At 63.5% G+C, this 114,706-nt stretch carries 90 protein-coding genes, 1 pseudogene and 1 riboswitch (2 of these 92 running past the window's edge); of the genes and pseudogenes, 51 read left to right on the top strand and 40 right to left on the bottom strand.

Translation table 11 applies throughout. The features are described from left to right. The 11 genes from frr to fabZ form a co-directional block, all read left to right on the top strand. Positions 1-426: the 3' portion of a ribosome recycling factor gene (gene frr / locus S6FBBBH3_RS04325; RefSeq protein WP_120176583.1), read on the top strand. Its footprint begins 132 nt before the window's first position; the window shows 426 of its 558 coding nt (coding positions 133-558); its start codon lies beyond the left edge, outside the window; the stop codon is at positions 424-426. 313 nt (positions 427-739) lie between these two features. Continuing rightward, a complete protein-coding gene (gene uppS, locus S6FBBBH3_RS04330; RefSeq protein ID WP_120176584.1) occupies positions 740-1,492 on the top strand; it encodes a polyprenyl diphosphate synthase in 753 nt (250 codons plus the stop codon). A 170-nt stretch (positions 1,493-1,662) separates the two neighbouring features. Then, complete coding sequence (locus tag S6FBBBH3_RS04335; protein WP_120176585.1) at positions 1,663-2,508, top strand: phosphatidate cytidylyltransferase; 846 nt, start codon at positions 1,663-1,665, stop codon at positions 2,506-2,508. Between the two features lie 145 nt (positions 2,509-2,653). Then, on the top strand, positions 2,654-3,283 hold the full coding sequence (locus S6FBBBH3_RS04340) for a YigZ family protein (RefSeq protein ID WP_120176586.1): 630 nt from the start codon (positions 2,654-2,656) through the stop codon (positions 3,281-3,283). A 211-nt stretch (positions 3,284-3,494) separates the two neighbouring features. Continuing rightward, positions 3,495-4,649 carry a metallophosphoesterase gene (locus S6FBBBH3_RS04345; RefSeq protein ID WP_120176587.1) on the top strand — a complete coding sequence of 385 codons (1,155 nt, stop codon included), beginning with the start codon at positions 3,495-3,497 and terminating at the stop codon, positions 4,647-4,649. A 92-nt stretch (positions 4,650-4,741) separates the two neighbouring features. Next, a complete protein-coding gene (gene dxr, locus S6FBBBH3_RS04350) occupies positions 4,742-5,926 on the top strand; it encodes a 1-deoxy-D-xylulose-5-phosphate reductoisomerase (RefSeq protein ID WP_120176588.1) in 1,185 nt (394 codons plus the stop codon). Further along, positions 5,927-7,270, top strand: coding sequence for an RIP metalloprotease RseP (gene rseP, locus S6FBBBH3_RS04355; protein ID WP_120176589.1), 1,344 nt, complete (start codon positions 5,927-5,929; stop codon positions 7,268-7,270). Between the two features lie 276 nt (positions 7,271-7,546). After that, positions 7,547-9,883: an outer membrane protein assembly factor BamA gene (bamA, locus tag S6FBBBH3_RS04360; protein ID WP_120176590.1), complete on the top strand. Its 2,337-nt coding sequence runs from the start codon at positions 7,547-7,549 to the stop codon at positions 9,881-9,883. A gap of 123 nt (positions 9,884-10,006) precedes the next feature. After that, a complete protein-coding gene (locus S6FBBBH3_RS04365; protein WP_232008833.1) occupies positions 10,007-10,591 on the top strand; it encodes an OmpH family outer membrane protein in 585 nt (194 codons plus the stop codon). A gap of 159 nt (positions 10,592-10,750) precedes the next feature. Further along, a complete protein-coding gene (lpxD, locus tag S6FBBBH3_RS04370) occupies positions 10,751-11,854 on the top strand; it encodes a UDP-3-O-(3-hydroxymyristoyl)glucosamine N-acyltransferase (RefSeq protein ID WP_120176591.1) in 1,104 nt (367 codons plus the stop codon). Between the two features lie 82 nt (positions 11,855-11,936). After that, positions 11,937-12,401 (top strand): 3-hydroxyacyl-ACP dehydratase FabZ, encoded by a 465-nt coding sequence (fabZ, locus tag S6FBBBH3_RS04375; protein WP_120176592.1) that lies wholly within the window; start codon positions 11,937-11,939, stop codon positions 12,399-12,401. Positions 12,402-12,994: 593 nt separating this feature from the next. Here fabZ and S6FBBBH3_RS04380 read toward each other — a convergent pair. Continuing rightward, a complete protein-coding gene (locus S6FBBBH3_RS04380) occupies positions 12,995-13,708 on the bottom strand; it encodes a hypothetical protein (RefSeq protein ID WP_120176593.1) in 714 nt (237 codons plus the stop codon). Positions 13,709-14,084: 376 nt separating this feature from the next. Here S6FBBBH3_RS04380 and S6FBBBH3_RS04385 point away from each other — a divergent pair, with 376 nt between their 5' ends. The 10 genes from S6FBBBH3_RS04385 to S6FBBBH3_RS04430 all read left to right on the top strand — a co-directional run bounded on the left by S6FBBBH3_RS04385 (position 14,085) and on the right by S6FBBBH3_RS04430 (position 24,705). Continuing rightward, entirely contained in the window at positions 14,085-14,510 is a 426-nt protein-coding gene (locus tag S6FBBBH3_RS04385; protein WP_120176594.1) for a hypothetical protein, read from the top strand. A gap of 197 nt (positions 14,511-14,707) precedes the next feature. Then, complete coding sequence (gene lpxA, locus S6FBBBH3_RS04390; protein ID WP_120177819.1) at positions 14,708-15,496, top strand: acyl-ACP--UDP-N-acetylglucosamine O-acyltransferase; 789 nt, start codon at positions 14,708-14,710, stop codon at positions 15,494-15,496. Between the two features lie 110 nt (positions 15,497-15,606). Continuing rightward, the gene (gene lpxB / locus S6FBBBH3_RS04395) at positions 15,607-16,791 is read left to right on the top strand and encodes a lipid-A-disaccharide synthase (protein WP_120176595.1); all 1,185 of its coding nucleotides are present in this window, start codon (positions 15,607-15,609) and stop codon (positions 16,789-16,791) included. 106 nt (positions 16,792-16,897) lie between these two features. After that, entirely contained in the window at positions 16,898-17,668 is a 771-nt protein-coding gene (gene rnhB / locus S6FBBBH3_RS04400; protein ID WP_120176596.1) for a ribonuclease HII, read from the top strand. Between the two features lie 61 nt (positions 17,669-17,729). Continuing rightward, positions 17,730-18,572 carry a TrmH family RNA methyltransferase gene (locus S6FBBBH3_RS04405; RefSeq protein WP_232008834.1) on the top strand — a complete coding sequence of 281 codons (843 nt, stop codon included), beginning with the start codon at positions 17,730-17,732 and terminating at the stop codon, positions 18,570-18,572. Positions 18,573-18,762: 190 nt separating this feature from the next. Beyond that, positions 18,763-19,938 (top strand): iron-containing alcohol dehydrogenase, encoded by a 1,176-nt coding sequence (locus S6FBBBH3_RS04410; protein WP_120176597.1) that lies wholly within the window; start codon positions 18,763-18,765, stop codon positions 19,936-19,938. A gap of 10 nt (positions 19,939-19,948) precedes the next feature. Next, complete coding sequence (locus S6FBBBH3_RS04415) at positions 19,949-20,323, top strand: helix-turn-helix transcriptional regulator (protein WP_120176598.1); 375 nt, start codon at positions 19,949-19,951, stop codon at positions 20,321-20,323. Between the two features lie 229 nt (positions 20,324-20,552). Further along, entirely contained in the window at positions 20,553-22,394 is a 1,842-nt protein-coding gene (locus S6FBBBH3_RS04420) for a sensor histidine kinase (protein ID WP_170143812.1), read from the top strand. Continuing rightward, positions 22,384-23,007: a response regulator transcription factor gene (locus S6FBBBH3_RS04425; RefSeq protein ID WP_120176600.1), complete on the top strand. Its 624-nt coding sequence runs from the start codon at positions 22,384-22,386 to the stop codon at positions 23,005-23,007. The genes S6FBBBH3_RS04420 and S6FBBBH3_RS04425 overlap by 11 nt, the downstream gene beginning before the upstream one ends. 174 nt (positions 23,008-23,181) lie before the next feature. After that, positions 23,182-24,705, top strand: coding sequence for an FAD-dependent oxidoreductase (locus tag S6FBBBH3_RS04430; RefSeq protein ID WP_232008835.1), 1,524 nt, complete (start codon positions 23,182-23,184; stop codon positions 24,703-24,705). Between the two features lie 114 nt (positions 24,706-24,819). Here S6FBBBH3_RS04430 and S6FBBBH3_RS04435 read toward each other — a convergent pair whose 3' ends face one another. Next, complete coding sequence (locus S6FBBBH3_RS04435; protein ID WP_120176601.1) at positions 24,820-25,245, bottom strand: cupin domain-containing protein; 426 nt, start codon at positions 25,243-25,245, stop codon at positions 24,820-24,822. Between the two features lie 321 nt (positions 25,246-25,566). Between S6FBBBH3_RS04435 and S6FBBBH3_RS04440 the strand changes: the two genes are divergently transcribed. The 4 genes from S6FBBBH3_RS04440 to S6FBBBH3_RS04455 all read left to right on the top strand — a co-directional run bounded on the left by S6FBBBH3_RS04440 (position 25,567) and on the right by S6FBBBH3_RS04455 (position 31,379). Continuing rightward, entirely contained in the window at positions 25,567-27,507 is a 1,941-nt protein-coding gene (locus tag S6FBBBH3_RS04440) for a sensor histidine kinase (RefSeq protein ID WP_170143813.1), read from the top strand. Further along, positions 27,492-28,190 (top strand): response regulator transcription factor, encoded by a 699-nt coding sequence (locus tag S6FBBBH3_RS04445; protein ID WP_120176603.1) that lies wholly within the window; start codon positions 27,492-27,494, stop codon positions 28,188-28,190. The genes S6FBBBH3_RS04440 and S6FBBBH3_RS04445 overlap by 16 nt, the downstream gene beginning before the upstream one ends. Before the next feature lie 187 nt (positions 28,191-28,377). After that, positions 28,378-30,789, top strand: a complete 2,412-nt coding sequence (locus S6FBBBH3_RS04450; RefSeq protein ID WP_120176604.1) for a DMSO/selenate family reductase complex A subunit — start codon at positions 28,378-28,380, stop codon at positions 30,787-30,789. An 11-nt stretch (positions 30,790-30,800) separates the two neighbouring features. Then, positions 30,801-31,379, top strand: a complete 579-nt coding sequence (locus S6FBBBH3_RS04455; RefSeq protein ID WP_120176605.1) for a DMSO/selenate family reductase complex B subunit — start codon at positions 30,801-30,803, stop codon at positions 31,377-31,379. Between the two features lie 145 nt (positions 31,380-31,524). Here the strand turns inward: S6FBBBH3_RS04455 and S6FBBBH3_RS04460 are convergent, their stop codons facing one another. From S6FBBBH3_RS04460 to S6FBBBH3_RS04470, 3 genes are all read right to left on the bottom strand, one after another. After that, positions 31,525-32,928 (bottom strand): alanine/glycine:cation symporter family protein, encoded by a 1,404-nt coding sequence (locus S6FBBBH3_RS04460; protein WP_120176606.1) that lies wholly within the window; start codon positions 32,926-32,928, stop codon positions 31,525-31,527. 69 nt (positions 32,929-32,997) lie between these two features. Then, positions 32,998-33,987, bottom strand: coding sequence for a LysR family transcriptional regulator (locus tag S6FBBBH3_RS04465; protein WP_170143814.1), 990 nt, complete (start codon positions 33,985-33,987; stop codon positions 32,998-33,000). 152 nt (positions 33,988-34,139) lie between these two features. After that, on the bottom strand, positions 34,140-35,981 hold the full coding sequence (locus tag S6FBBBH3_RS04470; protein WP_120176608.1) for an aryl-sulfate sulfotransferase: 1,842 nt from the start codon (positions 35,979-35,981) through the stop codon (positions 34,140-34,142). A 584-nt stretch (positions 35,982-36,565) separates the two neighbouring features. Between S6FBBBH3_RS04470 and S6FBBBH3_RS04475 the strand changes: the two genes are divergently transcribed. Both S6FBBBH3_RS04475 and dsbI read left to right on the top strand, forming a co-directional pair. Then, positions 36,566-37,228, top strand: a complete 663-nt coding sequence (locus S6FBBBH3_RS04475; RefSeq protein WP_120176609.1) for a DsbA family protein — start codon at positions 36,566-36,568, stop codon at positions 37,226-37,228. A 27-nt stretch (positions 37,229-37,255) separates the two neighbouring features. Further along, a complete protein-coding gene (gene dsbI / locus S6FBBBH3_RS04480) occupies positions 37,256-37,915 on the top strand; it encodes a protein-disulfide oxidoreductase DsbI (RefSeq protein ID WP_120176610.1) in 660 nt (219 codons plus the stop codon). 339 nt (positions 37,916-38,254) lie between these two features. On the opposite strand, the gene S6FBBBH3_RS04485 is transcribed toward dsbI, so the two are convergent. The 7 genes from S6FBBBH3_RS04485 to S6FBBBH3_RS04520 all read right to left on the bottom strand — a co-directional run bounded on the left by S6FBBBH3_RS04485 (position 38,255) and on the right by S6FBBBH3_RS04520 (position 49,093). Beyond that, positions 38,255-39,400 carry a M20 family metallopeptidase gene (locus S6FBBBH3_RS04485; RefSeq protein ID WP_120176611.1) on the bottom strand — a complete coding sequence of 382 codons (1,146 nt, stop codon included), beginning with the start codon at positions 39,398-39,400 and terminating at the stop codon, positions 38,255-38,257. Between the two features lie 49 nt (positions 39,401-39,449). Then, positions 39,450-40,832: a Na+/H+ antiporter NhaC family protein gene (locus S6FBBBH3_RS04490; protein ID WP_120177822.1), complete on the bottom strand. Its 1,383-nt coding sequence runs from the start codon at positions 40,830-40,832 to the stop codon at positions 39,450-39,452. Between the two features lie 312 nt (positions 40,833-41,144). Next, positions 41,145-41,323, bottom strand: a riboswitch (Lysine riboswitch). Positions 41,324-41,692: 369 nt separating this feature from the next. Next, positions 41,693-42,139, bottom strand: a complete 447-nt coding sequence (locus S6FBBBH3_RS04500) for a hypothetical protein (RefSeq protein WP_120176613.1) — start codon at positions 42,137-42,139, stop codon at positions 41,693-41,695. Positions 42,140-42,287: 148 nt separating this feature from the next. Next, positions 42,288-44,228 (bottom strand): dipeptide ABC transporter ATP-binding protein, encoded by a 1,941-nt coding sequence (locus tag S6FBBBH3_RS04505; protein WP_120176614.1) that lies wholly within the window; start codon positions 44,226-44,228, stop codon positions 42,288-42,290. Beyond that, entirely contained in the window at positions 44,225-45,670 is a 1,446-nt protein-coding gene (locus tag S6FBBBH3_RS04510; protein ID WP_120176615.1) for an ABC transporter permease, read from the bottom strand. Before S6FBBBH3_RS04510 ends, S6FBBBH3_RS04505 begins: the two co-directional genes overlap by 4 nt. 13 nt (positions 45,671-45,683) lie before the next feature. After that, entirely contained in the window at positions 45,684-46,667 is a 984-nt protein-coding gene (locus S6FBBBH3_RS04515) for an ABC transporter permease (RefSeq protein WP_120176616.1), read from the bottom strand. Further along, the gene (locus tag S6FBBBH3_RS04520; protein WP_232008836.1) at positions 46,664-49,093 is read right to left on the bottom strand and encodes an ABC transporter substrate-binding protein; all 2,430 of its coding nucleotides are present in this window, start codon (positions 49,091-49,093) and stop codon (positions 46,664-46,666) included. Before S6FBBBH3_RS04520 ends, S6FBBBH3_RS04515 begins: the two co-directional genes overlap by 4 nt. A gap of 245 nt (positions 49,094-49,338) precedes the next feature. Here S6FBBBH3_RS04520 and S6FBBBH3_RS04525 point away from each other — a divergent pair, with 245 nt between their 5' ends. The 5 genes from S6FBBBH3_RS04525 to S6FBBBH3_RS04545 all read left to right on the top strand — a co-directional run bounded on the left by S6FBBBH3_RS04525 (position 49,339) and on the right by S6FBBBH3_RS04545 (position 54,558). Then, the gene (locus tag S6FBBBH3_RS04525; protein WP_120176617.1) at positions 49,339-49,887 is read left to right on the top strand and encodes a MarR family winged helix-turn-helix transcriptional regulator; all 549 of its coding nucleotides are present in this window, start codon (positions 49,339-49,341) and stop codon (positions 49,885-49,887) included. Positions 49,888-49,984: 97 nt separating this feature from the next. Then, entirely contained in the window at positions 49,985-50,929 is a 945-nt protein-coding gene (locus S6FBBBH3_RS04530) for a DUF1177 domain-containing protein (protein WP_120177824.1), read from the top strand. Further along, positions 50,926-52,209 carry a C4-dicarboxylate transporter DcuC gene (gene dcuC, locus S6FBBBH3_RS04535; RefSeq protein ID WP_120176618.1) on the top strand — a complete coding sequence of 428 codons (1,284 nt, stop codon included), beginning with the start codon at positions 50,926-50,928 and terminating at the stop codon, positions 52,207-52,209. Before S6FBBBH3_RS04530 ends, dcuC begins: the two co-directional genes overlap by 4 nt. Before the next feature lie 16 nt (positions 52,210-52,225). Next, positions 52,226-53,503, top strand: coding sequence for an amidohydrolase (locus S6FBBBH3_RS04540; RefSeq protein WP_120176619.1), 1,278 nt, complete (start codon positions 52,226-52,228; stop codon positions 53,501-53,503). Positions 53,504-53,718: 215 nt separating this feature from the next. After that, positions 53,719-54,558, top strand: coding sequence for a MerR family transcriptional regulator (locus tag S6FBBBH3_RS04545; protein ID WP_170143815.1), 840 nt, complete (start codon positions 53,719-53,721; stop codon positions 54,556-54,558). A gap of 74 nt (positions 54,559-54,632) precedes the next feature. Here S6FBBBH3_RS04545 and S6FBBBH3_RS04550 read toward each other — a convergent pair whose 3' ends face one another. Next, positions 54,633-55,754 carry a porin gene (locus S6FBBBH3_RS04550; protein WP_120176621.1) on the bottom strand — a complete coding sequence of 374 codons (1,122 nt, stop codon included), beginning with the start codon at positions 55,752-55,754 and terminating at the stop codon, positions 54,633-54,635. Positions 55,755-55,865: 111 nt separating this feature from the next. Beyond that, positions 55,866-57,827, bottom strand: a complete 1,962-nt coding sequence (locus S6FBBBH3_RS04555; protein ID WP_120176622.1) for an FAD-binding protein — start codon at positions 57,825-57,827, stop codon at positions 55,866-55,868. Between the two features lie 526 nt (positions 57,828-58,353). Here S6FBBBH3_RS04555 and S6FBBBH3_RS04560 point away from each other — a divergent pair. Both S6FBBBH3_RS04560 and S6FBBBH3_RS04565 read left to right on the top strand, forming a co-directional pair. After that, on the top strand, positions 58,354-58,680 hold the full coding sequence (locus S6FBBBH3_RS04560; RefSeq protein ID WP_120176623.1) for a DMT family transporter: 327 nt from the start codon (positions 58,354-58,356) through the stop codon (positions 58,678-58,680). A gap of 179 nt (positions 58,681-58,859) precedes the next feature. Beyond that, positions 58,860-59,807 carry a LysR family transcriptional regulator gene (locus S6FBBBH3_RS04565; protein ID WP_120176624.1) on the top strand — a complete coding sequence of 316 codons (948 nt, stop codon included), beginning with the start codon at positions 58,860-58,862 and terminating at the stop codon, positions 59,805-59,807. Positions 59,808-59,953: 146 nt separating this feature from the next. On the opposite strand, the gene S6FBBBH3_RS04570 is transcribed toward S6FBBBH3_RS04565, so the two are convergent. The 3 genes from S6FBBBH3_RS04570 to S6FBBBH3_RS04580 all read right to left on the bottom strand — a co-directional run bounded on the left by S6FBBBH3_RS04570 (position 59,954) and on the right by S6FBBBH3_RS04580 (position 65,270). Beyond that, on the bottom strand, positions 59,954-61,777 hold the full coding sequence (locus tag S6FBBBH3_RS04570; protein ID WP_120176625.1) for an aryl-sulfate sulfotransferase: 1,824 nt from the start codon (positions 61,775-61,777) through the stop codon (positions 59,954-59,956). Positions 61,778-61,873: 96 nt separating this feature from the next. Beyond that, complete coding sequence (locus S6FBBBH3_RS04575) at positions 61,874-63,088, bottom strand: porin (protein WP_120176626.1); 1,215 nt, start codon at positions 63,086-63,088, stop codon at positions 61,874-61,876. A 346-nt stretch (positions 63,089-63,434) separates the two neighbouring features. Continuing rightward, positions 63,435-65,270, bottom strand: coding sequence for an aryl-sulfate sulfotransferase (locus tag S6FBBBH3_RS04580; RefSeq protein WP_120176627.1), 1,836 nt, complete (start codon positions 65,268-65,270; stop codon positions 63,435-63,437). 176 nt (positions 65,271-65,446) lie between these two features. On the opposite strand from S6FBBBH3_RS04580, the gene S6FBBBH3_RS04585 reads away from it, so the two are divergent. Beyond that, positions 65,447-66,457: a LysR substrate-binding domain-containing protein gene (locus S6FBBBH3_RS04585; protein WP_120176628.1), complete on the top strand. Its 1,011-nt coding sequence runs from the start codon at positions 65,447-65,449 to the stop codon at positions 66,455-66,457. Positions 66,458-66,582: 125 nt separating this feature from the next. On the opposite strand, the gene S6FBBBH3_RS04590 is transcribed toward S6FBBBH3_RS04585, so the two are convergent. The 6 genes from S6FBBBH3_RS04590 to aroD form a co-directional block, all read right to left on the bottom strand. After that, complete coding sequence (locus tag S6FBBBH3_RS04590; protein WP_120176629.1) at positions 66,583-67,767, bottom strand: porin; 1,185 nt, start codon at positions 67,765-67,767, stop codon at positions 66,583-66,585. A gap of 164 nt (positions 67,768-67,931) precedes the next feature. After that, positions 67,932-68,528: a TorD/DmsD family molecular chaperone gene (locus S6FBBBH3_RS04595; RefSeq protein WP_120176630.1), complete on the bottom strand. Its 597-nt coding sequence runs from the start codon at positions 68,526-68,528 to the stop codon at positions 67,932-67,934. Between the two features lie 121 nt (positions 68,529-68,649). Next, positions 68,650-69,285, bottom strand: coding sequence for a 4Fe-4S dicluster domain-containing protein (locus S6FBBBH3_RS04600; RefSeq protein WP_120176631.1), 636 nt, complete (start codon positions 69,283-69,285; stop codon positions 68,650-68,652). 18 nt (positions 69,286-69,303) lie between these two features. Further along, positions 69,304-71,505: a molybdopterin-containing oxidoreductase family protein gene (locus tag S6FBBBH3_RS04605; RefSeq protein ID WP_120176632.1), complete on the bottom strand. Its 2,202-nt coding sequence runs from the start codon at positions 71,503-71,505 to the stop codon at positions 69,304-69,306. 259 nt (positions 71,506-71,764) lie between these two features. Beyond that, complete coding sequence (locus tag S6FBBBH3_RS04610) at positions 71,765-73,579, bottom strand: FAD-dependent oxidoreductase (RefSeq protein WP_232008837.1); 1,815 nt, start codon at positions 73,577-73,579, stop codon at positions 71,765-71,767. Between the two features lie 89 nt (positions 73,580-73,668). Next, a complete protein-coding gene (gene aroD, locus S6FBBBH3_RS04615) occupies positions 73,669-74,586 on the bottom strand; it encodes a type I 3-dehydroquinate dehydratase (protein WP_120176633.1) in 918 nt (305 codons plus the stop codon). An 80-nt stretch (positions 74,587-74,666) separates the two neighbouring features. Between aroD and S6FBBBH3_RS04620 the strand changes: the two genes are divergently transcribed. The 4 genes from S6FBBBH3_RS04620 to S6FBBBH3_RS04635 all read left to right on the top strand — a co-directional run bounded on the left by S6FBBBH3_RS04620 (position 74,667) and on the right by S6FBBBH3_RS04635 (position 80,726). Next, positions 74,667-76,805 (top strand): PhnD/SsuA/transferrin family substrate-binding protein, encoded by a 2,139-nt coding sequence (locus S6FBBBH3_RS04620; RefSeq protein WP_120176634.1) that lies wholly within the window; start codon positions 74,667-74,669, stop codon positions 76,803-76,805. 10 nt (positions 76,806-76,815) lie between these two features. After that, complete coding sequence (locus tag S6FBBBH3_RS04625) at positions 76,816-77,463, top strand: response regulator transcription factor (protein ID WP_120176635.1); 648 nt, start codon at positions 76,816-76,818, stop codon at positions 77,461-77,463. Next, positions 77,460-78,944, top strand: a complete 1,485-nt coding sequence (locus S6FBBBH3_RS04630) for an FAD-dependent oxidoreductase (protein WP_120176636.1) — start codon at positions 77,460-77,462, stop codon at positions 78,942-78,944. Before S6FBBBH3_RS04625 ends, S6FBBBH3_RS04630 begins: the two co-directional genes overlap by 4 nt. A gap of 276 nt (positions 78,945-79,220) precedes the next feature. Further along, positions 79,221-80,726, top strand: coding sequence for an FAD-dependent oxidoreductase (locus S6FBBBH3_RS04635; RefSeq protein ID WP_120176637.1), 1,506 nt, complete (start codon positions 79,221-79,223; stop codon positions 80,724-80,726). A 187-nt stretch (positions 80,727-80,913) separates the two neighbouring features. Here the strand turns inward: S6FBBBH3_RS04635 and S6FBBBH3_RS04640 are convergent, their stop codons facing one another. From S6FBBBH3_RS04640 to S6FBBBH3_RS04670, 7 genes are all read right to left on the bottom strand, one after another. After that, positions 80,914-81,672 carry a Crp/Fnr family transcriptional regulator gene (locus S6FBBBH3_RS04640; RefSeq protein WP_120177826.1) on the bottom strand — a complete coding sequence of 253 codons (759 nt, stop codon included), beginning with the start codon at positions 81,670-81,672 and terminating at the stop codon, positions 80,914-80,916. Between the two features lie 622 nt (positions 81,673-82,294). Further along, positions 82,295-83,368 carry an asparaginase gene (locus tag S6FBBBH3_RS04645; RefSeq protein ID WP_120176638.1) on the bottom strand — a complete coding sequence of 358 codons (1,074 nt, stop codon included), beginning with the start codon at positions 83,366-83,368 and terminating at the stop codon, positions 82,295-82,297. A gap of 37 nt (positions 83,369-83,405) precedes the next feature. After that, positions 83,406-84,206 (bottom strand): DUF3261 domain-containing protein, encoded by an 801-nt coding sequence (locus S6FBBBH3_RS04650; RefSeq protein WP_120176639.1) that lies wholly within the window; start codon positions 84,204-84,206, stop codon positions 83,406-83,408. Between the two features lie 164 nt (positions 84,207-84,370). After that, positions 84,371-86,875 (bottom strand): MMPL family transporter, encoded by a 2,505-nt coding sequence (locus S6FBBBH3_RS04655; protein WP_120176640.1) that lies wholly within the window; start codon positions 86,873-86,875, stop codon positions 84,371-84,373. A 2-nt stretch (positions 86,876-86,877) separates the two neighbouring features. Further along, positions 86,878-87,537 carry a LolA family protein gene (locus tag S6FBBBH3_RS04660; protein WP_120176641.1) on the bottom strand — a complete coding sequence of 220 codons (660 nt, stop codon included), beginning with the start codon at positions 87,535-87,537 and terminating at the stop codon, positions 86,878-86,880. A 122-nt stretch (positions 87,538-87,659) separates the two neighbouring features. Beyond that, on the bottom strand, positions 87,660-88,694 hold the full coding sequence (locus tag S6FBBBH3_RS04665; protein ID WP_120176642.1) for an LpxL/LpxP family acyltransferase: 1,035 nt from the start codon (positions 88,692-88,694) through the stop codon (positions 87,660-87,662). A gap of 14 nt (positions 88,695-88,708) precedes the next feature. Further along, the gene (locus tag S6FBBBH3_RS04670) at positions 88,709-89,821 is read right to left on the bottom strand and encodes a glycosyltransferase family 2 protein (RefSeq protein ID WP_179950567.1); all 1,113 of its coding nucleotides are present in this window, start codon (positions 89,819-89,821) and stop codon (positions 88,709-88,711) included. A gap of 349 nt (positions 89,822-90,170) precedes the next feature. Here S6FBBBH3_RS04670 and S6FBBBH3_RS04675 point away from each other — a divergent pair, with 349 nt between their 5' ends. Further along, positions 90,171-92,192, top strand: a complete 2,022-nt coding sequence (locus S6FBBBH3_RS04675) for a cation:proton antiporter domain-containing protein (RefSeq protein WP_120176643.1) — start codon at positions 90,171-90,173, stop codon at positions 92,190-92,192. Between the two features lie 184 nt (positions 92,193-92,376). Here S6FBBBH3_RS04675 and S6FBBBH3_RS04680 read toward each other — a convergent pair whose 3' ends face one another. The 3 genes from S6FBBBH3_RS04680 to S6FBBBH3_RS04690 all read right to left on the bottom strand — a co-directional run bounded on the left by S6FBBBH3_RS04680 (position 92,377) and on the right by S6FBBBH3_RS04690 (position 95,961). Next, positions 92,377-93,804 carry a C69 family dipeptidase gene (locus tag S6FBBBH3_RS04680; RefSeq protein ID WP_120176644.1) on the bottom strand — a complete coding sequence of 476 codons (1,428 nt, stop codon included), beginning with the start codon at positions 93,802-93,804 and terminating at the stop codon, positions 92,377-92,379. A gap of 233 nt (positions 93,805-94,037) precedes the next feature. Beyond that, complete coding sequence (locus tag S6FBBBH3_RS04685; protein ID WP_120176645.1) at positions 94,038-94,376, bottom strand: cytochrome c3 family protein; 339 nt, start codon at positions 94,374-94,376, stop codon at positions 94,038-94,040. 16 nt (positions 94,377-94,392) lie between these two features. Further along, positions 94,393-95,961: a flavocytochrome c gene (locus S6FBBBH3_RS04690; protein WP_120176646.1), complete on the bottom strand. Its 1,569-nt coding sequence runs from the start codon at positions 95,959-95,961 to the stop codon at positions 94,393-94,395. Between the two features lie 186 nt (positions 95,962-96,147). Here S6FBBBH3_RS04690 and S6FBBBH3_RS04695 point away from each other — a divergent pair, with 186 nt between their 5' ends. Beyond that, on the top strand, positions 96,148-96,918 hold the full coding sequence (locus S6FBBBH3_RS04695; RefSeq protein ID WP_170143817.1) for a TetR/AcrR family transcriptional regulator: 771 nt from the start codon (positions 96,148-96,150) through the stop codon (positions 96,916-96,918). A 136-nt stretch (positions 96,919-97,054) separates the two neighbouring features. Here the strand turns inward: S6FBBBH3_RS04695 and S6FBBBH3_RS04700 are convergent, their stop codons facing one another. Next, positions 97,055-99,163 carry a C69 family dipeptidase gene (locus S6FBBBH3_RS04700; RefSeq protein ID WP_120176648.1) on the bottom strand — a complete coding sequence of 703 codons (2,109 nt, stop codon included), beginning with the start codon at positions 99,161-99,163 and terminating at the stop codon, positions 97,055-97,057. Between the two features lie 238 nt (positions 99,164-99,401). Here S6FBBBH3_RS04700 and S6FBBBH3_RS04705 point away from each other — a divergent pair, with 238 nt between their 5' ends. The 4 genes from S6FBBBH3_RS04705 (at position 99,402) to S6FBBBH3_RS04720 (ending at position 102,797) form a co-directional block, all read left to right on the top strand. Beyond that, a complete protein-coding gene (locus S6FBBBH3_RS04705; RefSeq protein WP_120176649.1) occupies positions 99,402-99,950 on the top strand; it encodes a hypothetical protein in 549 nt (182 codons plus the stop codon). Then, on the top strand, positions 99,950-100,726 hold the full coding sequence (locus tag S6FBBBH3_RS04710; protein WP_120176650.1) for an energy-coupling factor transporter transmembrane component T family protein: 777 nt from the start codon (positions 99,950-99,952) through the stop codon (positions 100,724-100,726). Before S6FBBBH3_RS04705 ends, S6FBBBH3_RS04710 begins: the two co-directional genes overlap by 1 nt. An 84-nt stretch (positions 100,727-100,810) precedes the next feature. Then, positions 100,811-102,310 carry an ABC transporter ATP-binding protein gene (locus S6FBBBH3_RS04715; RefSeq protein ID WP_120176651.1) on the top strand — a complete coding sequence of 500 codons (1,500 nt, stop codon included), beginning with the start codon at positions 100,811-100,813 and terminating at the stop codon, positions 102,308-102,310. Positions 102,311-102,545: 235 nt separating this feature from the next. Next, positions 102,546-102,797 (top strand): hypothetical protein, encoded by a 252-nt coding sequence (locus tag S6FBBBH3_RS04720; protein WP_123957637.1) that lies wholly within the window; start codon positions 102,546-102,548, stop codon positions 102,795-102,797. Between the two features lie 466 nt (positions 102,798-103,263). Here the strand turns inward: S6FBBBH3_RS04720 and S6FBBBH3_RS04725 are convergent, their stop codons facing one another. Together S6FBBBH3_RS04725 and tnpA are read right to left on the bottom strand one after the other, a co-directional pair. Then, positions 103,264-104,766 (bottom strand): hypothetical protein, encoded by a 1,503-nt coding sequence (locus tag S6FBBBH3_RS04725; RefSeq protein WP_120176653.1) that lies wholly within the window; start codon positions 104,764-104,766, stop codon positions 103,264-103,266. Position 104,767: 1 nt separating this feature from the next. After that, entirely contained in the window at positions 104,768-105,166 is a 399-nt protein-coding gene (gene tnpA / locus S6FBBBH3_RS04730; protein WP_120176654.1) for an IS200/IS605 family transposase, read from the bottom strand. 236 nt (positions 105,167-105,402) lie between these two features. On the opposite strand from tnpA, the gene S6FBBBH3_RS04735 reads away from it, so the two are divergent. The 4 genes and pseudogenes from S6FBBBH3_RS04735 (at position 105,403) to S6FBBBH3_RS11320 (ending at position 110,785) form a co-directional block, all read left to right on the top strand. Beyond that, positions 105,403-106,908 (top strand): ABC transporter ATP-binding protein, encoded by a 1,506-nt coding sequence (locus S6FBBBH3_RS04735; RefSeq protein ID WP_120176655.1) that lies wholly within the window; start codon positions 105,403-105,405, stop codon positions 106,906-106,908. Positions 106,909-107,556: 648 nt separating this feature from the next. Continuing rightward, positions 107,557-108,150, top strand: coding sequence for a hypothetical protein (locus tag S6FBBBH3_RS04740; RefSeq protein ID WP_120176656.1), 594 nt, complete (start codon positions 107,557-107,559; stop codon positions 108,148-108,150). A gap of 288 nt (positions 108,151-108,438) precedes the next feature. Further along, a pseudogene (locus tag S6FBBBH3_RS11315) lies at positions 108,439-109,128 on the top strand (molybdopterin-dependent oxidoreductase); the annotation flags it as partial. A gap of 250 nt (positions 109,129-109,378) precedes the next feature. Then, positions 109,379-110,785 carry a molybdopterin-dependent oxidoreductase gene (locus S6FBBBH3_RS11320; protein ID WP_269460465.1) on the top strand — a complete coding sequence of 469 codons (1,407 nt, stop codon included), beginning with the start codon at positions 109,379-109,381 and terminating at the stop codon, positions 110,783-110,785. A 260-nt stretch (positions 110,786-111,045) separates the two neighbouring features. On the opposite strand, the gene S6FBBBH3_RS04755 is transcribed toward S6FBBBH3_RS11320, so the two are convergent. From S6FBBBH3_RS04755 to S6FBBBH3_RS04765, 3 genes are all read right to left on the bottom strand, one after another. Beyond that, positions 111,046-112,218, bottom strand: coding sequence for an iron-containing alcohol dehydrogenase (locus S6FBBBH3_RS04755; RefSeq protein WP_120176659.1), 1,173 nt, complete (start codon positions 112,216-112,218; stop codon positions 111,046-111,048). A gap of 236 nt (positions 112,219-112,454) precedes the next feature. Continuing rightward, positions 112,455-113,135, bottom strand: coding sequence for a YczE/YyaS/YitT family protein (locus S6FBBBH3_RS04760; RefSeq protein WP_123957638.1), 681 nt, complete (start codon positions 113,133-113,135; stop codon positions 112,455-112,457). A 125-nt stretch (positions 113,136-113,260) separates the two neighbouring features. Continuing rightward, positions 113,261-113,461 (bottom strand): hypothetical protein, encoded by a 201-nt coding sequence (locus S6FBBBH3_RS04765; protein ID WP_120176661.1) that lies wholly within the window; start codon positions 113,459-113,461, stop codon positions 113,261-113,263. Between the two features lie 157 nt (positions 113,462-113,618). Between S6FBBBH3_RS04765 and S6FBBBH3_RS04770 the strand changes: the two genes are divergently transcribed. Both S6FBBBH3_RS04770 and S6FBBBH3_RS04775 read left to right on the top strand, forming a co-directional pair. Next, positions 113,619-114,107, top strand: a complete 489-nt coding sequence (locus S6FBBBH3_RS04770; protein ID WP_120176662.1) for a hypothetical protein — start codon at positions 113,619-113,621, stop codon at positions 114,105-114,107. Then, positions 114,094-114,354: a hypothetical protein gene (locus tag S6FBBBH3_RS04775; protein WP_123957639.1), complete on the top strand. Its 261-nt coding sequence runs from the start codon at positions 114,094-114,096 to the stop codon at positions 114,352-114,354. Before S6FBBBH3_RS04770 ends, S6FBBBH3_RS04775 begins: the two co-directional genes overlap by 14 nt. A gap of 36 nt (positions 114,355-114,390) precedes the next feature. Here S6FBBBH3_RS04775 and S6FBBBH3_RS04780 read toward each other — a convergent pair whose 3' ends face one another. Continuing rightward, a protein-coding gene (locus S6FBBBH3_RS04780) for a patatin-like phospholipase family protein (RefSeq protein WP_170143819.1) crosses the window boundary here: on the bottom strand, positions 114,391-114,706 show its 3' portion. Its footprint extends 641 nt past the window's final position; 316 of the gene's 957 nt are visible here — the last part of the coding sequence; the start codon falls outside the window, past its right edge — the gene reads right to left on this strand; the stop codon is at positions 114,391-114,393.

Raw genomic sequence — 114,706 nt, forward strand, 5'->3', positions numbered from 1 at the left:
TACGGCTGCGAAACCCCGATCAACCAGGTGGCTCAGATCGGCGTGGGCGACGCGCACACCCTCACGGTTCAGCCGTGGGAAAAGTCGATGATCAAGGTCGTTGAAAAGGCGATTCGCGAATCCGACCTCGGTCTCAACCCCGCCACGTCGGGCGACTTGATCCGCGTGCCGCTGCCCCCGCTCACGGAAGAACGCCGTCGCGAACTCACGAAGGTCGTGAAGGGCTTCGGCGAAGACGCCAAGGTGGCCGTTCGCAATCTGCGTCGCGAAGCCAATTCCCACATCGATCGTCTCACGAAGGACAAGGAAATCTCCGAAGACGATCAGCGCCGTGCCGAAGCCGACATCCAGAAGCTCACGGACCGCTACATCGGCGAGATCGACAAGGTCGTGGCCGACAAGGAAAAGGAAATCATGACGGTCTAACGGCCGCCCGGGGTTCAAGAGGGCTCGACGCGTTTGAATCCGCTTGAAGCCGCTTGACCCCACTCTCTTTTCCGAAGGACCCCGCTCGCGCGGGGCCCTTCGAACGAGATCGAACGGGATTCCGATTCGGAGTCCCGTTTTCGTTTTGTCGCGGGCAGCCTTCCCGAACGGCGCGAAACGTTTCGACCTGTTTCGAAAACGACGCGACTGCGGGTCCTTTCGATAAACTCTCCCGACAATGCCCGATGACGCCCGCAGGCGTGCTTTGCCGCCCGCTTCGGGCCCGACTCACCCCTTTACGCTTCCCACATCCATGTTTGCCGCTCGTCAGGACTCCGCCGACTCCCTTCTTCGCGCTCCCCGCAACGTCGCCGTCATCATGGACGGGAACGGCCGCTGGGCGAAAGCGCGCCTGCGTCCGCGCGCCGAAGGGCACCGCCAGGGCGTCAAAGCCCTGCACCGTCTCGTCGAGCGTTCGGCGGAGCTCGGGGTCGAGGTCCTCACGGTCTTTGCCTTTTCGAGCGAAAACTGGAAGCGTCCCGCGACCGAAGTGCGTCTCCTGATGGAGCTCTTTGCTCAAGGGTTGGCCCGTTGGGAAGCTCCTCTTCGCGAAGCGGGCGTGCGCCTTACGGTGGTCGGGGACCGGAGCGCCTTTTCCGACTCGGTCGTGCGCGCGATCGAAGCGTGCGAGCGGGGAACGGCCGGCGGCGACCGGATGCTCCTTCAGATCGCCGCCAACTACGGCGGTCGCTGGGACGTGTGCCAGGCGGCGCGCCGCTGCGCCGAAGCGGACGAAGCCGTCACCCCCGAGAATCTGGAAAAGTACCTCGCGACGGCCGGAACGGGCGAAGTGGACCTACTTATTCGCACCGGGGGCGAGCAGCGCGTTTCGAACTTCCTCTTGTGGCAGATGGCTTACGCCGAAATCTATTTCACGGAAACCCTCTGGCCCGACTTCAACGAAGCGTCCTTCGACGAGGCGGTTCGCTGGTACCAGGGGCGCGAACGGCGTTTCGGGATGACGAGCGAACAGGTGCGGGCGGCTTCGGGCTTGACCGGCCTCTGAGGAAGCCCCTCAAACCTTTGCCGAAAGGCACCCCTATACCGAAGGTCTTAAGCCTCGCGGCGGACCTTTTCGGTACAATCGAAGCCGACGATGCGCGCCGACGGGGCGACGCCCTGCGGTGACGCGCTCGTACTCGATTTTGAAAACCAAAACCTGAGGTCGGAACTTCGATGCTGATGCTTCGCGTCATTACGGCGACCGTACTGCTCGCCGTTCTTTGTATTGCCATCGCGATGGGGCCGCTCGCGTTTGCGGGCGTCATGGCCGTCGCGTTCGGCGCCGCGCTCTACGAATGGCTTCGCATGGGCGGCCTCGGTCCCGTGCCCGCCGTGCTCGTTGCGGCCGTGGAAATGATCACGCAGTTCTCGCTCTACTGGGCGGGGGCGCTGCCGCGCATGGAGTGGTTCCTCTTCATCATCGACGGCGCGGTGATGCTCGCGTGGTTCGCGATTTTCTTCACCGAGCTCGCCCACCGCAAGAACGGCTTCAAGGTGAGCGTGCGTACGTGTCTGGTGTCTGCCGTCACCTTCGTGCCGGCCGCGTACCTGTCGCTCCTTTACCTCTATGAAATCGGCGACTGGGTGATGGTGCTCTCCGTTCTCCTCATCGTTTGGGGTGCCGACATCTCGGCCTACTTCAGCGGTCGAGCCTGGGGCAAGCACCCGATGGCGCCCGCGATTTCGCCGAAGAAGACCTGGGAAGGGGCGCTCGGCGCCTACGTGATCGTGATCGTCTTCTTCCTCCTTACCTACTGGTTCTGCATCCAGAAGAACGTCTTCACGAACTTCCTCTTCGACGAACTGGGCTTCGTTTGGGGCGTCGTGGTGTTGGCGGGCTTGGTGGCCCTTTCGATTGCGGGCGACCTCTGGGAGTCGATGTTGAAGCGCCTCGTCGGGATCAAGGATTCCTCGAACCTGCTCCCCGGCCACGGGGGCTTTTTCGACCGCATGGATGCGACGCTTCCCGTGATTCCCGCCGCGACCTGGATCATCCTCTCGGTGGTGCTCGCGCGCTGAGGCTGAAAGCCCGAATCCCGCGTAAGTTTTGCTGCGGAGCTCCGACCCCCGATCGGTCGCGGGCTCCGCCGTCGTTTCGGGGGTACGATTTTCTTTTTCCCACGACCGACGGCTCTTCTTTTCGAACCCTTCTTCTCCGCTTCCCATGACCGACGTCTACAACGTACCGAACCTCGCCCCGGGGGAATTCCACCGCACCGAAGACACGATCCGGCGTTCGCGCTTCATCGTGACGATGGCGCGCGTGAGTTCGCCCGAAGAGGCGAAGGCCTTCATCGACGGCATCCGCGAAGAACACCGTCACGCGACGCACAACTGCTGGGCGTACGTGGCGGGCGCCCCGGGGGAAACGGCCTTCGTGGGCGCGAGCGACGACGGGGAGCCGAAGGGGACGGCCGGGCGCCCCATGTTGACGGCCCTCCTTCACAGCGGCGTCGGCGAAGTGGCCGCCGTCGTGACGCGCTACTTCGGCGGGATTTTGCTCGGCACGGGCGGACTCGTGCGGGCCTATCAGGGGACCGTGAAGCTGGGGCTCGAAAGCCTTCCCGTCACGGCGCGCGAAGAGACGGTGCGCTTTGTGGTTTCGATCGACCACTCGGCCGTGACGGACTTTCTCCACCGCTTGAAGAGCGTCCGAGGACGCATTTTGTCGAGCGACTTCCGGTACGACGCTTCCTACGAAGTGCTCGTTCCCGAACGCGAGGCGGAGGCTTTCGAGGCGGGCCTCCTGGAGCGCCTTGCGGGCGAGGGGCTTGTCGAGCGGATGGAGGACTGACATTCGCTCACGTTCGGGACGACAGCCCGCCCTCGGCGTTTTCCGTCGAAAACGCTCGCGTTGTTGCCCGAAACGCGAATTTGTGTTCGGACGTTGCATGGGGGCGCCGCTCAGCCGTCCCGAGAAAGAGCGCCTCGTAGAATAGAAGGCCTTTTCATGTGACCGAGTGCTCCGACCTGCAACCCTTTCGCCACCCATCGGTTTTGTCCCCATGCGTTTTGCGATCTTCAATCTCATCCTCGCCCTCTGGGTGACCTGGCGTTTCATCGCTCCCGCGGAAATCCGCCGCGGGATCAAAGCGGCGTTGCTCGTTGCGCTCGTGCCGGCGGTGGTCTATCCGGCCGCGGCCGATTTGTGGTTGGGCGGGCTCCTTTCTCCCGAACTCCCGCGCTGGGTGATCGTCGGGGCGACGGGGACGCAGGCCGTGCTCTTTTTCTTGGCCGGGATCACGTTGCTGCGCGAAGCGATCATCCTTTGCTGCGTCTTGGCGGGTCGCTCGGGCGTGAAGCCTCACCGCCTCGTGCAGCGCGACCGACGCACGGTGTTGGGGCTCTTGGGCGCCTCGGTCGGGCTCGGCGCCTTCGGGATGTACGAAGGGATCCGCGTCCCGGATGTGGTCGACCACACGATCCCCGTGAAGGATCTGCCGCCCGAATTGGAAGGGTTCTCGTTCGTGCAGCTCTCCGACATCCACTGCTCGGCCCTCTTGACGGAGCCGCACGTGCGTGCGCTCGTCGAGCGCGTGCAGTCGCTCAATCCTCAGCTCATTCTCATTACGGGCGATTTCGTCGACGGCACCGTGAAGCGCCGCGAGCGCGACGTTGCCCCCTTGGCGGGCCTCTCCGCTCCGATGGGCGTTTGGGGCTGCGAAGGCAACCACGAACACTACGGGAATTACGACGCCTGGATCGCGAAGATCGAAAGCCTCGGGATTCGCCTGCTCAAAAACGCCCACACCGTTTTGGACGTGCCGGGGCGAAACGCCAAGATTTGCATCGCGGGACTGGCCGACCGCATGGGCGCGCGCTTCGGGCGCGAAACGCCCGACGTGAAGCGCGCTTTGGAGGGGGCTCCCGACATCAAGGCGGTGCCGCGCATTTTGCTCGTGCATCAGCCCAAGGGGTTCCCGAGCTACCGCGAGGAAGCGGACTTCACCTTGCAGCTCTCGGGTCACACCCACGGCGGGCAGGTGACGGGCTTCGATCGGGGTGTCGCGATCATGAACGGTCTTTTCGTGCGCGGCCAATATGCGCTCGAAGACGGAACGAAACTCTACGTTCACCCGGGCTCGGGCGTCTGGAACGGATTCCCCTTCCGCGTCGGGATCCCCGCCGAAATCGCCCGGATCACGCTCGTGAAGGCCTGAGGGAAGACATAAGGTCCGAGGCTCAAGCCCTGAGGTTTGAGGGCTTCGGGCGGCGGACAAGAAAAAAAACGAAACCAAGAGGAACCAGAACCATGACTCAATCCATCGCGCTTCTCGGCGCCACGGGCAGCATCGGTCGTTCGACCCTGGACGTCGTGCGGCAGCATCCCGAGCGCTTCGTCGTTCACTCGATGGCGGGTGCGACCCGCGTGGAGCCGCTCGTCGAAGCGGCCCGCGAATTCCGTCCCCGCATCGTTGCGATCGCGACCGAATCGAAAAAGGACGAACTCGCCGCCGCCCTCCGTGCGGCGGGCGTCGACGCGGAAGTGCGCGCGGGTGCTGCGGCCGTCGCCGAACTTGCGGGCGACCCCGAGGTCGACTCGGTCGTGCAGGCGGTCGTGGGCGCGGCCGGGGTCGAACCCACCTTCCGCGCGGCCCGTGCGGGGAAGCGTTTGCTCCTTGCGAACAAGGAAAGCGTCGTCTGCGGCGGTGCGCTCCTCATGGACGAAGTGAAGCGCGCGGGGGCGACGCTTCTGCCTTTGGACAGCGAACACAACGCGATCTTCCAGTGCTTGGTCGGCGCCTCGGACGAAGCGCGCGCTGCCGCGCGCATCGTTTTGACGGCCTCGGGCGGCCCCTTCCGCGGGCGCCGCGACCTCTCGGGCATTACCCCCGAGATGGCCGTCAAGCACCCGAAGTGGTCGATGGGGCGCAAGATCAGCGTCGACAGCGCTACCCTCATGAACAAGGGCCTTGAGGTGATCGAAGCCTCGTGGCTTTTCGGTTTCCCCGCCGATCGGATCGACGTCGTCGTTCACCCGCAGTCGATCATCCACTCAATGGTGACCTTTGCGGACGGCGCGACGATTGCTCAGTTGGGCGCCCCCGACATGCGTACGCCGATTGCGTACGCGCTCGGTTGGCCCGAACGTATGGACGGGGGCGTGAAGCCCTTGGACTTCACGACCCTTGGGACGCTTACCTTCGAAGCGCCCGACCGGGAAACGTTCCCCTTGCTCGACCTTGCCTTCAAGGCGCTTGCCGCGGGCGGCGGCGAAACGATCGTGTTGAATGCCGCGAACGAAATCGCCGTCGAGGCGTTCCTCGACCGTCGCATCGGCTTTACGACGATGTTCGCGCTTGTCTCTGAGATGCTCGCGAAAATCGACGCCCCGAAGCCCGCGAGCGTCGAAGAGATTCTCGAGCTCGACCGCACGACCCGTGCGCTTACGCGCGAAGCGGTTGCGGCGCTTGAGCGTAGCGGCAAGGAGGGCTAAATGGCGGTTCTTACGTCCGTCGTCGGTTTTCTCATCACGCTCGGCCTCATCATCCTCATTCACGAGGGCGGGCATTACCTTGCCGCCAAGTGGCTCGGCATTCGCGTGAAGCGCTTCTCGATCGGGATGGGCAAAGTCATCGCGAGCCGTCGCGCGTGGGATACGGAGTTTGCGCTCTCGGTCCTTCCGCTCGGGGGCTACGTGATGTTCGAAGAGCCCCACGAGCACCCGAACGCGCCCGCCGAAATCCGCAACGCGCTCTTTTCGAACGTCGCCCGTTGGAAGCGCGCGATCGTGATCGCGGCGGGGCCCTTCATGAATTTCCTCCTGGCGTTCGTTCTTTTCATCGCGGTCGGCGCGATCGGAACGAAGGACGTCGTCCCGTACCTCGCGGCCGCGCCCGATACGCCCGCCGCCCGTGCGGGAATCGAGACGAACGACCGCGCGGTGGCCTTGGGGGGCGTTCCGGTTGCGGGTCTCACGGATCTGCAACTTGAAATCCTCAACCGCGTGGGCGAGGGGTCCGTGCCCCTCACGCTTGAGCGCGCGGGCGTTCCCGTCGAAACGACGATCGACCTTTCGGACTTCTCGATGAAGGACGCGGTCGAGCCCGGGTTCCTCTTTCGCGACGTGGGTCTGCGTCTTACGGGGAAGGGCGTTCTCGTGGGCGAACCGATTGCGGACGGTCCCGCGGACAGGGCGGGCTTGAAGTCGCGCGACCTGATCCGGAGCGTCAACGGCACTCCGATGAACCTCGAAGAGTTCCTCGCCGCTGTGAAGGCCTCGGCCGAGAAGCCCTTGACCCTGTTGATCGAGCGCGACGGGACGGGTGAAATGACGATCACCGTGACGCCGCGCGCCGTGAAGGACGAGGCGACGGGGGCGGTCGTGGGCCGCGCCGATTTGACGCTCATGCCGGGGATTGAATTGACGACCGTGCGTCACGGTCCGATCGAGTCCATTCGCATGGCCTTCCACAAGGTGATGAGCCTCACGACCGTGCAGGCCTCGGCCGTGAAGGGCATGGCCGAGGGCGAAGTCGGCACCGACACGATGCAGGGTCCCGTGGGGATTGCCGGCATGGCGGGTAGCGCCGTGACGGCGGGGCTTTCGGCCTTCCTCGATTTCGTCGCGGTGCTGTCGATCGCGATCGGTTTCATGAACCTGATCCCGATTCCCGCGCTTGACGGCGGGCAGCTCGTGATCCTCGCCCTTGAGGGGACCTTCCGGCGCGACTTGCCCGCGAAGGTGCGCGAGTGGCTCGCGGCGGGGAGCATGGCGCTTCTTGTGCTTCTTGCCATCTACGTCACCTTCAACGACGTTTCGCGCCTGACGGGACCGTAAGCGTCTTCTGCAAAAGCGCTCCGCCCCGTGCCTCGAAGTGCCTCAAAACAGCGAAAAGGGCCTCGGGAAAACGCCACATTTCGCTCCTTCGGGGTCGCACGGGCGGTGCGCTTTTTGGTAACCTTGTTCCCGACCTTGAATCGCGTTCTCCGCCGCGGGCGGAGGGCGCTACGATACGAATTTTTCAGCGTGTCCGCGACCCCCTTCTCGGGGATTGAGACGAAGCGCGCAACGTCGCGCAGCGAACCCCGGGCACGATTTAAAGAGAGAACAGTCTTGCAGCTCTTCAAGTTCACCAGAATCGCTTCGGGTGTTCTCGCGGCCCTCGCTCTTGCGGGCGAAGCCGCGGCGTTCACGATTTCGGACATTCGCGTCGAAGGTATCGTCCGTACGGAACCCGGCACGGTCTTCTCGCATCTGCCGTTCCGCGTCGGGGACGACTTCACGCCCGAAAAGGGCTCGCGGGCCATTCACTCCCTTTACCAGTCGGGGCTCTTCCGCGACGTTTCGCTCTCGCAGGACGGGGACGTCCTCGTGGTCTCCCTCATCGAACGTCCCGCCGTCGCCACGATCGAAACGCACGGCATCAAGGCGTTCGACAAGGACGCCGTGGAAAAGAGTCTGCGCGACGTCGGCATGGCCGAGGGCCGCATTTTCGACCAGGCTACGCTGGAGCGCGCCGACCAGGAACTGCGTCGTCAGTACCTCGCGCGCGGCTACTACGGCGTGTCGGTTAAGACCACCGTGACGCCGCTTGAACGCAACCGCGTTCGCATCACGATCAACGTCGACGAAGGCCGCGCCTCGTCGATCGCGGACATTCGCTTCGTCGGCAACACGATTTTCGACTCCGACGAACTCGCCGACCTGATGCAGCTCGGGACCCCCAACTGGATGTCCTGGTACACGAAGCGCGACCTCTACTCGCGCGAAAAGCTGGCGGCCGACTTGGAAACGATCCGCTCGCACTACATGAACCAGGGCTACCTCGACTTCAAGATCGACTCCGTCCAGGTCTCGATCGCGCCGAACAAGTCCGACGTCTTCGTCACGATCAACATGACGGAAGGCGAAAAGTACACGGTGAAGAGCGTGAAGCTCACGGGCGACATGCTCGGTCTCGACAAGGACTTGGAAAGCCTTGTTACCATCAAGGAAGGCGAAATCTACAACGCCGAAAACGTGAAGAACCTCTCGCAGGCGATCACGGACAAGCTTTCCACCCTCGGCTACGCCTTTGCGGCGGCGCCCGCGAACCCCGTCGCCGACCGCGAAAACCGTACGGTCGACATCGTCTACACGATCGACCCGGGTCGCCGCGCCTACGTGCGCCGTGTCAATATCACGGGCAACAACCGCACCCGCGACGAAGTGATCCGCCGCGAAGTCCGTCAGTACGAATCCGCCTGGTTCGACAGCGACAAGGTGAAGCTCTCCCGCGACCGTATCGACCGACTCGGCTACTTCGAAACCGTGACGGCCGAACCGAAGCCGGTGCCGGGCACGCGCGACCAGGTCGACCTCGAAGTGAACGTGAAGGAACGTCCCACGGGCTCCATCTCGCTCGGTGCGGGTTACTCCACGTCGGACGGCATCATTCTCTCGGCGGGCTTCGCGCAGAACAACGTCTTCGGTACCGGGAATTCGGTGTCGGTCGACGTGAACACTTCGAAGTCGCAACGCACGTACGCCCTTTCCGTCGTTGAACCCTACATCACCCCCGAAGGCATCAGCCGCGCGTGGGACATTTCCGACCGCAAGGTGGACCTCGACGAACTCGACGTCGCGGACGTGACGTACGAAACCCGAGCGCTCGGCGTTTCGTGGGGGATTCCCTTCACCGAACTCGACCGCGTCTTCCTCGGCGGCCGCTGGGAAATGACGAGCGTCGACACGAACGAAAATTCCCCGCAGCGCTACAAGAACTACAAGGAGCAGTTCGGCGACGATCCGATGAGCTTGGCGCTCACGCTCGGTTGGTCGCGCGACAGCCGAGACAATTCGCTCGCGCCGACCCGCGGCGTCTACCAGCGCTTGAACGGCGAATTCGGGCTTCCGGGGCTCGACATCCAGTACTACAAGCTCACCTACCAGTACCAGCAGTTCGTGCCGCTCACGCGCACGTGGACGCTCGCCTTCAACGGCGAAGTGGGCTACGGCGACGTCTACGGCGACACCTCGCAGTTCCCGTTCTTCAAGAACTTCTACGCGGGCGGTATCGGCTCGGTGCGCGGGTTCAATTCCGGCACGCTCGGTCCGAAGGACTACTCCTACACGTACCAGGGCGACACGGACGCGGACAACCTCGGCGGCGATCGCATGCTGACGGGGTCGATTGAAGTGTTGGCGCCCTTGCCGGGCGGTGACCGCACGCTGCGCATCTTCGGCTTCCTCGATGCGGGTTACGTCTGGGGCTACGAAGGCGTTCCGATGTCGGGCGGCCGCTACGAACGTCAGGACGTGAGCCTTTCGGATCTGCGCTACTCGACGGGTATCGGCGTCGCGTGGATTTCGCCCCTCGGTCCCCTGAAGTTCTCGATCGCCGCGCCTCTCAACGAAAAGGAAGGCGACGACGTGCAGCGCTTCCAGTTCCAGATCGGTACGGGCTTCTGATACGTACGCTGCAATCGGTCGGACGTGAGTCCGGCCGATTTCCCAACGGGGAAGAGCGTTTTGCTTTCTCCGCACCTTTTTCGCGTCTTCCCGACGTCTTCCCTTTGACCGGAGGGCCTCAACATGCCGAAGATCCTTTCCGCAACGCTTCTTCCCCTCGCCGCTTTGACGTCCGCGGCGCTTCTCGGTGCCGCGCCCGCGCTTGCGGCCGAAAGTACCCCGGCGGCCGCAACCCGCTCGAGCGAAGCCGTGCCGGTTCTCAAAATCGGCGTCGTCAACATGGAGCGCATCCTTCGCGATGCGAAGGTGGCGCAGGAGGCGAGCGATCGGCTGAACGCCGAAGGGCAGCGCCGTCAGGAAGAAATCGACGCGCTCGCGCGCCGCTTCAAGACGCGGCTCGAGCGCTTTGAGCGCGAAGCGAAGACGATGGACGAAGCGAGCCGCGTCGCGGAGCAGCGCGCGCTCGCGGAAATGGAACGCGACGTCACGCGCCGCAACCGCGAAGCGCGCGACGAATTCAATCAGCGCCGCAACGAAGAGGTGCTCCTCCTGCAGAACCGCGCGGGTCGTGTCATTCAGGAAATCGCCCGCAGCGAAAAGTTCGACCTCGTGCTCTACGAATTCTTCTACGCGAGCGACCGGGTCGACCTCACGAACCGCGTGATCGAAGCGCTCGATCGCGACGCGAAACCCGCAAAATCGAAGTAAGCGACCGCTTTTTCGAACCCGGCCGAAAATTTCCGAAAATCTCAAAAAGCCGCCCGAGTCGCAAGGTCCCCGCGCAAGACGAAATGCCGGGCGCTTCGCTCCCGCGGCTTTTTTGATCGATCGTGCGCCCGAGACCTCGGGTGCCAAGGAGTCCGAATCGTGACCACTCAACAGCAACCGACCTATCTCGCCTCCGAACTCGTCGCACAGGTGCGCGAACGCTCGAAGGGACGGCTCGATGCGCGTCTCTCGGGCGAGGACGTCGTCGTCAAGCGCTTCATGCCCCCGCAGTCGGCGGGTACGGGCGACATGGCTTTTTTGACGGACGCGCGCTACGCGGACGCGATGAAGGCGTCCGCGGCGTCCCTTGTGATTCTTCGCGAAAAGGATTACGAAGCGGTCTTCGGCGCGGAAGGCCGCACGCAGGGCTCGGTGCTTCTGTGCGAAGACCCCTACGCCTTCTTTGCCTTCGCGTCGCAGCTCCTTTTCCCCGTCGCCGCGACCCCGGGCATCCACCCGCGCGCCTATGTGGAAGAGGGGGCCGAGATTGATCCCACGGCCGCCGTTGAAGCTTTGGCCGTCGTCAAGCGCGGTGCCCGCATCGGCGCGCGCGCGGTCGTCCGTTCGGGCGCCTACGTGGGCGAAGACGCGCAAATCGGCGCCGAATGCCTCATTCACCCCAACGCTGTTCTCGAAGCGGGCACGGTCTTGGGCGAGCGTTGCGTCGTGCAGGCGGGCGCCGTTTTGGGGGGCGACGGCTTCGGCTTTGCGCCCTTCCGCGGCGAATGGGTCAAGATCCCGCAGGTCGGCCGCACGGTGCTCGGCGACGACGTCGAAGTGGGCGCCAACACCACGATCGACCGCGGCGCTTTGGACGACACGGTCGTGGGCGAAGGGACGAAACTCGACAACCAGATTCAGCTCGGTCACAACGACCGGATCGGCAAGCATTGCGTGATGGCGGCCTGCGTCGGCATTGCCGGGTCCACCACGGTGGGCGACCACGCCATGATCGGCGGCGCCGCGATGATCAACGGCCACATCACGATCCCCTCGGGCTCGGCCGTCGGTCCCGCCACCGCCATTACGGGCTGGGGCGAAAAGCCCGCGCAGCGTACGGGCTTCTTCCCTGCGCTCGAAGGGAAGGACTTCCAGCTGACGGCGGCCACGCTCACGCGCCTGCCGCAGCTTCGCAAGGACCTGAAGGCCTTGGAGCGCGAAGTGGCCGAATTGAAGGCGCTAATCCGAAAGGAAGAAGCGTAACCCAGGGAAAAGCGCGACAATACTCCGACCCGAGGCCGGGCTCACGCTCGGCCGACTTCGTTCACACTCACCGAGACTCGACATGCCCAAGACCCTCAACATTGCGGACATCATGGAGCAGCTTCCGCATCGCTATCCGTTCCTTCTGATCGATCGCGTGCTCGAACTCTCCGACGAACTCGACCGCGTCGTCGCGATCAAGAACGTCACGATGAACGAGCCGCAGTTCACGGGGCACTTTCCCGAAGTGCCCGTCATGCCCGGCGTTCTCATGATCGAAGCGATGGCGCAGGCCTGCGCCATCATCGCGCTTGCGCGCCTGCCCGAAGGCGTGGACCGCCACAACAGCCTCTTTTACTTTGCCGGCATCGACAAGGCCCGCTTCAAGCGCGTCGTGCAGCCCGGCGATCAGCTCGTGATCGAAGGGAGGTTCATCCGTCAGAAGATGGGGCTCGGCGTCTTCGAAGCCGTCGCGACGGTGGACGGCCAGGTGGCCTGCTCGGCGCAGCTGATGTGCGCCTACCGCCCGGTGCCGAAGAAGGACTGATCGGCCGAATCGACCGCAGCGACTCCGGTTCGTTTCGGTCGCTTCGACCGCTTCGATTGCCACGGCCCGAGAGGGGATCGATCTCGGCTCGGGCCTTTTTGCAGTCCGTCCTGCGCTCTGGTTGCCGGGAGATGATTCGGCAAGGCGCTTCGGGGCATTTCGAGAGGGGTTCAAAGGCTTTCCGACGCCGTTTTCGGGCTTTTTGAGGAAACCTACTTCTTCAAAGAAATGCCGACCTTCACGATGCAGTAATCAACCTGCTAGAGTGATGGCTAGTATTCGCCATCGGCCGCCGTAGCGGTGCGAGAGGAATGAGCGGCGGGCCTCCACCGCTCGCGAAAGCGCCCTGTCGGTTCCCCGGCAGGGCGTTCCTTTTACTTACTAAGCTGTGGTGCCGCGTCGAGGGCCGTTAGAACAGCCGTGCCCTGCTGTTCGCTGATAGCCCCCTTCTTCATCGCGCGCCAGAGATAGTTAGGAAATTTGGTCTTGATGTAGTTATTCCGAATCCAGCATCGGAAAAGCGGAAGAGCTTCGTCTGGATAAGCCCATGCGTCTACAGCACCTGCTACGGCTTGGCGGTAATAACTTGGGTATTAGTGCTTGTAGCGGACCCTTTCTCCATACTGTTCGGCCAAGTTTTCCGACTCCCACAGTTTCGCCCAAGCCTGCCCAATGGAAATATCCGGGATCACCTTATCAGTCACGATGAACCCGCTGTGGATAAGCGGAACAATCATGAAGCCGATCTCTTGGAACACGCAAAAGTAGCCAGAAGGCGTATTGTTTCTCACCCCATCGAGCCGCTCCGCCCAGCGCTGAAGGTTCTGAATAACTGTCGTCTGTGGGTGGTAGTCAACGGCCTTGTAGACCATTGCCCTGAACGAAATGGCTAAGAGTCTGCGACAAGCTTGAAGAGCTTCTGGTTTCGGACCGCCGCTGCCAAAAGCATAAAACTCCAAGAAGGCCATGCACACAGGTTCGGTATACGCGTTGATCCTTTTGCCGTTTGCTTCGACTTGAATGAAAAGCTCATCTCCCGAGAAACCCCGGTTTTTAAGTAGTTGAGAAACTTCTTCGTTAGCGCTGCTCGGGATCTTCTCTCTCCAACTGGAGACGCGCTTTTGCAACGTAGATCGGGCAACACCGCAAAGTTGAGATAGCCCGGTCTCGGAAAGATAGGGCATTCCGTTTTCCAGCACGCCCATTTCGATACCATCACGTTCAACTTGCTTTTCGGCCTTAAAAAGCGCCCCTGAAACACCTGCCGAACTCAGTGCTAATTTGTCAACTAACATGTTGTTTTTCATTGAATATTTACCTGCCGAATTATGTCCGTGTGTCGAAATTTTAATCCTCTCCGCAGAGGAAGATTGCCCACTCCTGCAAAAGTTTGCTGCGCTTCTTGGGGTGGGGCGTTTTACGGACCTGCTAACCGAGGGGTTCGTTGGTTAGGGTTCAGGTTTGCGTGCTGAGCACGGCTTCATAGTTCATCGGCGCTCGCATTCCCAGGGTGGAATGTGACCGACGCCGATTATAGTTCGAGAACCAGGGGCTTCCCAAAAAAATAACCATTTGAAATTTATGAATTATTTTGATAGATTATGGTTTTTTAGGCAAAAAATTAGGATTGTATAATTGTAGTTTGCCAAAACAGAAGTGCACAAAAAACCTATTATAGGAACAGTGTACTCCACGTTCTGCAAAGTTGTCAACCCCACCTTGTTTTCCACCCTGAGCTTTGACGACTTGGTCGCCGCCGACGACAAGAGCGGCATCGACGCCAGCCTGAAGCTCGTCTTCGAGCAGTGCCGTGAAATTCTGGACCGGGCCTTCAAGAAGCCCCATCAGCAGTTGCGCAAGCAGAAGTTCGTTTTTTCCACCCTCATCCCATACGCCGATTCGGCATGCCGCGGCGCAAATCACCTCGATCTGATCCGCAACTTCGGGCTGATTTCATGCGTCAATAAAAAAGACCATAAAAAACACTCACTTACAGATTTCCGGAAGTACGGCAACAAACAGAAGTCCAAGACTCGTGCGCGCGGCCACTGCCTGCTCACGATGTTCTGCTACAACCTCTGCCGCCAGCACACGCTTCTCAACTATTGAGGGGATTTTGACGGCCCCCCGTTTTCAATCTCGGGCCCCCGCCCGTATAATCTCCCTCAACAGTGCGACTTACCCTCGAAGGGGGAGGCCGCCCACCGAACGTCAGGGCCGGCGGACGAAGCCTCCGTCGGTCCGCCCGCGGCGTGCCCGACGTCTTTTCGGCACGCACGACCCGGGCGAAGCGAAAGGAATACTTCATGGCTCAGATTCATCCGACTTCCGTCGTCGACGCGCGCGCGGAATTGGCCGACGACGTCGAGATCGGTCCCTTCTGCCTTGTCGGCCCCGAAGTCAAGATCGGCGCGGGTACGCGCCTTCGCAGCCACGTCGTCGTCGAAGGGCGTACGACGATCGGTTGCCGCAACGTGATTTACGCGGGCGCCTCGATCGGCTGCCACCCGCAGGACAAGAAGTACGCGGGTGAAAATACCGAACTCGTCGTGGGCGACGACAACGTGATCCGCGAAAACTGCACCTTCTCGATCGGTACCGTGCAGGACCACGGCATCACGCGCGTCGGGAGCCGCAACCTTTTCATGGCGAACGCCCACGTGGCGCACGACTGCGTGGTCGGAAACGACGTCATTCTTGCGAACAACGTGGCGCTCGCCGGTCACGTCACCGTCGAAGACTTCGCCATCATCGGCGGGCAGACGGGCGTGCACCAGTTCGTGCGCGTCGGCGCCCACGCGATGGTGGGAGGCGCCTCGGCCGTTCTTCGCGACGTGCCCCCGTACGTGATCTGCCACCTCAACCCCTGCACGCCCGCGGGTCTCAACCTCGTGGGCCTGCGCCGTTCGGGCTTTACCGACGAGCAGATGCGCGCGCTTCGCCGCGCGTACGGCGCCCTCTACCGCGAAAACCTGACCGTCAAGGAAGCCGCGGAGAAGATGGAGACGCTCAAAGCGGAATTTCCGGGCGCCGCCGCCGAAATCGAGCACTTCCGCCGATTCGTCGTCGAGAGCCCCCGCGGCGTGATCCGCTGATTCGAACCCCAAAAGCCCGACGCGCAAACGGTGCGTCGGGCGTTTTGTCGGTTTGCGACCGAATTCGAAAACGACCCCAAACAACTACCTCAAGAGACGCTGGAGATACCATGGGCAACCATCATCCGATTCCCACCCCTGAAAAGAACGGAGCCGTCTGGCTCGCGGGCGAGGCGAGCGGCGACTTCATCGCGAGCCTCGTGCTTCCCGAAGTCGCGCGACGCATGAAGGGCGCCCCGCAGTACGGCGTGGGCGGTCCGCGCATGGTGGAAGCGGGCTTTCACGCCTGGCACGACATCCGAGAACTCTCCGTGCGCGGTTACGTCGAAGTGCTCTCGCACCTGCCGCGACTCATGCGTCTTCGCAGCGACCTCGTTCGTCGCTTTGCGGACTCGATGCCGCAGGTCTTCGTGGGTGTGGATGCGCCCGACTTCAATCTCGGCGTCGAAGAGCAGCTGCGCCGCCGCGGCATCCCGACGGTGCACTTCGTGAGCCCCTCGATCTGGGCGTGGCGTCCGGAGCGCATCCACGCGATCCGCCGCGCGGCCGACCACGTGCTGCTTGTCTTCCCCTTTGAAGAAGCGCTTTATAAGCGCGCGGGCATCCCCGCGACCTACGTCGGTCATCCGCTCGCGAACGTCATCCCGAAGGAACCCGACACGGCGGGCGCCCGACGCGATTTCGGCATCGAAGATGAGAAGCCCGTCGTCACCGTGATGCCGGGCTCGCGCATCGACGAAGTGAACGGGTGCGGTCCCGCCTTCTTCGAAGCGGTCGACAAGGTCCTCCACCGCTTGGGCGACATGCACGTCCTCATCCCCGCCGCCGACGAAGCCGCCCGCGCGAAGATCATCTTCACGGCGAGCCGCTTCGCGCGCCTCGCGCAGGCGATGAAGGTCGAAATCGGCAACAGCCACCGCATGATCGAAGCGGCCGACGCCGTGCTGTGCGCCTCGGGGACGGCCTCGCTCGAATGCGCGCTCTACAAGAAGCCCATGGTCGTGGGCTACAAGATGCCGGCGCTCACGGGGCTCATCATGCAGCGCAAGGCCCTCGTTCACTGCGTGTCGCTTCCCAACATCCTCATGGGTGAAAAGGTCGTGCCCGAATTCCTGCAGTACTTCTGCGAAGCCGACCCCATTTCTTACGCCCTCGAAGACGCGATCACGAACGAAACGCGTCGCAAGGAGCTCGAAGAGCGCTTTGCGCGCCTGCACGAGGACCTCACGGCCGATACGCCGAACCTCGCCGCGAACGTGATCCTCGAAATGGCTTCGCGCCGCGCGTCGCGCTGATCGAGAGGTTTCGCGTTCGGTTCTTTCCGAGCGCGAAACCCGACCTCACGGAGAGCGTTCCGCACGCGCGGGACGCTCGATTCATTTTCCGAATTCGATTTTGCTCATGACTACGAAAGCCCGTGCGACCGCCTCGAAGGTTGAGGAACCCGATCTCTTTGCGGAGCTCGATACGGAGACGCCCCTTCTGACGGCGGGCGTCGACGAAGCGGGGCGCGGACCGCTTGCGGGCCCCGTCTGCGCCGCGGCCGTGATTCTCGACCCCGAGCGCCCGATCGAGGGCTTGGCGGACTCGAAGAAACTGACGGCGAAAAAGCGCGAAGCTTTGGCGCCCCTCATCAAGGAGCGGGCGCTCGCGTGGTCGGTCGCGTGGGCGAGCGTCGAAGAAATCGACGAACTCAATATCCTGCGCGCGACGATGCTTGCGATGCGCCGCGCGGTCGAGGGGTTGTCGACTGAGCCCGAACTCGTTCTCGTCGACGGGAACCGCACGCCTGAAATTCCTTTTAGGGTCGAAGCGATCGTCAAGGGGGACGCCAAGGTGCCCGCCATTTCCGCGGCGTCGATTCTCGCGAAGACCGAGCGCGACCGCGTGATGACGGAATTGGATGCCGAGTACCCGGGTTACGGCTTTGCTCGCCATGCGGGTTACGGCACGGCCGCGCACGTTGAGGCGATTCTCGCCTCGGGCGTGACGCCCGCGCACCGAAAGACGTTCGAGCCCGTGAAGTCGATCGTCGAAGGGCGCCCGATCGAATCCAAGGCCGCCAAAGCGAAGAAAGCAGCGACGAAAGCGACGAAAGCGACGGGCGCGACGAAAGCCCGCGGCCGCAAGCCCCGAGCCGAGGCTCCCCGATCCTCGACCGAAACCGAATAACCATTTCTCCGCTCGGACCACCGAGCGCGTCGAAATCCCGAAGCGAAGGAGGGCGAAGCCCGTGTCGACGATTCTTCCCATTGAAAGTTCCGCCAATCCGAAATTGAAGCGCTGGCGCAAGATCGCGCGCGAAGCGCGGGCGATGCGCCGCGAAGGCTCGACCCTCGTCGAAGGCCTCCACCTTCTGGAAGTGGTTCTGGAGGCGCTGGAGAGCCCCGACCGCTCGCAGCGCCCCGACGTGCGCGCCGTGATGATTTCCGAACACGCGACGGACGAAGCGGGGGACCTTGCGATTCGCTTGGCCGAGCGCGCGGGCGTTCGCATCTACGGTCTCTTGGGGCCGCTTTACGACGAGCTCTCTCCCGTAGAACACGGGGCGGGCTGCATGTGCGAGATCGCGCTTCCCGCCGAAAACCCCGACGATGCGGCGCCCTGGACGGACGATCTCCTTTACCTCGACGGCGTTCAGGATGCGGGGAACGCCGGGACGCTCGTTCGTACGGCGGTTGCGGCGGGCGTGCGCACGATCGTTGCGTCCCCGAAGACGGCGCAACTCTGGTCTCCGAAGGTGCTCCGCGCGGGCATGGGGGCGCACTTCGGCGCGCGGATCATCGAAAACGTTACGGCGGAAACGCTCCGCTCGCGCTTTGCGGGCCGCATTCTCGCCGCGGACGCGCGCGGGGGCGAAGACCTCTTTGCGGCCGCCGACTACACGGACGCCGGCCCCGTCTGCTGGGTGATGGGGGCGGAAGGCCCGGGCGTCTCCGAAGAGGCGCTCTCGGTCGCGGACGCGCGCTACTACATCCCGATCGAGAAGGCGTGCGAGTCGCTCAACGTCGGGGCTGCGGCTGCGGTGTGTCTTTTCGACGCCCGACGTCGGCGCTTGGCGCGCGGCGCGCTCTGATTGCGACCTCGAAAACGAATCCCCGAGTGCGCGACCGCCCGACACTCGGGTAATTCTTCGGGTCCTCGGACCCGCGGGCGGGCTAAACTTGCGTCAAAACGGGACGGAGGACGGCCTCCCCCGATCGATGAAGCCGCTCGGGGCGCCGTACGGCACTCTGTCGGCGCTTCCAATCCGAAGGACTTACGACATGCAGAATTTTTCCTACTACAACCCGACCCGACTCGTTTTCGGTCGCGGCGTCGAAACCCAGGTCGGGAGCGTCGTCTCCGAGATCGTCGGCCCCGAAGCCAAGGTGCTCGTGATTTACGGCGGCGGCTCCGCGAAGCGCTCGGGCCTCCTTGACGCGGTGCACGCAAGTCTCGAAGCGGCGGGCATTGTGGTGCTTGAAAAGGGCGGCGTGCAGCCCAATCCCCGCATGTGCTTCGTGCGCGAAACGGTCGACTGGGTGCGCGATCAGGGCGTGCGCGCGATCATCGCCGTGGGCGGCGGCTCCGTGATTGACACGGCCAAGGCCGTGGCGGTCGGGGTTGAGTACGAAGGCGACTGCTGGGACTTCTTCGAAGGGAAGGCCAAGGTCGAAAAGGCGCTGCCCGTCTTTGCCGTTCTGACGATTCCCGCGGCGGGGTCCGAGCAGTCGACGCGCTGCGTGATCACGCATCACGGCACGAAGACCGGGATCGGCACCGAACTCATCCGTCCGCGCGCGGCCTTCATCAATCCGGAGCGCTTTGCGACGCTCCCCGCCTGGCAGATCGGTGCGGGGCTCGTCGACATGTGCTCCCACATCATGGAGCGCTACTTCTCGAAGACCGACGCGACCGAGTACGTCGACGGCCAGTGCGAAGCGGCGTTGCGTACGATCATGGCGTCGGGCCTCAAGGTGTATAACGACCCCTCCGACTATGACGCCTGGTGCCAGGTGGGGCTCGCGGGGTCATTCGCTCACAACGGCTACTTCGGTCTCGGGCGCGAAGAAGACTGGGCGTGCCATGCAATCGAACATGAAATTTCCGGCTGGCGCGAAGAAATCACGCACGGCGCGGGCCTGGCGGTGGTGATCCCCGCCTGGATGCACTACGTCTCGGGCTTCGAGCCCGCGCGCTTCGTGCAGTTCGCCGTGAACGTCATGGGGGTGGAACCCCGCGAGGACGACGCGGAAACGATTCGCCTCGGGATCGCGAAGTTCGCCGCCTGGACGCAGTCCGTGGGGATGCCGGGGACGCTCGCTGCGCTCGGCGCCGAAGACTGCCCGATCGAAGCGCTCGCGCGCCACTGCTGCCGCGCGGGCACGGTCGGTCACCTGAAACCTCTCAACGTCGACGACGTCGCCGCGATCCTGACGGGCGCGGCGGGGAACGTCTGAGGTACGGACGATGGCTCGCAATACCTCGAAGGGCGCTCGCCCGAACAAATCGGGCCAAGCGGGTCGCGCAGGGCGATCCGGGCGCTCCTCTGCGGCCGACCGTCCCCGTCACCCGGGGCTCGTGCTTGCGGAAGCTCTCGACGAAACGCCTCCCGCCGTAGCGGCGAAATGGTTCGGTCTTACGCCCGAAGAGGCGCAAAAGCTCCTCGCAGGGGAAGCGCCCTTCACGGCTGAGATCGCCCGCCGTGCGGGGGACGTCTTCGGGACGGGCGCCGCTCCCTGGCTCGCGCTTCTGGAGGCGTGGGAAGAGGCGAGTGCGCCGAAGCCCGCGAAGCGGGCCGACGTGCCCGCAACGGCCGAGACCTCCGAGGAGATGAAGGACTGAGGCCCGGAGCGCATCCGTCGCTCCCGGATTCCCGCCGTCGAATATCTTCGCAACGGGGGTGAATCCTCGGCGACGGATCCTCTGCGGCCGTATCGGACGTCCGCAGGGAGTTTCGATGCGCCCAAACATTTCCTTTCCGTTTCCGGTCGTGCGCGGGTTGACGGCAGCCTTGATTGTCGCGGTGCTCGGCCTCGCCGCGCCGTCCGAGTTATTTTCCTCGCCTTGCACGGTGCCGTCCGAAGACGACAAAGACGACACCGTCGTACTTGGCGTACTGAAGCCTTTGCCCGGGCACGACGACCTTACCTATCAGCCGGGCGAAACGAACGTCGTCAACGAGACGCTCGACTATTTGCAACGCGCATTGCCTCATCGCCGTACGGACGTCCGCTACTACTCGCCCGCGGAACTTGCCGAGGCCGTGAAGGCGCGTACCGTATCGTTCGCGCTGATGAGTTCCGGCCAGTATGTGGAGCTGACACGCTACGGTCTTTATCCTCTGGCAAGTCTCAAAACCGCCCGATATCCGAATCCCAACCGCGTTTCGGGCGCGCTTTTCGTCGCGCGCGCGGACCGCGGCGACCTCTCGACCCTTGAGGACATGGCGGGCCTTCGAGCGGGCTACAACTACAAAGGTAATTTCATCAATTACCAAATCCCCCGCGCACGAATCGCCCGTGCAGGATTCGACCCCGATACGTTTTTCGGCAAGGAGGTCTTCACGGACAACCATCCGAGACGTATCTTGGACCTCTTGCTTGAGGATCGTATCGATGTAGGCGTTTTCCGCGTCTGCGAACTTGAGGCGCTCGTCGAGCGGGAGCCGACTTTGGCGGGAAAATTCCGAGCAGTGGCGGCCGTCGGCGATGAGGGAGAGGTTTGCAAGCGCTCGACCGAGCTCTACCCGGGTTGGACGATGACTGTGACGGCCGGCGTCGACCCCGCATGGACAAGCGAGCTGACGGAGGTGCTCTTGCGCATGCCGCCTTCGGTCGACGGTGGAGTGAGTTGGAGCATTGCGACGGAATTCGGGCGCGTCAACGAGGTCTTTCGGGAAATCAAGGAAGGCCCGTATCGTTACCTGCGCGCCTGGACACTGCAGCGCATCGTGCACGAATACGGGGCGATTCTCGTCGCGCTGCTTGTGGGGCTCGGCTTCTGGGTTTGGCACTGGCTGAACGTCGAGCGGCTTGCGCAGGAACGTGCACGACACCTTTCGGACGCATACCTCGCACTGCAAAACAGCGCGGAAGCGGCCGAGCGAGCGGAAGCGCGCCTCGCCGCACTTTCGAGAATCGGCGTCCTCAACGGGCTTTCGGGGATTTTCGCTCACGAAATGGGACAACCTCTGTCGGCGATCGGCTACCGGGTGCAAGCCGTGAAGGCAACCGTTCGCAGACTCGTGCTGTCCGCCGACGAGGAACCGATGCGCGAGCGCATTCTTGAGAACGTCCGAGCGGTCGAGTCGCTCAACGAACGTGCGGGGCGCATCCTGGAAAAGGTGCGCGACTATGCGAAAGGTCGCGCGTCAAAGCGCGGTCCCGTACGCATCGATCTGCTTTTCGAGGCGGTATTGAAAGAGCTCGGAAAAGGCAGGGAATTGTCGGGACGGACGCTCAAGGTGAGGGCTTTCCCGGCGCTGACCGTCGTGGGCGACGAACTCGAACTGCACTTTGCGCTCCTCAACGTCCTCAAGAATGCCTTCGAGGCGGCGGAGGCCGATTCAAGCTCCGCAAGCCCGTCCCCCCAAGGGGCCTCGGCGGATGAGGACGCACGTGCGCCAACTCGGTCACCCGGACTCGTGGAAGTGAGTCTGACGAGCGAGGCGGGCGAGGCGGTGCTCGTCTGCACGAACGACGGGCCGCTTGTGGACGAAAAGTCGCTCGAAGCCTACCTTTCTCCCTTCGGCTCCCGGAAAAAGAACGGCATCGGACTCGGGATCCTGCTCGTTCGCTCGATCGTCGAAGCGCACGGAGGTCGGGCGCGGTTCGAGCCTCGTTCTCGGGGAGGTTTGGTTGTAACGTTGAAGCTTCCTCTTTACGCGGTCCGGGAGAAGTCTCATGAACGGTGAAAACGCATTGATTCGCATCGTCGACGATGACGACGATGTCCGCTCGGCGCTCTCGGCGATGCTCGAGTGTGAGGGTTTCGACGTCAAGAGCTTTGCAGACGGCGAATCTCTTCTCAACGACCTCGATCGGGAGCGAGCGGGGTGCGTGCTTCTTGACGTACGGATGCCGGGGCTCTCGGGGCCCGAGGTTCAAGCCGCTCTCTTGGAAAAACGCGTTGCGCTTCCCGTGATTTTCCTCACGAGCTATGCGGAAATCGACGTGGCCGTCACGACGTTGAAGCACGGGGCGGAGGACTTTCTCATCAAACCCGTGGCGCCCGATCGGCTCCTTACCGTCGTTCGGGAGGCGCTTGCTGCCGATGAAAAACGTCGTGCGGCGTCAAGAGACGAGGCGGCCTTGTCCGCAGCACTCGCACGGCTGACCGAGCGGCCTCGAACGGTCCTTCGGCTCATGTTGCAACACTTGAACGATGCCGCGATCGCGGAGCGGCTCGGTCTCTCGGAGAGAACGGTGCAGGTCTATCGGCAACAGGTCTACAAGGCCTTTGACGTACACTCGCTCAAAGCCTTCGAGCGTCTCGCGCCTGAGATCGAGAAGTTGTCGGGCATCTGAAAAGGCCCGAGGGGAGCGCTTCTTTTTTTACTTAAGTAAAACGCGGGTTACCTTGAATGTAAGGAAGAATCCGCCTGCGACGCGCGGAGAACGTTTCCGACCGACCATCGGAAGCACACGATTCGCCCCGTGTCGACCGACGGATTTTCCGCAACCACTTTCAAGGAGACAATCATGAACTTTCGTCCGATCGTGGCCGGATTGGCCTCGGCAATTGTGATGACGAGCGCATTGGCCGCCGAACAGGTGCTCAATGCCGACGTCGTGGTGGTCGGCGCGGGAGCGGGCGGCACGGTGGCCGCCGCCGGCGCGCAGGAAGCGAGTCTCAAGACGGTGTTGCTCGAAAAGAACGCGGTTGTCGGCGGTAACGGGAACTACATGGAAGGTTCCTATGCCGTGGGTTCGAGCGTTCAGAAGAAGGCGGGCGTGACGCTGACGGAAGAAGACTCCTTCAACGAGATCATGAACTACCACCACTGGAAGTCGAACGCCCCGCTCATTCGCCGCTTCGTGAGCGAGACGGCCAAAACGGTCGACTGGATCGAGGCGCACGGCATCAAGTTCGAAGAAGTGACTTCCATGTGGCCCGAAAAGCGCGAAGCGAAGAACCTGACCTGGCACATCTATCCGGGCAAGCACGGTTCGTCCCTTATTGCGGGTATGGTCAAGACCTTCAAGGACAAGGGAGGTACGCTCCTCACGGAAACGCCAGCCAAGGAACTCCTCATGAAGGACGGCCGGGTAGCGGGCGTCGTTGCGTACGACAAGTCGGGCGACAAGATCACGGTTCACGCCAAGAACGTCATTCTCGCTACGGGCGGCTATTTGGAGGACGACAAGATGGTCGAGAAGTACGGCGCGGTGCCGGCACTTCCGAACGGTTCGCTCGGACATACGGGTGACGGTATCAAAATGGCGATGTCGGCGGGCGCCGTGCCCGACAACATGGGGCTCATTATCTACAACGGTGCCTTCATGCCGGTGCCCGGCGAAGCTCTGTGCGAAGGTCCGAACGGTCAACTTCGCGCGCTCTTCCGTCAGGGGCTCCTCAACGTGAATCACGCGGGCGATAGGTTCTTCAACGAAGAAAAGACGCGTGAATGGCCGTTCTCGTCGAACGCCATCCAGCGTGAAGGCGAAGTCTTCGTCGTCTTCGATGCCGATACGGCCAAGGAGCTTAAGACGAGCGGCTATCTCGTGCAGTGCGGCCTTTACATCCGCTCGGGCACGCCCGCGGACAAGTTCGATCAGTTGATCGCCGCCAACGAAAAGAACGGCAATGCCTTTGTCGGCAACAGCATCGAGGAAGTCGCGAAGAAGGCCGGCATGGATCCTGCTCGACTCGCGCACTCCGCGCGCATGATGACGGAATACGCCAAGAAGGGGCACGACGACCAGTTCGGCAAGGATCCGAAGTTCCTGCGCAAGGTTGACAAGGCCCCCTTCTACATCGTGCGCGGCAAACTTCACGCACTCGCTTCGGGTAACGGCGTCAAGGTGACCGAATTCATGGAAGTGGTTGACAAGGACGACCGCATCATTCCGGGTCTCTACGCGATCGGGCACGATGCGGGCGGCGTCTACGGCGACAGCTACGACCTGAAGGTCGGCGAAGGGACCGCCTCGTCCTTCGCCGTCAACGGCGGCCGCATCGCCGTGAAGAACATCCTCGGCGAGTATGATGCCGAGAAGAAGTAATCGGATGAACGGTTGATCCGGTATCAACCGTTCGACAACGCCTCATGAAACGGGGGAGACGCTTTGGGCGCCTCCCCGTTGTTTTTCGATCGATCGAACAACCGGTTCGAAAGATTACGGAAGCTTTGCGTACTCTTCCTCGGCCACGGGTTCGAGCCATTCGGCGGGGCCCTTCTCGGGGTCGATCTCGATCGAGACGTGCGCGAACCAGGAATCCTTCGCGGCGCCGTGCCAGTGCTTGACGCCCGCGGGAATGTCGACGACGTCGCCCGGCTTCAGTTCGCGCGCGACGCCTTCCCATTCGCAATACCAGCCGCGGCCGTGGGTGACGAGGAGCATCTGGCCGCCCTTGTGCACGTGCCAGCTGTTGAGCGTGCCCGGCGCGAAGGTGACGTTCGCGATCGGGGCGGAGGGATTGTCCGTGAGCATCTTGAGGTAGACGGGACCCGAGAAATTGGTCTTGAAGAAGTCGCTCGTTTGCAGTTCGCCCGTTTCAAAGGGCGTCGCCTTCGGGGCGTCGGCGGGAATCGTTTCGGTCATGAGGGAGTCCTCCTGCGGTGTTCTCATTGCGAGCTCCGCTTTCCGCTCGGTTTGCGACTTCTCGGAGAGAAGAAGGCAGGGCGTGCGCGGTGCTCGTCATGAGAAAAAGTGTAGGCGCTCGCATTCCGAGCGCCTTGCGGGACCGAATCGAACTCTTGTCTTTTCCTCCAAGCGCCCGCGCCTGCTAGGATGGAGGCGAAGTAGTTTTCGTTTTGCCCGTCGATTTCCGAGAAAACATCGAGATCCATGCGTCTTCGCGTCCTCCGCGGCTTTCCGTCTTTCATCCGACCCTGCGTCCGACCGCACGGCGTACGGCTTTGCATGCTTGCTCTCGCCGCCGTACTTTTCGCGGCGGCCGCCTCCGCGCGCGCCGAAACGGGCTGGGGGCGCGATCCCGCATTCCCCGTGCAGTTGACGATCGGCGTGCAGGCGACACTTCCGCCCGCGTTTCGCGCGGAAGTCCTGAAACCTACCGAGCGCTACCTCAAAGAAGCGTTTCCCGCCGCGCGCATCGTCTATCGAGACATGACGACCGACGACCTGAAACGCGAAGTTTCCGAAGGCCGCATTCGGGCGTACTTCGCCGATCCGGGCTTTTTCAGCGACCTGCAGTCCGAAGGGCGCAGCGAAGAGCTCGTCGCCCTGCGTCCGCCCGAGACGCTCGATCCGACGTACTCGACGGGGATTGCGGTCGTGGTACCCGCAACAAGTCCCGTCACGCGTCTCTCGGACCTCGAAGCGCGCACGGTCGTCTCGGACCGCCCCGACAATTTCGGCACGCAAATCGTTTTCGAGGGACTTCTCGCCGACGAAGACGTCCCCGCCGATCGGATGCGCTTCGTCTATACGGATTTTGTGCCGCCTTCGCCCCTCCTGCGCCTTGCGCGCGGGGAGGCGGATGCGGCCGTCGTGCCGACGTGCGAACTCGAATGGGCGGTCGAGGCGGGGTTGCTCGTACGGTCGGACTTTCGGGTGCTCGACGAAACGACGCGCTTTTCGCGCTGCGCGCGCTCGAGCAAACTGTTCCCGAGCGTCATTTTCGGGGCCTCCTCGTCGCTCGACGCCTCGGCGGCCCGCGCGCTCACGGTGGCGCTCCTCAAAGCGCCCGCGATGCCGACGGGCGCCTCCTGGTCGATCGTGACCGACTTTTCCTCCGTCAAAGACCTCTATCGGCGCCTGAAGCGCGGCCCCTACGAGTACCTGCGCGCCGAGGCCGAGCCGAGTTTCTGGGAGCGGCACCGCCAAACGATCCTTTGGGGCGGAGCCGCGCTTCTCGGCGTGTTTCTTTTCATCCTCGGCTACCTCGCGCACGTGCGCGCGCTCGTTCGGCGCCGCACGCGGGAGCTCGAAGCCGTGATCCGGGAAAAGGACCGCACGGCCGCGCGCGAGCGGACGCTGCGGGAAAAGTTGGAACGCATGGAGCGCGCGGGGATCGTCTCGGAACTCTCCTCCTTTTTCGCGCATGAAGTGCGTCAGCCCGTGGCGGCCGTGACGGCGTTCGCGGGCGCCTTGAAGCTCTACGCCAAGGAGCACTTTCCCGACGACCGGCTCCTCACCCACACCTCGTCGCGCATCGTCGACGAAGCGGAGCGCGTCTCCGAAATCGTCGAGCGCGTGCGCGGATACGCCCGCGGGCGCCGTCACCCGAGCGAAGTGCGCGGAGCGATGTCGCTCGTTGACGAAGCGCTCGCGGGCTTTCGACTCTCGTCCGTCTCGAGCGGCCTCACGGTCCACGTTTTTGCCGACGGGAATCCGACCGTGGAGGTGGAGCCCCTCGAAATGACGCTTGTCCTCCTGAACCTCCTCAAAAACGCCGCGACCGCCATGCGTCGGTCCGATGCGACGACGCTCGCGGTGTCGGTCGGGACGGAATGCGAAGCGGAAGGTGAAGGTGAAGCGGACGGCGAAAGCGCCCCCGAAGGCCGAAGCCGAACGCAACCCGTTCGCGCGCGGGTCGTCTTTCGCGTCGCGGACTTCGGGCCCAAGGTGTCCGACGCCACGATTGCCGCCCTCCAGGCGGGCGAAGCGCCCGAAGCGCCCGAAACGGCCGAAACGGCCGGTTCGTCCGGATCGGGCTCGTCCGAGGGGCTCGGTCTCGGACTCATGCTCGTACGCACGGTCGTCGAAGCGCACGGGGGCGAATTGCGGTGGCGGCGCACCGAGCCCGAACGGGGACTCACCGTCGAAGTGCGTCTGCCCGCGCACGATCCGGAAGTCTCAACGTCAAATCACAGGGAGATCCGCAAATGTCTTCAATTCTGAGAAGTTCCCGCGAGCCGCTCGTTCGCATCGTCGACGACGACGCGTCGCTTCGGGAAGCGTTGGGGCTCGTTCTCACCGTGGGGCGCCTCGACTGGACGGGTTACGAGAGCGCGGAAGCGTTTCTCGAGCGCGACGACCTGCGTCGACCGGGCGCGGTGGTCTTGGACCTTCGCATGACGGGAATGAGCGGCCTGGCGTGCCAGGCGAAGCTCGCCGAGCGCGCGAGCGACCTTCCCGTACTCTTTCTCACGGGGCACGGGGACGCTGCGGCAGCGGTGCGCGCCCTCAAAGCGGGTGCGGTCGACTTTCTGCAAAAGCCCGTCGAGGCCGAAAAGCTTCTTTCCGCCTGCAAGAGGCTTACCGCCTGGCACCTCGCGTTGCGCGCCGAAAACGAAGAGCGCGAACACGCCCGTACGCTCCTTGCAACGCTCACGCCCCGCGAGCGCGAAGCGGCCGAGTACACGGCCCGCGGTTGGCCCAACCGCACGATCGCCGAGGAAATGGGCGTGTCGGAACAAGCCGTGAAAATCCATCGCTCGAACATCTACCGCAAGCTCGGCGTCAAGGGGCCCGTCGACGTCGCCGAACTCATGCGTCGGGCCGATCCCGACCGGCGGGTCGCCGAAGCGGGCTTGAGGACGCTCTGCGTTCTCGCGGACGACGCGCCGCCCGAGAAGGGATGAGCTCGAGCGCCGGAAGGCGCCGACACTAAACCGACGTATAGGGTGCCCGTTTTTCCACGGCTCAGAATGCGGTTTCTCACTCACGAATTGCGAGAAACATCGAATCGGACCGGCGCCTCGGCACCCGTACGCACGAACGAACGTCGAACGGGCTTTGCGGCGAACGGTCCCAACGAAGGAGACCCCCATGAGAACCGTGCTCGAAACGACCCTGAATCGTCGGAGCTTTTTACGCATGACTCTTGAAGGCTTTGCCGCGGCGGGGCTTGCAGCTTCGCCCGTCGCCCGCGCCGTGACGGCCGCCGTCGAAGATCCCGAACTCTGTTTCTGGACGGCGTGCGTCATCAACTGCGGCAACCGCTGCCCGCTTCGCGTCTTTACGAAAAACGGCCGCGTCATCCGCATCGAAACGGACAACACGATCAAGGACGGGTGCAAGCCGCGCCAGATCCGCGCGTGCCTGAAGGGTCGCGCCATGCGCGAACGCCTCTACTCGCCCGATCGTCTCAAGTACCCGATGAAGCGCGTGGGCGAACGCGGCGAAGGGAAGTTCGAACGCATCACCTGGGAAGAGGCCTACAAGACGGTCGCCGAGAAGCTCAAGTACACGGTTGAAACCTACGGGAACGAGTCGCTTTACTGGCAGTACTGCTCGGGCCAGCAGTCGCTCGTGAATTCCCGCCGCGCCTGGCAGCGTCTCATGAACCTCATGGGCGGGTACCTGCGCTATTACGGCTCCTACTCCTCGGCGCAGATTTCGGCCGCCTTCCCGATGACTTACGGCAAGAAGGCCGCCTCGGGCATCGAAGAAATCGCCCGCGCGAAGCTCTACGTCGCCTTCGGGAACAACCCCTCGGTGACGCGCGGCTCGGGCGGGTCGAAAGGCTACCAGTTCCGTTGCGCCCTTGAAAAGGGCGGCGCGCGCACGATCGTGATCGACCCGTGCTACTCCGATACGGTGACGGGGAAGATCGATCAGTGGATTCCGATCCGCCCGGGGACGGACGCGGCGCTCGTCGAAGCGATTGCGTACGAGCTCATCCGCAACAACTGGGTCGATCAGGCGTTCCTCGACAAGTATTGCGTCGGCTACGATGAAAAGACCCTCCCGAAGTCTGCGCCCGCGAAGTCCGACTACAAGTCTTACATCCTGGGCGAGGCCGACGGCGAACCCAAGACCCCCGAACGTGCCTCGCGCATCACGGGGATTCCGGTCGAAACGATCGTCGAACTCGCGCGTGAAATCGGCACGACCAAGCCCCTCTTCGTCGCGCAGGGCCTCGGCCCGCAGCGTCAGGCCAACGGCGAGCAGACCGCTCGCGCGATCGCGATGCTCCCGATTCTCACGGGGAACGTCGGCCTTCCGGGCACGTCGACCGGCATGGAAGAAGACGGTACCAATTGGGAACCCGTTTATCTCCCCACGGGCGACAACAAGGTGAAGACCGCCATTCCGTGCTTCCTCTGGACGGAAGCGATTCAGCGCGGGCAAACGATGGACGCGGTGCACGACGGTCTGCGCGGCAAGGACGTGCTCGGTCACGACATCAAGATGATCGTCAACTCGGGCGGGAACGTCCTCATCAATCAGCACGCCGACAGCAACGGCACGGATGAAATCCTGCGCGACACGACGAAGTGCGAATTCATCGTCGTTTGCGACAACATGATGACCCCGTCGGCGCGCTACGCCGACATTCTGCTGCCCGACACGCTCGGTCCCGAAACGTACGACATCGTCGGCAACGGCGACTCCATGGGGGACCTTGCCTGCATGTACCCGATGCACAAGGCCGTCGACCCGCAGTGGGAACAGCGTCCCTCGTGGGAAATCTGCCGCGGCATCGCGCGCGAGTTGGGGCTCGAAGACGCCTACACCGAAGGGCGCGACCAGATGGGGTGGATCCGTTGGTGCTACGAAGAAACGCGCCGCGAGAATCCCGAACTCCCGCCCTTCGACGACTTCTGGGCGCAGGGCCCCAAGCAGCTCTTCAACGTGAAGTGGGAGCCCGTCATGTTCTCCGACTTCCGCAAGGACCCCGCGAAGCATCCGTTGGAGACTCCGTCGGGCAAGATCGAAATCTATTCGGAACGTTTGGCCGACCTCGCCAAGACCTGGGTCCTTCCCGAAGGCGACGTGATTTCCGCGCTGCCGAAGTTCGTGCGCACCTGGGAGATGCCGGGCGACCCGCTTGCGGCCAAGTATCCGCTCCAGTGCGTCGGCATTCACATGCACGGTCGCACGCACTCGACCTTCCACAACCTCCCGTGGCTCCGTGAAGCGCATCCCGACCGCGTCACTCTGAACGAACTCGACGCGAAGGCCCGCGGCATTGCCGAAGGGGACCTCGTCGAAGTCTCGAACGATCGCGGCGTCGTCGAAATCCGCGCGCACGTCACGAAGCGCATCATGCCGGGCGTTTGCACGATCGCTCAGGGCGCGTGGTATCGACCCGTTGAAAAGAACGGTCGCCGCGTCGACGTGGGCGGCAACATCAATACGCTCACGAGCCGTCGTCCGAGTCCTCTCGCCAAGGGGAACGCGCAGCACACCGTCCTCGTTGAGGTGCGCAAAATCGATTCGACCGAGAACGCCTGAAGGAGAGGAACATGAGTCAGCTGGGTTTTTACATCGATATTACGAAGTGCACGGGTTGCAAAACGTGCGTCGTCGCCTGCAAGGATAAGAACGACCTCGAACCCGGGCGCAATTTCCGGACGGTGCACGCCTACGAAGAAGGCTCCTGGCGCCAGGACCGCGCAACGGGCGCCTGGCACCAAGACGTGCTCGCCTACCACGTGCCCGTGTCCTGCAACCACTGCTCCGACCCCGCGTGCGTGAAGGTCTGCCCGACGAAGGCCCACCACAAGCGCGAGGACAACGGTCTCGTTCTGATCGATCGCGAGAAGTGCATCGGTTGCGGCATGTGCGCGAAGGCCTGTCCCTACGGCGCGCCGGTGCTCGACAAGAAGGCGCGCAAGATGACGAAGTGCGACGCGTGCTTCGACCGTCTGCAAAAGGGTCTGCTTCCCGTCTGCGTCGAATCGTGCCCGCAGCGTGCGATCGAGTTCGGCGAGATCGAAGCGCTTCGCAAGAAGTACGGTGACCGCGCGACGATCGCGCCCCTGCCCGACGCCGCGAAGACCCGTCCGAACCTCGTGATTCGGGCGCCGAAGGGCCTCAAGTGACGAACCCGCGGGGCGGGGTCGTCAAGTCCGATAAGGGCGGATACGATCCAACCCCGCGGGTACCGAAAGGTTTCCTGCTGAAAAAAAAGCGCGCCTCCGGCTTTCCGCCGGGGCGCGCTTTTTTTGTCACGGCGTGCGAGGCCGCTCAGTCCCAGAGCGAGACGCCCCGGCGCATCGCTTCCGGAATGCGCGTCTTCGAGAAAACGGGTTCCTCGGCTTCGGCCCGCCGGGCGCGGTAGTCGGCGAGAAGCGTCGTCACGACGCGTGAGAGTTTGAGAAGCGCCGTGACGTTCACAAGGACCATGAGACCCATGAAGAGGTCCGCGAGATTCCAGACGAGCCCGAGACTCATCTGCGCGCCGAGAAAGACCATCCCTACGACGGCCGCTCGGAACGCAAAGAGGAGCGTGCGGTTCTTCGTCACGACCCGCAGACTCATTTCCGAATAGAAGAAATTCCCGATCACGGACGTGAGCGCGAAAAAGAGCGCGAGCACGAAAACGGCCCAGCCGCCCGCGGGCCCGAAGGCGTCCGTCAGAATGCGGGTGACGAGCTCGATCCCGGTCAGGCCGGACGCGGCCGCCCCTTCGGGAAGGAGCACGATCATGGCCGTGGCGGTACAAACGAGAAGCGTGTCGACGTAGACGCCCGCCGCCTGCACGAGACCCTGCTCGACGGGGTGCGCGCATTCGGCGGCCGCGGCGGCGTTCGGAACTGTCCCCTGACCCGCTTCGTGCGAATAGAGCCCGCGGCGCACGCCCGTCATAATGACGAACCAGAGTCCCGCACCCGTCGCCGCCTCCGGCGTGAAGGCGGATTCGAAAATGAGACGAATCACGTCGGGGACGCGCTCGAGGTAAAGCGCCGTCATCCCGAGGGCAAGCGCCAGGTAGGCCGCCACCATGAAGGGCACGATCCGAGAGGCAAAGCCCGCGAGCCGCTTTGCGCCCGCGCGCACGACCCAGAGGGCGTAAAGCGCCAACAGAATCCCGCCCAGCCAACGGGGTGCGCCCGTCGTCGTTTCGAGCGCGATCGCCATGGTGTTCGAAAGCACGGAATTGAAAATGAGGCCGTCCGAAAGCGCCAAAAGGAGGGCGAAAGCACCCGCCCAAAAGACGGATCCCACGCCCTTGGCGATGTAGGCCGCGGGCCCTCCGGTGTAGCCCGAGCCGTTGGCGGCGCGTTCTTTGTAGAGTTGCGCGAGGGTGCTCTCGGCAAAGCCCGAAGCGGCGCCGACGAGAGCCGTCACCCACATCCAGAACACGGCCCCGGGGCCGCCCGTCGTGACGGCCAAGGCAATCCCCGCGATGTTTCCCACGCCCACGCGCGCGCCCGTCGAGACGCAGAAGGCTTCGAAGGGCGTCAAGCCGCTCGAAGCCGCACGCGTACGGCGCCCGAGAATGCGCACGAGGTCGCCGAGAAGCGACACCTGCACGAAGCGCGTTCGGAGCGTGAACCAGAGGCCCGCGCCGATCAGCAGAAACGCAAGGCCGTAATTCCAGAAAAAGGTGTTGAATTCGGTGAGAAGTCGGGTGAGATGTTCGTCCATGGGAGGGGCCAAAGAAAGAAAAAGCGATGCGACGGGCGTCGGGGGTTGTCGGGTGTCGGTTTCCGGAACTTACGACGCGCTCGGGCTCCCGGAGGCGTCCGACGTCCCCGACATTCCGGAGCGTGCCCAGCCGCGGATCAATCGTCGCACCCACACGTGCAGGGGGTCGCGGTGGTGCATCTCGGTCCAGGCAAGGCACCCGTGCTGTCGTACGGGCGCTTGAAGTTCACGGGGAAGCGGCATCCAGGCGAGTCCGTAGTAGGGGGCGATAGCCTCGGCGCCGCGCTTCGGCGTGATCATAAGAAAGTCCGACACGGAGAGGGCCGCGGCGAGGTCGATCGAGGAGCTGCTCGTTGCGGCAACGGGCTCCAACAACTCCGGATTTTCGCCCGCGAGCTGCCGGTCCCACGAGGCGTAGCGAAAGTCGGAACTTACCGACATCGCGAGCCGCCGGTAACTCAGAAAGTCGGCAAGTTCGGGCGCGCAACCGCCCGTTTTCAGGCGAAGCGGGTGCTCGTTGCGCAACAGGATCCCGAGTTGGATATCAAAGAGCGGCGTCGTATGAAAGGCGGGCGGAATCGATCGGTCCGTCACGACCGCAAGATCGATGCGCCCCGACTCGAGGTCCTCCCAGACGGAGCCCGTGCGGTGGTGGTGCTCGATCACGAGGTGCGGAGCCTCTTCGGCCGTGCGTGTGAGGAGGTAGGCCAAAAGGGACGACGTAATGAGCCCGCGCGAGGCGATCCGGAACCGCCCGCGGGCCGCCTTCGGGTCGAATTTCGGAGGCGCGAAGAGCCGGTCCGTCTGCTCCAACGTACGGCGTAGCTCGGGGAGAATGCGCCTCAGCGCTTCCGTCGGCTTCAACCCCCGGGCGTGGGGCGTAAAGAGCGGATCGTCGAAGGCCGCGCGCAGCTTTTCGAGCGTGCGCGAAGCGGCCGAGAGACTGAGACCGAGCACTTCCGCGGTGCGCGAGAGCTTCTGCGTTTCCGAAAGATGCAGGAGAAACCGCAGCTGGCCGCGGGTCACCGAATCGGCCGGATGATTGTCGGGAGTGGTCATGCGAGCGTAGGAGGCGGTTGAGGTCGTTTTTCGCATGATACGCGGGTTTGCGGGCGGGTTTGGGAAGAGCGCTTCGGCGAAAAAAAGAGGCGCCGCCCCGGCGGGCGGCGCCTCCCTGCTTGGCAGCCTTTCGGTTTTGGGAAAGTTAAGACTTACTTCCCTTGCGGATTGAAGGCCTTTTCAACGAAGAACGGCCAGGCCTGGTAGCCCATCGTGTCGTTGAAGCGCATGAGGACGGCCGGATCCGTTTCACCCCACTTGTATTCGGCGAGGTAGGGGTGCGGCTTGATGGGGCCCTTCATGCCGCCCGAGGGACCCGAGAGGCCCGAAGTCGAGTAGTAGACGACGAAGGAATCCTTGTCGGGCATGTACTCCGCAAGACCCGTCACGGGCGAGTAGAAGGGGTTGCCTTCCTTCTTGCCCACTTCGTAGACCTGTTCGACCGTCATCTTCTTCTGGTCGATCTTATAAACAACGCCGCGGGTGTACTTTTCCTCGGCCAGAGCGGGCTGTTCCATGCCGCGCGCGTCGCCGTTGTCGAAGGCGGAGACGTAGATGATGTCGCCCTTGCTCTTCGAATCGATGCGCCAGGCCGTGTGCTGCGTCCACGTCCAGTCGAAGTCGCCTTCGCACTTCGAGTCTTCGCACTTGATGGGGTTGCCCTTCGCGTCGACGGGCTTCAGGACCTTTTCGGCCCAACCCTTCTTCCAGCCTTCGGGCGAACCGAGGATCCACTTCACCTGCTTGTCGCGGCCGATCTTGACGATGGCGGACTGGTGGCGCGAGGAGATGATGATCGAGTCGTCGCTCGGGTCGTAGTCGACCGAATTGACATGCGCCCAGTTGCGGCCCGGGCCCGTACCGGTGATGTCGCCGAAGGCGTTCGAGGCGTCCTGCTTGGCGAGATCTTCGGCCGACATCGTCTGCCCGGCCTTCGACGCGTCGATGTTGAGGCACACGGCCCCCTGGTCGAGCGCCTTCACGACGTTGTCGCGGTACGGGTCGAGAATGTCGAAGAGACGGAATTCGTCCACGACCGAGCCGCTTTCGTCGACCTCGATGATCACGTCGCGGACCGTATGGACACGCTTGCCGTCGGCACGGCGCAAGTCCGAGGAGGCGACACGCAGGAAGGTGTGACCGTTTTGCGCCGCGTCGAGTGCGTGCGAATAGTCGGCGTAGCCCATCGGAAGACGACGGTTGAAAATTTCGCGCCCGAGCATGTCGTACTTGGCATAGCGCTGGCCGTAACCGAAGACGAGGTTGCCGTCGGCCGCCTGCTGGAAGCCCATCATGATGCCCGACTTGTAGGGCTGCTCGGGATCGTACATTTCGACGTCGGGCATGAGGTACCAACGCACGGTACCCGTCGTGTCGACGATCGCGTTTTCGGGACCGAACGCCCATTCGAGCGCGCCGCCCATGGGGTTGTTCCACACGAAGCGCGAAGCGTCGGCGGGCCCGGGGATAAGGTTGTTGATGAAGTAGAGACGGTCCTTGAAGGCGGGATCCATCTTCTCGACCTTCACGTCGAACGTCGTGTGGGACTGGCCGGGCGTGCCGTTCGAACGGAGGTAAACGGGCGCCGTGTAGAGCTGATAGCTGTCCTTGAAGTGCTCGATCTTGCCGTGGTCGATGCGGTCGAATTCGACTTCGACCGTGTTGAGGTGGTCGGGATAGAGGCCGAAGACGGGAACGCCGCCGTGGTTGCGCACGTTGGCGTCGGAAACCTTGTACTTGAGTTCCTGACCGCCCGCCTTCGGCACGATGCGCACGGTGACGTTTTGGACGACGTAGCCGCCGTTGCGAATGACGGCCGTCAAGGGGGCGATGCGGTACGGGTTCACGACGATTTCGCCGAGGTGACCCTGAGCGAGGTAGGCGACGTGCGGGCCCGAGGAGCCGCCCGAGGCGAGGGCGCTCCCCGCGCCCGCAACGAGTCCGAGACCGCAAAGTGCGGCGAGCGTCGCCGCAACGTGCTTCTTGCAAATCATGAGAGGGTTTCCTTTGGGTGGGTGGCGGGCGGTGCTTCCGTGGTCGGGGAAGCACGTCGCCCTTCCTGTTCGAAGAGGTCGAACGGGTCGAATGTCGGAGGGAAAAACCGAAAAAGCCTTTTTCCTTTTCGATGAATGAAATTCTAGAAACTCTCGAACGGCTTTCCGCGTCGTTTTTCGACAATATGCTTTCCGTAAATCGGAAAGCTTTCAGGGGACGAAAAAGAGGGTGTCGAGAGCGGTGTTTCGAGGTCCGAAACGGGGGGCTTTCCTCCGAACGCTTTCGAGGATCGGGTTTTTATCTTAGGATTTACAGTGCGTTGGAGCGGGTCGCAAACGGACGGGGAGCGAATTTCAAAAAACGAAAATTCATTTTTACAAAGCGTCTCATCGGACGGGGAATATCCCTCAAAATCGGCTTTTTCGACGTTTTCGCTCTTTCCGAACGATTTTTTCGTACCTATACTTTGGTCTCAGTCGGGGGAGGAACGGTTCCTCCCCGTAAGACCGGCTCTCCGATCCTGCGTGAGGACCTTTGACGCTCGGACGGTCGGTCGCACCACTCAAGAAAAGGAATTGCAATCATGCTTCGTCGCACGCTCCTGAAGGCCTCGGCCGTCGTTGCCGCCTCCGCTCTCGTTCCCGCCGCCTTTGCCGGCACGCTCGGCACCGACTACGTCAAGCTCGACACCCCGCTCGTCGGCGGTGAAGGCAAGATCATCAAGGTCTGGTCCTACGACTGCCCCTTCTGCTTCAAGTACGACGTCGGCGTCGACCCGAAGGTGATGCCCGAAGCCGAAAAGGCCTCCGGTCTCAAGTTCGACATGTACCACCTCGAAACGAAGGGCAAGTTCGGCCGCGCTGCGAGCGAATTCCTCGCCTACTGCAAGCTCGAAGACAAGAAGGCGGGCGTTGAAAGCGTCGAAGACCCGAAGAGCCTCTACAAGAAGGCCAAGGACGCCTGGTACCAGGCCTATCACAAGAAGGGCGAACGCTGGGCCGCCGGCGAAGAAGCCTTCCTGAAGACCGCCTTCGACGCGACCGGCATCACTGCCGACGCCTTTGCCGCCGCCCGCAAGACGGAAGACGTGCAGAAGCTCGCCGACTACTGGAAGCCCTGCTACGACGTCGCCAAGATCCAGGGTGTTCCCGCCTACGTCGTCAACGGCAAGTACCTCATCATGACGAAGTCGATTCGCAACGTGAAGGGCATGGTCGACCTCATTACCGAGCTCTCCAAGCTCTGATCCACCGCTCGATAGGAATCTCCGCCTATGTCTTCGACGACTCCCAAGCGCGACTGGCTCTCTACGATCGCGCACCTCGAGCAGACGCGTTGGCCTTGGATCGTGATCGCGTTCCTGAGCTGCGCGCTCGTCCTGGTGGCCCACAACGTCTTCCAGGTCTGGCTCTACATGAAGCCCTGCGAGCAGTGCGTCTACATCCGTTACGCCTTCCTCGTGATGGCGCTCGGGTGCCTCTTCCCGATCATCTGCCCGAAGCCCCTCATCACGCGCCTCATTGCGTACGTGATGGGCATCTACGGTGCGATCTACGGGATCATGTGCTCGGTGAAGCTCTCCAACATTCACCAGGCCATTCACGGCGACGATCCCGACGCGCTCTTCGGCATGCAGGGTTGCTCGACCGAACCGCACTACCCCTTCGGTCTTCCGCTCGAAAAGTGGGCTCCGGACTGGTTCCTGCCCACGGGTGACTGCGGTTACGACAACTCCGACGTTCCGCTCGGCACGGTGCTCTCGCCCCTGCAGGAGTCGATCATCAACATGTACAACGACGCGGGCGGTTGGTACCTCATTCCCCCGATGAAGTTCATGTCGATGGCCCAGTGCTGCCTGCTCGCCTTCGGCGTGGCGCTCCTTCTCTACGTCGTTCTCGGCGGCTCGATGATCCGCGAACGCATGAAGAAGTAAGGAAACCGATCCTCGAAAGGAGAAGGGTGCTCGTCGCCCCTCTCCCTCGCAACACCGGGAGACTAATTGCTGTTCTCTCCTTTCCGCCCGGGAATGCCGATCATTCCCGGGCCTTTTTTGTTTTCAATTCCTTCTGCTTCTCGCGGGTGATGACAACGCCGATTGCTCCTTCCGAGGGCGTTGCTCTGCCACCGCCCGTCTTCACCGCCGAACGAAGCATCGCCGACGCACAAAACGAAAGCCGCCCTGGAGCGCAAAAGCTCGGAGCGGCTTTGAGAAGGTCCGTGAACGACCGACGGAGTTGCGAGCGGACGATCTTCGCCCGCCCGCAAGCGAGGATCAGGGAGCGAGCAGCCGCTCTACCATACGCTTGTAGATCTCGAACGAGGCGAGCACTTCTTCGGGGTAGCCGCATTCGTTGTCGCCGTGCAGGTTTTCGCCCGACGGCCCGAACGTCACGACGGGAATCCCGAGCGTGACGGCGACGATGTTGGAGTCGCACACCGACGGGTCGTAGGCGAGTTCAAGGGCTTTGCCCGTCACGTCGGCGTAGCAGTCGACGAGCGTCGTCACGAGTTCGTGGTCTTCGGGGACCGCAAAGGACTGCATGTAGGGGCTTTTCCGGGGCTTCAGCCGGACGTTCACCTTATCGGCAAGGCCGAGGTCGGCTGCCGCCGAGCGGATCTGCGCGATGCAGTCCTCGGACGTTTCGCCCGGCACGACGTAGCGGTCGACGAAGACGTAGCAGCTGTCGGGAACGACGAGCGTGTCGGGGTTGCCCCCAGACATGTAGCGCACGCACCAGGTGCCGCCGACGAGCTTCGGGTGGGTTTTCGTCGGCAGCGCCTCGATCGCGACCGCAAGCTTTCCCGCCGAAATGAGCGCGTTTTCGCCGCGGCGCGGGTAGCGGCTCGCGTGCGCGGACTCGCCGCGCACGGTGACCTCGAAGCTGTAGCGACCGCGGAAACCGATCGCCGCGTTCGTAAAGCGGCACTCGGCCATGACGGCGTAGTCGGCTTTGAGCACGCCTTCGTCGCAAAGCGCGTAGGTCCCGCGACTCAAGCCCTCTTCGTCCGAAACGAAGGCGGCGAGGATCTTCCCCGAGAAGCGCTCGGGGTGCGCCGCAAAGTATTCGAGGGTCGAAAGGAGGCACGCGAGGCCCCCCTTCATGTCCATGGCGCCGCGCCCGTAGACCTTGCCGTCGATTTCGGTCGCGCGGAAAGGATTCGTCTTCCAGTTTTCGAGCGTCACGTCGACCGTGTCGATGTGACCGATCAGAAGCATCGTTTTCCCGGGACGGCCCGAGTCGAGCTCCGTCCAGACCGAGGGGCGCACGCCCTCGACGTCCTCGTCGAAGCGCGAAAAGTGCGGCGTCAGGCCGAAGCCGCGGATGAGGCCCGCGATGTGTTCGGCGATTTCGAGCTCGCGCCCGTTGACGGAGCGGATGTTGATGAGGTCGTACCAGCGTTGAATGAGGGGATCCATGGTGCGTTTTCCGTGAGTGGGTCGATGGGGATGAAAGAAGCGTCCGGACTCAGGCGGGCTGCGCTTCGGCGCGTCCCGTCGCACGCTCGTCGCGAAGGGCTTCGAGCTTGGCCGTGCACAGGCCCGTGACGGCGTAAAAGACCGAGAAGAGAATCGAGAGCCAGAGCATCGGCGCAAACGGCGTGAAGGCGAGATTCGCGACCCCGAGCGTGCCGGCCGTGTAGGAGCCCGTCGTCGACCAGGGCACCATGGGCGCAAGTCCCGTACCGGTGTCGATCATCATGCGCATCAGGTTCTTGCGGGAGAGCCCGTACGCGGGAAAGAGGTCCTTCGTCATGGCGCCGACAACGGGGTAGCTCACGTAGTAGGCGCCCGTAATCGTGAAGAAGACGGCATGGAGCACCATCACCGCGAAGCTCATCGATCGGCTCGTGCGGGCGCGTTCGCGAAGCCACGCAAGGAGCACGTCCGCGACACCCGCCGTGCGCAGGGGCGCCCCGAAGATCGCCGCCGCCATCAGAAGGCCGATCGTGCCCAACATGCTCGTGAAGCCCCCGCGGTTCACCATCGTGTCGACGAAGCTCGAGCCCGTCTCGGCGGCGTAGCCCGAATACATGGCGTTCATGAGGTCTCGCGGATTTTCGCCCTGAAGGACTACGGCGATGAGAGCGGCCGCGGCAATCCCTGCGACGAAGGTCGGGATGGCGGGCTTGCGAAGCACGATGAGGGCGAGCACGACCGGAACCGGTAGGAGCGTGAGAACGCTCAGGTCGAAGTTCGCGGAAAGCGTCGCGAGGATTTCGTCGTAGGCGCCGCTCGCCGCCGCGTGGGTTTCGAGCGAGAGCCCGTAGACGAAGAAGAACGCAAGGCTCAGAAGGAAGGCGGGTCCCGTCGAAACGAGGGCGTGCCGGATTCCTTCCATCAAGGGCGTGTCGGTAACGGTCGCGGTGATGACGGTCGAATCCGAAAGAGGCGAAATCTTGTCGCCCGTGAAGGCCCCCACGCACACGGCGCCCGCCGCGGCTTCGAGCGGAACGCCGAGGCCCTCGGCAACGCCCATGCACGCGATGCCCACCGTGGCGAGCGTTCCCCAGGACGTACCCGCGAGCGCGCTCATGAGCGTACAGATGATGCAGACGACCGGAAGGAACATCGAGGGCGTGATCACTTGCATCCCGAGGTAAATCATGGTCGGGATCGTGCCCGAAGCCATCCAGACGGCAATGAGGACGCCGACCGCGAGCAAAATGAGCATCGCCACGAGCATCGAGGCGATCGTATCGCGAATGCCGCGCTGCAGATCGTCGTAGCGGATCCCGAAGGCGCAGGCCATCGCGCACATGATCGCGCCGTCGATCGCAAGCACGATGCGCGCGTTGAGCTCAAGCTCCATGAGACCGAAAACCAAAACGAAGACGCCGACGGCAAGCATGGAAAAGGCTGCGCGGGCGCCGATCGGCGATGTTGTCGAGGATGCGGCGGACGGGTTCATGGCTGGGCCTCCGAAAAAGGGAAAAGCGAGGGCGAAAAGCTCTTCGGCAAGACGAAAAAAGGTCGAAGGTCCGCTTCCGGACCCCGACCTTTTGTTGACCTTCGGCCGCCCTGTAGCGCGACGGACGCTCCGTCGGTGTGAGGGCGGTCCCCCGTCGTGAGGTTGTGTTTCGGCCTCGGTCCTCTTTTGGCTTTTCGGCCGTTCGGTACCGACGCGCGCACTCCGTCGCGGGGTTTCGTTCTCTTTTTCGGGTGTTCCGGTAGCGCTCCGCGTTGCCGCGACAGTCCCGGAGATGTTCTCTCCGGTCCCAGGTGCGCTTTCGACCCGCGAAACGGCCCAGGCGCCCTTCGGCGGTCGTCCCTTTCGGCTTCCCCTCGATTTCGCGTGTATGGAGAAACGTACTCTTGAAGACCGCAACCTCTACCTGTGTCATTCCATTCTGCACTGCGAAAAGCGCGCGGTCCGTACCGAAAAGGCCTTAGTTCGTTTGTGACGATCGGGTGCGTCGCGCAACGAAAAAGGGCGTCTGGGGGAAATCACCCGAGCTCGAAAACCCGAATGCGTATTCGAAGGGTCGGTTTATTCCGAGGTTTACTAGGGGGTTGTGCCTAGTGCGGAAAACTCGTAGAAAAAATAAGGAAATAAGGAGAAATAAGGCAAAGGATGCCGTGCGGCAAATCGACGGCAACTCAACGGAAAACCGGCCGCGGGTTGCCGCGACCGGTTGAGCGGGATCCCCCTTGTCCCGAAACGAGTCGCTCGGTGCGAGGCGTTTCGGGAGGGGGGACGCGTTGAAGAACTCAGCGGGGGCCGAAGCCGGGACCGCCCGGACCTCCGGGTCCGCCCGGACGATGCCCGCCGGGCCCTCCGGGACCAGCCGCTCCGCCGGGCCCGCCCGGACGGTGGCCGGGCGGCTCGGGCCGATGTGGCGGTCGATGCGCTTGAGGAGGCGGAGGTGCCGGACGGGGCGGAGGCGGCGGGGGCGGACGATGGAAGGCGGCCGCCCGTTCCGCGAGGAATCGGCGGTAGGCGTCGCGCGAATACCAACGCCCGTCGTAGTACCAACGGTGTCCGTCCCAGCGGCCTTCGCGGTAGTGTTCGCGAATGTATTCGCGGGTGAGCGCGTCGGTGACGCCGTAGAGGAGGTCGGCGAGGAGTTCGTCCGAAGCGGCCGAAGCGACTCCCGCCCAACCGCCCGCGGCAAGCAGCACCGCCGTGCCGAAAATCAGTTTGCGACGCGTGGTCATGGTTTTCTTCCTTCTTCTTCCGTAGGGTTTTCTTGCTCGTACCCGATCGGATACGAGTGAACGTATGTTCAGTATAGGACGCGCCCATGCAAAGTCGCGTTAAGCGAACGCCGCGGAATGCAAGAAAGTGCGACCGAAGCTTGAGTTTTCAGTCGGACGCGTCGGGGCTGCGGTCAAAGAGCTTCGAAGCTTTCTCGCCGAGTCGGGGCACGGCTGCAAGGAGCCTCTGCGTATAGGGGTCGACGGGGTGCGTGAGGATCGCCTGCGCGTCGCCCGTTTCGACGATGCGGCCCGATTTCATGACGAGGATGCGGTCCGCCATGTATTCGACGACGCCGAAATTGTGGGTGATGAAGAGGTACCCGAGTCCGAACTCCCGCTGCAGGGCTTTGAGGAGATTCAGAATCTGCGCCTGCACCGAGACGTCGAGGGCCGACGTGGGTTCGTCGCAGACGATGAGCTTGGGCTCGACCGACAACGCCCGCGCAATGGCGATGCGCTGCCGTTGCCCGCCCGAAAAGGCGTGCAGAAGTCGGTCCGCGGCATCGGCGGGCAGGCCCACGGCGTGAAGGAGCCGCTCGAGTCGCTCCAGGCGTTGCGCTTTCGACCACTCGGGGCGCAGGCTTTCCATCCCTTCGAGAAGGGTCGAGCGGATCGTGCGGCGCGGATCAAGGGATGCGTTCGGGTCTTGGAAAATCATTTGAACGGAACGGCGCAACCGCCGCTCGGCCGTGCGGGTGAGGGGAAAGAGGGGCGAGCCCGCAAGGTCGACCTCTCCCGCAACTCGCGCTTTTCCGCCGAGAAGTCCGAGGAGCGCCAGGCCCGTCGTGGTTTTGCCCGATCCCGACTCCCCGACCAGGGCCACCGTTTCGCCCGGGCGGACGTCGAAGGTCACGTCGCGGACGACAGGCTCTGGGTCTCGAGCGAAAAAGCCCCGCGCCCGAAAGCCGACGGTGAGGTTGCGTACGGAAAGAAGCGGAGAAACAATCGAACCGTCGGAGGGGGTGCTCGGGGCGCCCGATGCGCCCGATGCGCCCGATGCGTTTGTGTGTTCCGTCGTCTTCGTCCCGCGGGCGTCCGCCTCCGGGAAGTGGCAGCGCACAACCGACGCGCCCGCCGTGCGGGCAACGGGTGCCGTCCTTCGGCAGATCGCACGCGCTTTCGGGCAGCGGGGTGCGAAGTGGCACCCGGCGGGCAGGTGCCCCGGCGTCGGAACCGTGCCCGGAATCGCCGCGAGAGGGCGCGTCCGATCGGCTCCGGGGAGCGCACCGAGGAGCGCCGTCGCGTAGGGGTGTCGGGGCGCGGCGAAAAAGTCCCGCACCGCGGCGCATTCGACCGTTTCGCCCGCGTACATGAGGGCGAGCCGGTCGGCAAAGGCTTCGACAAGCGCAAGGTCGTGCGTGATGAGAAGAAGCGTGAGGTTTTCTTCCCGTTGAAGCGTACGCAAGAGTCCGAGAATCTCGGCCTGAAGCGTCACGTCCAGAGCCGTCGTCGGTTCGTCGGCAAGGAGCATGTCGGGGCGGGCGGAGAGCGCCAACGCGATCATCACGCGTTGCTTCTGGCCGCCCGAAAGCTCGTGCGGAAAGCGGTGCGCGAGCGTTTCGGGGTCGGGCAGGCGCACGCGCTTCAACCACTCGAGCGCTTCCCGTTCGGGGGAAAGATCGGAGCGCTCACCCGCGCTTTGCGTTTCCGCATGCGTGTCGGAGCGCGCCTTGCGGCTTGCGCGGATCATTTCCGCGATTTGCGCCCCTACCGTCATCACGGGGTTGAGGGCCGTGGCGGGCTCCTGAAAAACGAGCGCGATGCGGGAGCCGCGAAAGCCGCGCATCTCGCGCTCGGTGAGGCCGAGAAGGTCGCGACCTTCGAATCGGATGCGTCCGTCGGGCGTTCGGGCCCCGGGGGCAAGGAGCCGCACGACGGCGGAAGCCGTGAGGGACTTGCCGCAACCCGATTCGCCCACGAGCGCGAATACCTCACCGCGCCGCACCGTAAAGTCGACCGAGGAGAGCGCTTCGATCGGGCCCGAGTCCGAGGGGAGCGTCAGCGTGAGGCGGTCGACGTGAAGCAAAACATCATCCGTGCGGCTCATCGGTCCTCCTTTTCCAAAACGGCGTGCGGGTCGAAAGCGTCCCGTACGGCCGCAGCGACGAGGTTGGCGCAGAGGACGAACGTGACGAGAAAGAGAAATGCGGCGGCGAGATTCCACCAGACGACGGGCGAGCGGCTCATTTCGCTGCGCGCGGCGTTCACCATCGTGCCGAAGGAGTTCATGACGGGGTCGACCCCCACGCCCACGTAGGAGAGCACCGCCTCGTAAAGCACCACGCCCGAAAAGTCGAGCACCGTCACGATGAGGACGATGTGCAGAACGTTCGGGAGCACGTGCTTCAGAAGAATCACCGGAGCCGGAACGCCCAGGGCGCGCGCCGCCAACACGTAGTCGAGCGAAGCGATCCGCATGGTTTCGGCGCGGATGAGACGCGCGAGCGTCGCCCAACTCGTGAACCCGATGATGAGTGCAAGAAGAAAGAGCCGCATGTCGGCGCGCTCGAGCCCCGTCGGCCACCGCTCGGGGAAGCGGTCCATGAAGGCCGTCGTCATGAGGACGGCCGCCGCAATGAGAAGCACTCCGGGGATCGAAGAGAGCGTCGTGTAAATGTACTGAATCACGTCGTCCGCCCACCCGCGGAAGTACCCCGCCGTGAGGCCCGCCGTTACGGCAAAGGGAAGGGCGGAGAGCGTCGCGAGCGTCCCGATCACGATCGCCGTGCGCAGGGACTTCAAGGCTTCGTAGAGGACGTCCGTCCCCGCCGCATCGGTACCGAGCACGTGCCGCTCGGGCCAGAGGGCGAGGACGACCCCCGTGAGGGCGAAGAGAAGCACGAAGGTTGCTCTCGGAGCGAGGTGAGCCAAGCGGGCAAGGCGTCGGCGGCGGTCTTCGCCCGTCATCCCGTCACGGCCTTTCTTTCCGCATGTTTTACGTTTTGCGCGTCTCACGAGACCCGCGATCCCGAGGAGCAGCACGCCCGCGACCGTACCCGCCGCCCCGCCGACAAAGGCGCGCGTTGCGAGTTCGCCCGCACTCGCGGCTTCGCCCGAAGCGTCCCGACGAATTGACCGGAGCGGCTGAAAGTCCCGCACGGGCCCCGCGCTCGTGGCGGCGGTCGACTTGTCGAATTCGCGCACGGCAAAGGGCGCGGAGTAGCTCCGCTCGGGCCCCGCCGCACCGAGAACGTTGAAAACGAGGTCGTCAAAGAGCGACGTCGTGACGGGCGAGTAGGCGGTTTCCACCGCACCCTCGGCGGGCGGCAGGGGCTTTCGGTAGTGGACCGAGTCGAGAAGTGCGATCGCAAAGAAAAACCCGAGAACGACGAGCGATGCCGACGCGGACGGCCGCGCGAGAACGAGCTTCCAACGGGCGGCGATGTCGGGACGACGCCCGAGGAAGATGACCGTCGCGACGCATCCGCCGAGGAGCGCCGCCATCACGAAGTCGGTGGCGAGAAAAACGGGCAAAGGCGCAACAAACATGCGGGAACCTCCGTCACGCGCGCCCGAGTCGGATTCGGGGATCCGCCCAGGTGTAGACGATGTCGGTGAGAATGAGGCCCGCGACGTAGGCGACGGTGCCGAGGAAAACCATGGCGCGCACGACCGAGAAGTCCTGCGCGTTGAGGGCGTCGATCGTGTAGCTGCCGAGCCCCGGAATCCCGAAGAAGCTCTCCATGATGAGACTCCCCATAAAGAGCATCGGAATCATTGCAACGCTCGAGGTGATGATCGGAAGCGAGGCGTTCCTCAACACGTGCCCGAAAAGAATCCGTTCTTCGGTGAGGCCCTTCATGCGGGCAAGCCACACGTAGTCCTTCTCCATCTCTTCGAGAAAAAGCGCTCGGTATAGGAGCGTGTCGCTTCCGAGCCGCGAGAGGATCCCAAGGGCCACGGGCAGCAACAAAAAGACGATCGCCCCTTCGTCCGAGGCCCAGCCCGAAACGGGCACGAGCCGCATCACCTTCCCGAAAAGCCACTGCCCGAGAATCACGTAGAAAAGGGACGAAACGGACATCAGAACGACCGACAACCCCACGGCCGCCGCTTCGAAGGCCGTTCGCCGGAAAAGAACGACCACGAGCGACCAGGTGACGAGCACCAGAAGCCCGAGCACGAAGGTCGGCACGGCCAAGAGGAGCGAGGGGACCGAGCGCGTGCGGATTTCGGCCGCGATGTCGCGTCCCGTGTCGCTCGTTCCGAAGTCAAGAGCCAGCATCGGAACGCTTTTCTTCCAGAAAAGGGTCTCGGTGAACTTTGCCGCGCCTTCCGCTCGTTCGTTCACGAAAAGCGGCAGATCGTAGCCGTGCGCCGCCTTCCACGCTTCGACCGCTTCGGGTGTGATGCGTTTGCCGCCCAAATTGAGCCGCGCCATGTCGTCGGGCGTGTTCACGGCGAAAAAGAGGAGAAACGTGAGGAGGTTCACGCCGAAAAGGACGAGTGCGCCGTAAAGGACGCGTCGAACGAGGTAGGCGATCATCGTGCGGCTCCTTCTCGGTTGCCTCTTCGGGTGCTTCCGTGCTTTTCATCCGAACCGCTTTCGGGCGGCCGCATCCGCAGCCCTTCGCGTTTCGCCCGCACGCGTCGGGCGAAAAGCAGGAGTGCGGCCGCGCCCGCAAGGAGAATCCCCAAGGGCGCGAGTTGCGGAGGATTCCATTCGGCGATGCGGTCCGAACGGAGTTTGGCGTCGATTGCGAGGTAGGGAAGGCCGTTGCGAATCATCGACGAGGGTTTCGCGTTGCGGACCCACTCGTGGTAAGCGGCGGCGGCCGCCGGGAAGTAGCCGAACATGACGGGCGCGTCCTCCTGGAGGATGCGAATCATCCGGTCGATGCGTTCCGCTTTTTCGGGGCCGTCCTCCAAGTAGCGCATCGCTTCGAACTCCCGGTCGAACGCGGCGCTCGCGTAGTTCGAGGCGTTTTCTCCGCCTCCGCGCGCCTTGGCGTTCGGTCCGTAAAAGAGAAAGAGGAAGTTTTCCGCGTCCGGGTAGTCCGCGACCCACCCCCAGAGGAAGATCTGCGCCGCGCCCCGATCCATCTTTTCCTGGAAGCGGTTGTAGTCGGTCGCGCGAATTTCAAGCTGAATGCCGAGCTTCGCGAACTGCCGCTGGTACCACTCCAGATACGCTTTCGATCCCTGGGCCGCGTTCTGGTAGTCGAAGTTGAGCACGAGCGGCCGCCCCGTTTTGGCGTCCCGCCCGTCGGGATAGCCCGCCTCGCGCATGAGGGCTCGGGCTTCTTCGATCGGACGCCGTTCGACGCGAACTTTCCCCGACGCATCGCTAGATTCGATGCGCCGATAGACCGTCGGGTTGAAGGCCGAAGGACCGTCGTCGCGCCAGCCGAAAAGGCCCGGCGGAATCGGCCCGTGGGCGGCGACTCCCTGATTCTTCTGAAAGATCGCGATGTTCTCTTCCCAGTCGACCGCAATCGAAATCGCCCGGCGCAAAAGCCGCGCGCGACGCTGCTCTTCGGGCGTGCCCGTGCCGCCCAAGACCGGGTCCAACCAATTGAACCCCACGTACCAGAGGCCCGCTTCGACGGTCGCGGGGAACTGCAATTTCTTTTTCGTGTAAAGCGCCGCCTTTTCCGGGTCGTCGTTCATGGCCGCGACGAACCCGAGCCCCGTGTCGACCCGATCGATCGAGGGACTGTCGTAGTAGCCCTGAAGAAATTTCGTCTGGAGCGGCACGGCCTCTTTTTCGATGTCGAAAACGACGCGGTCCGTAAGCGGCAGGGGCTTTCCGCACGCTTCCAAGAGGCCCCGCTCCCGGTCGCCCGGCTCGCCCTCGCACGGGTAGGTTTCCTTGCGAAAGAGGGGATTCTTTTCGAGCACGTGGCGGCGGTTTTCCTCAAAGACCGCCATGCGGTAGGGACCCGTTCCGACGGGCCACGTGTCGAGCGAGAAATTGTTGCGCGCAAACCCCGCCTGCGCGTAGAAGCGGTCCGCTTCGGGCGGAACGGGCGCGAAAAAGGTCATGGCGAGCCAGTTCGAGAACTGCGGGTACTTTCCGTGCACGCGAATTTCGAGCGTGTGCGCGTCGATCGCGCGCACGCCCCGTATGTCGTGCTTCGAGAGGTCGAGGTAGCGCGACTCGACCGATTCGCCCCTCGCCCGACGGGCTTTGTCTTCGGCGGCAAGCGTTTTGGCGAAGTCGTCCAACCCCACGATGTGGTGCGCGAGCGTGCCGAGCACGGGACTCACGACCCGGGGGCTCGCGAGGCGCTTGATTCCCCAGACGTAGTCGTAGGCGGTGAGTTCGCGCGTGGACGTCCGCTCGAAATCGGCGGGCGAGCGCTTTTGCGCCGCAACCTCCTCGGGCAGGTCGTGGTAGAGGAAGCGCCCTTCGGCGTCTTTCGCAAACGCGGGGTGCGGCGCGTAGAAAATCCCTTGGCGAATCGAAATCGTGTAGATCGACTCGGCGATCGTCGAGGGATCGGCATCGTCGGGCAACGCCCGCCCCGAGGCGTCTACGTAGGTCGGGTGCGCGACGCGTTCGGCCGTGCGGCCGACGAGTTCGTAGGGACGCTTCAGGTAGTGGTACTGGTAGAGCGGCTCGCAGATGTTGTACGTATAGACCGTCTCGTCCGCCGAATAGGAGCGCTGCGGGTCGAGCGTTCGGGGGCTTCTGCCGCCGAAAGCCGTAAAGAGCGTGTTCGTTTCGTATTCGGTCGCGGGGCGAGGGGAGTTGAGAAGAAGCGGCTTCTCGGTCGGCTCACTCTCCGCACCTGTCGCCGTCATCGCCGACCCTGCCGTTGCTACCGCTGCGAGCGCAACCGCGAGCCCCGCCGCACAACTCCTTGCGGCGCGGCGTGAAAAGGCACGGCATGCAAGGCGAACGCCATTCGGCAACGTCGGAAGCTTGCGGATGAGTTCGGCGAGAAGCGTTGGGAGCGTGGCGGGCATTTCGGCTCTCGGATGCGGACGGAAGAGGTCGGGCTAGGACTTGCGGGGGTGCTTGGTGCGTAAGGCGCCTTGACGGTCAAGCGTCTTCCATTCTCGCACGATCGCGCCGAAGGATTCGGTCGCGTCCGACAGGATCGGGGTCGGAGAGGCGGCAGGTCTTTCGGGTTTTTCAGGAAGGATCCGGCACGGTTTCGCAGTAAGATCGATGTCAAGAATCTTGACGTCGAGATGAATGAGAGAACATCATGCCGAACAAAGACTTTAACGAGATAAACAGTACGCCCGACTTCTTTGACGTTCAAGAAGCCGAGTGGCACGCGCGTTTCCCGGACAAGGACATCCGTTGCAACGGTACGGTGACGCGACTCGTGCGCCTGGCGCAACATTCGCGCCGCCGCACCGAACGCATTTTCGAGCGTTACGGGCTCTCGATCGGCGAGGTGGAGGTGCTCTCCGCCGTGGTGCGCAGCCCCGACCACCGGTTGCAACCCAAGCACCTGCACGAACGCATGATCGTCTCTTCGGGCGGCCTCACGGCCCGCATCGACAGTCTCGAGAAGAAGGGAGCGCTCGTGCGCGAACCCGACGCGCGGGATCGGCGCGCATGGATTCTGCGGGCAACGCCCGCCGGCGTCGCGCTGGCCATCGAGGTGCACGCCGCACACGTGCGCGACGAAGAGCGCTTTGTCGAAGCGCTCGACCCCGAAGAATCGGTCGTTCTTGAGAGGCTCCTTAAGAAGCTCGTCCTCTCCGTCGAGCCCGAGGAGGGCGATCCGGGAGCCGGCGACCTTTAAGAGAGGAATGGCGCATCCGTTTCCCGGAAGACTTCTCCGCCGGATCGGGAGCAACCGCTGCAACCACATCGAATTTGCAAAAAAGGAGGCAAAGCTCATGTGTTGGAAACATGTCATCGCGCTCTACGACGTTCTTGACGATCCCGCCGCGACGGGAGAACGCGTTCTGGAAACGTTCAAACCGTTCGAAGCCTGCGGCATCTCGACCTCTTTGACGACGATCGAAGGCGCGCGCGGGCGCGTTGACTTCGTGCGCATTCTCATTCCGGGAAAGCGCGGCCGGACGTTCGGCGGCGACGCCCCGACGCTCGGCGTCATCGGACGCCTCGGCGGGATCGGTGCGCGTCCCGAACGGATCGGCTTCACGTCGGACGGAGACGGGGCGCTTGCCGCCCTGTCGGCTGCGCGCAAACTTGCCGAGATGCGCGCGCGAGGCGACGTCCTTGAGGGCGACGTGATCGTAACGACCCAGATCTGTCCTACGGCTCCGACGCGGCCTCACGAGCCCGTCCCCTTCATGGATTCGCCCGTGCCGAGCGCCGTGAGCAACGAGCATGAAGTCGAACCCGCGATGGATGCGATTCTCACGATCGATACGACGAAGGGGAACCGTATTCTCAACGCTCGGGGCATCGCCCTCACGCCGACCGTACGGGACGGGTGGATCCTGCGCGTGTGCGAACCCGCACTCGACATCCTCTCGACCGTGACGGGGCGACTCCCGCTCGTTCTGCCCGTCACGATGCAGGACATCACGCCCTACGGCAACGACGTCTACCACTTGAATTCCATCCTGCAGCCTTCGGTCGCGACGCGTGCGCCCGTGATCGGCGTTGCGATTACGACGGTCTCGCAGGTGGCGGGATGCGCCACGGGCGCGTCGCACCTTACGGACGTCGAAGAGGCGGCGCGCTTTGCAGTTGAGACGGCAAAGGCCCATACGGCAGGGCGTTGCCCCTTCAATGACGAAACCGAATACCGGCGTATTCTCGAGCGCTACGGTTCGATGGCTCATCTGCGTACCATGGGAGACAAAGCATGACCTGGAGTCTTTGGCTTGCGGGGATCGCGACGATCCTCACGATCGCGGCGCTCTTGAAGCGATGGGAAACGCGTTTGGTGCTTTTCACGTCCGGTTTGGCGATGGCGGCTCTTGTAGGCGAACCTCAGATCGCTATGAAGGCATTCATCGCCAATATGACGAACGGATCGCTCATTACGTCGATCTGCTCTTCGATGGGCTTTGCCGCAGTGGTTGCCATCACGCGGTGCGACGTGCATTTCGTGGGGCTCTTGGTGAAGCCGCTCGGGAAGCTCGGCGTCTTTCTCTTGCCCTTTTGCATGCTCGTCGCCTCGTGCGTCGCGGTGGCGATCCCGAGCGCTGCGGGTTGCGCCGCGGCTCTCGGCCCCACGATGATTCCGCTCATGGTTCGCGCGGGCTTCCATCCGGCGATCGCGGGCGCGGCCATCATCGGTTCGATTACGCCGTCGACGCTCAGCCCGGGAAGTTCCCACAACGTCTGGATCGCGAAAATTGCCGAAATGGACGTGATGGACCTCATCGTGCAGTTCGCCCCCGAAGTGCTCACGATGTGTGCGTTGAACATCGTTCTCGTAACGGCAATGGTTTTTGTTTTCCGAGACTACAAGCGCCCGCAACCGGGCGAAGACCTCGGCTTTTCGGTCGTTGCCGACGAGCGCGGCCAGCTGCCCGAACATCCGAGCATGCTTCGCGCCGTCGCTCCGATTCTCCCGGTTGTTCTCCTGATGCTCGGTGCGACCGTGATTCCGCAGATCCGCATGTCGGTCGCGGAAGCGATGGTGTACGGATCGATCTACACGCTTCTCATCACGCGCTCGAATCCGCAGACCGTCACGAAGGAATTCTTCGGAGGCATGGGCAAAGGCTACGCGAACATCATGGGCATCATCATTGCGGCCGGGTGCTTCGCAGGCGGTCTGCGCGCCTGCGGCGTGATCGATTCGCTGATTGAGACCCTCAAGCACTCGAACGACATTGCGCGCTACGCGGCCAATTTCGGTCCCTTTGTCATGGGGGTGCTCACCGGTTCGGGTGACGCCGCCGGGCACGCCTTCAATCAGGCCGTGACGCCGTATGCCGCCGACTTCGGGATGAAAATCGAAAACCTCGGCATGGTGGCCGCACTTTCCGGCGCCTTCGGTCGCATGTGCTCGCCGATTGCCGGCGCGACCATCGTGATCGCCGGCATGACCAAGCTTTCCCCGCTCGACGTCGCCAAGCGCATGGCGATTCCGATGCTGGTCAATCTCGTTTTGCTCGGCTTCGTGTTCGAGCTTTGAGGTAAGGAGTCACAACATGTCCGATATTGTGAAGACCATGATTGCCGACCGCAGGCGTCTGCATGCGCGTCCCGAAGAGGGCTGGTGCGAGTTCGAGACCACGTACCTGATCGTCGCTCGGCTTCGAGCGCTCGGCTTCGAAGTGTGGACCGGCGACCGTGCGGTAGATCCCGAGCATGCTCTCGGGCGTGATCCGAAGCTTGTCGAGGCCGCGGCGGCGCGCGCTTCGGCGCACGGCGTTCCTCAGGTATTTCTCGATGAAACGAAGGGCTATACGGGCGCAGTCGGTGTTTGGAAGACCGGACGTCCGGGGCCCGTAACCGCTCTGCGCTTCGATATCGATGCATTGCCGATCGACGAGACGACCGACGCCGAACACGAAGCTTGTCGGGGCGGATACCGATCCGAAATTCCCGGCTTTTCACACGCCTGCGGTCACGACGGTCATACGGCCGTCGGTCTCGGCGTCGCCGCCTGGGTGGCGGAGAATGCGGACAAGCTCTGCGGTACCGTCAAACTTCTTTTCCAGCCGGCGGAAGAGGGCGTTCGCGGTGCGGCCGCCATGACCGCACGCGGCGTCGTCGACGATGTCGACTGGTTTGCGGGTGCGCACATCGGCTGCTCGGCCCGTCTGGGACAAGTCGGCGTGTCGCATCACGGCTACCTGGCCACGACGAAATTCGACTTGGACATCACGGGCGTTCCTTCGGCGGCGGGAAGTCCCGAAAAAGGGAAGAGCGCTCTCATGTGCGGCGCCGCTCTCTGCATGTCCCTCGGGTCGCTCCCCGGGCACAGCGGCGGCATCACGCGCGTGCAAATCGGGAAGTTCAATTCGGGAACGGGGCGAAACATCGTTGCCGAACACGCCTCGCTCGTGATGGAAGTTCGCGGCGAAACGACCGAGATCAACGACTACATGGCCAAGGCCGTCGAGTCGACCGTTTCGGGCATCACGGCCGCATACGGCTGTACGTACGATCTGCGCCGCGTCGGCGAGGCCGTGACCTACCGGGGCGACGAAGAGGCCGTCGAACTCATCAAATCCGCGGCTGCGGAAGTTCCGGGCGTCGATTCGGTCGTTGACATGAACGCAAAGGTCGGAAGCGAAGACTGCACGGTGCTTATCCGTCGCGTTCAGGAGCATGGCGGCAAAGCCGTGTTTTTCTACTTCGGTTGCAATCATCACGGACATCACCGGCATGACTTCGAGATCCAGGATGAAACGTCGCTCGCCATCGGCTGGGGCGTCTTTACCGGGTTCCTGAAGCGCACGAACGGGTTGCAGGCCGTCTGACCGAATAGGCCGTCGCACGTCTCCGCCCTTGTCGGCTCGGCAAGGGTGGAGCTGCCCGCGAGCCTGCGCGGCAAGGCGATACGGCTTCTGCAAAGGCTTCGGATCGTGCCGAAGAAAAGAGCGACGGTGCCCGCGGCTCTAAAATGGAAGTTCGTCGGAGGCGCCGCCTCCGATTCGAACTCCCGAAACCTCTGAAAACCAAGGAGCCGCACCGCATGGATCACGACAAACGAGGCCCGAAACGCTATCGCATCGGCGACTTTGCCCGAGGACTCGGCGTTACGGCCGACTTTCTGAAGCACTATCAGGAAAGCGGCCTGCTCGACGTGCATCGCACGCCGAGCGGCTACCGCTACTACGCGTTCGAGCAGTCCGCGCGCGTGATCGATTATCTGCGGCTTCGCAACTACGGCGTGAGCGTTCGGGAAATGCGCGAGTACACGGACTGCGACCCCGAACGCGCAATGGCGCTGCTCGGCGAGCGCACCCGCGAGATGCGTCGCACGATCGAGCGCCTTCAGGCGATCGTCGACGAAGAAGAAGCTTTGGAGCGCTGGTTCGAGGCGCGCCGAAAGTGCCCGATCGACTGGGAGATTCGGGAGGTCGAGCCCTACGTCTTTTTGCGGCATACGAACGACCGCGCGTTTCTCGAAGACAAGCGCATCCGCGAACTCCTGCGCGATTGGTGCGCCTGGCTCCCCGTCACGAAGTCCGCGATGCTCGTGAAGCTCGGTCCCTGCGAAGGCGCCGATACGGTGCACTGGGGCTTTGCGGTGCCGGAGCGGCTTCTGGAACGCTACGGGATCCCGCGCAACGACGCCGTGGAGCGACTCAAGTTCGGTCGGGTCTTTGTTCTCCATTTCTACGGGCTCGAAGATGCTTTCGAGATGAGGGCCGCGGCCGAAGGACGCCACGCCGCTCACGCACTCGTGCGCGAGCTCGGCTTTCGCGTGGCGGGCGATGGGCTCCTCATCAACGAAATGCGCTTGACGGACAAAACGGGACAGCCCCGCCCGGGGCTTGGGCGCTTCATTCTGCCCGTCGAGCGGGTCTGAAGACGAACGCCCCCCGGCGCACGGGGCGTCGGAGGGCGTTTTCTTCGAGGAAACTTCCGGGGGAGGACTCGGGATCAGAACTTGTGCACGATCCCGACCGTGAATTCCACCACGTCTTCCGTGGCGCTCGGCTTTTCGGTCTTGTAGGACTGCGAGTAGTCGGAGGCGATCCAGTCGGCCGCCGTGTAGAGTGTCGTACGGCGGGAGAGCGCGTACGTGTAGCCCACGGCCGTCTGCCAGGTGCTCATCGTCATGGCGGAGTCGCGGCTCCCTTCGAAGTCGCCGTAGCCGACGCCGAGCTTCGCCGTGCCGCCGAAGGCGGGAACGTCGACGCCGACGTTGACACCCCAGCCGTCGACGCCCGAAGCGAGCGCGAACGTGGTCGTACGGGCCGCGGCCGCGTAGCTTTCGAACACCTGAGCGTAGCCGTAGAACTTCGCCCAGCCGGCGTCGTAGTTCGCGCCGAGGTTCCAGGAGAAGCTGTCGTCGAGCTGAGCGTTGTCCGCCGCAGGCTGCGCCTGGTTGATGGATTCAACGCCGAAGGCGACCATCATCTTGTCGTTGCGGTAGCGAACCGCGCCGCTCGCCATGCGTTCGACGGAGCTCTTGCCTTCAACGCCCGTGCCGTACTTCTTCGTGTCGGTGCCGAAGGAGTACTGAACGGTCGCGTCGAACCCGGCAAAGGTCGGCGTCGTGTAGGCGACGGCGTTGTCGATGAATTCGTAGCCGAGCGACACCACCTGGAGGTGGCCGCCGATGTCGCCCCAGCCGCAGGAGAAGGGGCTCACCACGTGACCGAAGCGGGCGTACGGGCCGTTGCCGCCCACCATCGACCCCATACGGCCGAAGGAAAGGTACCCGAAATCGCCGTCGAGGTAGAGGCGCGCGTCGCGCCCGAAGAGGCGGCCGCCCTGGCCGAGCGCGCCCGTATCGGACGAGAAGCCGTTTTCAAGCACGAACCCCGCCTTGAGGCCGTTGCCGAGGTCTTCTTCGCCCTTGAGACCGACGCGCGAGCCGATGTACTGACCGGAAACCATGCGGCTTTGCGTCGAATCGGTGCCGTCGACGTATTCGCGGTGCTGCACGGAAAGACCGTAGTCGAGCACGCCGTAGAGTTGGATGTCGGAGGCCGTCGCGGGAGTCGCCAGCGCGGTGAGAGCGGCGAGCGAAGCCGCATGAAGAAGGGTCTTATTCATATTGGTTCCTTTGGGATCGAGGGTTGAAATCCGGTCGAAAAAGAAGACCGGAAACGACTCCCGAGCCCGAACTCGGACATGGGTCCCGGGCTCGGGAGCGTTCGCAGCAGGTTAGGAGCGCGCGAGCTTGCGGCCGACGATGCGGCCGAAGGTCACGGTGCGACCGCAGGCAAGCCCCGTCGCGAGGTTCGGGTATTCGTTCGCGAAAAAGGCGCCGCTGTCGTTGCCGATCACGTAAAGGCCCGGGATGGGGTTGCCTTCCGCGTCCATGGCATTCATGTCGGTGTTGATATGAATCCCGTCCATGGTGCAAAGCATCCAGCCGACGTTCTTCGCACCGTAGAAGGGCGGCTTGTCGATCGCGGAGAGACGGTGCTTTTCCTTGCCGAAGTCGACGTCTTCGCCCTTCGCGTAGAGTTCGTTGTGGCGCGTGACGCTCGCCTTCACCGCTTCGGGCGGCAGCCCCAGAGCGTGCGCGAGATCTTCGATCGTGTCGGCCTTCTTGACGAAGCCCTTTTCAACGAGTTCGGGGAGCATCTTCTCTTCGACAACCTGCCAGGGGATGTTCGGTTCCGCCCCGTTTTCAAACGGGAAGAGGCGCGAGCAGCCGTGCATCTTGAAGGCTTCGGCGTACTTCGGCCAGTTCGCGTCGAAGAGCGTGTAATGGGCGTGGTCCTTGCGGTACTCGTTCCCGTGAAGGACGTTTTCGTACGTGCCCGATTCGTTCATGAAGCGCTTGCCGTTCGAATCGAGCTTGAGCCAGGGCTGCGAGCCCATCCAGAAAAAGCCGCTGTCGCCCGATTCGATCGTTTCGCGCCCGGGCTTCTGGTCGGGACGGATCGCGCAGCGGTCGAACATCATCATCGAGTGCGTTTCGTCCATCTTGGCGCCCGCCCAGAGGCAGGCGCGGATGCCGTCGCCGCGCGCGCCCGGCATGGCGCCCGTGCGGCCGACGATGCGAAGGTTCCAGGGCTGGAGGGCTTCGATCATCTTGTAGTTGCGCGCGTAGCCGCCCGTCGCGACCACAACGCCCTTGGCCGCTTCGTAGCGAACGAGCTTGCCTTCGGCATTGCGGGCGATGCAGCCCGTGACGCGCCCCGCCTTCTTTTCGAGCTTCAGCATCGTCGTCGAATAGTCGAAACGGGCGCCGTGCTTGACGGCATAGTCGTAGAGCACGCGGTTGAGGTCGATCAACTTGCCGTCGGCGTCCTTTTGGTCGAGCTTCGGCGAGTGACCCGTCGCGAAATGCTTGTAGCGGGTTTCGTCCCCCTTGTCGCTCGATTCGTGTTCGAGCTTGATGCCGCGCTCGGCAAGACGGTCGCCGAACCAGTCGATGACGGCCCCCGATTCCTCGCACCAGAGCTTGACGAGGTCCTGACGGATGTGGCCGCCCGCGTACTGCGTCGCCATGGCGATGAATTCGAACTTGTCGATCTTCGTGCCCCATTCCTTCTGGTAGCGGCTGTCGACGGCCCCGAGGTCTTCGCGCACGCCCGTACCGACGGGGAACCGGTCGATGCCGATCACCTTGCCGCCCGCTTCGGCGGCCGAAGCCACCACGAACATGCCGCCCGTGCCGCAACCGACGACGAGGATGTCCGTGCGGTGCGTCGCCGTGATTTCGCTTTCGGCGAATTCGGGTTCCTTGCCGAGCCAGTCGCCGTCGTCGGCTTCTTCGGCCTGCTTGTTGACGACTTCGACGGGGATTTCGCCGCGCGCCTGAGCGATACATTTCGTCGCGGCCTGATGCACGGCGCGCGAGGTGATGGTCGCCCCCGAAACGGCGTCGATCTCGGCGCTTTGCGCCGCCATGAGGGACTTCTTGAGGGCTTCGGCCGCCGCCTGACCGATCGAGGGGGTTTCGCGCGAAACATCGAGGACGACGTCCGTGATGCGGTTCGTGTCGAACGTCATCGTCACGACGACGTCGCCGCCGATACCCTGGGCGGTCGCGGAGTAGACGCCGGGCTTGTAGACGCCCGCCGAAGCCGCCCGGGCGCCGACGGCTGCAAGGGACGCGCTGCCGGCGATGGTGTTGCGCAGGAACGCGCGACGCGAGAAAGCTTTGGTCATGATTCGTTTGCCTTTGTCAAAACCGGGGTGAAACCGAAATAGCGCCGCACGCGCGGCGCGGTGAGAATGGCGACAAAGGTACGACCGAGGGTCTGCCACGAGTCAAATGCTCATAAAGAGGTAGATCAAAAGGCGTTGTCGGTGGATGGTATGCGGGTTTTTACCGGTCATCGGGCGACCTCTCGGCCTCTCTCCACGCTGAAGGGCCCGCACCGCGAATGCGGGGCGTCGGGGCGTCGCCCGCATTTTCCAAGGGTTTTCGGGAAAGATGAAGCGCCGTGCGGTGCGCGTTCCGGCCGAAGTTGTGTGTAGGACCCGACTTCGGCGGGAAAAAAGGGCGCTCGAAGAGGACAAGGAAGGGTTATTCCCAATGGTTTTCGTTCGGAAGAGGGGCGTTTTCTCATTGCGCTTTCGACCGAATTGCATAACGCGGGTACAATCCGCATTCGCTTTCGGAGCTGCTCGGGCACTTTGTCCCCGACGGTTCTCTTTCGACTCGTTTCTCTTTTTCAACTTTTCGACCGTCATGCTTTCCTGGACCTACCTCATCGTTGCGGGACTCTTCGAAATGGGCTGGCCGCTCGGCTTCAAGCTCGCGAATGCGGCTGAAGGCCGCATGTCCTGGCTGTGGATCGGCTTTTCCGTCCTTTCCATGGTGGCTTCGGGCTACTTCCTCTTTCAGGCTCAGAAGACGATTCCGATCGGCACGGCCTACATCGTCTGGACCGCGATCGGCGGCGTCGGCACGGCGGTGATCGGGATGATCTTCTTCGGCGACAGCACGTCGATGCTGCGGATCTTCTTCCTCTTCATGATCCTCGTCGGCGTCATCGGTTTGAAGCTCGCGCATTGAGCGCGCACGACGCACCACATCAAACGGCCCCCGAACGGTATGCGCTCGGGGGCTTTTCTATTTCGGCTGCGGCAACTTCCCGCCTCCGTTCTTGCCGGCGTCGCTTTCGGTCCCGTAAACCCGTCAATTCCTCGGGTTCTTTATAATCGGCCGCGACCCCACCCGAAAGAAACGCCCCTATGGACCTCCAACAACTTACGCTGCAGGATCTGCGGATTCTGCGGTCGCTCTATCGCACGCACTCGCAAAAGGAGACGGCGCTCGCGCTCGGTCTCTCGTCGCCCACTTTGAGCCGTCGGATCGCCGAAATGCGCGAACTCTTCGGCGACAAGCTTTTCGTTCGCTACGCCAACACGATGATGCCGACGCCTTTCATGGTCGAGCACATCCCGGCCGTTGAACGCCTCGTCGAAGGGATGCGCGACCTTTGCGAGCCCTCGTGGTTCGATCCGTCCTCGCACCAGGAAGTGATTCGGATCGGCTGCATCGACTACGACCTCTTTTCGGGCCTGAGCGTGCGCACCGCGCTGATGGTGCGAAAGGCCGCGCCCGGGATCGCGTTGGAGTTTCGCTACCTCGACCTTGAAATCGAGTCGAAGCTCGCGAACGGGAGCCTCGACATGGTCATTTGGTATTGGCCGCTCGGAAGTCCCAACATCCATATGATGACGCTTCGCGAACCGCGCCCCGCGGTCCTCGTGCGAAACGAGCATCCGCTCGCGAAACTTCAGGCGACGCTCGACCCCGACGAAACCGTCCCGATTGAGGCACTTCACAACTACGAGCGGATCTGTGCGACCTACACCGAAGCGCAGGCCTCGTGCATTTTTCCTTTCGAAGCACATCAGCGCACGGCTTTCTACGTGCCGAGTTACGGGATGGGGTTTCGGCTCCTGCAGCACGGTGACTTCACGCTGAGCGTGCCGCTTCTCTACGACCACGACATGCTCGAGCGCCTCGGTCTCACGGTGTTGCGGGTCGCCGAGCGGACGGAGCCGCGTACGCAGCTTCTTCTCTGGCACGAGCGCACGCACGCGTCGCCCGCGCGACAGTGGGTGCGGTCGATCCTCGCCGCAAACGCCCGCCAACTTGCCGCGGACCCGTCGACCCCGATCGATCCGTCCTGATGCGAAGCCGCGGAGCGGGCTTTGGGTCGGGTTTCCTGAAAAAAGAAAACCCCTGAAAAGCGGTCGTAGCCTTTCAGGGGAGGAAGTCGGTCGACGCGGGGCTTGCCTCAAAAGGCAAGTCCTTCGTCGAACGGACCGAACGGACGTCAGTTGAGTTCGAACGCGCGCTTCAGGCTGATGGGCATCGCCTGGTAGCCCGACGTGTTCTTGAGCTGGATTTCCACCGCGGGCTCGGTGGAGCCCCACTTGAATTCTTCGATGTAGGGGTTCGGGAGCCCCTTCATCGCGCCCGTCGAAAGATCGAAGTCGGAGCCCGCCGTCGCGGAGTAGACGACGATCGAATCCTTGTCTTCGTGGTACTCGGTAAGCGACGTGACCGGGCTGTACCAGCCGTGGCCGCGTTCCTTGCCGTACGTCCAGATCTGCTCGACCGTGTGCTTTTTCTGGTCGATCTTGAATACCACCGCACGGCTGTACTTCTCTTCGGGGAGCGCCGGCTGCTCCATGCCGCGCGCGTCACCGTTGTCAAACGACGTGATGTAGATCACGTCCTTGTCGGATTTCGCGTCGATGCGGAACGCCGTGTGCTGCGTCCACGTCCAGTCGAAGCCCCCTTCGCACGAGACGTCCGTGCAGGTGATGGGCTTGCCGTTCGCGTCAACGGGCGTCAGAAGCGCTTCCTTCCAGGGCGAGCGCCAGCCGCGCGGCGCGCCGAGAATCCACTTCACCTTCTTGTCGCGGCCGATCTTGATGATGGCGGACTGGTGGCGCGAGCTGATGATGATCGAATCGTCGGTCGGGTCGTAGTCGACGGAGTTGACGTGCGCCCAGTTGCGACCCGGGCCGGTGCCCGCGATGTCGCCGAAGTTGTCGCTCGTTTCCTGAGCTTTCAGTTCCTCGGCGGAAAGGGTATGGCCGGCCTTCGAGGCGTCGATGTTGAGGCAGACGGCCCCCTGGTCGAGTGCCTTGATGACGTCCGAACGGTACGGATCGAGAATGTCGAAGAGGCGCCATTCGTCGACCACGGTCCCGTCTTCGTCCACTTCGATGATCACGTCGCGAACGGTGCGAACGCGCTTCTGGTCGATGCGGCGCAGGTCTGCGGAAGCAACGCGCAGCAGGTAGTGGCCGTTGGGCATCGGGTCCATCGAGTGCGAGAAGTCGTTGTAGCCCGTGGGGAGCCGCCGGTTGAAGATTTCCCGACCGATCAGGTCGTACTTGACGTAGCGCTGACCGTACCCCCAGGTGATGGCGCCGTCCGTATTCTGACGGAAGCCCATCATGCAGCCCGCGGAGTAGATCGAGTTCGGATCCCAGATGTCGTGCGCGTCGAGGTACCAACGCACTTCGCCCGTCGTGTCGATGATGGCAATCTGCGGCTGGAAGTTCCAGGTGAGCGCACCGCCCATCGGGTTGTTCCAAACGACGCGGCTGTTCGCGCCGACCGGGCCGCCGATGTTGTTGACAAGGTAGAGGCGGTCGGCAAAGGCGGGATCCACCTTCTTCACGTCGACGCCGAAGAGAAAGCCGCGCTGACCCGCAGCGCCCGTTTCCATGCCGTGCACCGGACCGCACCAGACGGTGTAGGTGTGCTTGCCTGCAACTTCCTTCTGATCGAACCGGTACGTGAAGTCCACTTCGACTTGGTTGGCGTAGTCCGCATAGAGCCCGAAAACCGGAATGCCGCCGTGCGTGAGAAGAGCGGGGCGCGCGACGTCGTAGGCGATTTCCTGGCCGCCCTTCTTCGGAACGACGCGCACGTGCGCCTTCAAAAGTTCGTAGCCGCCGTTGCGAATCACGGCGGTAAGGGGCGCGACGCCGTAGGGATTCACTTCGACGATGCCGAGCGGCCCTTGCTGGCCCGCATAGCCGACAACGGCCGGGCCGCTTGCCGTCCCCATGGCGTGCGCCTGAAGGGCGCCCGTGAGCGCGGTGGCCAACATCCCTTTGAGGAAAACGCGTTTTTGCATGATGTTTGTGCTCCTGGTGGAGGTCGGTACGGCGCCCGTTTCATTCCGAAGCGCCCGCAACCGACCCGATATGAACGGTTGAAGTACGAGAGGCGGTTAGAAAAAGTACGTGAGACCGCCGCCCCAGGTCGTTACGTTCACGCGGTCGAGCTTGGTCGAATTCGCGCGGCGGTTGTCGATGCGGTCGTAGACGCCGAAGCCCTTCGAATAGGAGGCGGCGCCGTAGAGCGTCAGGCGCTTGCTCAGCTTGTGGCGCCAGATGAAGGCGGGATTGATGCGCCAGCCTCCGAGGTTGCCGCCGACCGCATCGCTCCCTTCGCCCTTGTAGGAGGCGTAGTTGTTGTTCAAAGCAATGCCGATCGTGTCGATCCCGGTCGGGTAGAGTTCGACGCCGACCATGAAGCTCTGCACGTCGAAGCCGCGACCGTTTTCGGGCTTGAGCCCGAAGTGCGACCAGTTGAGGAAGGGCCCCGGACCGAAACTGTCGTAGGCGTACTGGTAGGCGAACTTGAGCGAGAAGTCGGGGAAGCGGTAGTTGATGGCGGTGAAGAGGTCGTACGTGTCGTTGATCTTCACGCCTTGGTTGCCTTCCTGCTGCCCGTGGGTTTGCCAGGTGAGCATCGTGCCGCCGCGCCAGTTCCCGAACTTGTAGCGAAGGGCGAGCGTCAGGAGGTGGTTGTCGTCGCCGTATTCGCCCGTCTCTTCCATCATGCCGTTCGAATATTGCGCCGTAAATCGGAAAGGACCAATTTCGGACGTCTGGAAGACGAGAGCGTTGTTGAGGTAGCCGTCGGTGAGGAACGTGTAGCCGACGCCTTCGTACGGGAAGTTCGTATGGACCGGCGAGATGCCGCCGAACTCGTAGAACTGCGAATAGTCGCCGTTCGGGCTTTTGAGGGCACCGATGCGGCCCACGGCGAATTCGCCCCAGCGTCCGCCCAAGACGATCATGCTCTGGCCGAACATGCGCCCGCTCGCTTCGAAGGCGCCCGTGTCCGCGCGAAACGCGCTTTGCAGGAGAAAGCGCATGTAGTTCCCTTGATCGTCGAGGTTCTCACGACCGCGGATATAAAAGCGCGAGGTCTCTTCCTGGTTCGAGGCGAGCTCGAACGTCGAATCCAGGTCTTTCACCTTCTGACCGAGGAATCCCATGTCGATGCAGCCGCCCATCCAGACGCCTTCCGACGCGCTCGCCCCTTGGGGCATGGAGCCTTGCGGCGGCACGATGGCTGCCTGCGCGGAAAAGATCGCGCCGAGCAATGTCGCGCACGCCGCCCGGCGTCGCCACGCTTTTCCCGATAACGCTTCCATTTGTATCTCCTTTGCTTTTTTCTTCTTTCGGACGGCGAATTGGTCGGTTCGCCGTTGGATCGATTATCGAAGGCTATGAACGAAGCTCACAATCTGATAAGCCCGCGATTCTTGAGCGAAGATGAAATCCCGAGTTGCAGTTTCCGAATTCGTCCGCAATGCACCACCCCGTCGCGAGCTACCTTGCGGCCGCGGCGTTGAGAAGAGGTCCGGTCGGAAAGCAAAACGGCCCCCGGGCACGGACAGGCTCGGGGGCCGCTGACGGTCGCCATGCAAAAACGCCCGACCGGGCAACCCGGTCGGGCGTTTTTCACGGTGCTTGAGAGGCACGCCTCTCGGGTCGGACTCAGTTCTTCGTGAACGCCTTTTCGAGGCTGATCGGGAAGGCCTGATAACCGAACGCATCCTTGAAGTTGATCTTCACGGCAGGCGTCGTTTCACCCCAACGGTATTCCGTGAGGTAGGGGTGCGGCATCGGCACGCCCATGCTGCCGCCACCCGCATGGAGGTCGAAGGAGAGCCCCGCGGTCGAGTAGTAGACGACGACGGAATCCTTGTCGTCCTGGTACTGGCACAGACCCGTCACCGGGCTGTAGGCGTCGTGACCGAGGTCTTCGCCCACCGTCCAAACCTGTTCGACCGTACCCGCCTTTTCGTCGATCTTGTAGATCACGCCACGCGTGTACTTCTCGTCGGGCAGAGCGGGCTGTTCCATGCCGCGGCTGTCGCCGTTGTCGAAGACCGTGATGAAGAGCTTGCCCGGTTCGCTCTTGCTGTCGATGCGCCAGGCGGTGTGCTGCGTCCACGACCAGTCAAAGCCCCCTTCGCACTTGGAGCCCTCGCACTTGATGGGCTTGCCGTCCTTGTCGACGGGCTTCAGAACCTTCGAAGCGAAGTCGCCCTTCCAGCCTTCGGGCGAGGAGAGGATCCACTTCACCTTCTTGTCGCGGCCGATCTTGATGACGGCGGACTGATGGCGCGAGCTGATGATGATCGAGTCGTCGGTCGGGTCGTAGTCGACGGAATTGACGTGCGCCCAGTTGCGGCCCGGGCCCACGCCCGCGACGTCCCCGAAGACGCCTTCGGCTTCCTGCTTGGCGAGTTCTTCGGCGGAAAGCGTCTGACCCGCCTTCGAGGCGTCGATGTTGAGGCACACCGCGCCCTGGTCGAGGACCTTGATCACGTTGTCGCGGTACGGATCGAGAATCTCCATGAGTTTCCACTCATCGACGACGCCCCCGTCCTTGTCGACTTCGATGATCACGTCACGCACCGTGTGCACGCGCTTGTTGTCGGCGCGGCGGTAGTCGGCCGAAGACACGCGCAGCAGGTTGTGACCGTTTTGCATGTTGTCGTTCGCATGCGAGTAGTCGGCGTAGCCCGGCGGGAGCGCGCGATTGTAGATTTCGCGGCCCAGGAGGTCGTACTTGACGTAACGCTGACCGAAGCCCCAGGTGAGGGCGCCGTCCGGAGCCTGCTGGAAGCCCATCATGAAGCCCGAGGTAAGCGGATTGCCCGGGTCGTTGATGAGCTGGTTCATGAAGTACCAGCGCAGGTCGCCCGCGGTGTCGATGACGCCGATTTCGGACGAGAAGGCCCATTCGAGAGCGCCGCCCGTCGGGTTGTTCCAGACCCAGCGCGCGCCCACCGGATGGGTGGAGTAGAGCTGATTGTTGATGAGGTAGAGACGGTCCTTGAATTCGGGATCGACCTTTTCGACCTTCGTGTCGAACATCGTCGAATGCTGCATGGGCGTACCGATCGATGCCGTATAAACGGGCGGCGCGTAGAACTGGTACGTATCCTTGAACTTTTCGCTCTTACCCTGGAAGGTTCGGGTATAGCTCACTTCGACGGTATTGAGGTAGTCCGGGTAGAGACCGAAAACCGGAACGCCCGCATGCGTGAGCAGCTGACGACGGGAAACGTCGTAGGCGATTTCGGCGCCGCCCTTCTTCGGGACGATACGAACGTGCACGTCGGAAAGCTGATAGCCGCCGTCGCGAATGACCGCGGTGAGAGGCGCCAATTTGTACGGGTTCCAAATCACTTCGCCGATGTGACCCTGGACGGCGTAGGTGACGTTCGGGCCGGAGGGCCCCCCCATGGCGAGGACGCTCCCGGCGGCAAGCGCGAAGCCCGCGAGCGCGGTGGCTCGGGCGATCTTCTTGACGGAAATCATGTGGTGTTTCTCCATTTTGAATGTGCGAGCGAAGACGACGGTGGTTGAGTCGTCCGAAGGCCGTTGGGACTCGGATTTACCCGTAGTCGGCACTTCCGGCTCGATGGAAACATCCTAGCCGCGCCTAGAATGATGCGAAATTCCCACTTACCGCCAACCCGAAACCAACTTCGAAAATGGTTTTTTCGAAATTCGACACGAACCCGCTCGCGGACGCGCAGGCGCAACGCGCGCTTCACAGCCCGCATGCCGCGCACCCGCTCGACGAGCTCGACCTGAGAACGGTCCGACTGCTTCTTCTCCTTCTCGAATCGTCCTCGCTTTCGAGTGCCGCCGCCGAAACGGGCGTGAGCCCGAGCACCGCCTCGAAGATCCTTCAGAAAACGCGCGGCCTTTTCGACGATCCTCTTTTCGTGCGCTCGGGCGGGCGCATGCTGCCGACGGAGCGCATGCGCGAGCTTGCGCCGGGGTTCGTTTCCGCCCTGAAGACGTTTGCGAACCTCGCGGAGCCCGCCGAACCCTTTTCGCCCGCACGCGCTTCGGGGCAGCTGCGTGTCGCCGCGGCCGACAACGCCTCGGCGAGCCTCTTTTTGCCGGCGCTCCCGCACCTCCTTGAAAGCGCGCCGAACCTCACTTTCAGCTTCGAAGCGATCGAAACGACGCTCCTCGAACAGTTGCGCGAGGGGTCGCTTGACTTCGCGATCCTGATGGACAGCGCGCTCGATATTCAGCCCGCCTTCCACTGTCAGCGGCTTCTCACGTCCGGGCACGTGCTCCTCATGCGAGCGGAGCATCCGCTCGTGAGCGTCGCGCGCGAACGGCCCCTCGAAGCGCGCGATCTCGAACCCTACCGTCGTGCGGCCTTTTCCCGCAGCAACCCGTCGGGCGGCCACTACCTCGACGTGCTCGCCCATACGCCGAGCCGCGCCGAGGACGCGGTCCTCTTCCCGCAGATCCTCGCCGCGGGCCTTGCTCTCATGCAAACGGACCTCATCCTCACGTGCCCCGAACCCACCGCACGGATCCTTGCTCAAACGACGGGCCTCTTCATGACGAGCGACCCGGAGCGCGGCGACTGCCCCTGGACGCCCGTTCTTCTCTGGCACGAGCGCACGCACCGCAGTCCCGTCCACGTGTGGGTGAGAAGCCAGCTTCTGCGCTACGCGGGACGGTGGGGCGAGGGCTGACCGCTCTTCGCATGACAGAAGGCCTCCGACACCGATGCCGGAGGCCTTCTGTTTCGGTCGAACGGGCGAAACGCGGGACGCACGAGAAGCGCATCCCGCGTTTCCGTCAAGCGGAGCGCTCGGCGTCAGAACCAGTGCACAAGGCCCGAGGTGGCTTCGTAGACGCTCGGGTTCGAGCCTTCGACGACGGAACTCGAGTCGCGCGTCCAACCGCCCCCGACGTAGACCTGGGTGCGTTTGCTCAAGGGATAGACGTACGCGGCCGCCACGCCGACGCGGTCGGTGTCAAGCACCTTCGCTTCGTCAAAGCCGAGGTAGGTCTTGTCGAGCTTCGCGTCCATCCAGCCGGCATTCAACTTGATCGTGCCGCCCCAGGCGTCGACGAGCGCGCCCACCTGAAGGGCATAGCCCTTGTAGGTTGCCACGTCGTTTTGGGCGGCGGCACCCGCAGCGCCCGCGCCGCCGTTCGTCCAAACGTCCTTCATGTCGCCGTGCCCGAGGAAGGTCGAACCCTTGGCGTCCTGGAACCAGAAGGCGCTCGTCATGAGGGTCCAGGACCCGAAGTCGTACGCGAACGACCCCGTGAGCGTCAGGTTGTCGTCGTAGTCGGCCACCGTGTTCGCGTACATGATGCTGTCGGCGATGAAGGTCGCGTGCACGGGACCGCTCGAATAAACGAGCGCCGCGCCCCACATGCGGTCCGACGTCGATTCGAATTCTTCGGAGCCGTCCGCAGCGGTCAGCTGATTGACCTGGCTCGAATACTGCAAGTGAACCTGGAAGCCGTTCATGACGGGCGACTGCCACGTGACCGCATTGTCAAGCGACGCCCAGAGGCCAGGCACCAACCACTTGTGACCGATCATGTGTTCGCCGAAGGAGAGACTGAAGGGCGCCACCTTGGTGGCGAAAATCCCCGTCGTACCGAGACCGCTTCGGAGCTGCCCCGAGCGCCCGAGGATGAGCGTGCCGGCGGAATCGGACTTCATCCAGACTTGCGCCGCGCGCTGGAAAAGGCGGCCGTTTACCATCGTACCGTCGTCGCTACCCATTTGACCTTCGAGGTTGAAGCCGACCGCGAGGCCGTTTCCGAGGTCTTCGTTCCCGCGCACGCCCCAGCGGTTCGGGGTGTGCGTGCTCGAATTCATTTTGAGGGCGTTGGATGTGTCTTCGTTCGCGCGATCCGTGTCGACGCTCTGGAAAAGAAGACCCGTATCGATCGAGCCGTAAATCGTGGTTTCGGCCGCCTGAGCGGTCCCGATCGCAGTCGTCGCGGCAAGAATGGCGACGAAAAGCGCGGATGTACGCATGAGAGTTTCTCCTTTTTCGGGTTGAAAAAAAAGCGCGAAAGGCCGGGGACTCCGTCCGGGCAGTCCGGCCGGTCCGAGGTCGGCGGTGAACGGAAAGTGCGATTCGCGCGCGGGTTTGAAAGCAACGGGCGGTGCGTGGTCTTCGTGCGCATCGCGTGCGGGGGTCAGGCCGCGGCGGCGCGGGCTTGCGCGACGCGGAGAAGCCGAAGCGTCGTGCGGGCGACGGGAAGAATCGTCCCTCCTCCTTCGGCCCCTTCGATCGCCTCCGCGACGCGCGGCCACCAGGCGAGCGCCCCCGCCCGCAGGAACCGTTCGAGCGTCTCGGTTTCGTCGCGACGAACAAGTTCCGCCGCAAAGGCGAGCATCACCCCGATGTGGTCGTCGGGGAGATGATCCGCTCCGCCGGTTTTGAGGCCGAACCGACGGTAGAGCGTCGTGCAGGCAAGCGCCGCGGGACCGCCGTAGGTGTGTTCGGCTGACTCCCAGCAGCTTTGCGCAAGGGGAATCGTTTCGTCGCCCACGCCATAGAAGCACTTCGCAAAGGCGCGCTCGAGGGCGAGCGGATCAAGCGGTGCAAGCGCCGCGATCTCGTCGTCTGCGTTGCTTTCGCCCTCAAGCGCCGAGACGCCCGAGACGATCTCGGGCCAGGCGGCAAACCACGCCTCGGTGCGCACGCCCCGCCAAAAGAGCGAGAGCGCGTCGAAGAGTCGGGCTTCGAGCGCATCGAGCTCGGCGGCTTCGCTCGCTTCGGGATTCGTCATGATGGTTTTTCTCCTTCGGGTTCGCGGGTGTCGGGGTTTCGGCGCGCGTCCGATCGAATCGACCGGGTCGATCGGTCTTTTAGGATTCGGGGGCGCGCGCCGGGTTACTACATCAGGCTCCTCAGGCCTTGACGCTGAGCTTCCGGAAGTCCGTGTGGCTCGAGACGAAGCGAATCTTCGGGTGCGTTCCCTTGGCTTCGTCGATCGCCTGCGCGCGCTCGATGAGCGCGGCGGCTTCGGGCGTCGGGTTCTCGTAGTCGACGAGAACGAGCGCGTGGGCCGGACAGGCGGCCACGCAGGCGGGAAGTTCGTTGCGACTCGTGCGGTGCGTGCAGAGCGTGCAGTGTTCGGCTTTTCCCGCCACACGCACGTTTTCCGGCCGCACGTCGACGCGCGCGAGCGGCTCCTTCTCGCCGAAGTAGCTCGTCACCGCGGGGTCCGAGAATTTCGGAGCCCCGTAGGGACAGGCCGCGAGGCACATGCGGCAGCCGATGCACTTCGTTTGGTCGACGAGCACTTCGCCGTGCGGCCCCTTGTGAATCGCTTTGGCCGGACAGACCTTCATGCATGCGGGGTCGTCGCAGTGCATGCAGGAGACGCGGAAGTAGTCGATCACGCCCGCGACGGGATGTTCCGTGCGTTCGAGATGGTTCCACTTGACGCCCGGGGCGAGCTGGTTTTCTTCCTTGCAGGCCGTAAAGCACGTGTGGCAGCCCATGCAACGGTCCGCATTGACGATTATGCCGAGTTTGCTCATGGTTCGTATGTCCTATCTTCAAGCCTTCTTAACGTTTACTGGTACTTCGAAGTAGCAGGGGTACCCAGTGATCGGGTCGCGGTGCTCGCGCGTCATGAGGGTCTGCGTGTTCATGTCGCCCAACCATCCGTACTGACCGCCGATCGTCCCCGCGGGAACGAGAATCGTGACCGTGGCGCGCGCTCGCACGGGGCCACCGAAGGCGCTCGTGAGGAGCACGTCGTCCCCTTCGCGAATTCCGCGGGCTTCGGCATCCTTCGGGTTGATGTCGATCGTGAGCCGATCCTCGATCTCCATGAGGTAGGGTTGGTCGCGGCGCGTCTTCGAGTGCGTGATGTAGGGCTTGCGCGTCCCGTTGATGAAGCGCAGCGGAAATTCCTCCGTGAGCGGCATCATCGGTTTGTACGTGGGCAGGGGGTCGACCCCGAACTTGCGCAGAATCTCGCTTTCGTACTCGATTTTGCCCGACGGGGTGTTGAAGCCCGGTTTTCCGTCCGGACGCATGGCGCCCGTTTCGTACTTCTTGAAGCCCTTGACGCCGCTCGGAAGGTCACCCACCTTCGGGAGCATGGTTTCGAACTTTTCCCAGCTGCACCCGTCGAACTTGCGCAGGATCCAGTCGAGGCACTTCACGGGGTCGCCCTCGAAGAAGTTCTCGGGCTTGTCGACGATGCAGCCGAGTTCGAGCGCGATGCGCCAGTCTTCCTTCGCTTCGCCCAAGGGCTTCAACGGACGGCGGGCCGCCACGCGCGCGCCGTAGGCGCCGAACGGAGCGTAGCGTTCGTAGTTGATCGCCGCGGGCAAAATGATGTCGAGCGCGTCGTGGCTTGCAGGACGGTAGAAGTAGTCCGCGGCAAAGCCGAAGTCGAGCTTCTCGAACGCTTTCCGGTAGGTCTCGGGCTGCGGCCAGATGTTGACATTGAACCCCCAACCGCAGAACATTTTGACCTTGCCCTCTTCGACCCATTCGGGGAAGTCGTTGGGCGAGCACTGGTCCATCATGTAGTTCCACACCGGCACGGCCTTGCTGTCAAGGCGCGCGCGACGGCGTTCGGGATCGTTCCACCAGGCGGGGTCGATCATGTCTTCGTGCAGCCCGAAGGCGTGGAGCAGCAGACCCTTGGGCAGAATCGGGAAGGGCAACCCCCCTTCGACGTCGACGTAACCCATCGTGGCAATCAGCATCAAGAGGGCGCGCGTATTTTGAACGCCGTTCGAATTGTGCGAGAGCGACTGCGGGGTCGAGATGTAGACCCCCGGCCCCTGCGCCCAAAGGCGTGCGGCTTCGACGATCTTTTCCGCGGGCACGCCCGTGATTTCGGCGGTCTTTTCGGGCGTGAAGGCTTCGCAGTACTTCGCGTAGGCTTCGAACCCGTGCGTCCACTTTTCGACGAATGCGCGGTCGTAGAGGTTTTCTTTGATGAGAACGTGCGTGATCCCCGCGGCAAGTGCGGCGTCGGTGCCGACCTTGAGCTGCAGATGCACGTCGGCGATTTCGGCCGCTTTCGTGCGGCGCGGATCGACCGTGATGATCTTCACGCCGCGCGCCTTGGCGGCGAGCACCATGTTCCACCAACCGATCGGCTTGCTCCAGCAATTGGTCGCGCAAATCATGAAGACTTTGGTCTTCGGGCCGGGCGCCGAACCGATGTTTTCGACGCCGAAGTCGAGCGTTTCACCGAGAAGGCACCCCGAGCGGCAGGCGGCGGAACTTTCGGTGCACCAGGTCGACGAGCCGAAGTAGCGCGCAAGGCGCTGAATCGGTGCGCGCGGCTCCTTGGGGTCGCCCGCGTAGAACATGACGCTGTCGGCCCCGTACTTTTCGCGCGTGGCGATCATCTTGGAGGCGATCGTCCGGTAGGCCTCGTCCCAGGAGATGCGCACCCAGCCCGGGTCTTTCGAACCCTTCGGGTTCGTGCGCTTCATGGGATAGAGCAGGCGATTCGGGTTGTAGAGGCGCTGCAGAGTCGCCCAGCCCTTCGAGCAGAGGAAGTGATTCGGGTTTTCGGCCCAGTTTTCGATGCGGTGGCAGGTGTTGCCGCGGGCGTGGAATTTGATGCCGCAGTGCGGCCCGTGGTTGCACGAGTCGCAGAACGTGTAGCCCGTCCATTCGTCGTCGGCCTTGGGGTCGGTCGCGGCGAAAACGGGGGACGCCGAGGGGGCGAGCGCGGCGAGTGCGGCGGACTCGAAGAGCGCTCGGCGCGTCAGATGAACGGTCATGGTGGTCTCCTTTGCTGAACGTTCACAAAGAGGTCACATCCATCCTAAAAAAGGACCGAAACTACGCCAAGAGGATTAGTCCCATCGGAATTTCCAAAACGCGGATTCGGATCCCATGAAACGCGCTTTGGGACTCGGGTTTCTTCGCGGGGCGTCGCCGACCTTGCGGCCCGTCCGAAAAACAAAACGGCCCCCGAGCGCGGGGAAAGGCGCTCGGAGGCCGCTCTCTCGAACGAGAGGAGAGGAGGAGAAGAGAGGATTATTTACCGGCCTTGATGGCTTCGGCGATCGCGTCCGCGGCAACGCGGCCCGACGTGAGAGCCCAGCCGACGTTGGCACCCGCGGGCGAGTCGTCGCCCATCACGCCGCCCACGAGTTCGCCCGCGGCGTAGAGGTTCGGGATCGCGGAGCCGTCCTTCTTCACGATGTTGAGGTGGTCGTCCGTGCAGACGCCGCCCATCGTCGTCGCAAAGCGGGGCTTCTGTTCGACGATGTAGTAGGGGCCTTCGGCCGAGATTTCCGCGGCCATGTACTTCGCGGGACGGTCGAAATCGGCGTCCTTCTTCGCCTTCACGAAGCCGTTGTAGCGCGCGACCGTGGCCTTGAGGTTTTCGGCGTTGATGCCGGCGATCTTGGCGACTTCTTCGATCGTGGCGCCCTTCGCAAAGAGCGGGAGCGACTTCCCGTTTTCAGCAAGGTACTTGTCCGCGTCTTCGTGCGAAACGCCCGTTTCGGGGAGGCGCTTGTAGAAGCCTTCCCAGGACTTCTGGTCCATAAATACATAGGCCTGTTTGTTCTTCGTCTGAAGCATCGGGTCGAGGATGTGACGGTTCGAGGCCTTTTCGTTCACGAAGCGCTTCCCGTCGACGTCAACGAGAATGCCCGCCTGATCGAAGGCGCCGACGTTCGCGTAAATGGTCGACTTGGCGATGCCGGGGGCGACTTCGATGCCGTTCGGATAGCGCTTACCGTACTGAAGGAGCTGCGTCTTCGCATCAAGCCCCATGGCCATCTTGAGGCCGTCGCCCGTCGACGAGACGGGACCGTAGTAGAGGGCCGTCTTCAATTCGGGCGAGAGCATTTCCTTGTTGTTGCCGTAGCCGCCCGTCGTAAGAAGCGTCTTCTTCGCGCGGATCGTGTAGGTGATGCCGTTCGCGTCTTCGGCCTTGACGCCCGTGACGGCGCCGTTTTCAACGAGGAGTTCCTTCACGCGCGTCTGGTAGAGAACCTTCGCGCCGTTCGAGGCGATCACTTCGCGGAGGTGCTGCGCCATCGTGCCCGCGCCGCCCTGGAATTCCAGAGCGCGCGGGTGCGAGTATTCGGCGAGGAACGGAAGATCGTTCGGAACGAACTTCACACCGACCTTTTCATGGAGCCAGTCGATCGTAGCTCCCACGTTGTTGGCGTAAAGCGACAACTTCGAGAGGTCGTTCAAGTTGTGGCCGTTCGCCTGAAAGTCCTTGATCATCGATTCGGGACTGTCTTCCGTGGAGCCGAAAGCCTTCTGAAGCTTCGACCCTTGAGCGACCACCTGACCGCCCGAAATCGAAGCGGCGCCGCCGATAAACGGCATCTTTTCGACGAGGATCGCGTCGAGCCCGTTCATGCGGGTGCGAATCGTTGCGGACATGCCCGCGCCGCCACCGCCCACGATGACGACGTCGGTGGTGAGTTCTTCGTTCTTCGCGGTCTTCTTGACGACGACGGGAACGAGCGTTTCGGGATCCACCCCGGCCTGCTTCACGCAGTCGGCGACCGCCGCGCGGATGGCGTTCGAGGTGATGGTGGCGCCCGTGACGACGTCGACCTTGGAGGACTGGGCGTCGACGATGCGCGAGGGGAGGAGCTCGACGGCACGCGTGCCGATCCCCTGGGTTTCTTCCTGCTTCACGACCTTCACGGACTCGATGCGGTCCTTCGAGAAGGCGACTGCAACGACGACGGGGCCGTGAATGCCCTGAGCCTGGGCCGTGTAGGTGCCCGCCTTGAAGGCGGGAGCGGCCGCGGCCGAGAAGCTCGCGAGCGTCGCCGTGAGGGCGACCGCGAGAGCGGTTTTGCGAATGGCGGTAGACATAGTTCGAATCTCCCGAATGCGATGTGTTCGAAGGGAAAAAGACGTGTGTGAGTAGAGCGGAAAGAGCGCCTTGAAAGAACCCTTGAAACTCAGGGGTTCATCGCCTTGTGAAGCGTTTCGAGAACCTGGAGGCACTCTTCCGACGGAATCTGGCCCGGGGCGCTCGCCTTGCCGCCGACGCTTGCGAACGTGAGGTCGGACCCGAAGCCTTCGCCCGTAATGCGGGTGAGAACGCCCCATTTGCCCATCGCCATGGTGAGCATGGGCTTGTTGCTGTGGAGGCGCCGCACCTTGGCCGTCGCGCTCATGAGCTTCAGGGCGTCTTCGGGCGAGTGCGCCATGACGGCGATCTTGAGAATGTCCGCGCCCATGCGGTCTTCTAGGATGAGGCGGCGGATGATTTCGTCTTCTTCCGGCATGAATTTGAATTCATGGTCGGAAAGAATCACCTTGATGCCCTTGGCGTGCGCGGCTTCGATCAGACGGGAGGTCATCGCGGCGTCGCGGAAAATTTCGAAGTCGAGGACGTCGGCCCGACCCGAAGCGATCACGGCCGAGTAGACGGCTTCGTAGGTCGCGTCGTCGAAATTGATGGGACCGCCGTCGGTGCCGTTTCGAAGCGTCACGAGAAGGATCTTGTCGCCGCTTGCTTCGTAGGCTTCGCGCGTGAGTCGGGCAAACTCGTCGGGCTTCAGGTTCCCGAGGTAGTCGAGACGCGCTTCGATCATGTCGAGTTCCGGACGCGCGGCAAGCGTCTTCACGGTCTTAACGAAGTCTTCGGGCGTCTTCGCCGTGGTCGGGGCGATGAGCTTCGGGCGGCCTTCGCCGATCATGCGCCCCTTGAGTTCCAGGGGCTTGAAGGCGTCGGGCATCCAGCCCGGGACGTGGTTCATGGTGTCGACGGGCATCGTGACGGTCGAGAAAGCGTCCGTCACGCTCGCGCGGGCGGTGGCGGCGGCGCCCGCAAGGGAAGCGGCGCCGATTTTGAGCCATTGACGACGGTTCATGGGAAACTCCTTTCAAAATTGAGGGTGTACGAGCAGCTCGTGCGACGACGAGGCTTTCGGGTCGGAGGAAATTCTCTAAGATGGCTTTTCAGTCGGATACCCCCGCGCGGGGGTACCCGCGAAAACGTCCCCTCGACTACCGTTACGCCATGTCCGGAAAGCCCCCGAAATTCGTTCGTCGTGCGGCGCGTGCGTTCGTTGTGCTTCTTGCACTCGTTGCGTTCGCGCCTTCGCCCGCGCTCGTCTTCGCGAGCTCGGCTTCGATGCCGACGCCGACGTCGACGGATTCGGCTTCGATTTCGGCCCCGACCTCAGCCCCTGATCTGGTGACGAGCGCGTCGCACGTTGCGGGGACCTTCGGAAAGGCGGCGAACGACGCCTCGGACCCGCGACCGATGCTTACGGTGGCGCTCCTCGATACGCTCATCAATCCTTTTGACAGCTTCGACCTCTACCGCACGATCCGACACCTCGAAAAGGCGTTGCCGCAGTACCGCTGGCGCACGATGACCGTTTCGGCCGCGGAGGCCCGGGAAACGATCGAGCGCGACAGGCCCGACTTCCTTTTCGCCCCTTCGGGTTTCGTCGTCACGGTCGGCGTCGAGCAAAGCATCTCGGCCTTCCGGATCGCCACGCGCAAAACCCGCTTGGCCGACAAAGCGGAAGCGTCCGTAGGGAGCGCTTTCGTCGTGCGCACGTCGGACGGCTTCCGCACGCTCGAAGCGTTGCGCGGCAGAGCGGCGGGGGCGAGCCTGCCGTCGGGCGTTGAAAGCTGGCTTGCCGCAGCGGGCGAAATCGCGGAGACGGGAGCGGACCCCGAGCGGTTTTTCTCCCGCGTCGACTTTCGCAACAACGCCTACCCGGACGTGATTTCGTCGCTTCTGGCGGGAAAAATCGACGTGGCCGTGCTGCCCGCTTGTTTGTTGGAGACGCTTGTCTCGCAGGGCCTTGCGGACGGGTCGGACCTCACGGTCGTGCACGAGAAATCGGGGGGACTTGACTGCCGCCATTCGACGGCGCTCTACCCCGACGTGAGTTTGCTCGCCATGGTCTGGGCGCCGGAGCGGGCGGTGCGCGACGTGACCGTTGAACTTCTGAGCCTTGCGCCTTCGGACGACGGGTTCGAATGGCTCACGAACGTTTCCTTTGCGAGCGTACGAAGCCTTATGTACCGGCTTCAGGTCGGCCCCTACGCGTACCTGCGCGACATGAGCTTTTCGGGGATCGTTTCGCGGTGGAAAAAGGAGATCCTGGCGGCATTGGCGCTCCTTTTGCTGCTTGTTGCGAACGAATTTCGCTTGCAGGCGCTCGTTCGGCGCCGTACGCAGGAGTTGCGCGACGCCGCTCTGGAGCAACGCAAAACGGCCGAGGAAGCCGCGAAAGCCCGAGCGCGCCTCGCGCTCTTCGAGCGGCGCTCGGTGGCGCAGCAAATGTCGGGCATGATCGCCCACGAAGTGAACGGTCCGATCGGAGCCGTGCGCACGTACGGGGTCGTTCTCAAAATGGCCGCGGTGGCGCTTCGAAAAGGGCGCGAAACGGGGGACATCGAGGCGGTGCGCCGCTACGAGGCCGCCCTTGAAGAGGCGGCTTCGGGAATCGAACACGAAGCCGTGCGCATCGCCGACATCGTCGCGCGCGTGCGCGCTCACGCCAAGCACGAAGCCGGCCGTCGCGAACCCTGCGCGATCGCGACGATCGTGGAAAAGAGTCTGCGCGTACTCGGGACGGAATGCGGACCGGAAGACGCCGCGTGCATCGACGTGACGATCGAGCCGGGTCTCACGGTGTCGGGCGACGCGCTCGAACTCGAGATCCTCGTTCTCAATCTTCTTCGCAACGCCCTACGCGTTGCTGGCGAGTTGCCCGCGGGGACGTCGGAACCCGAGCGGCGCGTTTCGGTTCGCGCCCGACGCGTCGAAACGAATACGATTCGGCTGGAGGTCGCGAACCCGTGCCCGAACCTCTCCGACCGACTCGTCGAACGCCTCAATCGGAGAACGACGGAACTGTCGGTCGAGATCTGCGATGAGAGCGACGGAGCCGACACGACGGCCGGGTCGGACGCCCGAGCGACTCCGGCGCAGCGCGGGCTCGGCCTCGGCTTGAGCATCTGTCGCGGCATTGCCGAAAGTCATTGCGCCGCTCTGCGTTTCGAACGGCGGGACGACAGGGTCGTCGCCGTCGTGGAGTTCGCCGCGCTTCGCGCGCCATCGCCCTAACGGAGGTTTTATGGACATTCGACCGCTGGTTCGACTCGTCGACGACGATACGGACTTTCGTCGCAGTCAGGAGCTTTTTCTCGGCATGTCGGGGTTTGAGGTCCGCGGCTACGGGAGCGCTCGGGAGCTCCTCGACGGGGACGACTTTCGCCGTCCGGGGTGCCTCGTGCTCGACATCCGCATGCCCGTGATGACGGGGTTGGAACTCCAGCAGGCGCTTGTCGATCGGGGCGTCACGCGCGATTTGCCCGTCGTCTTTCTCACGGGGCACGGCGACCTTCAGGCAGCCGTCCATACGTTCAAAAACGGCGCCTTCGACTTCATCGAAAAGAAGGGCGATCCGATGCGCCTCAAGGAGGCGGTCGAAAAAGCCTGCGTCTTTTCGGTGGCGGCCTACGAGCGGGCCGACATCGTGCGGCGCAAACGCGCGGCCTTTGATGCGCTCACCGAGCGCGAAAAGGACGTGCTCGTCCCCGCCGCACGCGGAAAAACCAACAAGGAAATCGCCGCAGCGCTCGGGATCGGCGTCGAGACCGTGAAGATGCACCGCGCGAATGCCTTCGGAAAGCTCGGACTCCAAGGGGCGCTCGAAGCGTACCGGTGGCTCGAAGGATTGGACGGCCCGGGCGTCGACGAACGCAAGGAGGCCTCGGAATGAGTCTCCTCTCCCGACGTCTCCCCCGCCGCGACGCGCTCTTCGGAGGGCTTTTCGGCGGATTCTTCTTTTCGCTCGCGCCGCTTTTCCCCCGCGCGCTTTCGGCGGCGGAGCCCGTACCCGTCGTACCCGACGGGCGGCGGGACGTCGTTGTGGTCGGAAGCGGCGTTGCGGGGCTCTGTGCAGCCATCGCCGCGCGGGAGGCCGGTGCCGAACGCGTCACGGTCCTTGAAAAGGGGCCGCTTCTCGGCGGGCACAGCCTCTATTCGAGCGGTTCGATTGCGGTTGTCTTTCCCGAAGGCGTGGGGGAGTTTTCCGACAGTCCCGAACTCTTTCTCGAAGACGCGATGCGCGTGGGGTCGGAGGCGGGGAACCCCGAGGTGCTCCTGCGGATCGCCGAAGGTTCGTACGAGGCCCTTCGGTGGTTGGAAGGGATGGGCGTCGTTTTCGGTCGGCCCTTCGTCGCGCACAACGGGATTCGGTCGCGATCGGTTGTCATGCCGGGCAATTCGGCGGGAAGAAGTTACATTCTCGCTATCGCGCGACGTGCCGCACGGCTCGGCGTCGAGATTCGGCTGAACGCGACCGTGACGAAGCTTCGTCGCCCCTACTATTCGGGCGGCGCCTGGGACGTCCTCGGGCGCTCCCGGTCGGGAAGCGACTTTCAGCTTTCCAGCGGTGCGGTGGTGCTCGCCACGGGCGGCTTTACGGCGAACGTGGCAAGGCGCCTCGAGATCAATCCGCTCCTCACGGCCGACGTCATGACAACCGCCAACCCGTACGGGACGGTCTGGGACGGCGCTTCGGGCGACGGGCTCGATCTGGCCGAAGCCGCGGGCGGAAAGATCCTCACGGGGTTCGGTTTGCAGATGCTCCCCTTTTGGGGCGGTCGGCTGCTCGACTACGCGGGCGGAGACATTTACGTCGATCTCTCGGGGCGGCGCTTCGTCGATGAGGCGCAGACCTGGAACCGCGTGGCCGAACACATCCTGCGTCTTCCCGAGCGCAAGTTCTGGGTCATCACGGACAGCCGCTCCTACAAGGGGGCAACCCTCGGCCTGAAGCTCATCAACGGGATCGTGCGCAAAGCGGGAAGCGTGCGCGAGATGGCTTCCGCCATGCGGGTTTCGGCCGCCGTGTTGGACGAGACGCTCACTGCCTACAACCGCGCCGCGCGGGAGGGGTTCGATCCGCAGACGGGAAAGCGCGTCTTCACGCAAACGATCGAAACGCCGCCTTTTTACTTCGGCGAAGAGCACATCTACGTTCATACGACGTTGGACGGCATCGCCTCCGACGTGAACGCCAACGTTCTCGATCGCTCGGGTGCCCCCGTCGAAGGCCTCTATGCGGCGGGCGAAGTCGCGGGCGGAATCTTCGGCACGGACCGACTCGGGGGCGCGGGGCTCACCAACTGCCTCGTCATGGGCCGACGGGCGGGTGCGGAGGCCGCAAGGCTCGCAAAGCGCGAAAAGACCGCATAACGCTTGAATCCTTCGCTTTCGGGCGACTTCCGGCGGGATTTTCGCCCCCTCCGTACTTTCCCTTGAATGTAGCCGCGGCTACAGACGCGGTTGCCCCCGGAGGGTGACACTGCCGGGAGCGGAGGCGTGCGGGAGAGCCGCCCGACGGACGGCTCCCTCGCACGGCGCTCCCGGTGTTGACCGGTGCGGGCTTCGTTCGATCGATTTGGAACATCCTCCGACTTTCCCAAGCGTTCGAGCGAGCCCGCCGGGGCAAAAACAAAGGAGATAAAAAACATGTTCGCCATTTGCCGTCGTACGTTCATTGCCGCCGCCGTGGCGGCCGCCCTCATCCCGCTCGGCGCGAACGCCGCCGAAAAAACCTACGACGCCGACGTCGTCGTGATCGGCGCGGGCGCCTCGGGTACGGCCGCCGCTTGGGCCGCAGCCGAAAAGGGCCTCAAAGTCGTCACACTCGAAAAGGCCGCCTTCCCGGGCGGCACGGGCCAGTTCTCGGAAGGTATTTTCGCGGTCGAAAGCCGGATGCAGAAGGATTGGAACTACGCGCTCACGAAGGACGAAGCCTTCTTGAAAATCATGAATTACGGCCACTGGCGCGGCAACGCCAAGATGGTGCGCGCCTTCGTCGACAAGTCGGGCGAGACGATCGACTGGATGCAGAAGCAGGGCGTGAAATTCGAAAAGCTCTTCTCGAATTATCCGAACGGCCTCTACACCTGGCACATCTACGAGGGCCGAGGCGCGGGTTGGATCAAGCTCTTCCAGGAAAAGTACAAGCAGGCGGGTCAGACGCTTCTCACGGAAACCTGGGGCGAAAAACTCATCATGAAGGACGGCCGCGTGGCGGGCGTTGAGGGGAAGAACAAGGCGGGCGACACGGTGACCGTCAATGCCAAGGCGACCATCATCGCGACGGGCGGATTCTTCGACAACAAGGAAATGCGCGAAAAGTATCTGCGCTTCCCGGATGCGGACGGTCTCGCGCAGAAGGGGAAGACGGGTGACGGCATTCGCATGGCCTGGGCGGTCGGTGCGGGCGAAGAAGGCGCCGAAGTGCAGGCCTCCTATCGTCCGGGTCCCCGCGGCGTGTCGACGACGAACCATGTGAGTGCCACGGCGAAGCAGCCGCATCTCTGGCTCACGCCGAAGGGCGAGCGGTTCTGCAACGAGGTGATCATGCTCGAGTGGCCGTTTGCGGGGAACGCTCTGGAGCGCATCGGCGGCACGATGTACGTCGTCTACGACAGCAAGACCTTGCAGCACATGGAAAAGGACGAAGGGATCGATCTCGGCGTCGGCGTGATGGTGCCCGTCGGCACGAAGCTCGCGAATTTCGAGAAGGAATGGGCCGACGCCGAAAAGGCGGGCTGGGCCTTCAAGGCCGACACGCTCGAAGAGCTCGCCCGCAAGACGGGCATGGATCCCGCGAAGCTCGAAGCGACCGTGAAGGAATACAACGGCTTTGCGGCCGTGCGTCACGACGCACAGTTCGCGAAGGACCCGAAGTACCTGCGCGAGGTGAAGACCGGTCCCTTCTACGCGATCAAGTCGGTGGCGAGCACCCTCGGTACGTTGGGCGGCATCAAGGCGAACGAAAAGTTCGAGGTCGTGACGCCCGACGAAACCGCGATTCCGGGGCTCTACGCGGTCGGCAACGACGTGGGCGGCATGTACGGCGACTCGTACGACCTCCTCATGGCGGGCTCCACCGTGGGCTTTGCGGTCAACTCGGGCCGCATCGCCGTGGACTCGGCCGAAGCGTACATCAAGACCCTGAAGTAACGCACGCGCCTGCCGGGGCTTCTCGAAGGCCCGGCGGGCGAGTCTTCCGCGTCACCGAACGCAACCCTGCGGGCGTACGCTCGGCCAGGTCGGCATCCCGGTTTGGGACTTCGGCCCAACGAGCGGCGCCCGCTTCGTTTTTTCTGACAATTTCCGGCAAACTCCAACAACGCCCGGCTGCACCCGCTCAGCGCCGCCAGTCGGGAAGAGTCGCGGCTCCCGGGTTCTCGATCCAGTCGAAGAGGTCCGCAAAGAGCGCGGTAGAGACGAGCAACGTCCGCCCACGGCGCGCGACAAGCTCTTCGCGCCTCCATTTTGAAAAAAGTTTCGCCACGCTCACGCGGTTGAGGTTGAGCGCTTCGCCCATGCGTTCGGCCGAGAGCGCATAGGGAAATTCAAGGAATTCGTCTTCGGACCGATCTCCCGACCCCGCGCCCGAGCTTGCACCCAACGGAAGCATCCCCGCATTCACAAAGGCCGCCTTCAGAAAGACCTTGAGGCGCTCTTCGGGGGAGCGCGTGAAATTCGCTGTCATTCCCTCGATGATCGACTCTTCTTTGGCGATGACGTTCGCGATTTCGCTTGAGGCGAATTGCGACTTTGCTTCGAAAGCGGCCGTGAGGCGCTCGGGCTCCAGAAGCAGCACGTCGCTCTCAACGAGCGCCGTCGTGCGGATGTTGCAACGGTTGTTGATGCTTGCCGTGAGGTCGCCCATGGCGCGCCCCGGGGCGATGACGGAGAGAATCGCCGGGCGCGATTCCGTCGTATCGAGCGTGTAGGCGCACAGGCCCGACGTGAGGAAGAAAAGCCGCCGCGCTTCGCCGCCCCACTTGAGCGTTTCGCCCGCAGCGAAGCGCACGGCGCGGCCGTGCTCGAGGAAGAGCTCGCGCACCCAGTCGGGGTCGGCGGGAAGGAAGTAGGGAATCGAGCGAAAGATCTGTCGCATGGTCGGGTTCGAGGCGCGAAGTTTCGGTCGTGTGAGTCGGTGGGCGGCGGGCGAGAAGCCCGAAAACAAAAACGGCACGAACGCCATGGCGCCGTGCCGCATCGGAAGGCCGGCGGAAAGGCGCGTTTGGTCGAACGCGCCTTTCGGATCCGTAGCCTCTTCTTTACCTCTCCTGCGTTCCTGCAGAACCCCGCGAAACGGGCGTTGGTCGGACGCCTCCCGCAAGGGCTGAAGTGCATCCTACCCAAGTATGTAGGGGTCGGCCATAAAGGAAAACCGCCCTTGACAGTTCCAGAAAACTGTGCTTCAGTCAATTCGACCGACCGGTCGGACTGAATGTTGTGTTCGAAAATGCTTGTTTTTCAAAGGCACCTTTCCGAGGCGATGCGAAATTTCGAGCGATTTTCGTCGCGCGATTTTTTTTGCGCATTCAGGGGCGAAACGACGTTTCGAACGGGAAAGTTCCGAAAAGCGTTGCGCCCGCGCAACAGGTTGCACGGGCGCAGGTTGAGCAATGCGCTCGAAAGTCCGACTCCCGCGTGATACCTGCTTGGCGCCCTCCTGCCGGCGTACCGGTGGGGTGCTCGACGCGTGCGAGACGTCCGAAGTCGGCGTTCGTCGATCAGTACTCGGTGAAGATGCGTCGGATTTCTTCCGGATTGTCGGTCGTCGTGAGCGCGAGCTGCAGGAGGAGTCGGGCCTTGTTGGGCGGGAGATTGCCCGCTTCGATGTAGCCGAGCTTCTTCGCGCCGCTCTTCAGAATGACGTCCCCTTCGGGAACGCGCCCCGACATCACGACGGGGATCCCTTTCTTCATGATTTCCCCATAGCTCTTTTCCTGCTCGGGCGAAACGGAAGCGTTCCCCATGGCGGCCGCGACGAGACCGCGGGCGCCGATTTCAACCGCCGCTTCGCTCATGCGACCGTCGGAACCCGCATAGGCGTAGACGATGTCGACGCGCGGTAGATCGGTGAGTTTCGAGACGTCGAATTCGGACGAAGACGTGTGGCGGCGAGCGGACTTGCGGTAGAGGACGGGTTCGCCTTCGACCATCGTGCCGAGGTAGCCGAATTCGGTGGAGCGGAAGGTGGCGACGTTGCGCTTGTTCGTTTTGGTCGTTTCACGCGCGGCGGCGATGTAGTCGTTCATGACGATCGTGACCCCGGCGCCCTTCATCTTGGGGCTGGCCGCAGCCTGCACGGCCTCGAGAAGGTTCATCGGGCCGTCGGCGGACATCGCCGTCGCGGGACGCATGGCGCCCGTCAGGACGACGGGCTTGTCGCTCTTCACGGTGAGATTGAGGAAGAACGCCGTATCTTCGATCGAGTCCGTGCCGTGCGTGATCACGACGCCGTCCACCTTCGGGTCGGCGAGGAGTTCGTTCACGCGCTTCGCGAGCTTCAGAAGGAGCGCCGTGTCGACGGCGTTCGAAGGAATGTTCGCGATCTGTTCGCCCGAGACGTCCGCCACCGAGGTGAGCTCGGGAACGGCCTCGATCAGGGCCGCGACGCCGATCGAGCCCGCCTTGTAGTCGTTCGCGTCGGACGCCTTGGCGGCGGATCCGGCGATCGTGCCGCCCGTCGCAAGAATTCGAACGTCGGGAAGATCGGCCGCGGAAGCGGCGGGAAGCATGCCGCCAAGGGCAAACGTGACGCCGAGCGCGGCAAGCGCGCGGCGAAGAGGCGTAAAGGTCATGAGAGTCCTCGGTAGGTGGAAAAAGAGCTTGAGAAAATCAGTTTTCGCGCGATTCGATGTCGATCCGATAGCCTTCGGCGCGGTTCTCGATGCTCGTGCGCGAGAGCGTTCCTTCGGGGACGAGGCCCGCAGCGTTCGGAGCGGCGTTCGTCGTGGTCACGACTCGAAGGAGGGGAGCGCCCCCGCAGACGAGGGTGCGGGTTTCGTCCGTCCCTGCGGCCGACTGCCGGAAGTCCGCGTCGAGCCGGCAACGTTCGGGAAGCGTCGCGCGAAGGCTCTCGACCGGCCAATAAGCGAGCGCAAAGTCGCGCACGAATTTCGGCGCGTCGAGGTGGTTGTCAAGAAGCGCATGGCGCGTTTCGGTGAGGCCTTCCTTCGTGAAGTCGACACGCCAGACGGTGAGCCCCATGGCGGTCACAACCGCGGAAAGGCGGGTCGTGTCGAGAAGCACCATCGCGCGCAACGTCGGAACGTCGCTCGGTGCCCCCGCCTTCAGCGCTTCGGGCGAAAAGCGCACGCGAAGCTGTTGGTCGAGAAGCCGCTCGGGGGCGTCTTCGAGTCGCGGAACGATGCGCGGAAGCGCACTTTCAGCCGGCGCCGCCTTGGGGGCGGCATCGGACGTCGTTTCGGGGGAAGCGGTCGGAGTCGGGACAGACACGGACGTAGCATTCGACTCGGGCGCCGCGACGGGCGCGGCAGCACGCGCGCTTGCAGCGGCGGCGTCCTGCCCGTGTGCGTTCTCAAGCCCGGTCGACGCGCAGCCCGTAAGAAAGAGCGTTGCGGCGGTTGCGCCCGCAAGGAGGGCGCGCGAAAAAAGACGGCGGAGAGGGCGGTCCATGGGATCTCCAGGAAAGCGGTGGTTCGTTGGGATTCTAGCGGGGAGCTTCTCCGACCGCGAGAGGAATCGTTCGGGGGCCGAGGGAATTTTCCCGCGTTGACGAAACTCGAACGCGACGTGTTGTCCCCTCGGTCGGGCATTCCCGAGAGGTTTCAGAGACCCCGTCAGGCGAACGGCTTCCTCGGCCTTACGAGCTGGGCCACCGTCCAAACAAGGCACAGCCCGTAGACGACCGTCCAACCGAACGCGGCGAGAGCCGGCGTTTCGGAGGCGGCGAGAAGCCCGAAAGAGAGAAGCGTGGTCACGCCCGAAAAAAGTACGGCCGCGGCCGTCCGCCCGTCCGTGGGACTGCGCGTGAGAAAGATCCCGTAGTCGACACCGAGCCCGAGAACGAGCACGATTGCAAGCGTCGTAAAGAGCGTGACGGGAATCCCCGCCCACCCGAAGGCGGCCAACGCCCCGAGCGTACCGAAAAGGCTCGGAAGGAGCGCCCGCCAGGCGTTGGAAATCCCGAAAAGTCGCAGGGCGACGAGCGCCAGGAGGCCGAAGCCCGCCAGGGCGCTTTCCAACACGCGGTTGCGGTAGCGGGTGAGGATCGTTTCCATGTCAGCCGTCAAATTGACGAAACGAACGCGGGTGGCAACGGCCGCAGTTGCCGACGCGTCGGGCTCCGAAGCCCCGGCAACGCTTTCGAGCGCCCGGAGTTTTTCCAGGTGCTCCGCCCGAACGTCCGAGAGCATCACAAGGTGCGCGACCGTTTTCTCCGTCCCCGCCGCGACGTCCGCTTCGCTCGTCAAGCGCAGGTGCCCGAGGGCGGCCCCGAAGGGCGTGGCAAGCACCGCATCCGTCGTGATGCGCGGCGCCTCGGGGCTCGGGTCGGGAAGTTGCGGTCCCGCCCCGAGCACTTCCGTCATGCGGGGCGTGATCCGGAGAAGCGCCTCCCGAACGAGACGCGCGTCCTCGGTCTGTCGGGCGGCGGACGGCACGTAGTCCGCCAGTGCCAGGGGGTGAATGTCGAGCGTCGGATCCGCGCGAAGCGCCGCGAGGAGCTTTTCTTCGGTGGCAAGGACGGCGTCTTCGGTCGCGCCCGAAACAACGAACACCTGAGCGGGCGAGGGAAGTTTCAGGGCTGCGGATAGCCGCGTCTGCGCTTCGGCCAGGCCCGCGGGAACGAACTGCAGGTCCCGAATGCCCGAAGCCCATTCGATGCGCGCCGCGCCGACCGTGAGGAACACAACCGCCGCAAGGGCGAGCGCAACCTGCCCGAGGCGGGGAAGTTCCCCGAAACGCGGAAGGCGCGGTAAGCGCGCTTCAAGAAACCGCACGAGACGCGTGTCGCGGCGCGGTGCCCACCGGTCCGCATAAGGGAGCCAGAAAAGGACGACCGCAAGCGTTGCCAAGAGGCCGCCCGCGGCGAGAATCCCCATTTGCCGCAGCCCCGGCAAGGGCGTAGCGATGAGAACCCCGTACGCGAGGGCCGAAGAAAGGGCCGCCGCAAAAAGGCCCGGCGCGAGCGCCCAACGGCGCGCGATCGGGTCGGGCATGCTCGGTGCAAAGGCAAACCAGTGCGCGCCGTAGTCGACCGCCACCCCGATCAGGGTCGCGCCAAAGACGAACGTAACGAGCGCGAGCGAATCGAAAAGCCCCAAGGCGACGCCGAGCCCCGCCGCAAAGCCCGCGGCGACGGACCCCGCCAAAAGAACGAGCGTCGCGACGCGCCCGAAAAAGGCGAGCGCAAAAATCAAAACGCCCGCCGTCGAAAAGGCCCCGATCCGACCGAGCTCGTCCCGAGCGCGCGTTGCGGCCGCATCCGTAAAGAGCGGCACGCCCGCGGCGTCGATCCGAAGGGAGGAGACCGCAGCGGCGTCGGTTCCTTCCGCTCCTTCCACCCCTCGAAGGGCGTTTTGCGCGGACCGTCGGGCCTCTTCCAAAGCACGCCCCACGCGTCCTTCGCCCGTTTCGGCGGCGCCCGAAAGGACGCGAAGCGTCACGACGAGCGCATCGTCGCGTCCGCGCACCGCCAGGACACGGTCGGGGGCGGAATTCGGTGAGGTTTCCGTCGCGGTTCCGTCCGAGGCCTTCGCATCGCCGCTCGCACCGACCGCGGAATCCTCCGCTTCCTGAACGGGCAATGTGGCGACTTTTTCCAACACCCACCGGTCGTATAGCCCCAGCGGATCGCGTGCGATCCCGAGGATCCCGGGGCCCGCGGGGTTGAGAAGCGTTGCGGCGAGCCGCTCGTCGAGCGCTGCGGAGGAGGCGTTTTCAAGAAACGCCCGGTCTTCGGCCGTAAGGAGGCGCCCGGCGGCGTTTTCCAAGGCGAGCGCTTTGACGTTCGGGGTCTCCACGGGTTCGGTCGCAAAGAGTCCCGAATCGAGAAGCGACGTCAGAAAAGCGCGCCGCGCGATGCGGGCGGCTTCGGGGTTCCCCGGAACCTCAACGAGCGCTGTCACCCGGTCGGCTTCCGCGGTCGTCAGTTTCGCTTTCACCCGCGCTTCGAGTTCGGGGGAGAGCTCTTCCATCAGCCGCTCGGGCAGAAGCGCGAGGAGCTGCGTATCGAACGGCTTGCGGGTGAATTTCGAGAGGCCGCAAAGGATGATCGAGCCGAACACGATCGCAAGCGCCAGGGCGCAAAGGGCTGACGAACGGGGGCCGAAGAGGGATCTCATTTTCAAGGCCCGGGCGCGGAGACGGAAGAATCGGAATCGCTCACGTCCGTAAAGTGCATGCGGGAGACTTCGCCCGAAGCGGCCGTCATCACCACTTCTTCAACGTGGGTGTGCCCGTAAATCCGCACTTCGCGGATCGTCTCGCCGAGCGCCTTCGCGCGCGGCAGGGCCGTCACGGCAATGCGCCCGTCGGGCGTACGTTCTGCGGTGAGGTCGAAGGCTTCGCGCACCGAGTCGAGCCGCCCCGAAAGAAAGTCCGCAAGCATCCGCGCGAAGCGCCCGACGGCGGGAATGTCTTTGGCGGAAAGCATCCGACGCGTTTTGCCCGAGATCGTTTCGATGCCCGCGGGCGAAACGCGGATTTCGGAGGCGAAAGGCGACTCGGTCGTCCAACGCAATTCCGACCCCGCAAAGCGGAAGGTTCCCGTCGAAATCATCGGCTTCGGAAAGCCCGCCACGGTCTTTTCTTCGCGAAAGCGCCCCGACAGTTGTTCGGCGCGCAAAAGGCTCAGAAGCTCCGCGGAGTCCGCCCCGAGCGTCGTTCCGGGCTCGATCTTCGACTCAACCGACTCAGCCTGCGCGGTCGGAGCGGGATCGGTTGCGGCGAGCGGCGCCGCAACGGGGAGCGAGAGTAACGTAAGAGCGAAGAAGGCGTGGCGCATGCGAAGTGTCCGAAGCTAGGTGGAGCCGAAAGAGTTCGACCATTATAGGGGCGCACCATTGGGCTTCACGCCCGACGTCCGCGACGCGTTCGCGTTTTCAAGCCCTTCTGTCAGGCTTCTCGTCAGGTTTTCCAGAAGTCGTAGAAATTGAACCAGTCGTAAGGCGACCGCGCGAGTTCGCGCTCCAGGTTCGCGGCGTACTTCGCCACCCACCCTTCAAGGCGCTCCGCGCGCTCCGTGCGCGAAGCGGAAGGCATTTCCTCGATCGAGTCGAAACGCACCCGGTAGGCGATTCGCCGACCCGAAGCGGAAGCGGTTCGGGTGCAGGTCATCTGGCGCAGGGGACACTTGAGAAGAAGCGCAAGGAGCGCTCCGCCCGTCGGGAAGCGCGCGAGTTCGCCAAAAAAGGGCACGCGCACGGTTCCCTTCCTCGCATCGCTTTCAATCGGCGTACGGTCGCCCGCCACGACGACGTAGGCGCCGCGGGCGACGAGCTCGTCGAGTTCCATCGCGAGCGCGGGCGAAAAGCCCGACACTTCTCGGAAAAGCACTTCGGGTGGGCGGGCTCCCGCTTCTTTGAGAAGCCGATTGAATTCTGCAGCATGGTGCGTGTGCTGCAGAACGACGATCGGGTGTTCGGTGTGAAACCCCGCTTCGCGCGAGAGGAGTTCCTGACAGCCCGCGTGGGACGTGAGGATGATGCAACCGCGGTTCGGAGGATCGTTTCGGAAGGGCTCGTCCCCTTCGACAATGAGTTCCACGTCGGGGTCGTTTCCCGCCTGAACCGCAAACTTGTCGAGAATCGTCTCCGCAAAGCGCGCGAGGTGCGCAAGCCCCTCGCAGTGCCCGGCCGGACGCGCTTCGGGCCGGGCGCGGTCGAGCCACCCGAGGCTCGCGCGGCGCACATCGGGCGACGTGCACCAGTAAAAGAGAAGGACCGGCGCGAGCAGCACCCGAAAGGGCCTGCGCCCGAACGCGCGGTGGCAGGCAAGGAGCGTCCGGATCCCGAGCGCGCTCGTTTTCTCCCGAAGCCGCCACCAGGGACGGTCGGAAGCCTTCGAATCGGGGTTCGAGTCGGGATTCGAATTCGGGGGCAGGTCGTCGTTCAAGTCGGGACTCGAAGAGGAACGGTCCGACGGACGGGGTGCGTTCGTCATGGACGATCGGCCGCTCACTGCTCGGAGGTCGAACCGTTCGAGCTCGTCGAAGTGTTCGAAGCTTCCGCGTTGCCCGCACTCTTTCCCTTCCCCGTTGCTTCCCGCGCCTGCTTTTCCATGGCTTCGAGGCGCTTCAACGCTTCGCGCGAGGCGTCTTCGGCCACTTTCGACGCTTTGGCAACGCGCGCAGCTCGGGCGGCTTCTTCTGCGGTCGGGACGCGCGTATCGGCCGCGGGACGGAGCTTTGCGGGCTTCACCGGGCGGCAGGCGTCGGGGTCGCGTTCGCACTCGGGCACACGCCCGAAAACGCGCGACCAGAGAATGATCGGGAGGCGCGTCAGCATCATCGTGCAGAGCTTCGCGTGCATCCAGCTGATGCGCAGATTGTCGCGCAGCCCCCGGAAGTGGCTGATCCCGTCCTTCGGGTACGTCACCGCGACGGGCGCGTTTTTGACGCGCACCCCCGCCCAGAGAAGACGAACGAGGATTTCCGGGTCAAATTCCATCCGCTCGCCGATGCGGGCGTTTTCCAAGACCTCGGTGACGGCTTCGATCGGATAGACGCGCATGCCGCACATGGCGTCTTCGAAGCTCAAGGAGAGGCTGTTGACCGCCACCCAGAAATTCGTGATCTTTCGCCCCCAGAGACGCGCCTTCGGAACCGAGCTGTCGTAGACGGGATAGCCGCAAATGAGGTGGTTCGGGAATTTGTGCGCGAGCTGAATGAAGCGGGAAACGGCGGAGCGGTCGTGCTGCCCGTCGGCGTCGATCTGAAGAACGTGCGTGTACCCGTCGCGCGCCGCACGCTTGAAGCCCGTCATCACGGCGGCGCCCTTGCCGCCGTTTTCCGCACGGTGCACGACCGTGACCGCGACGCCCGCAAGCGCGTCGCAGGCGGCATGCGTCTTTTCGTCCGACCCGTCGTCGACGATCAGAACCGGCAGGTGCATGGCCCGCAGGTCCCTCACGACGGCCGCGATGGTGTCGGGGTGGTTGTAGACCGGAACGAGTGCCAGCGGTCGGAACGACTCGCACGAACGCGCCGCGGGCGCGCCCGGGCGCGCGGCCGCCTTGGTCGGGATCGACCCCGAAAGCGGGGCGGTCGTTGCACGATATGCTTCTGCCATGCGTCGAAAAGGAAAGCGTTGCGGGAAAAACGACGGCCGGTACGAGAGCGTTTGTTTGCTCGCTCGGTCGGCCGACATTGTAGAGGAGTCGGCGTGCGGACGACGGGAAAACTGCGATTTGTAAACTTCTTTATCGGCAATAACCCTCATGTTATGATGAGCCGTTTGCCGACGGAAATTTTTTCGTAATTTCTTTCGCCGCGCAAACCGACTGCGGGACGGCCCGAAAGGCGCTCCCGCCGCCGATCGGTTTCGAGGCACTCCGAAAACAACAACCTCGGGCCGCTCACACCGCCTTCTCCGCCACCACCTTTCGCCCGCGCCCCCCGCGGGTCTTGCCCGTACAGGTATGGAACACGGTCTTCCGCTTATTTCGACGCTCGTCATCGCGTTCTCCCTGGCGCTCGTCTTCGGTTTCATCGCCGAGCGCTTTTTGAAGTCGCCCGCTCTCGTCGGCTATCTCCTCGCGGGGATTGCCTGCGGTCAGTACACGCCCGGGGTCTTTGCGGACCCGGCGCTCGCGCATCAGCTCTCGGAAATCGGGGTGATGCTCTTGATGTTCGGGGTGGGGCTCCACTTCTCGGTGAAGGATCTGATGTCGGTGAAGGGCATCGCCCTTCCGGGGGCCGTCCTTCAGATGTCGATAGCCTCGATTCTCGGGATGTTCGTCGCGCACCTCTTTTGGGACTGGTCCTGGGGACAGGCGCTCGTTTTCGGCATGTCGCTCTCGTGCGCGTCGACGGTCGTTCTTCTCAAGGCACTCGACGTTCGGGGCTTGCTCACGAGTTCGGACGGACGCATCGCCGTGGGTTGGCTCGTCGTCGAAGACATCGCGACCGTGTTGATTCTCGTGTTGCTGCCGCCGCTTGCGGGGATTCTCGCCCCGGAAGCGCCCGGTGTGTCCGATGCCGTTGCGACGGCGGGGGCTGCGGCCGCCTCGCTTTCGGGCGAAGCGCTTCTCGTTGAGATCGGTCGCACGATCGTGAACGTCGTGGCCTTTGTTGCCGTCATGATGCTCGTCGGCCGCAAAGCGCTTCCGTGGCTGATGGCGCAGGTCGCCCGCACGGGCTCGCGCGAACTCTTCACGCTCTTTGTTCTTGCGGCGGCTCTGGGCGTGGCGTACGGCGCCGCCGAAATCTTCAAGGTGAGTTTCGCGCTGGGTGCTTTCTTCGCGGGTATGGTGATGCGCGAAAGCGCCTTCGCGCACCGCGCCGCGACCGAGTCGCTTCCCTTGCAGGACGCCTTTGCGGTGCTCTTTTTCGTGGGCTGCGGGATGCTCTTCGACTGGCACATCCTCTTTGAGTCGCCCCTTGAAATCCTCGCCGTCCTCTTCATCGTTCTTTTCGGGAAGGCCGCGGCCGCCTTTGGGCTCGTTGTCCTTCTGCGCTATCCCCTCGGGACGGCGCTCACGGTGAGTGCGGCCCTCTCGCAGATCGGCGAATTCTCCTTCATTCTCGTCGCGCAGGCGATGAGCTTGGGGCTTGCCGACCAGAACACGATGAATCTCATCGTCGGGGGTGCCATCATCTCGATCGCGCTCAACCCGGTGATGTTTGCCGTCGCGCCGCGCGTCGGGAAGTACCTGACGCACCGCTTCTCTTGGGCGAAGGCGGCGGCTTTGCGCGACGCGCCTTTCGAGGTCCTTCCCGAAGAGGTCACGACCGAACGGCTCTCGGGCCAGACGGTACTCGTTGCGGACGGCCCGCTCGGCGAACGCTTTGCGCATCGTCTCTTTGAGAAGGGCGTCGAGCTCGTCGTCGTCACGAAGGACGTCGACGCGGCCGGGCGCCTGAGCGAAGCAGGCCTTTCCGTTCTCCAGGGCGATGCCTCCGAAGTGCGCGTTCTCGTGCTCGCGCACGTGGCGACGGCCGGGCGCGTTCTTCTCATGGATGCGACGCCCCGCGGCATCCGCGTGCTCGATTCGATCCGAAGCGTGAAGGCGGACATCCCCGTCACGGTCGTCTCCGACACCGAGGGCGTCTGGGCCGATGTCAAGACCGAAAACGTCCGTTTCCTCTCAATCGAAGAAGCGGCGGCCGAACGCATGACGGACGCTGTTCTCGAAGCCCGAGCGTCGGGCGAAGAGCCGGGCGTGCCGTTTGTGACCTCGAAGCCCGTTGCGACCGAAGAGGGAGAAGAAGCGAAGAATGACGGTGAAAAGCCGGCATCGTCGGAGGCCCCGGCCGGAACGGAAGATTCGAAGGGATCGGAAAGCCCGGCTGCCGATGAATCTCCGCGCGTTCCCGCAACCGGTGCGGTCGATCCGGCCGAATCTTCGAAGTCCGTCAAGCCCGTCAAATCGTCCGACGAGAAGGACGAGACCGCTCGCAAAGAAGCGAAGACGGAACCAAAGGAATTGAAGGAACCGTAAGATTCCGGAATCCGGATCCGCAAAAAGGCCGAAGGCCCCGCATGTCGAACGCTTCGAGCGTTTCGACGTGCGGGGCCTTCTTGTTTCTTGGCGAGTCCGCGAAGCAATCCGGGAGGTCTGGGTGAACATCGGGCGTTTCGCGCGATAACAGGACACACGCGAGACGCCCGAGGTACAGTCGTAATTAGTCCTTCGACTTATTGTTCTTGAACACGACGGTCGCTTCGATGTCGGCTGTGCGGATCGTGAAGACGTCGTTCAGGAGCTTTTCGGCGAGCGCTTCCGCCTTGGCGAGGACGTCGAGGTTGAAGTCGTTGAGAAGCTTCATGGCCGAGGCTTCGTCCTTGGCGAAACGTTCGACGAACTCGGCTTCCATCGCCTTTTGCGCTTCGGCCGTTTCGGCTTCGAAGGCACCGAACGCGGACTTCACGATCGGGGCGAGCTTCGGGTAGTCCGTCATGACGAGCGTCTGCAGACGGCGGTACTTCCAGTAGGCGGAGACCGTGTCGGCGTGGTCCGTTCCCATGCCGTACTGGGCGGGAACGGCTTCAAGACCGTGGTAGAAGGGGACGAAGCACGAGAGATCCGCCATGCCGAACGCGACGTACACGACTTCGGCGATCGGAAGCGGCAGCCAGGGACGAACCTGCATGACGTGCGCTTCGTAGGTGCGGAAGACGCTGATGGGACGCCAGGGTTCGGCGCCGTTCAAGCCGTTGCCGTACGGGTCGTGCTCGGTGCCTTCGAAGTGGTGGCGCATGAGAAGCTTCATGTCCTCGAGCGTCACCTTCTTTTCGGGGGTGAGGTAGACGGGGAAGCTGCGGCCGGCGTCAACCGGCTGCTCGAGCGAGGGATTCAGGTGCTTCTGAATCGCCCAGACGCGCGGGTCGTTGTAGACGCGGTCGCGGCCGTCGTCGCGGGTGTAGGCCTTCGAGAAATTGAAGACGCCGTCTTCGGGGCGGTAGAGGCCCTTTTCGGTCGCGAACGCGACGAGCGTGGGGCTCGCGAGCTGGTTGGGGTCGGCCGGATCGTAGTTGCCGAGACGCCCCTGGTTGCCCGAACCGAAGTAGCTGTCGGCGGGCGTGCGTTCGGCCATCCACTGATGGCCCGAACCCGTTTCGAGGTACCAGACGTCGTTCATGTCGACGAACGCAACGCCGAAGCCTTCGCCCGCACCCTGCGTTTCGATGATCTTGCCGAGGAGCTCGACCCCTTCGCGGGCCGTGCGGCAGCGCGGCAGAATCACGTCGGGAATGTCGTCTTCGGTGATGCCCGAGGCCTTGTTGTAGGGGTCGACGGCGAGCGCTTCGTCGCTCGCGAAGATTGATTCCGTCCCCGTGAGACCGAGCCCGGCTTCGTTGTAGCCGACGGCGCCGTGAAGCTGCGTCTTCCAGTTCGGAACCGTCGTGTAGCGCATGGCGTTTTCGGGAAGCGGATACGTGAAGTCGTTCACGCCGCCGTGCGCCTTGCAGCTGTAGACGCCCGACTGACCGGTCTTGGCCGGATGGATGACGAAGTGCTGCGCTTTGAGCGACGAGCTGTCCGCGCTGCGGGCGACGAGAAAGGAACCGTCGGCCGTGGCCTTTTCACCGACGACGATGGTGGTGCACATACTTGAGAGCCTCCAGGAAAGCGCGCCGGCGGGTTGCGGACCGCGTCCGAGGGAGACGGTCGAAGGGAGCGACCCGAGCGTCGCTGTCAAATAAAACCACGACATTGTACCTAACGAGGGCGTCGGGTCCGAGTGAGAAAAACCCCCGAACGCCGAAGCGTCGGGGGGTGTTTAGGCTCGAATCCCGAGCTTCGCCGGGATTCGAGCGGTCCGTCGGGGTTCGTTACGGAACCTTAGGGAACCTTGAACCCAAGCCCGTCCGCATGACAGGCTTCGCAGTAGTTCTGCGACTGGCCGTGCTCGCGGTGGCAAAGCGCGCAGTCGACCGTCTCGGGGGCGTAATGGATCGAGACGTGCGGATTGGCCTTGCCGTTCTTGAGGTGGTAGTTCTGATCGAACGACTTCGGGTCGTGGCAGGTCTGACACTGCGCGGTCGGGACGGGTTTCCCGACCCCGTCGACGTGACAGGCGGCGCACTCGAGCTTGTGCTTTTGGGTTTGCGCCGTCGCGATGCCGGAGGCGCCTGCCGCGACGAGAGCGGCGGCCAACATGAAGGCAAAGTTCTTGATCATGACGAATTCCTCCCGATTACTTCGCTTCTTCGGCTTCGGCCACCGTGCGGCCCGCGATGCGCCCGAAGACGATCCCGTCCAAGACGGAGTTGCCGCCGAGACGCGTGACGCCGTGCACGCCGCCCGTGATTTCGCCCGCGGCGTAGAGGCCCGGAATCGGTTCGAAGTTTTGCCCGATGACCTGGGTCTTTTCGTTGATCTTGATGCCGCCCATCGTGTAGTGGAGTTTCGACGTCAAGCGGTGGCCGTACCAGGGGCCTTTGCCCATGAGAACGCCTTCGTTCGGGGTGAGGGGACGGTGGAATTCGGGGTCGAATTCTTTGCCTTCCTTGATCCAGCCGTTGTACTTGGCGATTTCGGCCTTCAGAGGCTCGAGCGGGATCTTGTAGAAGTCGGCGAGCGCTTCGAGCGTGTCGAATTTCTTGGTCGTTCCCGAGTTGAGCGACTTCGTGAGGTAGCGTTCGATCGAGACCTTCGGCACGAACTGACTGTCGGCAATCAACACCGCGAAGCGCTGCGTGCCGTCTTCGTTCTTGAGAGCGAAGATGTCGTTCGTGAGTTCCGTGCGGTTGCCGAGCTCGTTGAAGCACCGGCGGCCCGTTTTCGGGTCGAACGCGGCGCCGTACTGCTTGAGGTAATCGCAGACGTCCGCGCCCATGCCGATACCCTTGTCGTCGGGCGAGCACCAGGGACCCCATTGAATGTAGGAGAGATGCACGGGAACGCCGCCCGCGCGCATCAGCGTGAAGAGCGCCCCCGCAGTCGCGCCCGGATGGTTCGTGCCTTCGGTTTCCTTCGTGATCTTCGGGTCGATCAACGAGCACATGCGCCAGTCGTTCACGAAGCCGCCCGCCGCGAAGATCACGCCCTTTTTCGCCTTGTAGTACTTGCGAACGCCCGTGGTGTTCGTCAAATCGTTGTCGCGCGAGCCGATATCAAACGCATAGTTTTCACGCACGGCCACGCCGACGACGCGTCCCGAGTCATCCTTCACGACTTCGTCGACGATCGTGTTCTTGCGCATCACGCCGCCCTTTTCCATGAAGTGACGGTGAAGCGGAATCATGACCGAGACGCCCGCCGAGACTTCGGGAGCGAGCGAACGCACTTTGCTGTGCCCGCCCTGAATGAAGGGGGTCGGGGCGAACTTGCAGCCGAGCTTCTTCAAGTATTCGAGCGACTCCAGCGCGCGGAAGCAGAGTTCGTGCGCGAGCTTCGGGTCGTTGAAGCCTTCGCCTGCCTTGAGCGTGTCTTTGAGAAAGAGTTCGGGCGAATCGTCCGTAACGCCGTGAGCGAGCTGCTCGGGACTGCGCGGGATGTTGATCCAGAACCCGGTAATGGCGGAATTGCCGCCGAAGACGGGCATCTTCTCAACCATGATCACTTTCTTGAGGCCCTGATCGAGCGCCTCGTTCCCGGCGCAGGTGGCGGCTACGCCGGAACCGACGATCACCGTATCCCATTCCTCGTCCCAACGGACGTCGGAAGCCTTCGTCACGGCCGGCACGCCCGCACGAGCGGCGCCGAGAAAGCCCAGGCCGCCGAGCGCGGCGAGGCCGCTCTTCAGAAATTCGCGTTTTTGCATTTTGCATCTCCTTGGGGTCGAAGCCCCGCCTCGGTGCCCGGTCGCTTTCTCAATCGGGGTCTCGGTCGAAAAGCGCGGCTTGGCGGCGGTGGCGTTCTTGTGTACTATTTCTTAGTACCGTCCGGACTGTATTGCAAAATCAAACCGTCCGCCATGCGGGAAAACACGCAACGCCGGGAGAGAGGCATGAATGACAACACGAAGACGGGCGACGTGTTCGACGCCCGTTTGTTGACAACGAAAGAAAAAGCGCAAGAGAAAACGGATGAGGCGATCGAATCGGCGAACGTCCCGACCGATCCCGACGGGGAGCCGGCGCCCGCACGCGCGCGTCGCACCCGCGCGGCGGGGGCGGCGACGCGCGAACGGATCCTCGAAGCAGCTTCGGCCGTGATCGCGGAGGAAGGGACCGACGCGCTCTCGATCGACCATGTCATCAAACGGGCGGGCATCAGCAAAGGAGCTTTTCTTTATCACTTTCCGTCGCGGCTCCAGCTCGTCGAAGCTCTGGCGGAGCGCTACGCCGCGCACCTGCGGGAGGTGGCGGTCGAATTGGAGCGCGAAGCGCCGCAGCTGACGGCGCGCCCGAAGGTCGACCTCTACATCGAGTGGTACCGGCGCTTTCACGGGGAAAAGCTCGACGGCGGGCGTTCGCCTCTGGTGGGGCTTGTGTGTGCTTCGCGGGAAAACCGCCGCTTCATCGAGCCCGTGCGGACGTGGTACCGCGGGTACTACGACGCGCTCGATCCGAAAATCGACCGGCGCTCGACGGAACTCACGGCGCTCCTGGCGCTTGACGGGCTCTTTTTCCATCATCTCTTCGGCACGGACGTCTTGTCGGAAACGGAACGCGCGGCCGTACTCGAGCGGATCGAGCGCATCGTGCGAGCGAGCGCCCGGGAAGTCGGTGAAGAATCCTCCGAACCGGATGCCGAGAAGTCGAAGACGAAAAAGTAAGAGGTTGCGCCCAAGCCGAGCCGTGCGAATACCGGGGCGCCTCCAAAACAAGCGGGCACGCCGTCTTTCGGTTTGAAGCCGAAAGACAGCGTGCCCGACGTGCGTTCCCGGGCCGGCGTACCGGCGTTGGCGGCGATTACGGTTTTTTTATGAACACCGAATCGAACCCGATGAAGGGCTTCTTGTCGGTCGTGCGGCCCGTGACGTAAAGGGGCGTGTAGCGCCCGGGAAGCGTCCCCTCAAGGGCGCCCGCGATCGGGAAGGTGACGACGGCGTCAAGGCGCCCGTCGCCGTTCACGTCGATGCGGTTGAGGGCGGTCGCTTCGGAGCGGCGGTGATTGGGTTCGCCCGAAGCAAGCGGAATGGCCGAACCGAGCCCGAGCGACTTCCGAACGAGCTTCGTCGCATCGAACTCAGGCGTACTCAGAACGTTGACGCGCACCGTACGGTCTTTGGACGACAGGGTGTCGGCAAGGATCGTGACGTTCGGGGTCGACCGCTTGCGGTAGTGTTCGAACAGCACCGCCTGAGCGCGGGCGCGCGCAATGGCGTCCGATTCCGCAAGGTGGTGTGCGCCCTTCGCGGGCGAAACCTTGTCGGCGAGGAACCGCGCGTCGGCAAGCCCGTCGGGGAGCTTCTCAAGCGCGGCGAATTCGGGCGCAAGCCACGGGGCGGCGGCGTTTTCCGCGGGCTTGATGGCGCCGTGCGCGGCGTCGAACGCGTAGAGCACCGCCGCGTGACGGCGGAAGGAGCGCGCATCGCGGAAGCTGAAGTCGAAGGTCGACTGCACGGCCGTTTCAACAAAAGGCGTGTTGTCGCCCGTCGCGGAGGCCGCCCCCGTTTCGTTCGAGCGCGCGAGCATCTTCACGGGGAGCTGCACGGCGAGGGGGTGGGTCGCCACGTAGGGAATCACGGCGGGGTGCGCGGACGCAACGTCTTCGCGCGTCGTCCACGCGGGCGTGCGCGGGTCGAAGACGGAACTGCGGGCCGTGGCGGCGTTGGCAATCCCCGAGGGGCTTTCCAGATCGGGGGCGCTCGAGCGCATGAGGGCGCGCAGTGCCTCGGGCGAAATCTTTGCCTGCGGACGAATCGCGCCCGGAGCGACGAAGCGTCGGTAATCCATGCCCGTCGCGTCGCGCACGGCCTCCTCCGACAATCCTCCGACACGTTCGAGGAACGTGCGGGTGCGCGCGTAACTTCTCAGGCGCGCCTGAAGCGTCGGGGGTTCCGCATAGTCGATCCACTCGAAGGTGACGGTGCGGGCAATGCCCTCGGGGATGTTCGCAAGGAGCATCCGCGCGCGCTCGCGCGTGAGAGGAGAGACGATCGTATTTTTTTCGTCGAGCAAATCCACCGTGCCGAGCGTCTGCACTTCGGCGGCAAGCACCGCTTCGTCGTCGGCGAGACGGCGCGCCACCGCCGTGCGCCCGGGAAGGACCGCCACGAGCCACACCTCTTCGGTGTCCGCGACCGTTAACTGCACGGCTTCGCCCGCCCAGCCGAAGCGCTCCACGAGGCGCACCGCTTCTTCGACCGCACGGCGCGCGGTCGAGCCGCGTTCCGTCATGAGGCGCATGAGCCCGTAGATGATCCCCGAGGATTCGAACGCTTCGAGCACCTCGGGCGCGTCCTTTTCGGGGTCGGGGAGGGGCTTCATGCCCTTGCTCGACACGAATTCGGGCGAAGCGCGACGCATCCGCTCGATTTCGAGCGCGCTCGGAAGGACGTACGGGAGGCGATTGGGGTCGCTTGCGTGATTGCGCTTTTCGTAAGCGGGGTCGGGGCTCCTAACGAGCCCGTTCAAGGGGCGTGCCGCCTCTTCGGCCGTCAAGTGCAGGGCCTCTTCCAAGGGAAGCGGCATCGAAAGAACGAGCACGCCTTCGTCGTTCAAGTAGCTTTCCCGCATGAGAAGCGTCCCGTCGGGCAGCAGCGACTCCGTGCGCGCGTGCGCGAAGCCGATCGTGTGGGGGACCTGCGTCAGGACGACGTCCCCCTTCGTCTTCACGTAGTCGACCGTGTCGCTCCACTTGTGCTGCGCCGCGCCCGTGCGGCGCACCGTGGTCGAGCTCGTGCCGCCGAGGTCGACGTTACGCGCCACGAGCGGACGCCCCGTGGTCGTGGCGAGTCGACCGGCCGCAACGATCGTGTCGGCCCGAAGCGGAGCGGATGACAAAAGCGCGGCGCCGAGGGCGGCTCCGAGTACGGAAGAACGAAATAGCGGAAGAAAACGACGTAAAGCGGTCATTGGCGGTGGCCGAGTCCCCGGAAAGCGGAGTTTCGGAGACTTGCGGACGGGATGCTGTGAACGGGAACGAGTCTAGCAGAAGCCTTCGAAAGTCTCGCGCGGGTGCGAACGCCCGCGCTTTTCGGCTCTTAAGGTGGGCGGGGTTGTTGAGCTGATAGGATGCGACGCAATGCGACCGAGTCCGCTCGGTGGAACGCATTGCACGTCAAACCCTCGACCTCTTCCCGACCGAAACCCCATGCAGTCCCAAACCTCCCGATGGACGGCGCAGGAACTGGTGGTGCTCGGCGTCTTCGCCGCGGCCGCCAAGATCTCTTCGCTCCTCATCGCCCTTGCGGGCGGCGGCATGAATCCCGTCATGTTGATTCTGAAGAACCTCGTTTTCACGACGCTCCTCGTCGTGTTGCTGACGAAAGTTCCCAAAAGCGGCACGTTGCTTCTTTTCACGGCCGTCACGATGCTCGTTTCGCTTCTCCTTTTGGGCGGGAGCATCGCGCTTATCCCCGCCGCCTTCATCGGGGCCGCGGCGGGCGAAATCGCGGGGAAACTCGCGGGCGGTTTCGGGCGGCTGCGCGGGGTCATTGCGGCGGTTGCGGCCTACGACCTCGTTTCGAAAAGCTTCTCGCTCGGCGTGGCGTACCTCTTTTTGCGCGAGAGCCCGGGCCTCATGCAGGTCGTGATTCCGATCGTGGGCGTGAGCTACCTCGGGTGCCTCTTGGGGCTCTGGGGCGGGAAGAATTCCGTCGCGGAATTGCGGCACGCGGGTCTCATTCGAGGAGGTGAGTGATGACGACGAAGCACTCCGCCAATTTCCCCGAAACGCTCGACCCGCGTACGAAGATGACGCTCACGGCGGGTACCGCCATCGCGACCGTGGCGTTTTCGGGGCTCCTTGCGCAGATGACCCTCTTTGCTGCGACGTTTCTCTATCTCGCCTCGACCCGCCGCGCTCGCATGATGGGGCTTCTCTACGCCGGGGCGGTCGCGATCATCGCGGTCGCGACGGGCTTTGCCGCAATCATCGAGTGGGTGAATCCCGATCTCGGTGGGCTTTCGGTCCGAAACCTCGGTATTCCGCTCCTGCGCGGCCTCACGATGATGAATGTCGTTGCGGCGCTCGCGGCCTCGACCAAAATCCAGGACCTCGTGGGCGCCTTGCAGGGCCTGCGGCTTCCCTTTTGCATCTATCTGCCTGCGGTCGTCATGGTGCGGTTTTTGCCGACCTTCGCCTCCGACGTGAAGCAGGTGCGCGAAGCGCTGCGCATCAAGGGGCGCAAGCTCGGTGCGGGGTTCCTGTGCCGACACCCGATTCTCGCGGCGCGCCTTCTTTTCACGCCGCTCCTTTTCCGAGCCCTCAAGTCGAGCGAAAGCTTGGGCGTTGCGGCCGAATTGAAGGGCCTTACGGGCGGGAGCTCCTCGCGCATGACGCGCCTCAATGCGGCGCGCTTCGGCACGCGCGACTTCGTCCTTCTCGGCGCGGCGCTCCTCATTGCGGCCGCGGCCCTCTATCTTCAGATCGAGTGGCCGAATTTCGGCTTCGACGACGAGCGGGCCTTCCCGTAATCGAGGTTCCGACGAAAAACCGTCGCCCCATCGCTTCTCCCATCTTCTTACCCGACCAGGCTTCGCTTTTGAAGGACCCTCGCAGTGATCGAATTCGACCGCGTCACCTACACCTATCCTTACCGCCCGACCCCGTCGGTCTTCGACGTTTCCTTCCGGGTTCGCCCGGGCGAACTCAAAGTTTTGACGGGCCCCTCGGGTTGCGGCAAAACGACGATGCTGCGGCTTGCGAACGGCCTCGCGCCTCACTACTGGAAGGGGAAGCTCGAAGGCGACGTGCGCGTTGCGGGGATTTCGAACCTCACGCGCCCGGCGAGCGCCGTGGCGCGCGACGCGGGGACGCTCTTTCAGGATCCCGAGGAGCAGTTCTTCGCGCTCACCGTCGGAGACGAACTCGCGTTCGCCCCTTCGTGGGCGGGCGTTCCCGCGGAGGAAATCCGACGACGCGTGCGCGACGCGGCGTTGCGCCTCGGGATTGCGGATCTCCTTGAGCAGCCGATCGGAGCGCTTTCGGAAGGGGAAAAGCAGGCGGTCGGGATGGCGTCGCTGCTCGCTCAGGGGGTTGAAGCCTTCATCCTTGACGAACCCTCCGCCAACCTCGACCCCGAGGCGACCGCCGCCTTCGGGCGACTGCTCGGGGAATTGAAGCGCGCGGGCGCCGCGATTCTCGTCGTCGACCACCGACTCTATTGGCTGCGGGACCTCGCGGACGAGGTGCTCGTCGTTCATGCGGGGAGGATCGTCGAACGCGGCCCCTTCGCGATGCTCGACGAGCCCGGCTTTTCCGAGCGCTGGGGGCTACGATCCGCGCGCGTCGCGGACCGGCGCACGCGAGGAAACGCCGCGTACGATGCGTCGGCCGATCCCGTTCCGCTTCTGGAGGTCGAACGGCTCTGCGCGGGTAAGAGCCTCCGCGGGGCGTCGGACGACGCGTCGGCTCGCAGCGAAAAGCCTGCGCTCGTACACAACCTCTCCTTCAAGGCGGGTGCGGCCGTCACGGCCCTGATCGGCCGAAACGGGAGCGGAAAAACGACGGTCGCGCGGGCGCTGTGCGGTCTGGAGAGCGCAAGCGGCACGATCCGCGTGAGAGGCGTCGAGGTGGAGGGCGAAAAGCTTCTCGAACGCACCGGCCTCGTGCTTCAGAACGCCGACCACCAGTTGCAGATGCGCACGGTCTTCGACGAAGTGCGCAGCGTCGTCGCGGCCGTCACTCCGCCCGACCGTCGGAGCTTTTTCGGCTCCGAACATACCGAAGAAACCGAACGTCGGATCGCCGCGCGCGCCTCGGAACTTCTCGAGGAGCTTTCGCTCGGACACCTCGCCGAGCGGCACCCGCAGAGCCTCTCGGGCGGCGAAAAGCAGCGCCTGGTCGTCGCGTGTGCGCTTGCGCGCGACCCCGACGTTCTCATTCTCGACGAGCCGACGAGCGGGCTTGACGGCGCGAACATGCTCCGTATCGCGAGACTTCTCAAAAGCGCCGCGGCCTCGGGCAAGGCCGTGCTTCTTGTCACGAACGACCTCGAACTCTTGGAGCACGCCGCGGACGCCGTCGTGCGGATTCCGGAATTGCGCTCCCACGTGTGAGAGGGCGGCGGAGAACGATCCTTGCCTTTTCGTCTCAACCGCCCGCCCGGAGGCGATGCCGACATCCGTCCGAAATTGGTCCGGAATCGGTCCCGATTTCAACCCGGAAGCCTTGTCTTTGGGTAAACCTATCGCGCGATAGTCGTATAAAACACGTAGGGGATTACGCGCACGTTTGGGGCAAAAAATCGAGCGTTTTCACGTGCGATTCCACGAAGGACGGCCCGACGCCGCCGTGACCATTCTCGAAAAGAAGGGCGACATGGCGAAGGTGCGCATCAGCGGCTGGTCGCTCAAGGAATACCCCTCGCAGATCTTCAAGGAAGCCGGTCTTCGCATCGAGTACGCCTCGTTCGACGAAGAAAAGGCCGTGAAGCTCGACGGCAAGAGCGGCGAAAAGACCGTGCAGGGGAACGTCTGGCAGAAGTCCTCGGACGAAGGCTGGGTGCCCGCCAAGTACCTGACGAAGGACATCAACGGTCTCTAGAAGCAGGCGGCCGAACGTCACGGCGACGCGTGCTCGTCGTGCCACGGGGCGCCTAAGGCCGATCACTTCACGGCGAACCAGTGGGCGAGCCAGCTCCCGGTGCGCGGGGGCGTACGGGTCACACGCGTCGCGGCAACAACGCCCTCATGTTCAACTGACTACTCCCGACGACTAAAGTCGCGGGGTTCTTTCGACCGAAGTCGAAAGTATCCGAAGTTCCCGCTTCCCAACAAGCCCGTGCCTTGCGGCAGGGTGAGACCTTATCCCCATCCCGAAGGGTGCGGAGTCTGCCCCAATGGACTGACGAGAACCTCTCATTTGTCTTGAGACACCTGATCCGTTTCCGGCCTGGTATTCGCCCGGCCCTGCCTTGCGGCAGGACCTGCGATGCCTTGCGATGTCCCCATTGTTAACGCCGGGCGAAGTCAATCCGCGGCGTCGAGAGTTGCCCCTCGAAAGAACGTATTTACATCACTCCTTTGAGAGATTTCTTGTCGGCGGCCTTTATCGCCGCATCGTGTGCCTCGAGAAAGGCGCTCCAATCCCGGCGGCATGCTTCCAGATCGACCGTATCCAATTTCTCACCCGTTGTGTGCGCCAGAATGAAGGCGGAAAGAAGATCTCGCTGCACCAACCGCCCCCCGACTTCCGTCCAGCGTTCGGACAACTTCTTCTTCCGGTACTCTCCCGTGAGGGGGTCAAGTTGCGATGCTTTGAGCTTTTCCGTCCTCACGAGTCCGAGCTTGGCTCGTTCGCCCGACGGCAGGATCACCGCCGCCAACTTCTGCGCCGTCGTGCTCCTGAAGGCGGCGGGCGCATGACGAAGGATCGAAGAGCCGAAGCGCTTTTTGGAGTTGATCTTTCCGTTCTTCTTGTTTATGGTCGTCTCTTTCGAGCGCGCGGCCATACTCTTGAAGCCATGGTCCTCGGTTCGAATATCCACGCCCATCGCGATCAGGCACTTGGAGAGTTTGTTCGCCTCCTGCGTACGGCGTACCACCTGCTTGCGACGAAGGTTCCGGGCGCGGGCTTGCCGACGCTCGTATGTCTTCGACCTCACCGCCTTCTTTCCCTTGATCCAATTGTTTTTTTCATCGAAACAGTCCGGGTTGTTGAGACGCAGTGCACGGTCAGCAACCTTCTGGTCGTGGCGAATCCGCTTTTCTTCTCTCTCGTTGACGCCGGTCGGCAGGGGCGCGATTAAGGCTTCGTGCGTTGCTGCGACAACGGCGGCGACGCTGGACGGGCCCTGGTCACAACCCACGGGATGGGTCGATTGACCAACGGCGGTCTTCGGCTTGCGACGAGGCGTACCTTCCTTCACGAGCTGACAGAACCAACGCCAGCGCCCTCGAATTTCACGACGGTAGATGCGGACGTACTTGGTGCGATCCTTAAATGTGTCCTGAGCAAGGAGGTCTTTCGGGTCGATTCGGAACTTGGCCGCGAAGCCGTACAGCCCGAGGAGCTTGCCGTCTTTTTCACGGAAGCCGAACGAGTTTGACTTGTTCTCAATCGTAACGGGCATCCCGCGGCGCTTGTAGTTCAGGCGATGCGCCTCGCCCTTGCGCAGACGTTCGAATGCCCGGAACGCTCTCGTTGCCGCTTTCTGAGCCTCGTTGATGGAAATCGTTTTGCCGAAGTGCGAGCGCATCTCGGCCGCGTCCTCGTGAAGCTGATACTCCGTCAGATGGAATTTGCGTTTCAGTTTCCCTATGGTGATCTGGACGAGCTCAAGTTCGGCCTTTTCCTCGGCCGTCTTTTTCTTCTTCTCATGAAGTTCGCCGAACCGAGCGGCGGCATGGCGCCAGCGGGGATCGGACCTCAGACCTCTAAGGCGACGCAGGCAAAGCCCCTTGCAACCGTTCTCGATCTCGCGAACGACGTTCTCGCATCGACGCAGGTACTTTTCTTGCTCGGGCGTCAGCTCAAGTTCGAGCGTGACGACGTAGGAATCGGTTTTTGCCACGTCAGACCCCCTTTTGCTGTTCGATGTAGTGCTTGACGGCCTCTTCGCCGAGGTGCCCCACTGTGCAGGTGAAGTAGCTCCTCGTCCACAGGCACGGGATGCGCGACCTGAGCCACGGGAACTCTTCCCGAAGCAGCCGTGACGAAACGGCCTTCAGGGCTTTCACCACTTGATGAATGCCGAGCCGAGGATCGAAGCTGAGGAAGAGATGCACGTGATCGGGCATAACCTCCATCGATACGATCTTCACTTCCAGTTCCGCAGCCTTTTGCAGAAAAATCTCCTTGAGGCGAACGTCCACGCCGTCCACAAGGACGGGACGACGGTACTTCGGACAGAAGATCACATGGAACTGATTTTTGAAAACGATCCCTTTTTTGTGCTCGTATTCAAATGGCATGGCGGCCTCGCATTAGATTTTGGCATTATACATGCTTCTGTGTCACTTATCTACTCGAGGCGCCGATTCCTCCCAACGGCTGAAGCCGTGGGCTCCCTCGGCGGTTTGTTTGTGGCCGACCTTCGGCTTTGACGACGAGCGGGCGTTCCCGTAATCGAGCTTCCGACGAACCTTTGCCCCGTTTGCTTCCCGTTCCTCCTTATCCGACCACGCTCCGTTTTTGAAGGACCTCCGCAGTGATCGAATTCGACCGCGTCACCTACACCTATCCTTACCGCCCGACCCCGTCGGTCGTCGACGTTTCCTTCCGGGTTCGCCCGGGCGAACTCAAAGTTTTGACGGGCCCCTCGGGTTGCGGCAAAACGACGATGCTGCGGCTTGCAAACGGCCTCGCGCCCCACTACTGGAAGGGGAAACTCGAAGGCGACGTGCGCGTTGCGGGGATTTCGAACCTCACGCGCCCGGCGAGCGCCGTGGCGCGCGACGCGGGGACGCTCTTTCAGGACCCCGAGGAGCAGTTCTTCGCGCTCACGGTCGGAGACGAACTTGCGTTCGCGCCTTCGTGGGCGGGCGTTCCCGCGGAGGAAATCCGACGGCGCGTGCGCGACGCGGCGCTGCGCCTCGGGATTGCGGACCTCCTTGAGCAGCCGATCGGAGCGCTTTCGGAAGGGGAGAAGCAGGCGGTCGGGATGGCGTCCCTGCTCGCTCAAGGGGTCGAAGCCTTTATCCTTGACGAACCGTCCGCGAACCTCGACCCCGAGGCGACCGCCGCCTTCGGGCGACTGCTCGGGGAATTGAAGCGCGCGGGCGCGGCGATTCTCGTCGTCGACCACCGACTCTATTGGCTTCGGGACTTGGCGGACGAGGTGCTCGTCGTTCATGCGGGGCGGATCGTCGAGCGCGGTCCCTTCGCGATGTTGGACGAGCCCGGCTTTCCCGAGCGCTGGGGCTTGCGCTCCGCGCGTGTGGCGGACCGGCGCACGCGAGGGAACGCCGCGTACGATGCGTCGGCCGATCCCGTTCCGCTTCTGGAGGTCGAACGGCTCTGCGCGGGAAAGAGCCTCCGCGGGGCGTCGGACGACGGTTCGGCCTCGGCACGCAAAGAGAAGCCCGCGCTCGTACACAACCTCTCCTTCAAGGCGGGTGAAGCCGTTACGGCCCTGATCGGCCGCAACGGGAGCGGCAAAACGACGGTCGCGCGGGCGCTGTGCGGCTTGGAGAGCGCAAGCGGCACGATTCGCGTGCGCGGAGTGGAAGTGGAGGGCGAAAAGCTTCTTGAGCGCACCGGGCTCGTGCTTCAGAACGCCGACCACCAGTTGCAGATGCGCACGGTCTTCGACGAAGTGCGAAGCGTCGTTGCTGCGGTGACCCCGCCCGACCGTCGGAGCTTTTTCGGCTCCGAACATACCGAAGAAACCGAACGTCGGATCGCCGCGCGCGCCTCGGAACTTCTCGAGGAGCTTTCGCTCGGACACCTCGCCGAGCGGCACCCGCAGAGCCTCTCGGGCGGCGAAAAGCAGCGCCTGGTCGTCGCGTGTGCGCTTGCGCGCGACCCCGACGTTCTCATTCTCGACGAGCCGACGAGCGGGCTTGACGGCGCGAACATGCTCCGTATCGCGAGACTTCTCAAAAGCGCCGCGGCCTCGGGCAAGGCCGTGCTTCTTGTCACGAACGACCTCGAACTCTTGGAGCACGCCGCGGACGCCGTCGTGCGGATTCCGGAGTTGCGCCCGCACGTGTGAAAAGCGTTTGAGGGCACGCCTTGCCTTTTCGTCACGGCGTCACGGGTGCACCCGATGCGGGACAGGCTTTCGGTCCCGCCAGGGGGCGAGCCCGCGCATTCGGGTATACCTATCGGGCGATAGTTGGGCAAAGCCCGTAAGGGATTACGAGCACGGTTGAGGGGCCGTATCGAGCGTTTTCACGCTTGACACGGCGAAGGACGGTCCGACTCCGACCGTCCTTTCTTCCATGCGGCGGCAGGTTTTTATTGGAAACGTTCCGCGAAGCCCCGTCCTTCGGGGGCTTGCAAAAGAAACACCCCCGATGTTCCGAAAAAGTCACCGGTTCCGTTTTCGTTATTAGCTTATGGAATAACGGAAGCGCTTGTATTCCAAGCGTTTCGGGCGAAGACGGGCGGATCGCGCATTTCACCCCTCCTCAGGAGACGGGCGCCGTGCTACATAGGAAACACGGTCGGAACACGCACCGTGCGGGTGTTCGACGCAAGGAAAACGCGAAGCGAACGCCCCCGATCCGACGTATCGATCGGTCGCTCGACTTTCGGAATGCACGACGAAAGAGCCGCTCGGCCGACGATTCGCCTTCGACGGGATGCACCCGTCGTCCTTCGTTCCCGTCCGAGGACGGGTTCTCAAAGGAGTCTACGAATGACCAAAACCATCCTGATCGGCGCGCTCGTTGCCGGTCTTTCTCTGCCCGTTATGTCGGCTCAGGCGGCCGAAGTCTGGTACAGCGCGGCGCCGCTCGAAGTGAACGCCGCCCCGGGGTCCGATTACCTCGGCACGCTCGACGTCGCCACCCCCGTGACCGTTCTCGAAAAGAAGGGCGACATGGCGAAGGTGCGCATCAGCGGCTGGTCGCTTAAGGAGTATCCCTCGCAGATCTTCAAGGAAGCCGGTCTTCGCATCGAGTACGCCTCGTTCGACGAAGAAAAGGCCGTGAAGCTCGACGGCAAGAGCGGCGAAAAGACCGTGCAGGGGAACGTTTGGCAGAAGTCCTCGGCCGAAGGCTGGGTGCCCGCCAAGTCCCTGACGAAGGACATCAACGGTCTCTGGAAGCAGGCGGCCGAACGTCACGGCGACGCGTGCTCGTCGTGCCACGGCGCGCCCAAGGCCGATCACTTCACGGCGAACCAGTGGGCGAGCCAGCTCCCGGTGCGCGGGGGCCGTACGGGTCACACGCGTCGCGGCAACAATGCCTTGATGTTCAAATGGCTCCAGGAAAACGCGAAGCCCCTGTAAGGCGCGCCCGTCCGTCGCAAAGAATCGATCGAAGGAATCTCACACATGTCTATGAATCGTCGAAATCTTTTCCGTGCCGCCGGCGCTCTTGCCGGTGCCGGTCTCATTCCCGCGGGCGAAGCGCTGGCCGCTCCGAAGAAGGCCGCCAAAGCCGCTCCCGCTCTTGAAGCGGACGTGCGCACCCTGAAGGGCGGCGTCACGGTCGGGGCTCCGCTTCCCGGTTTCCCCGAACTCGAACTCTCGGGCACGTTCGAGCCCGGGAAGTCCGTCCTCAACGACGGCGTCGTCATGAATGCCTCCCACTGGGGGATCGGGCGCGTGCACGTCAAGGGCGGCCGCATCGAGCGGATCGAACCCTTTGAAAAGGACCTGGCTCCGTCGCTTCAGCTTCAGGCCGTGGCGCAGCAGCCCTACAACCGCGCCCGCATCCGCTATCCGATGGTCCGCAAGAGCTACCTCGAAAAGGGCTACAAGGCGGGCGGCCGCGGTCGCGGGTCCGAACCCTTCGTGCGCGTTTCCTGGGAAACCGCCGCGAAGCTCGTCGCCGACGAACTGAAGCGCGTTCGCGACACCTACGGCCCGACCGCGATCTACGGCGGCTCCTACGGCTGGATGAGCCCGGGTGCGGTCGGCAACGCCCGCAACCTCCTTCAGCGCGTTCTCAACCTGAACGGCGGCTTCACGGGCGGTCTCGGCGACTACTCGACGGGTTGCGCTCAGGTGATTCTCCCCTACGTCATCGGCTCGAACGGCGTCTACGAACAGGTCACCTCCTGGAATCTCATCACCGACAAGACCGAACTCATCGTCCTCTGGGGGGCGGACCCCACGATCACGAATGACATCGACTGGGCGACCACCGTGCACGAAAACGCCGACGGCTTCCGTCGCGTGAAGGCCGCGAAGATCCCCGTCGTCGCCGTCAATCCCCTGAAGCCCGACACGGCGGAATTCATGGGAGAAAACGCCCGCTGGATCGCCCCGCGTCCGGGTACCGACGTCGCGATGATGCTCGCGATGATGTACGAACTCGAAACGACGGGTGCCGCGGACCGCGAATTCATCCGCAAGTACACGGTCGGCTACGATGCCTTCCGTCCCTACCTCCTGGGTGAAAAGGACGGCACGGCGAAGACCCCCGAATGGGCGGAAAAGATCTGCGGCGTGAAGGCGGACGTCATCCGCTCGCTCGCTCGTTCGCGAAATGAAAGCGAAGCGCACCATGCTCATGGGCGGCTGGGGTATCCAGCGCGCCGAGCACGGCGAACAGGTCCATTGGGCGATGGTGGTGCTTTCCGCCATGCTTGGTCAGATCGGTCTTCCGGGCGGCGGCTTCGGCTTCACGTACCATTACTCGAACGGCGGCGCCGCGACCTCGGAAGCGCCCGCTCTCCCCGGCATTTCCGCGAACCCCAAGGGCGGCTCCACGGGCCTCAAGTGGGAAGGCACGTCGCTCGTGTCGATTCCGCTTGCGCGCTTCACGGAGTGCTTCCTCAATCCCGGGAAGACGATCGACCACAACGGCACGAAGATCACCTACCCCGACATTCGTCTCGTCTTCTGGTCGGGCGGCAACCCCTTCGCGCAGCAGGAAGACACGAACGGTCTTCTGAAGGCCTGGAAGAAGCCCGAAACGACGATCGTTTGCGACAGCATGTGGACCGCTTCGGCCCGCCACGCCGACATCGTGCTTCCCGCCTGCACGAGCCTTGAGCGCAACGACATCACCGCCGTCGGTTCCTACTCGAACCTCGGCTACGTCGCGATGCACCAGGCGATCAAGCCCCAGTACGAATCGAAGTCCGACTACGAAATCTTCCGCCTCATTGCCCGCGAAATGGGCTTCGAAGAGGCCTACACGGAAGGTCTCGACGAAATGGGCTGGATCAAGAAGTTCTACAACGCCGCGCGCCTCGAAGCCTCGCAAAACGGCTACGAAATGCCTGCGTTCGACGACTTCTGGAAGGCGGGCTGGGTCTGGTTCCCGGTCCTTGCCGACTCCGAGCACTACAACTACCTGGGCGACTTCCGCAAGAACCCGATCGTCAACCCGCTCGGCACCGCCTCCGGCAAGATCGAGATCTTCTCCGAAAAGGTCGCCTCCTACGGCTACGACGATTGCCCGGGGCACCCCACCTGGATGGAACCGACCGAATGGCTCGGCGGGAAGCTTGCCGAAGACTATCCCTTCGCGCTTCTCACCTCGAAGAGCCGCTACCGTCTCCACTCGCAGCTGGACAGCACGGAAAGCCACAACTACGCCGACATCGAAGACCGCGAACCCTGTTGGATCCATCCGGCCGCGGCCGAGAAGCTGGGCGTCAAGACGGGTGACGTCGTGCGAGTCGAAAGCCGCCGCGGCGCGGTGCTCGCGGGCGTGCTCGTCACCGAACGCGTGCGTCCCGACACGGTCGTCGTGCGTCACGGCGCCTGGTACGACCCGGAAGAGCCGGGCGAAGAAGGGTCGCTCGACGTTCACGGCTGCGACAACGTGCTGACGATCGACATTCCGTCGTCGAAGCTCGCAAACGGGAACGTCGCCAATTCGTCGCTCGTTCGCATCAAGAAGTGGACGAAGGACCTGCCGCGTGTGCGCGTTTGGGAGCAGCCCGAAACGGAACGTGCCGACGACTGACGGCCCGTCCGTTCGTGACGACCGGGACGTCCGAGACGAAAGCGCCTTGCGCGCGGTGCACGCGCGCGTGAGGCGCCGGAAGGCCCGATGACGGGGAGACCGACCGTCTCCTTCCCGGTCCCTGCCGCGAACTCGAAAAGAAACCGCCCCGCCCGGGAATTTCCCGAGCGGGGCGGTTCGTTTTCAGAGGGTTCGGGCGGTCTTACGCGCGGGAAGCGGACGACTCCCCGAGGAGAGCTCGGGCTTCCCGCCTCGGATGCTTACCGGTAGGCTGCTTCGTAAATCGCCACCGTGTCTTCGAACGTGAGCGCCACGGGGTCCTGTTCGAAGAGGAGGGCGCCCGCCGAGCGGCAGTTTTCCGCGAGCGCGGGGATTTCTTCGCGCGTGATGCCCCAGTCGCTCATCTTGAGGTCCGCAACGCCGCAGGCGACCTGCAGTTCATGGAGCGCCCGCAGGAAGTCTTCGGGACGTACCGCGTCGCGGTGGCCGAGCGCGCGGGCGAGTTCGACGAAGCGCTCCGACCGGGCGCCCGTCTTGATCATGTGCCCGAAGTAGGCAAGCGACAGCATGATGAGACCCGCCCCGTGGGGAAGCTCCGGATGGAAGGCGGAAAGAGCGTGCTCCATCGAGTGTTGGCTCGTCAAGCGGCAGCAGGTCATCACGTAGCCCGAGAGCGTGTTCGCAAAGGCCATGTGTTCGCGCGCTTCGAGGTCGTCGCCGTCCTTGACGGCGCGCGCAAGACCGCGGGCGACGTGGCGCACGCTCTCAAGCGCGTACATGTCGGAGAGGAAGTTCGGGCGCTTCGTGACGTAGCCCTCGATCGCGTGAAAGAGCGCGTCGAAGCCCTGGTAGGCGGTGAGGCGCGGCGGCACCGAACGCATGAGTTCGGGGTCGACGATGGCGAGCTTCGGGTAGCAGTTGACGTGGCCTCCGAGGCCCACCTTTTCGCGCGTGACGGGGTTCGTGATGACGCCGCCGCCGTCGACTTCGGAGCCCGTGCCCGCGGTGGTCGTGATGGCGACGAGCGGAATCGGGGCGTTTTCGATCGGACGACGACCGCCGCGGCCCTGCTGCACGTAGTCCCAGATGTCGCCGTCGTTCGTCGCGACGATGCCGATCGCCTTCGCGGCGTCCATAACGGAGCCGCCCCCGAGCGCGATGATGAAGTCGCACTTTTCTTCGCGTACGGTTTTTGAAACCGCCATGACGGTGGTCGAGAGCGGATTGGGTTCGACGGCCGCCACGTGCACGTACGGGAGGCCCCGCGCTTCGAGCATCGTTTTCACGCGCCCGAGCGCGCCGATCCGTTCGACCGCCGTGCCGTTCGACGTGAGAAGGAGCGCCTTCGTGCCCGGAAGCGGTTCCGTAGCAAGCGCGTCGAGTCGGCCGGGACCGAAGACAAGTTTCACGGGCGAAGAATGAGAGAACTGCATGGATGGGCCTCCTCATGTGCGTGGTGTCGTATGGAAAAGGACGAACCTCACACCTCACGAGGCTCGTCCTTTCTGCGCGACGAAGCTCTCGGGCGAGCTCGGTCGGCGGGTCATTCCTTCATTGTAGGCCGCCCGAGGCGGGGAGAGAGGCTCCTTTTCGGGAAAGCCCTCCTTTTGAGGGAATCGGGAGGGAATTGGCAGGAGAGCGGGAATCCTTCGCTCGCACTCGCTCGCGCTCAGTCGCGCTCCAAAGCGGGCTTTCCTTCCTCCTCGGCCTTGCGGCCCGAACCGAGTAGCCGTTCGATCGCTTTGACAAGAAGCCCGACGAGGACGGCCGAGACGAGCGTTCCTTCGCGAATCGCGACGGTGTGCCCGAGCGTCGACCAGGCAAGGAGAGCGGAGGCCGCGACGAGCGAGACGTCGTTCGCCACCTTGAGCGTTCCGAACGGACGCCTGAGGACGAAGGAGGCCGCAAGCACGATGCCTTCGCCCGGCTGCACCAGCGTTTTCGAGCGGATCTGCATGACGATGCCGATGGCCATGAGGCAGTTGCCGAAAAGGCTCAACCCGAGGTGCGCCGCGTAAGCGTCGGGCAACGCAATCCGGCCGAAAAGCGCCATCGCGCCGTCGATGAAGACCGAAAAAAGGAGGACGACCGGAATTTGCAGGAGGTTTGCGAGCGGAAAGTGCCGTTGCAGAAGGAGCACCTGCCCGAGCACGAACCCGACGTTGACGATGAAGGTGCCCGTTCCGAACGTCATCCCGAAGATTTCCGCCACGGCAAGCGGAAGCGTGCTGATCGGCGTCGTGCCGAGTCCCGCCGTCGTCACGGCGGCGATCCCCGAGGCGGCCGCGGCCATGCCGCAAACGAGAAGCGGGATGCGAAAAAGAAGCGATGCGGGAGCGGTGGCGGGCATGGGAAGCAAGCGGCAAAACGGTCGAAAGCCGTACAAAAACAAAGGAGCGCCCGCTTCGCGTTTCGCGAAGACAACGCTCCTTGCGACCCCGCGTCAATGCGAGGCTTCCGGGACGGACGTATACCTTACCCGAAAATCTTCATCCAGAGCCAGGCGGGAATGCCGAAAATCACGAGCCAGACGATCGCCATGGCGGCCATCTGCACGACGTGGCTCTTCGAGATCGAGAGGACGGCCGGGCCGATCGAATCCCAGACCTTGAAGAGAAGAATGAACGAAGCAACGGCCCAAATGAGGCCGAAAACGATCGTGAAGAACGTGAACATGGGAAAATCCTTGGCTGATGTTCGGGTGATGAGGATCGCCGAAAAGTCTACGACTTCGGGCTTAATCCGCTCTTAGTCGACGCGGTCCGAAGTCCCGACTATTCTATCGAATCCGCCCGACGGCTCCTGCCGTCCGTTTTTTTCCGAGGACCCCGCCATGCCCCGTTTTGAGCTCGTACTTCCCGAAGGCCGCGTACTCCTTCGCAACCCCGAAACGGGCGAAACGCTCACCCTCTCCGCCGACTCGGGGCCGCTTGTGCTCGGTACGGTCGAGATGCGCTTCGAGTGCGCGCCGCGCGGGCTCTCGGTGTCGTTGGCGTCGCCCGAGGCGCTTTCTTCGGCTTCTTCGGCATCTTCGGTGGTTTCGGCTGCGGCTCCGGCCACCGCCGAGTCCTTGCCCGCGGAATCCGCCGACCCCGTCGAATCCGCCGATTCCCTTCACTCCGCGGCGCTTTCCGCGTTTCCCTCGCTTCCGCCCGGGTTCGGGCCCGAGACGGGGCTTCCCTTTCTCTCGCCCGAAGTGCCGCTCGCGTTTCCTGAGGACGGTCCTCATGGAACGGCTGGATCGGACGCCTCGGACGGCTGGATCGGACGCCTCGGACGGCTCGAACGGGTTCTCGGCAAAGCCTCACGTGCGGGTGCTTGAGGCGCCGCTCGAAGCACTCACCGAGTCGGACTTCACGACGTCGCTCGAACGCTTTGCCGCAAGCCGCAACAACCTCGAAGAGGAAATCGATTTCTTAACCGACATCGAGGGCGATCCCGACGACATCAACGAGCTGCGCGAAGCGCTCGTAGCGCTCGACGAGCGGATCCGCGCGACCGCCGAACGCTTCGAAGCCTGGCGGGCTGCGGAGAAAAAGCGCGACGAAGAGCGCGGAGCGGCGAACTGAATCCCTTTCGTTTCGTTTCGATTCGATCCGCTCCGCTCAAGCGAAGGTCGACACCCAGGCGAGGAGCGCCGGAAGGCTTGCCTTCGCGTCCCTGCGGCCGAGCTCGTACGCACGGCGGATTTCTTCGGGCTTGTGGGTGAGGCGGGGAATGCCGATAGGTCGGGCGGGACGGATCACAAAGGCGCGGCCCTCCTTCGAACGCTTTTCAACGAGCGCCTGAGCGGCCTCATAGACGCGGCCGCTCTCTTCGAACGCCCGCACGAACTTCGGGTAGCGCCGATAGACAAAGCGCGCCGCCGCGGCATCGAAGTCCCGCACGCGATGTTCGCGCGGGTGCGTGAGGATCACGATG

The sequence above is a fragment of the Sutterella megalosphaeroides genome (assembly GCF_003609995.1).
Lineage (GTDB): Bacteria > Pseudomonadota > Gammaproteobacteria > Burkholderiales > Burkholderiaceae_F > Sutterella > Sutterella megalosphaeroides.

What these genes read in the sequence shown, in the direction of transcription:
- S6FBBBH3_RS04575 (WP_120176626.1), bottom strand. Translation starts at nt 63,088, where the DNA reads ATGGAAGCGTTATCGGGAAAAGCGTGGCGACGCCGGGCGGCGTGCGCG.
- S6FBBBH3_RS04665 (WP_120176642.1), bottom strand. Translation starts at nt 88,694, where the DNA reads ATGACGAACGCACCCCGTCCGTCGGACCGTTCCTCTTCGAGTCCCGAC.
- S6FBBBH3_RS04505 (WP_120176614.1), bottom strand. Translation starts at nt 44,228, where the DNA reads ATGAGCCGCACGGATGATGTTTTGCTTCACGTCGACCGCCTCACGCTG.
- S6FBBBH3_RS04675 (WP_120176643.1), top strand. Translation starts at nt 90,171, where the DNA reads ATGGAACACGGTCTTCCGCTTATTTCGACGCTCGTCATCGCGTTCTCC.
- S6FBBBH3_RS04610 (WP_232008837.1), bottom strand. Translation starts at nt 73,579, where the DNA reads ATGTCTACCGCCATTCGCAAAACCGCTCTCGCGGTCGCCCTCACGGCG.
- S6FBBBH3_RS04525 (WP_120176617.1), top strand. Translation starts at nt 49,339, where the DNA reads ATGCCGAACAAAGACTTTAACGAGATAAACAGTACGCCCGACTTCTTT.
- S6FBBBH3_RS04595 (WP_120176630.1), bottom strand. Translation starts at nt 68,528, where the DNA reads ATGACGAATCCCGAAGCGAGCGAAGCCGCCGAGCTCGATGCGCTCGAA.
- S6FBBBH3_RS04530 (WP_120177824.1), top strand. Translation starts at nt 49,985, where the DNA reads ATGTGTTGGAAACATGTCATCGCGCTCTACGACGTTCTTGACGATCCC.
- S6FBBBH3_RS04340 (WP_120176586.1), top strand. Translation starts at nt 2,654, where the DNA reads ATGACCGACGTCTACAACGTACCGAACCTCGCCCCGGGGGAATTCCAC.
- S6FBBBH3_RS04455 (WP_120176605.1), top strand. Translation starts at nt 30,801, where the DNA reads ATGAGTCAGCTGGGTTTTTACATCGATATTACGAAGTGCACGGGTTGC.
- S6FBBBH3_RS04660 (WP_120176641.1), bottom strand. Translation starts at nt 87,537, where the DNA reads ATGCGCCACGCCTTCTTCGCTCTTACGTTACTCTCGCTCCCCGTTGCG.
- S6FBBBH3_RS04620 (WP_120176634.1), top strand. Translation starts at nt 74,667, where the DNA reads ATGGCTTTTCAGTCGGATACCCCCGCGCGGGGGTACCCGCGAAAACGT.
- S6FBBBH3_RS04540 (WP_120176619.1), top strand. Translation starts at nt 52,226, where the DNA reads ATGTCCGATATTGTGAAGACCATGATTGCCGACCGCAGGCGTCTGCAT.
- S6FBBBH3_RS04690 (WP_120176646.1), bottom strand. Translation starts at nt 95,961, where the DNA reads ATGCAAAAACGCGAATTTCTGAAGAGCGGCCTCGCCGCGCTCGGCGGC.
- S6FBBBH3_RS04515 (WP_120176616.1), bottom strand. Translation starts at nt 46,667, where the DNA reads ATGATCGCCTACCTCGTTCGACGCGTCCTTTACGGCGCACTCGTCCTT.
- S6FBBBH3_RS04740 (WP_120176656.1), top strand. Translation starts at nt 107,557, where the DNA reads ATGACCAAAACCATCCTGATCGGCGCGCTCGTTGCCGGTCTTTCTCTG.
- S6FBBBH3_RS04635 (WP_120176637.1), top strand. Translation starts at nt 79,221, where the DNA reads ATGTTCGCCATTTGCCGTCGTACGTTCATTGCCGCCGCCGTGGCGGCC.
- dsbI (WP_120176610.1), top strand. Translation starts at nt 37,256, where the DNA reads ATGTCTTCGACGACTCCCAAGCGCGACTGGCTCTCTACGATCGCGCAC.
- S6FBBBH3_RS04470 (WP_120176608.1), bottom strand. Translation starts at nt 35,981, where the DNA reads ATGATTTGCAAGAAGCACGTTGCGGCGACGCTCGCCGCACTTTGCGGT.
- S6FBBBH3_RS04490 (WP_120177822.1), bottom strand. Translation starts at nt 40,832, where the DNA reads ATGCTTGCCGTCGGCGTCTTCGTTTTGGTTTTCGGTCTCATGGAGCTT.
- S6FBBBH3_RS04655 (WP_120176640.1), bottom strand. Translation starts at nt 86,875, where the DNA reads ATGAGATCCCTCTTCGGCCCCCGTTCGTCAGCCCTTTGCGCCCTGGCG.
- S6FBBBH3_RS04605 (WP_120176632.1), bottom strand. Translation starts at nt 71,505, where the DNA reads ATGACCGTTCATCTGACGCGCCGAGCGCTCTTCGAGTCCGCCGCACTC.
- S6FBBBH3_RS04560 (WP_120176623.1), top strand. Translation starts at nt 58,354, where the DNA reads ATGCTTTCCTGGACCTACCTCATCGTTGCGGGACTCTTCGAAATGGGC.
- lpxB (WP_120176595.1), top strand. Translation starts at nt 15,607, where the DNA reads ATGGGCAACCATCATCCGATTCCCACCCCTGAAAAGAACGGAGCCGTC.
- S6FBBBH3_RS04765 (WP_120176661.1), bottom strand. Translation starts at nt 113,461, where the DNA reads ATGTTCACGTTCTTCACGATCGTTTTCGGCCTCATTTGGGCCGTTGCT.
- S6FBBBH3_RS04430 (WP_232008835.1), top strand. Translation starts at nt 23,182, where the DNA reads ATGAACTTTCGTCCGATCGTGGCCGGATTGGCCTCGGCAATTGTGATG.
- S6FBBBH3_RS04380 (WP_120176593.1), bottom strand. Translation starts at nt 13,708, where the DNA reads ATGAAAAACAACATGTTAGTTGACAAATTAGCACTGAGTTCGGCAGGT.
- S6FBBBH3_RS04645 (WP_120176638.1), bottom strand. Translation starts at nt 83,368, where the DNA reads ATGACCTTTACGCCTCTTCGCCGCGCGCTTGCCGCGCTCGGCGTCACG.
- S6FBBBH3_RS04585 (WP_120176628.1), top strand. Translation starts at nt 65,447, where the DNA reads ATGGTTTTTTCGAAATTCGACACGAACCCGCTCGCGGACGCGCAGGCG.
- tnpA (WP_120176654.1), bottom strand. Translation starts at nt 105,166, where the DNA reads ATGCCATTTGAATACGAGCACAAAAAAGGGATCGTTTTCAAAAATCAG.
- S6FBBBH3_RS04410 (WP_120176597.1), top strand. Translation starts at nt 18,763, where the DNA reads ATGCAGAATTTTTCCTACTACAACCCGACCCGACTCGTTTTCGGTCGC.
- S6FBBBH3_RS04440 (WP_170143813.1), top strand. Translation starts at nt 25,567, where the DNA reads ATGCTTGCTCTCGCCGCCGTACTTTTCGCGGCGGCCGCCTCCGCGCGC.
- S6FBBBH3_RS04555 (WP_120176622.1), bottom strand. Translation starts at nt 57,827, where the DNA reads ATGACCAAAGCTTTCTCGCGTCGCGCGTTCCTGCGCAACACCATCGCC.
- S6FBBBH3_RS04755 (WP_120176659.1), bottom strand. Translation starts at nt 112,218, where the DNA reads ATGCAGTTCTCTCATTCTTCGCCCGTGAAACTTGTCTTCGGTCCCGGC.
- S6FBBBH3_RS04625 (WP_120176635.1), top strand. Translation starts at nt 76,816, where the DNA reads ATGGACATTCGACCGCTGGTTCGACTCGTCGACGACGATACGGACTTT.
- rseP (WP_120176589.1), top strand. Translation starts at nt 5,927, where the DNA reads ATGGCGGTTCTTACGTCCGTCGTCGGTTTTCTCATCACGCTCGGCCTC.
- S6FBBBH3_RS04695 (WP_170143817.1), top strand. Translation starts at nt 96,148, where the DNA reads ATGAATGACAACACGAAGACGGGCGACGTGTTCGACGCCCGTTTGTTG.
- uppS (WP_120176584.1), top strand. Translation starts at nt 740, where the DNA reads ATGTTTGCCGCTCGTCAGGACTCCGCCGACTCCCTTCTTCGCGCTCCC.
- S6FBBBH3_RS04510 (WP_120176615.1), bottom strand. Translation starts at nt 45,670, where the DNA reads ATGTTTGTTGCGCCTTTGCCCGTTTTTCTCGCCACCGACTTCGTGATG.
- S6FBBBH3_RS04460 (WP_120176606.1), bottom strand. Translation starts at nt 32,928, where the DNA reads ATGGACGAACATCTCACCCGACTTCTCACCGAATTCAACACCTTTTTC.
- dxr (WP_120176588.1), top strand. Translation starts at nt 4,742, where the DNA reads ATGACTCAATCCATCGCGCTTCTCGGCGCCACGGGCAGCATCGGTCGT.
- S6FBBBH3_RS04485 (WP_120176611.1), bottom strand. Translation starts at nt 39,400, where the DNA reads ATGGATCCCCTCATTCAACGCTGGTACGACCTCATCAACATCCGCTCC.
- S6FBBBH3_RS04590 (WP_120176629.1), bottom strand. Translation starts at nt 67,767, where the DNA reads ATGCGTACATCCGCGCTTTTCGTCGCCATTCTTGCCGCGACGACTGCG.
- fabZ (WP_120176592.1), top strand. Translation starts at nt 11,937, where the DNA reads ATGCCCAAGACCCTCAACATTGCGGACATCATGGAGCAGCTTCCGCAT.
- S6FBBBH3_RS04415 (WP_120176598.1), top strand. Translation starts at nt 19,949, where the DNA reads ATGGCTCGCAATACCTCGAAGGGCGCTCGCCCGAACAAATCGGGCCAA.
- S6FBBBH3_RS04500 (WP_120176613.1), bottom strand. Translation starts at nt 42,139, where the DNA reads ATGACCACGCGTCGCAAACTGATTTTCGGCACGGCGGTGCTGCTTGCC.
- S6FBBBH3_RS04425 (WP_120176600.1), top strand. Translation starts at nt 22,384, where the DNA reads ATGAACGGTGAAAACGCATTGATTCGCATCGTCGACGATGACGACGAT.
- S6FBBBH3_RS04450 (WP_120176604.1), top strand. Translation starts at nt 28,378, where the DNA reads ATGAGAACCGTGCTCGAAACGACCCTGAATCGTCGGAGCTTTTTACGC.
- S6FBBBH3_RS04710 (WP_120176650.1), top strand. Translation starts at nt 99,950, where the DNA reads ATGACGACGAAGCACTCCGCCAATTTCCCCGAAACGCTCGACCCGCGT.
- S6FBBBH3_RS04700 (WP_120176648.1), bottom strand. Translation starts at nt 99,163, where the DNA reads ATGACCGCTTTACGTCGTTTTCTTCCGCTATTTCGTTCTTCCGTACTC.
- aroD (WP_120176633.1), bottom strand. Translation starts at nt 74,586, where the DNA reads ATGAACCGTCGTCAATGGCTCAAAATCGGCGCCGCTTCCCTTGCGGGC.
- S6FBBBH3_RS04445 (WP_120176603.1), top strand. Translation starts at nt 27,492, where the DNA reads ATGTCTTCAATTCTGAGAAGTTCCCGCGAGCCGCTCGTTCGCATCGTC.
- S6FBBBH3_RS04580 (WP_120176627.1), bottom strand. Translation starts at nt 65,270, where the DNA reads ATGATTTCCGTCAAGAAGATCGCCCGAGCCACCGCGCTCGCGGGCTTC.
- S6FBBBH3_RS04685 (WP_120176645.1), bottom strand. Translation starts at nt 94,376, where the DNA reads ATGATCAAGAACTTTGCCTTCATGTTGGCCGCCGCTCTCGTCGCGGCA.
- S6FBBBH3_RS04630 (WP_120176636.1), top strand. Translation starts at nt 77,460, where the DNA reads ATGAGTCTCCTCTCCCGACGTCTCCCCCGCCGCGACGCGCTCTTCGGA.
- S6FBBBH3_RS04465 (WP_170143814.1), bottom strand. Translation starts at nt 33,987, where the DNA reads ATGACCACTCCCGACAATCATCCGGCCGATTCGGTGACCCGCGGCCAG.
- S6FBBBH3_RS11320 (WP_269460465.1), top strand. Translation starts at nt 109,379, where the DNA reads ATGGGCGGCTGGGGTATCCAGCGCGCCGAGCACGGCGAACAGGTCCAT.
- dcuC (WP_120176618.1), top strand. Translation starts at nt 50,926, where the DNA reads ATGACCTGGAGTCTTTGGCTTGCGGGGATCGCGACGATCCTCACGATC.
- S6FBBBH3_RS04335 (WP_120176585.1), top strand. Translation starts at nt 1,663, where the DNA reads ATGCTGATGCTTCGCGTCATTACGGCGACCGTACTGCTCGCCGTTCTT.
- S6FBBBH3_RS04345 (WP_120176587.1), top strand. Translation starts at nt 3,495, where the DNA reads ATGCGTTTTGCGATCTTCAATCTCATCCTCGCCCTCTGGGTGACCTGG.
- S6FBBBH3_RS04770 (WP_120176662.1), top strand. Translation starts at nt 113,619, where the DNA reads ATGCCCCGTTTTGAGCTCGTACTTCCCGAAGGCCGCGTACTCCTTCGC.
- S6FBBBH3_RS04550 (WP_120176621.1), bottom strand. Translation starts at nt 55,754, where the DNA reads ATGAATAAGACCCTTCTTCATGCGGCTTCGCTCGCCGCTCTCACCGCG.
- S6FBBBH3_RS04545 (WP_170143815.1), top strand. Translation starts at nt 53,719, where the DNA reads ATGGATCACGACAAACGAGGCCCGAAACGCTATCGCATCGGCGACTTT.
- S6FBBBH3_RS04600 (WP_120176631.1), bottom strand. Translation starts at nt 69,285, where the DNA reads ATGAGCAAACTCGGCATAATCGTCAATGCGGACCGTTGCATGGGCTGC.
- S6FBBBH3_RS04650 (WP_120176639.1), bottom strand. Translation starts at nt 84,206, where the DNA reads ATGGACCGCCCTCTCCGCCGTCTTTTTTCGCGCGCCCTCCTTGCGGGC.
- S6FBBBH3_RS04705 (WP_120176649.1), top strand. Translation starts at nt 99,402, where the DNA reads ATGCAGTCCCAAACCTCCCGATGGACGGCGCAGGAACTGGTGGTGCTC.
- S6FBBBH3_RS04565 (WP_120176624.1), top strand. Translation starts at nt 58,860, where the DNA reads ATGGACCTCCAACAACTTACGCTGCAGGATCTGCGGATTCTGCGGTCG.
- S6FBBBH3_RS04570 (WP_120176625.1), bottom strand. Translation starts at nt 61,777, where the DNA reads ATGCAAAAACGCGTTTTCCTCAAAGGGATGTTGGCCACCGCGCTCACG.
- S6FBBBH3_RS04640 (WP_120177826.1), bottom strand. Translation starts at nt 81,672, where the DNA reads ATGCGACAGATCTTTCGCTCGATTCCCTACTTCCTTCCCGCCGACCCC.
- rnhB (WP_120176596.1), top strand. Translation starts at nt 16,898, where the DNA reads ATGACTACGAAAGCCCGTGCGACCGCCTCGAAGGTTGAGGAACCCGAT.
- S6FBBBH3_RS04670 (WP_179950567.1), bottom strand. Translation starts at nt 89,821, where the DNA reads ATGGCAGAAGCATATCGTGCAACGACCGCCCCGCTTTCGGGGTCGATC.
- S6FBBBH3_RS04520 (WP_232008836.1), bottom strand. Translation starts at nt 49,093, where the DNA reads ATGCCCGCCACGCTCCCAACGCTTCTCGCCGAACTCATCCGCAAGCTT.
- S6FBBBH3_RS04475 (WP_120176609.1), top strand. Translation starts at nt 36,566, where the DNA reads ATGCTTCGTCGCACGCTCCTGAAGGCCTCGGCCGTCGTTGCCGCCTCC.
- S6FBBBH3_RS04680 (WP_120176644.1), bottom strand. Translation starts at nt 93,804, where the DNA reads ATGTGCACCACCATCGTCGTCGGTGAAAAGGCCACGGCCGACGGTTCC.
- S6FBBBH3_RS04760 (WP_123957638.1), bottom strand. Translation starts at nt 113,135, where the DNA reads ATGCCCGCCACCGCTCCCGCATCGCTTCTTTTTCGCATCCCGCTTCTC.
- lpxA (WP_120177819.1), top strand. Translation starts at nt 14,708, where the DNA reads ATGGCTCAGATTCATCCGACTTCCGTCGTCGACGCGCGCGCGGAATTG.
- S6FBBBH3_RS04435 (WP_120176601.1), bottom strand. Translation starts at nt 25,245, where the DNA reads ATGACCGAAACGATTCCCGCCGACGCCCCGAAGGCGACGCCCTTTGAA.
- S6FBBBH3_RS04365 (WP_232008833.1), top strand. Translation starts at nt 10,007, where the DNA reads ATGCCGAAGATCCTTTCCGCAACGCTTCTTCCCCTCGCCGCTTTGACG.